The sequence below is a fragment of the Mycobacterium sp. pUA109 genome (assembly GCF_041287095.1).
In the GTDB taxonomy this organism is placed as follows: domain Bacteria; phylum Actinomycetota; class Actinomycetes; order Mycobacteriales; family Mycobacteriaceae; genus Mycobacterium.
In genome coordinates this window covers 1-115,343 of record NZ_JBGGKS010000004.1, presented here as the reverse complement: position 1 = coordinate 115,343, position 115,343 = coordinate 1, and the positions used below count along the sequence as shown (strand labels likewise).

Annotated in this window: 103 protein-coding genes, 1 tRNA gene and 1 riboswitch (1 of these 105 running past the window's edge); of the genes, 64 read left to right on the top strand and 40 right to left on the bottom strand. The window is 69.8% G+C overall.

Going from position 1 to position 115,343, the window contains the following annotated elements; translation table 11 throughout:
* The 7 genes from metH to ACAG26_RS06135 form a co-directional block, all read left to right on the top strand.
* Positions 1-2,554 carry the 3' portion of a methionine synthase gene (gene metH, locus ACAG26_RS06165; protein ID WP_370480488.1) on the top strand. 1,205 nt of this gene lie to the left of the window's left edge, so 2,554 of the gene's 3,759 nt are visible here — the last part of the coding sequence; its start codon lies off the left edge, out of view; it ends in the stop codon at positions 2,552-2,554.
* A gap of 6 nt (positions 2,555-2,560) precedes the next feature.
* Positions 2,561-3,250: an HAD family hydrolase gene (locus ACAG26_RS06160; RefSeq protein ID WP_370480487.1), complete on the top strand. Its 690-nt coding sequence runs from the start codon at positions 2,561-2,563 to the stop codon at positions 3,248-3,250.
* Entirely contained in the window at positions 3,247-4,641 is a 1,395-nt protein-coding gene (locus tag ACAG26_RS06155; RefSeq protein WP_370480486.1) for a sugar porter family MFS transporter, read from the top strand. Before ACAG26_RS06160 ends, ACAG26_RS06155 begins: the two co-directional genes overlap by 4 nt.
* 33 nt (positions 4,642-4,674) lie before the next feature.
* Positions 4,675-4,956 (top strand): phosphoribosyl-ATP diphosphatase, encoded by a 282-nt coding sequence (locus tag ACAG26_RS06150; protein ID WP_370480485.1) that lies wholly within the window; start codon positions 4,675-4,677, stop codon positions 4,954-4,956.
* A 5-nt stretch (positions 4,957-4,961) separates the two neighbouring features.
* Positions 4,962-5,822: an ATP phosphoribosyltransferase gene (gene hisG, locus ACAG26_RS06145; RefSeq protein WP_370480723.1), complete on the top strand. Its 861-nt coding sequence runs from the start codon at positions 4,962-4,964 to the stop codon at positions 5,820-5,822.
* 64 nt (positions 5,823-5,886) lie between these two features.
* Complete coding sequence (locus ACAG26_RS06140; RefSeq protein ID WP_370480484.1) at positions 5,887-6,369, top strand: DUF4126 family protein; 483 nt, start codon at positions 5,887-5,889, stop codon at positions 6,367-6,369.
* Positions 6,366-7,733 (top strand): FAD-containing oxidoreductase, encoded by a 1,368-nt coding sequence (locus ACAG26_RS06135; protein ID WP_370480483.1) that lies wholly within the window; start codon positions 6,366-6,368, stop codon positions 7,731-7,733. Before ACAG26_RS06140 ends, ACAG26_RS06135 begins: the two co-directional genes overlap by 4 nt.
* Before the next feature lie 10 nt (positions 7,734-7,743).
* Here ACAG26_RS06135 and ACAG26_RS06130 read toward each other — a convergent pair whose 3' ends face one another.
* On the bottom strand, positions 7,744-8,532 hold the full coding sequence (locus tag ACAG26_RS06130) for a thioesterase family protein (protein ID WP_370480482.1): 789 nt from the start codon (positions 8,530-8,532) through the stop codon (positions 7,744-7,746).
* Positions 8,529-9,365: a RecB family exonuclease gene (locus ACAG26_RS06125; protein ID WP_370480481.1), complete on the bottom strand. Its 837-nt coding sequence runs from the start codon at positions 9,363-9,365 to the stop codon at positions 8,529-8,531. The genes ACAG26_RS06130 and ACAG26_RS06125 overlap by 4 nt, the downstream gene beginning before the upstream one ends.
* A gap of 75 nt (positions 9,366-9,440) precedes the next feature.
* On the opposite strand from ACAG26_RS06125, the gene trmI reads away from it, so the two are divergent.
* On the top strand, positions 9,441-10,271 hold the full coding sequence (gene trmI, locus ACAG26_RS06120) for a tRNA (adenine(58)-N(1))-methyltransferase TrmI (RefSeq protein WP_370480480.1): 831 nt from the start codon (positions 9,441-9,443) through the stop codon (positions 10,269-10,271).
* Between the two features lie 84 nt (positions 10,272-10,355).
* Here the strand turns inward: trmI and ACAG26_RS06115 are convergent, their stop codons facing one another.
* Genes ACAG26_RS06115 through ACAG26_RS06105 form a run of 3 tightly spaced genes read right to left on the bottom strand, consistent with a single transcriptional unit; the run spans position 10,356 to position 11,703 of the window.
* Positions 10,356-10,649, bottom strand: a complete 294-nt coding sequence (locus ACAG26_RS06115; RefSeq protein WP_370480479.1) for a DUF503 domain-containing protein — start codon at positions 10,647-10,649, stop codon at positions 10,356-10,358.
* Positions 10,650-10,662: 13 nt separating this feature from the next.
* Positions 10,663-11,193, bottom strand: coding sequence for a hypothetical protein (locus tag ACAG26_RS06110; protein WP_370480478.1), 531 nt, complete (start codon positions 11,191-11,193; stop codon positions 10,663-10,665).
* A 12-nt stretch (positions 11,194-11,205) separates the two neighbouring features.
* A complete protein-coding gene (locus ACAG26_RS06105; protein ID WP_370480477.1) occupies positions 11,206-11,703 on the bottom strand; it encodes a hypothetical protein in 498 nt (165 codons plus the stop codon).
* 147 nt (positions 11,704-11,850) lie between these two features.
* Here ACAG26_RS06105 and arc point away from each other — a divergent pair, with 147 nt between their 5' ends.
* The 6 genes from arc (at position 11,851) to ACAG26_RS06075 (ending at position 19,048) form a co-directional block, all read left to right on the top strand.
* Positions 11,851-13,680: a proteasome ATPase gene (gene arc, locus ACAG26_RS06100; RefSeq protein WP_370480476.1), complete on the top strand. Its 1,830-nt coding sequence runs from the start codon at positions 11,851-11,853 to the stop codon at positions 13,678-13,680.
* 89 nt (positions 13,681-13,769) lie between these two features.
* Positions 13,770-15,278, top strand: a complete 1,509-nt coding sequence (gene dop / locus ACAG26_RS06095) for a pup deamidase/depupylase (protein ID WP_071025736.1) — start codon at positions 13,770-13,772, stop codon at positions 15,276-15,278.
* A gap of 88 nt (positions 15,279-15,366) precedes the next feature.
* Positions 15,367-15,561, top strand: a complete 195-nt coding sequence (locus tag ACAG26_RS06090; RefSeq protein ID WP_370480475.1) for a ubiquitin-like protein Pup — start codon at positions 15,367-15,369, stop codon at positions 15,559-15,561.
* Positions 15,558-16,445: a proteasome subunit beta gene (gene prcB / locus ACAG26_RS06085; RefSeq protein ID WP_370480474.1), complete on the top strand. Its 888-nt coding sequence runs from the start codon at positions 15,558-15,560 to the stop codon at positions 16,443-16,445. The genes ACAG26_RS06090 and prcB overlap by 4 nt, the downstream gene beginning before the upstream one ends.
* Positions 16,442-17,197: a proteasome subunit alpha gene (gene prcA, locus ACAG26_RS06080; protein WP_370480473.1), complete on the top strand. Its 756-nt coding sequence runs from the start codon at positions 16,442-16,444 to the stop codon at positions 17,195-17,197. Before prcB ends, prcA begins: the two co-directional genes overlap by 4 nt.
* Before the next feature lie 100 nt (positions 17,198-17,297).
* A riboswitch (M-box (ykoK) riboswitch) is annotated at positions 17,298-17,471 on the top strand.
* An 86-nt stretch (positions 17,472-17,557) separates the two neighbouring features.
* On the top strand, positions 17,558-19,048 hold the full coding sequence (locus tag ACAG26_RS06075; RefSeq protein ID WP_370480721.1) for a stealth family protein: 1,491 nt from the start codon (positions 17,558-17,560) through the stop codon (positions 19,046-19,048).
* Positions 19,049-19,065: 17 nt separating this feature from the next.
* On the opposite strand, the gene ACAG26_RS06070 is transcribed toward ACAG26_RS06075, so the two are convergent.
* Together ACAG26_RS06070 and ACAG26_RS06065 are read right to left on the bottom strand one after the other, a co-directional pair.
* A complete protein-coding gene (locus ACAG26_RS06070) occupies positions 19,066-19,986 on the bottom strand; it encodes a phosphodiesterase (protein WP_370480472.1) in 921 nt (306 codons plus the stop codon).
* 33 nt (positions 19,987-20,019) lie between these two features.
* A complete protein-coding gene (locus tag ACAG26_RS06065; RefSeq protein ID WP_370480471.1) occupies positions 20,020-20,484 on the bottom strand; it encodes a peroxiredoxin in 465 nt (154 codons plus the stop codon).
* A 125-nt stretch (positions 20,485-20,609) separates the two neighbouring features.
* Here ACAG26_RS06065 and ACAG26_RS06060 point away from each other — a divergent pair, with 125 nt between their 5' ends.
* The 10 genes from ACAG26_RS06060 (at position 20,610) to ACAG26_RS06015 (ending at position 32,443) form a co-directional block, all read left to right on the top strand.
* Entirely contained in the window at positions 20,610-22,145 is a 1,536-nt protein-coding gene (locus ACAG26_RS06060) for an anthranilate synthase component I (RefSeq protein WP_370480470.1), read from the top strand.
* Positions 22,138-22,815 carry a TIGR02234 family membrane protein gene (locus ACAG26_RS06055; protein ID WP_370480469.1) on the top strand — a complete coding sequence of 226 codons (678 nt, stop codon included), beginning with the start codon at positions 22,138-22,140 and terminating at the stop codon, positions 22,813-22,815. Before ACAG26_RS06060 ends, ACAG26_RS06055 begins: the two co-directional genes overlap by 8 nt.
* A gap of 80 nt (positions 22,816-22,895) precedes the next feature.
* Positions 22,896-23,714: an indole-3-glycerol phosphate synthase TrpC gene (trpC, locus tag ACAG26_RS06050; RefSeq protein ID WP_370480468.1), complete on the top strand. Its 819-nt coding sequence runs from the start codon at positions 22,896-22,898 to the stop codon at positions 23,712-23,714.
* A gap of 14 nt (positions 23,715-23,728) precedes the next feature.
* Entirely contained in the window at positions 23,729-25,000 is a 1,272-nt protein-coding gene (trpB, locus tag ACAG26_RS06045; protein WP_370480467.1) for a tryptophan synthase subunit beta, read from the top strand.
* Positions 24,997-25,806 (top strand): tryptophan synthase subunit alpha, encoded by an 810-nt coding sequence (trpA, locus tag ACAG26_RS06040; protein WP_370480466.1) that lies wholly within the window; start codon positions 24,997-24,999, stop codon positions 25,804-25,806. The genes trpB and trpA overlap by 4 nt, the downstream gene beginning before the upstream one ends.
* The gene (gene lgt / locus ACAG26_RS06035) at positions 25,806-27,935 is read left to right on the top strand and encodes a prolipoprotein diacylglyceryl transferase (protein WP_370480465.1); all 2,130 of its coding nucleotides are present in this window, start codon (positions 25,806-25,808) and stop codon (positions 27,933-27,935) included. The genes trpA and lgt overlap by 1 nt, the downstream gene beginning before the upstream one ends.
* 25 nt (positions 27,936-27,960) lie before the next feature.
* Positions 27,961-28,374, top strand: coding sequence for a DUF2752 domain-containing protein (locus ACAG26_RS06030; RefSeq protein WP_370480464.1), 414 nt, complete (start codon positions 27,961-27,963; stop codon positions 28,372-28,374).
* Between the two features lie 225 nt (positions 28,375-28,599).
* A complete protein-coding gene (pyk, locus tag ACAG26_RS06025; RefSeq protein WP_370480463.1) occupies positions 28,600-30,018 on the top strand; it encodes a pyruvate kinase in 1,419 nt (472 codons plus the stop codon).
* 59 nt (positions 30,019-30,077) lie between these two features.
* Positions 30,078-30,920, top strand: a complete 843-nt coding sequence (locus ACAG26_RS06020) for an acyl-CoA thioesterase II (protein WP_370480720.1) — start codon at positions 30,078-30,080, stop codon at positions 30,918-30,920.
* A 104-nt stretch (positions 30,921-31,024) separates the two neighbouring features.
* Entirely contained in the window at positions 31,025-32,443 is a 1,419-nt protein-coding gene (locus ACAG26_RS06015) for a bifunctional lysylphosphatidylglycerol flippase/synthetase MprF (RefSeq protein WP_370480718.1), read from the top strand.
* Between the two features lie 2 nt (positions 32,444-32,445).
* Here ACAG26_RS06015 and ACAG26_RS06010 read toward each other — a convergent pair whose 3' ends face one another.
* From ACAG26_RS06010 to ACAG26_RS05980, 7 genes are all read right to left on the bottom strand, one after another.
* On the bottom strand, positions 32,446-33,009 hold the full coding sequence (locus ACAG26_RS06010) for a DUF4190 domain-containing protein (protein WP_370480462.1): 564 nt from the start codon (positions 33,007-33,009) through the stop codon (positions 32,446-32,448).
* Complete coding sequence (gene cydC, locus ACAG26_RS06005) at positions 33,006-34,703, bottom strand: thiol reductant ABC exporter subunit CydC (protein WP_370480461.1); 1,698 nt, start codon at positions 34,701-34,703, stop codon at positions 33,006-33,008. The genes ACAG26_RS06010 and cydC overlap by 4 nt, the downstream gene beginning before the upstream one ends.
* Positions 34,690-36,294, bottom strand: a complete 1,605-nt coding sequence (gene cydD, locus ACAG26_RS06000; protein WP_370480460.1) for a thiol reductant ABC exporter subunit CydD — start codon at positions 36,292-36,294, stop codon at positions 34,690-34,692. The genes cydC and cydD overlap by 14 nt, the downstream gene beginning before the upstream one ends.
* Before the next feature lie 53 nt (positions 36,295-36,347).
* Positions 36,348-37,388, bottom strand: coding sequence for a cytochrome d ubiquinol oxidase subunit II (gene cydB / locus ACAG26_RS05995; RefSeq protein ID WP_370480459.1), 1,041 nt, complete (start codon positions 37,386-37,388; stop codon positions 36,348-36,350).
* A gap of 42 nt (positions 37,389-37,430) precedes the next feature.
* Positions 37,431-38,918: a cytochrome ubiquinol oxidase subunit I gene (locus ACAG26_RS05990; RefSeq protein ID WP_370480458.1), complete on the bottom strand. Its 1,488-nt coding sequence runs from the start codon at positions 38,916-38,918 to the stop codon at positions 37,431-37,433.
* 99 nt (positions 38,919-39,017) lie between these two features.
* Positions 39,018-39,617, bottom strand: a complete 600-nt coding sequence (locus tag ACAG26_RS05985) for an HdeD family acid-resistance protein (RefSeq protein WP_370480717.1) — start codon at positions 39,615-39,617, stop codon at positions 39,018-39,020.
* Positions 39,618-39,694: 77 nt separating this feature from the next.
* Positions 39,695-40,948 carry an alpha/beta hydrolase fold domain-containing protein gene (locus tag ACAG26_RS05980; RefSeq protein WP_370480457.1) on the bottom strand — a complete coding sequence of 418 codons (1,254 nt, stop codon included), beginning with the start codon at positions 40,946-40,948 and terminating at the stop codon, positions 39,695-39,697.
* A 56-nt stretch (positions 40,949-41,004) separates the two neighbouring features.
* On the opposite strand from ACAG26_RS05980, the gene macS reads away from it, so the two are divergent.
* A complete protein-coding gene (gene macS, locus ACAG26_RS05975; protein WP_370480456.1) occupies positions 41,005-42,153 on the top strand; it encodes a MacS family sensor histidine kinase in 1,149 nt (382 codons plus the stop codon).
* 19 nt (positions 42,154-42,172) lie between these two features.
* A complete protein-coding gene (locus ACAG26_RS05970; RefSeq protein ID WP_370480715.1) occupies positions 42,173-42,802 on the top strand; it encodes a response regulator in 630 nt (209 codons plus the stop codon).
* A gap of 105 nt (positions 42,803-42,907) precedes the next feature.
* Here the strand turns inward: ACAG26_RS05970 and ACAG26_RS05965 are convergent, their stop codons facing one another.
* Positions 42,908-43,501 (bottom strand): TetR/AcrR family transcriptional regulator, encoded by a 594-nt coding sequence (locus ACAG26_RS05965; protein ID WP_370480455.1) that lies wholly within the window; start codon positions 43,499-43,501, stop codon positions 42,908-42,910.
* Between the two features lie 98 nt (positions 43,502-43,599).
* On the opposite strand from ACAG26_RS05965, the gene ACAG26_RS05960 reads away from it, so the two are divergent.
* Positions 43,600-44,598 (top strand): oxygenase MpaB family protein, encoded by a 999-nt coding sequence (locus tag ACAG26_RS05960; protein ID WP_370480713.1) that lies wholly within the window; start codon positions 43,600-43,602, stop codon positions 44,596-44,598.
* Positions 44,599-44,627: 29 nt separating this feature from the next.
* On the opposite strand, the gene ACAG26_RS05955 is transcribed toward ACAG26_RS05960, so the two are convergent.
* The gene (locus ACAG26_RS05955) at positions 44,628-45,938 is read right to left on the bottom strand and encodes an adenylate/guanylate cyclase domain-containing protein (RefSeq protein WP_370480454.1); all 1,311 of its coding nucleotides are present in this window, start codon (positions 45,936-45,938) and stop codon (positions 44,628-44,630) included.
* A 51-nt stretch (positions 45,939-45,989) separates the two neighbouring features.
* Positions 45,990-46,063, bottom strand: a tRNA-Leu gene (locus ACAG26_RS05950).
* Between the two features lie 99 nt (positions 46,064-46,162).
* Between ACAG26_RS05950 and ACAG26_RS05945 the strand changes: the two genes are divergently transcribed.
* Positions 46,163-46,789, top strand: coding sequence for an ANTAR domain-containing response regulator (locus tag ACAG26_RS05945; protein WP_370480453.1), 627 nt, complete (start codon positions 46,163-46,165; stop codon positions 46,787-46,789).
* A gap of 97 nt (positions 46,790-46,886) precedes the next feature.
* On the opposite strand, the gene ACAG26_RS05940 is transcribed toward ACAG26_RS05945, so the two are convergent.
* On the bottom strand, positions 46,887-48,086 hold the full coding sequence (locus ACAG26_RS05940) for a lipid-transfer protein (protein ID WP_370480452.1): 1,200 nt from the start codon (positions 48,084-48,086) through the stop codon (positions 46,887-46,889).
* Complete coding sequence (locus tag ACAG26_RS05935) at positions 48,083-48,511, bottom strand: Zn-ribbon domain-containing OB-fold protein (protein WP_370480712.1); 429 nt, start codon at positions 48,509-48,511, stop codon at positions 48,083-48,085. The genes ACAG26_RS05940 and ACAG26_RS05935 overlap by 4 nt, the downstream gene beginning before the upstream one ends.
* Positions 48,512-48,745: 234 nt before the next feature.
* Between ACAG26_RS05935 and polA the strand changes: the two genes are divergently transcribed.
* A complete protein-coding gene (gene polA / locus ACAG26_RS05930) occupies positions 48,746-51,409 on the top strand; it encodes a DNA polymerase I (RefSeq protein WP_370480710.1) in 2,664 nt (887 codons plus the stop codon).
* Here the strand turns inward: polA and ACAG26_RS05925 are convergent.
* Positions 51,406-52,566, bottom strand: coding sequence for a PrsW family intramembrane metalloprotease (locus ACAG26_RS05925; protein ID WP_370480451.1), 1,161 nt, complete (start codon positions 52,564-52,566; stop codon positions 51,406-51,408). The two genes, polA and ACAG26_RS05925, sit on opposite strands and share 4 nt — an antisense overlap.
* A gap of 40 nt (positions 52,567-52,606) precedes the next feature.
* Between ACAG26_RS05925 and ACAG26_RS05920 the strand changes: the two genes are divergently transcribed.
* The 7 genes from ACAG26_RS05920 (at position 52,607) to ACAG26_RS05890 (ending at position 62,390) form a co-directional block, all read left to right on the top strand.
* Positions 52,607-53,239: a TetR family transcriptional regulator gene (locus ACAG26_RS05920; RefSeq protein ID WP_370480450.1), complete on the top strand. Its 633-nt coding sequence runs from the start codon at positions 52,607-52,609 to the stop codon at positions 53,237-53,239.
* 17 nt (positions 53,240-53,256) lie between these two features.
* Complete coding sequence (locus ACAG26_RS05915) at positions 53,257-54,810, top strand: carotenoid oxygenase family protein (protein WP_370480449.1); 1,554 nt, start codon at positions 53,257-53,259, stop codon at positions 54,808-54,810.
* Positions 54,811-54,819: 9 nt separating this feature from the next.
* Positions 54,820-55,800: a lysophospholipid acyltransferase family protein gene (locus ACAG26_RS05910; protein ID WP_370480448.1), complete on the top strand. Its 981-nt coding sequence runs from the start codon at positions 54,820-54,822 to the stop codon at positions 55,798-55,800.
* Positions 55,801-55,928: 128 nt separating this feature from the next.
* Positions 55,929-57,365: a 30S ribosomal protein S1 gene (gene rpsA / locus ACAG26_RS05905; protein WP_370480447.1), complete on the top strand. Its 1,437-nt coding sequence runs from the start codon at positions 55,929-55,931 to the stop codon at positions 57,363-57,365.
* A 9-nt stretch (positions 57,366-57,374) separates the two neighbouring features.
* Positions 57,375-58,586, top strand: coding sequence for a dephospho-CoA kinase (gene coaE / locus ACAG26_RS05900; RefSeq protein ID WP_370480446.1), 1,212 nt, complete (start codon positions 57,375-57,377; stop codon positions 58,584-58,586).
* Between the two features lie 508 nt (positions 58,587-59,094).
* Positions 59,095-59,517, top strand: a complete 423-nt coding sequence (locus ACAG26_RS05895; RefSeq protein WP_370480708.1) for an MmpS family transport accessory protein — start codon at positions 59,095-59,097, stop codon at positions 59,515-59,517.
* Entirely contained in the window at positions 59,514-62,390 is a 2,877-nt protein-coding gene (locus ACAG26_RS05890; RefSeq protein ID WP_370480445.1) for an RND family transporter, read from the top strand. The genes ACAG26_RS05895 and ACAG26_RS05890 overlap by 4 nt, the downstream gene beginning before the upstream one ends.
* On the opposite strand, the gene ACAG26_RS05885 is transcribed toward ACAG26_RS05890, so the two are convergent.
* Positions 62,383-62,895 carry a DUF402 domain-containing protein gene (locus ACAG26_RS05885; RefSeq protein WP_370480707.1) on the bottom strand — a complete coding sequence of 171 codons (513 nt, stop codon included), beginning with the start codon at positions 62,893-62,895 and terminating at the stop codon, positions 62,383-62,385. The two genes, ACAG26_RS05890 and ACAG26_RS05885, sit on opposite strands and share 8 nt — an antisense overlap.
* 49 nt (positions 62,896-62,944) lie before the next feature.
* Here ACAG26_RS05885 and uvrB point away from each other — a divergent pair, with 49 nt between their 5' ends.
* Both uvrB and ACAG26_RS05875 read left to right on the top strand, forming a co-directional pair.
* Complete coding sequence (gene uvrB / locus ACAG26_RS05880) at positions 62,945-65,116, top strand: excinuclease ABC subunit UvrB (protein ID WP_370480444.1); 2,172 nt, start codon at positions 62,945-62,947, stop codon at positions 65,114-65,116.
* A gap of 60 nt (positions 65,117-65,176) precedes the next feature.
* A complete protein-coding gene (locus tag ACAG26_RS05875) occupies positions 65,177-66,634 on the top strand; it encodes an MFS transporter (RefSeq protein ID WP_370480443.1) in 1,458 nt (485 codons plus the stop codon).
* Positions 66,635-66,766: 132 nt separating this feature from the next.
* On the opposite strand, the gene ACAG26_RS05870 is transcribed toward ACAG26_RS05875, so the two are convergent.
* Positions 66,767-68,320: a hypothetical protein gene (locus ACAG26_RS05870; RefSeq protein WP_370480442.1), complete on the bottom strand. Its 1,554-nt coding sequence runs from the start codon at positions 68,318-68,320 to the stop codon at positions 66,767-66,769.
* A 301-nt stretch (positions 68,321-68,621) separates the two neighbouring features.
* Here ACAG26_RS05870 and ACAG26_RS05865 point away from each other — a divergent pair, with 301 nt between their 5' ends.
* Positions 68,622-69,068: a universal stress protein gene (locus tag ACAG26_RS05865; protein ID WP_370480441.1), complete on the top strand. Its 447-nt coding sequence runs from the start codon at positions 68,622-68,624 to the stop codon at positions 69,066-69,068.
* A gap of 1 nt (position 69,069) precedes the next feature.
* Here ACAG26_RS05865 and ACAG26_RS05860 read toward each other — a convergent pair whose 3' ends face one another.
* Positions 69,070-69,738, bottom strand: coding sequence for an MBL fold metallo-hydrolase (locus ACAG26_RS05860; protein WP_370480440.1), 669 nt, complete (start codon positions 69,736-69,738; stop codon positions 69,070-69,072).
* 84 nt (positions 69,739-69,822) lie between these two features.
* On the opposite strand from ACAG26_RS05860, the gene uvrA reads away from it, so the two are divergent.
* The gene (uvrA, locus tag ACAG26_RS05855; protein ID WP_370480439.1) at positions 69,823-72,738 is read left to right on the top strand and encodes an excinuclease ABC subunit UvrA; all 2,916 of its coding nucleotides are present in this window, start codon (positions 69,823-69,825) and stop codon (positions 72,736-72,738) included.
* A 12-nt stretch (positions 72,739-72,750) separates the two neighbouring features.
* Here uvrA and ACAG26_RS05850 read toward each other — a convergent pair whose 3' ends face one another.
* From ACAG26_RS05850 to ACAG26_RS05835, 4 genes are read right to left on the bottom strand one after another with little or no spacing between them, the layout of a single operon-like run.
* A complete protein-coding gene (locus ACAG26_RS05850) occupies positions 72,751-73,185 on the bottom strand; it encodes a type II toxin-antitoxin system VapC family toxin (protein ID WP_370480438.1) in 435 nt (144 codons plus the stop codon).
* The gene (locus tag ACAG26_RS05845) at positions 73,182-73,466 is read right to left on the bottom strand and encodes a ribbon-helix-helix domain-containing protein (RefSeq protein WP_370480437.1); all 285 of its coding nucleotides are present in this window, start codon (positions 73,464-73,466) and stop codon (positions 73,182-73,184) included. The genes ACAG26_RS05850 and ACAG26_RS05845 overlap by 4 nt, the downstream gene beginning before the upstream one ends.
* A gap of 38 nt (positions 73,467-73,504) precedes the next feature.
* Positions 73,505-74,680 (bottom strand): winged helix DNA-binding domain-containing protein, encoded by a 1,176-nt coding sequence (locus tag ACAG26_RS05840; RefSeq protein ID WP_370480436.1) that lies wholly within the window; start codon positions 74,678-74,680, stop codon positions 73,505-73,507.
* Positions 74,681-74,683: 3 nt separating this feature from the next.
* Positions 74,684-74,914 (bottom strand): hypothetical protein, encoded by a 231-nt coding sequence (locus ACAG26_RS05835; protein WP_370480435.1) that lies wholly within the window; start codon positions 74,912-74,914, stop codon positions 74,684-74,686.
* 69 nt (positions 74,915-74,983) lie between these two features.
* Here ACAG26_RS05835 and ACAG26_RS05830 point away from each other — a divergent pair, with 69 nt between their 5' ends.
* A complete protein-coding gene (locus ACAG26_RS05830; RefSeq protein WP_370480434.1) occupies positions 74,984-75,343 on the top strand; it encodes a nuclear transport factor 2 family protein in 360 nt (119 codons plus the stop codon).
* A 35-nt stretch (positions 75,344-75,378) separates the two neighbouring features.
* On the opposite strand, the gene ACAG26_RS05825 is transcribed toward ACAG26_RS05830, so the two are convergent.
* The 4 genes from ACAG26_RS05825 to ACAG26_RS05810 form a co-directional block, all read right to left on the bottom strand.
* Positions 75,379-76,095: an MgtC/SapB family protein gene (locus ACAG26_RS05825; protein ID WP_370480433.1), complete on the bottom strand. Its 717-nt coding sequence runs from the start codon at positions 76,093-76,095 to the stop codon at positions 75,379-75,381.
* 98 nt (positions 76,096-76,193) lie between these two features.
* Positions 76,194-77,606, bottom strand: a complete 1,413-nt coding sequence (locus tag ACAG26_RS05820; RefSeq protein ID WP_370480432.1) for an alpha/beta hydrolase — start codon at positions 77,604-77,606, stop codon at positions 76,194-76,196.
* Positions 77,607-77,651: 45 nt separating this feature from the next.
* Complete coding sequence (gene lysX, locus ACAG26_RS05815) at positions 77,652-80,906, bottom strand: bifunctional lysylphosphatidylglycerol synthetase/lysine--tRNA ligase LysX (protein ID WP_370480706.1); 3,255 nt, start codon at positions 80,904-80,906, stop codon at positions 77,652-77,654.
* Positions 80,907-81,019: 113 nt separating this feature from the next.
* Positions 81,020-81,385: a DUF1844 domain-containing protein gene (locus tag ACAG26_RS05810; protein ID WP_370480431.1), complete on the bottom strand. Its 366-nt coding sequence runs from the start codon at positions 81,383-81,385 to the stop codon at positions 81,020-81,022.
* 283 nt (positions 81,386-81,668) lie between these two features.
* Between ACAG26_RS05810 and infC the strand changes: the two genes are divergently transcribed.
* Genes infC through ACAG26_RS05790 form a run of 4 tightly spaced genes read left to right on the top strand, consistent with a single transcriptional unit; the run spans position 81,669 to position 83,735 of the window.
* Positions 81,669-82,265, top strand: a complete 597-nt coding sequence (infC, locus tag ACAG26_RS05805; protein ID WP_083341664.1) for a translation initiation factor IF-3 — start codon at positions 81,669-81,671, stop codon at positions 82,263-82,265.
* An 18-nt stretch (positions 82,266-82,283) separates the two neighbouring features.
* A complete protein-coding gene (rpmI, locus tag ACAG26_RS05800) occupies positions 82,284-82,478 on the top strand; it encodes a 50S ribosomal protein L35 (protein WP_370480430.1) in 195 nt (64 codons plus the stop codon).
* 56 nt (positions 82,479-82,534) lie between these two features.
* A complete protein-coding gene (gene rplT / locus ACAG26_RS05795; RefSeq protein WP_370480429.1) occupies positions 82,535-82,924 on the top strand; it encodes a 50S ribosomal protein L20 in 390 nt (129 codons plus the stop codon).
* A gap of 13 nt (positions 82,925-82,937) precedes the next feature.
* On the top strand, positions 82,938-83,735 hold the full coding sequence (locus tag ACAG26_RS05790; protein ID WP_370480428.1) for a TrmH family RNA methyltransferase: 798 nt from the start codon (positions 82,938-82,940) through the stop codon (positions 83,733-83,735).
* 76 nt (positions 83,736-83,811) lie between these two features.
* On the opposite strand, the gene ACAG26_RS05785 is transcribed toward ACAG26_RS05790, so the two are convergent.
* Positions 83,812-84,864, bottom strand: coding sequence for an oxygenase MpaB family protein (locus ACAG26_RS05785; protein ID WP_370480427.1), 1,053 nt, complete (start codon positions 84,862-84,864; stop codon positions 83,812-83,814).
* 261 nt (positions 84,865-85,125) lie between these two features.
* Here ACAG26_RS05785 and ACAG26_RS05780 point away from each other — a divergent pair, with 261 nt between their 5' ends.
* From ACAG26_RS05780 to pheT, 4 genes are all read left to right on the top strand, one after another.
* A complete protein-coding gene (locus ACAG26_RS05780; RefSeq protein ID WP_370480426.1) occupies positions 85,126-86,001 on the top strand; it encodes an adenylate/guanylate cyclase domain-containing protein in 876 nt (291 codons plus the stop codon).
* A gap of 9 nt (positions 86,002-86,010) precedes the next feature.
* Positions 86,011-86,817 carry a rhomboid-like protein gene (locus tag ACAG26_RS05775; protein WP_370480425.1) on the top strand — a complete coding sequence of 269 codons (807 nt, stop codon included), beginning with the start codon at positions 86,011-86,013 and terminating at the stop codon, positions 86,815-86,817.
* Between the two features lie 106 nt (positions 86,818-86,923).
* The gene (gene pheS / locus ACAG26_RS05770) at positions 86,924-87,967 is read left to right on the top strand and encodes a phenylalanine--tRNA ligase subunit alpha (RefSeq protein WP_370480424.1); all 1,044 of its coding nucleotides are present in this window, start codon (positions 86,924-86,926) and stop codon (positions 87,965-87,967) included.
* A complete protein-coding gene (gene pheT, locus ACAG26_RS05765) occupies positions 87,967-90,474 on the top strand; it encodes a phenylalanine--tRNA ligase subunit beta (RefSeq protein WP_370480423.1) in 2,508 nt (835 codons plus the stop codon). The genes pheS and pheT overlap by 1 nt, the downstream gene beginning before the upstream one ends.
* Positions 90,475-90,487: 13 nt before the next feature.
* Here pheT and ACAG26_RS05760 read toward each other — a convergent pair whose 3' ends face one another.
* Complete coding sequence (locus ACAG26_RS05760; protein ID WP_370480422.1) at positions 90,488-91,120, bottom strand: maleylpyruvate isomerase family mycothiol-dependent enzyme; 633 nt, start codon at positions 91,118-91,120, stop codon at positions 90,488-90,490.
* A gap of 62 nt (positions 91,121-91,182) precedes the next feature.
* On the opposite strand from ACAG26_RS05760, the gene ACAG26_RS05755 reads away from it, so the two are divergent.
* The 11 genes from ACAG26_RS05755 to ACAG26_RS05705 all read left to right on the top strand — a co-directional run bounded on the left by ACAG26_RS05755 (position 91,183) and on the right by ACAG26_RS05705 (position 102,874).
* The gene (locus tag ACAG26_RS05755) at positions 91,183-92,097 is read left to right on the top strand and encodes a MerR family transcriptional regulator (protein WP_370480421.1); all 915 of its coding nucleotides are present in this window, start codon (positions 91,183-91,185) and stop codon (positions 92,095-92,097) included.
* A 25-nt stretch (positions 92,098-92,122) separates the two neighbouring features.
* On the top strand, positions 92,123-93,181 hold the full coding sequence (gene argC / locus ACAG26_RS05750) for an N-acetyl-gamma-glutamyl-phosphate reductase (protein WP_370480420.1): 1,059 nt from the start codon (positions 92,123-92,125) through the stop codon (positions 93,179-93,181).
* The gene (argJ, locus tag ACAG26_RS05745; RefSeq protein WP_370480419.1) at positions 93,178-94,380 is read left to right on the top strand and encodes a bifunctional glutamate N-acetyltransferase/amino-acid acetyltransferase ArgJ; all 1,203 of its coding nucleotides are present in this window, start codon (positions 93,178-93,180) and stop codon (positions 94,378-94,380) included. The genes argC and argJ overlap by 4 nt, the downstream gene beginning before the upstream one ends.
* A complete protein-coding gene (gene argB, locus ACAG26_RS05740; protein ID WP_370480418.1) occupies positions 94,377-95,258 on the top strand; it encodes an acetylglutamate kinase in 882 nt (293 codons plus the stop codon). The genes argJ and argB overlap by 4 nt, the downstream gene beginning before the upstream one ends.
* The gene (locus tag ACAG26_RS05735) at positions 95,255-96,430 is read left to right on the top strand and encodes an acetylornithine transaminase (RefSeq protein ID WP_370480417.1); all 1,176 of its coding nucleotides are present in this window, start codon (positions 95,255-95,257) and stop codon (positions 96,428-96,430) included. The genes argB and ACAG26_RS05735 overlap by 4 nt, the downstream gene beginning before the upstream one ends.
* Positions 96,427-97,353 (top strand): ornithine carbamoyltransferase, encoded by a 927-nt coding sequence (gene argF, locus ACAG26_RS05730; RefSeq protein ID WP_370480416.1) that lies wholly within the window; start codon positions 96,427-96,429, stop codon positions 97,351-97,353. Before ACAG26_RS05735 ends, argF begins: the two co-directional genes overlap by 4 nt.
* On the top strand, positions 97,350-97,862 hold the full coding sequence (locus ACAG26_RS05725) for an arginine repressor (RefSeq protein WP_370480415.1): 513 nt from the start codon (positions 97,350-97,352) through the stop codon (positions 97,860-97,862). The genes argF and ACAG26_RS05725 overlap by 4 nt, the downstream gene beginning before the upstream one ends.
* A 13-nt stretch (positions 97,863-97,875) precedes the next feature.
* Complete coding sequence (locus ACAG26_RS05720) at positions 97,876-99,075, top strand: argininosuccinate synthase (RefSeq protein WP_370480414.1); 1,200 nt, start codon at positions 97,876-97,878, stop codon at positions 99,073-99,075.
* A 91-nt stretch (positions 99,076-99,166) separates the two neighbouring features.
* Positions 99,167-100,579 carry an argininosuccinate lyase gene (gene argH, locus ACAG26_RS05715; protein WP_370480413.1) on the top strand — a complete coding sequence of 471 codons (1,413 nt, stop codon included), beginning with the start codon at positions 99,167-99,169 and terminating at the stop codon, positions 100,577-100,579.
* Between the two features lie 82 nt (positions 100,580-100,661).
* Entirely contained in the window at positions 100,662-102,383 is a 1,722-nt protein-coding gene (locus ACAG26_RS05710) for a serine/threonine-protein kinase PknH/PknJ (protein ID WP_370480412.1), read from the top strand.
* A complete protein-coding gene (locus tag ACAG26_RS05705; RefSeq protein WP_370480411.1) occupies positions 102,380-102,874 on the top strand; it encodes a nuclear transport factor 2 family protein in 495 nt (164 codons plus the stop codon). Before ACAG26_RS05710 ends, ACAG26_RS05705 begins: the two co-directional genes overlap by 4 nt.
* Here the strand turns inward: ACAG26_RS05705 and ACAG26_RS05700 are convergent, their stop codons facing one another.
* From ACAG26_RS05700 to ACAG26_RS05685, 4 genes are read right to left on the bottom strand one after another with little or no spacing between them, the layout of a single operon-like run.
* Entirely contained in the window at positions 102,875-103,810 is a 936-nt protein-coding gene (locus tag ACAG26_RS05700; protein WP_370480410.1) for a Gfo/Idh/MocA family protein, read from the bottom strand.
* Positions 103,807-104,874, bottom strand: coding sequence for a Gfo/Idh/MocA family protein (locus ACAG26_RS05695; protein WP_370480409.1), 1,068 nt, complete (start codon positions 104,872-104,874; stop codon positions 103,807-103,809). The genes ACAG26_RS05700 and ACAG26_RS05695 overlap by 4 nt, the downstream gene beginning before the upstream one ends.
* A gap of 56 nt (positions 104,875-104,930) precedes the next feature.
* Positions 104,931-106,712, bottom strand: a complete 1,782-nt coding sequence (locus ACAG26_RS05690; RefSeq protein ID WP_370480408.1) for an ABC-F family ATP-binding cassette domain-containing protein — start codon at positions 106,710-106,712, stop codon at positions 104,931-104,933.
* Between the two features lie 30 nt (positions 106,713-106,742).
* Entirely contained in the window at positions 106,743-107,570 is an 828-nt protein-coding gene (locus tag ACAG26_RS05685) for an acyl-CoA thioesterase (protein WP_370480407.1), read from the bottom strand.
* Between the two features lie 169 nt (positions 107,571-107,739).
* On the opposite strand from ACAG26_RS05685, the gene ACAG26_RS05680 reads away from it, so the two are divergent.
* Both ACAG26_RS05680 and ACAG26_RS05675 read left to right on the top strand, forming a co-directional pair.
* Positions 107,740-110,709: an acyl-CoA synthetase gene (locus ACAG26_RS05680; RefSeq protein WP_370480406.1), complete on the top strand. Its 2,970-nt coding sequence runs from the start codon at positions 107,740-107,742 to the stop codon at positions 110,707-110,709.
* 28 nt (positions 110,710-110,737) lie between these two features.
* Positions 110,738-110,968 carry a Trm112 family protein gene (locus ACAG26_RS05675; RefSeq protein WP_370480405.1) on the top strand — a complete coding sequence of 77 codons (231 nt, stop codon included), beginning with the start codon at positions 110,738-110,740 and terminating at the stop codon, positions 110,966-110,968.
* On the opposite strand, the gene ACAG26_RS05670 is transcribed toward ACAG26_RS05675, so the two are convergent.
* The 3 genes from ACAG26_RS05670 to ACAG26_RS05660 are packed head-to-tail and all read right to left on the bottom strand — an operon-like array spanning position 110,934 to position 113,076.
* Complete coding sequence (locus ACAG26_RS05670) at positions 110,934-111,548, bottom strand: TetR family transcriptional regulator (protein WP_370480404.1); 615 nt, start codon at positions 111,546-111,548, stop codon at positions 110,934-110,936. The two genes, ACAG26_RS05675 and ACAG26_RS05670, sit on opposite strands and share 35 nt — an antisense overlap.
* A 2-nt stretch (positions 111,549-111,550) precedes the next feature.
* Positions 111,551-112,300 carry an ABC transporter permease gene (locus ACAG26_RS05665; protein ID WP_370480703.1) on the bottom strand — a complete coding sequence of 250 codons (750 nt, stop codon included), beginning with the start codon at positions 112,298-112,300 and terminating at the stop codon, positions 111,551-111,553.
* A gap of 8 nt (positions 112,301-112,308) precedes the next feature.
* The gene (locus tag ACAG26_RS05660; protein WP_370480403.1) at positions 112,309-113,076 is read right to left on the bottom strand and encodes an ABC transporter ATP-binding protein; all 768 of its coding nucleotides are present in this window, start codon (positions 113,074-113,076) and stop codon (positions 112,309-112,311) included.
* Between the two features lie 65 nt (positions 113,077-113,141).
* On the opposite strand from ACAG26_RS05660, the gene ACAG26_RS05655 reads away from it, so the two are divergent.
* Positions 113,142-113,762, top strand: coding sequence for a DNA-3-methyladenine glycosylase (locus ACAG26_RS05655; protein WP_370480402.1), 621 nt, complete (start codon positions 113,142-113,144; stop codon positions 113,760-113,762).
* Between the two features lie 31 nt (positions 113,763-113,793).
* Positions 113,794-115,062: a tyrosine--tRNA ligase gene (gene tyrS, locus ACAG26_RS05650; protein WP_370480401.1), complete on the top strand. Its 1,269-nt coding sequence runs from the start codon at positions 113,794-113,796 to the stop codon at positions 115,060-115,062.
* Positions 115,063-115,343: the final 281 nt, after the last annotated feature.

Sequence of the window (115,343 nt, the reverse complement as noted above, 5' to 3'; positions counted from 1 at the left end):
CGAGGTCGGTGCGCAGGTCATCGACATCAACATGGACGAGGGCATGATCGACGGCGTCGCCGCGATGGACCGGTTCACCAAACTGATCGCGGCCGAACCGGACATCAGCCGCATCCCGGTGATGATCGACTCCTCCAAATGGGAGGTGATCGAGGCCGGCCTGAAGAACGTGCAGGGCAAGCCGATCGTCAACTCGATCTCCATGAAGGAGGGCGAGGAGAAGTTCGTCCGCGAGGCCCGGCTGTGCCGCAAATACGGCGCCGCGGTCGTCGTGATGGCCTTCGACGAGCAGGGTCAGGCCGACAACCTGGAGCGCCGCAAGGAGATCTGTGGGCGCGCCTACCGGATCCTGACCGAGCAGGTCGGCTTCCCGCCCGAGGACATCATCTTCGACCCGAACTGCTTCGCGCTGGCGACCGGGATCGAGGAGCACGCCACCTACGGGATCGACTTCATCGAGGCCTGCGCCTGGATCAAGGCGAATCTGCCCGGGGTGCACATCTCCGGCGGGATCTCGAACGTGTCGTTCTCGTTCCGGGGCAACAACCCGGTCCGCGAGGCGATTCACGCGGTGTTCCTGTACCACGCCATCAAGGCCGGCCTGGACATGGGCATCGTCAACGCCGGTGCGCTGGTGCCCTACGACTCCATCGACCCCGAGCTGCGGGACCGCATCGAGGACGTGGTGCTGAACCGTCGCGCCGATGCCGCCGAGCGGCTGCTGGAGATCGCCGAACGGTTCAACACCTCGGAGAAGTCCGAGGATCAGGCGGAGGCCGAGTGGCGCAGCCTGCCGGTCCGCGAGCGGATCACGCACGCGTTGGTCAAGGGCATCGACGCCCACGTCGACGCCGACACCGAGGAACTGCGGGCCGACATCGCCGCCGCGGGCGGCCGCCCGATCGAGGTGATCGAGGGCCCGCTGATGGACGGCATGAACGTCGTCGGTGACCTGTTCGGCGCCGGCAAGATGTTTTTGCCCCAGGTGGTGAAGTCGGCCCGGGTGATGAAGAAGGCCGTCGCCTACCTGCTGCCGTTCATCGAGGCGGAGAAGGAGGAGTCGGGCGCAGCCGCCGGCAAGGACACCAACGGCACGATCGTGATGGCGACCGTGAAGGGCGACGTCCACGACATCGGCAAGAACATCGTCGGGGTCGTCCTGCAGTGCAACAACTTCGAAGTGATCGACCTCGGGGTGATGGTGCCCGCCGAGAAGATCTTGGCCGCGGCGGCCGAGCACGACGCCGACATCATCGGGCTGTCCGGCCTGATCACCCCGTCGCTGGATGAGATGGTCAACTTCGCCGTCGCGATGGAACGCGAAGGCCTGAAGATCCCGCTGCTGATCGGTGGTGCGACCACCTCACGCGCCCACACGGCGGTGAAGATCTCGCCGCGTCGCAGCGGTCCGGTGGTCTGGGTCAAAGATGCCTCGCGTTCCGTTCCGGTCGCCGCCGCGCTGCTCGACGACAAGCAGCGGGGTCCGCTGCTGGAGGCCACCGAGAAGGACTACGCGTCGCTGCGCGAACGGCACGCCCAGAAGAACGAGCGGCCGATGCTGACGCTGGCGAAGGCCCGCGCCAACCGGACGCCGATCGAATGGGACGGCTACACCCCGCCGGCACCCGCCGCGGGCCTCGGCGTACGCGAGTTCCTCGACTATGACCTCGCCGAGCTGCGCGAATTCATCGACTGGCAGCCGTTTTTCAACGCCTGGGAGATGAAGGGCCGCTTCCCCGACATCCTCAACAACCCGGCCACCGGCGAGGCCGCCCGCAAGCTGTACGACGACGCCCAACAGATGCTCGACACCCTGATCGAAGAGAAGTGGCTGACGGCCAACGCGGTGATCGGGTTCTTCCCGGCCAACGCGGTCGGCTCGGGCATCGAAGACATCGAGGTCTACACCGACGACACCCGCACCGAGGTGCGGACCACGTTGCATCACCTGCGCCAGCAGGGCGAGCACCGGGCCGGCATCCCGAACCGGTCGCTGAGCGACTACATCGCCCCCAAAGAAACGGGTCTGGCGGACTACATCGGCGCCTTCGCCGTCACCGCGGGGCTCGGCAGCGGAGAAAAGATCACCGAGTTCAAGGCGGCCCTCGACGACTACAGCGCGATCCTGCTGGAGTCGCTCGCCGACCGGCTGGCGGAGGCGTTCGCCGAACGGATGCACCAGCGGGTTCGCAAGGAGTTCTGGGGATTCCAGCCCGACGAGCAGTTGGACAACGAGGCCCTCATCGCCGAGAAGTACCGGGGAATACGCCCTGCCCCAGGCTACCCGGCCTGCCCGGAGCACACCGAGAAGGCGACACTGTGGGAGTTGATGGACGTCCATGAGCGGACCGGCATCGAGCTGACCGACTCGATGGCGATGTGGCCCGGCGCCGCGGTCAGCGGCTGGTATTTCTCGCACCCGCAGTCGCAGTATTTCGTGGTCGGCCGGCTGGCCCAGGACCAGGTCGCCGACTACGCGCAGCGCAAGGGCTGGACGCTGGCCGAAGGTGAGCGCTGGCTGTCCTCCAACCTCGCCTACAACCCGGAGGACTGAGCTCTGTTGGGTGAGTGCGCGGCGGTGCTGTGGGATATGGACGGCACCCTGGTCGACTCTGAAACGCTGTGGGACGTCTCGATGGAGGCGCTGTACGCCCGGCTGGGTGGGGTGCTCACCCCCGAGGTGCGGGCCGCGACGGTGGGCGGCTGCGCGGAGAACACCATGCGCATCGTCTACACCGACTTGGATCTCGAGCCCGACCCGGCCGCGATGGCGGCCTCCGCGGACTGGCTACACCGCTACACCGGGGAGTTGTTCGCCGCCGGGCTGCCCTGGTGCGACGGGGCCCGCGAGCTGCTCGACGCGCTTACCGCGCAGGCGGTTCCGATGGCGTTGGTCACCAACACGCCGCGGGCGCTGGCCGAGCGGGCCCTCGACAGCATCGGCCGGCACTACTTCGCGGCGTCGGTGTGCGGCGACGAGGTGCCCCGGGGCAAGCCGGCACCGGACCCGTACCGGCGCGCCGCGGCGCTGCTGTCCGTCGAACCGCGGTGCTGCCTGGCCATCGAGGACTCGGTGACCGGCGCGGCGGCCGCCGACGCCGCCGGCTGCCCGGTCCTGGTGGTGCCCAACCAGGTTGCGGTGCCCGACGGCCCGCGCCGGCACCGGGTGGCCTCGCTGGCCGGCCTCGACGTCGCCGACCTGCGGAATATTCACGCCCAGTTGACCGGGATCGGCGACCGCACCGCGTGACCAGCGGCCCGCCGTCGGCCCGCACCGCGGTGCGGGTGGCGGCGGTGGCCGCGCTGGGCGGGCTGATCTTCGGCTACGACGTGTCGCTGATCAACAGCGCGGTCGGGGCGGTGCAAGACGCGTTCCGGGTCGGCAACGCGCTGCTGGGCTTCGCGGCGGCGGCGTCACTGCTGGGCGGAATGGTCGGGGCGCTGACCACCGGGTGGATCGCCGACCGCGCCGGCCGGCGGGCGGCGATGATGCTGGCCGCGGCGTTGTTTCTGGTCGGCGCCCTGGGCGCCGGCCTGGCGACCGGGATCGGGCCGCTGATCGGGTGTCGCCTGGTCGCGGGGCTCGGCATCGGGGTGGCGTCGGTGGTCACCCCCGCCTACATCGCCGAGATCTCACCGCCGCACATCCGCGGCCGACTCGGCACCTTGCAGCAGCTGGCCATCGTGTCCGGCATCCTGGCGGCCCTGGTGGTGGACTGGCTGCTGGCCGAGCTGGCCGGCGGCTCCGGCGGGGTGCTGTGGCTGGGGCTGCCGGCCTGGCGGTGGATGTTTTTGGGGGAGGTGGCGCCGGCGCTGCTGTACGGCGTGCTGGTCGGCACCATCCCCGAATCACCGCGGCATCTGATTGCGGTGCACCGGATTCCGGAGGCGCGCCGGGTGATCGCCGGGCTGTTCGGGGCGGCCAACGTGGACGCCACCGTCGAGCGGATTGCCCAGACGCTGCGCCACGAAGCCCCGCCGTCGTGGCGTGACCTGCGGCGACCCGCCGGCGGCCTGTACCCGATCGTGTGGGTGGGCCTGGGACTGGCCATCTTTCAGCAGTTCGTCGGCATCAACGTGATCTTCTTCTACTCCAAGGTGCTCTGGCAGGCGGTCGGTTTCGACGAGGGCGCGTCGTTCGCGATCGCGGTCAGCACCGCGGCGGTCAATGTGCTGATCACCGTGGTCGCCATCGGCCTGATCGACCGGGTGGGCCGGCGGCCGCTGCTGCTGGCCGGGTCGGCGGGCATGGCGGCGATGTTGGCGACGCTGACACTGACCTTCGCCACCGCCCCGGTGCTCGACGGCAAACCGCACCTGGTCGGGGTGTCCGGGCCGATCGCGCTGGTCGCCGCGAACGTCTTCGTGATCGCATTCGCGGTGTCGTGGGGGCCGATCCTGTGGGTGCTGCTGGGCGAGATGTTCCCCAACCGCATCCGGGCGGCCGCGCTGGGTCTGGCGGTGGCCGCCCAATGGGTGGCCAACTGGGTGATCGCGGCCAGCTTCCCGGCGCTGCGCGACGCGCTGCCGTTCGCGTACGGCTTCTACACGGCCAACGCGATGGGATCGTGGCTGTTCGTGTGGCGCTGGGTCCGCGAAACCAAGGGCGTGGCGTTGGAGGACATGCCCGAACACGGGTAGCGGCCAAACCGCCGTGACTTTGCTGCCCGACGCATGAAACAATCGCTGCCCGTGAAGACCTTCGAGGAGCTGTTCGCCGAACTCGGTGAGCGTGCCCGCACCCGGCCGGCCGGCAGCGCGACGGTGGCGGCGCTGGACGCCGGCGTGCATGCGGTGGGCAAGAAGATCCTCGAAGAGGCCGGCGAGGTGTGGCTGGCCGCCGAGCACGAGCCGGACGCGGCGCTGGCCGAAGAGATCAGCCAACTGCTGTACTGGACCCAAGTGTTGATGCTGGCGCGGGGGCTGACCCTGCACGACGTGTACCGGAAGCTGTGATGTCGATGTTGCGGGTCGCGGTGCCCAACAAGGGGGCGTTGAGCGAATCGGCCGCCGAGATGCTCGCGGAGGCCGGCTATCGGCGGCGCACCGACGCCAAGGATCTCACCGTCATCGACCCCGGCAACAAGGTCGAATTCTTCTTCTTGCGGCCCAAGGACATCGCCATCTACGTCGGCTCCGGGGAACTGGATTTCGGCATCACCGGGCGCGACCTGGCCCGCGAATCCGAAGCCCCGGTGGCCGAACGGTTGGCGTTGGGGTTCGGGTCGTCGAGCTTCCGCTACGCCGCCCCGGCCGGGCGGGACTGGACCACCGCGGACCTGGCCGGCAAGCGGATCGCCACCGCCTACCCGAACCTGGTGCGACGGGACTTGGCCGCCAAGGGGATTGAGGCCACGGTGATCCGGCTAGACGGCGCGGTGGAGATCTCGGTGCAGCTCGGGGTCGCCGACGCCATCGCCGACGTCGTCGGGTCCGGCCGCACCCTGCGACTGCACGACCTGGTGGCCTTCGGTGAGTCACTGTGTGATTCGGAGGCGGTGCTGATCGAAGGCGCCGAACGCAACGGCCGCGACGCGCACACCACGGCCATCGGTGACCAGTTGGCCGCCCGGGTGCAGGGCGTGGTGTTCGGCCAGCAGTATCTGATGCTGGACTACGACTGCCCGCGCTCGGCGCTGGACCAGGCCGCCGCGATCACCCCGGGGCTGGAGTCGCCGACCATCGCGCCGCTGGCCGACCCGGACTGGGTGGCGGTGCGGGCGCTGGTGCCGCGCCGCGACGTCAACGCGATCATGGACGAGTTGGCCGCCGTCGGCGCCAAAGCCATCCTGGCCTCCGACATTCGGTTCTGCCGGTTTTGATCTCCGGCGGTAGCTGACCGCGCCGTGTTAGCGTCCGGTGGTCGGGCGGTCCGAGGAGGTCAATGTGACGCACGCCATCGTGCTGCTGCTCGCCCTGTTGATCGGCGTGGTTGCCGGGCTGCGGACGTTCACCGCGCCGGCGGCGGTGGCCTGGGCCAGCCTGCTGCAGTGGATCAACATGGACGGGACGTGGGCGTCGTGGCTGGGCCATCCGGTGACGGTCACCTTGCTCACCCTGCTGGCGGTCGTCGAACTGGTCGGCGACAAGCTGCCCAGCATCCCGAGCCGCACCACCGCGGCGGCGTTTATCGCCCGCGTCATCGCGGGCGGCTTCGCGGGCGCGGTGATCGGCACCGCCTGGGGCTACACCTGGACCGCGTTGGGTGCGGGCGTGGTGGGGGCGGCGCTGGGCACGCTGGGCGGATACGAGGCCCGGACTCGCCTGGTGGCCGCCAACGACGATCACGACCTGTCGATCGCGTTGCTTGAAGACGCCGTTGCGGTTCTGGGCGGCTTCGGCATCGCCGCGTTGACGGCCATCGTGTGACCCAGCGCTTCGACGCCATCGTGGTGGGCGCCGGCCAGGCCGGCCCGCCGCTGGCGGGCCGGCTGACCGCGGCCGGGCACACCGTCGCGGTGGTGGAGCGCAAACTGATCGGCGGGACCTGCGTCAACACCGGCTGCATCCCGACCAAGACGCTGGTGGCCAGCGCGCACGCCGCCCAACTGGCCCGCCGCGGCGCGGAATACGGGGTGGGCACCGGCCCGATCCGGGTGGACATGGCCAAGGTCAAGGCCCGCAAAGACGACATCATGACCGCCGACCGCCGCGGCGTCGAGCAGTGGCTGGACGGCATGGCCGGCTGCACCGTGGTGCGCGGACACGCCCGGTTCCAGGATCCGCACACGCTGCGGGTCGACGATCGGGTGCTGGCCGCCGACCGGATCTTCCTCAACGTCGGCGGCCGGGCGGTGGTGCCCGACATTCCCGGGTTGGCCGACGTCGACTTCCTCACCAATGTGTCGATCCTGGAACTCGACACGGTGCCCGACCATCTCGTCATCATCGGCGGCAGCTACATCGCGCTGGAGTTCGCGCAGATGTACCGCCGGTTCGGCGCCCGAGTGACCGTCGTCGAGAAGGGGCGGCGGCTGGCCGGGCGCGAAGACGAGGACGTCTCGGCCACCATCACCGACATCCTGCAGGCCGAAGGCATCGAGATCGTCGTCGACGCCGACGAGATCTCGGTCGCCCACGGCGCCAACGGCATCCAGGTGACCCCGCGGGCGGGCGCCGCGCCGATTGCGGGCAGTCACCTGCTGCTGGCGGTGGGACGACGGCCCAACACCGACGACCTGGGCCTGGAAAATGCTGGCGTGCAGACCGATTCGCGCGGCTACATCACCGTCGACGACCAGTGCCGCACCAACATCGCGCACATCTGGGCGATGGGGGACTGCAACGGTCGGGGCGCGTTCACCCACACCTCCTACAACGACTTCGAGATCGTCGCGGCCAACCTGCTCGACGACGACCCGCGCCGCGTCAGCGACCGGATCACCACCTACGCGCTCTACATCGACCCGCCGCTGGGCCGCGCCGGGATGACGGTGGACCAGGTGCGCGCCACCCGGCGTCGCGCACTGGTCGGCACGCGGCCGATGAGCCGGGTCGGCCGGGCGGTGGAAAAGGGTGAGTCACAAGGATTTATGAAGATCGTGGTGGACGCCGACACCGACGAGATCCTGGGCGCGGCGATCCTGGGTGTCGGCGGCGACGAGGCCATCCACGCCATCTTGGACGTGATGTCGGCCAAGGCGCCCTACACCACCTTGGCGCGCACCATGCACATCCATCCCACCGTCAGCGAGTTGATTCCCACCGTGCTGCAAGAGATGTCGCCGCTGTAGCGGGCCGCGGTCAGCCGCGCCGCTGGATCAGCAGCGTCTGCGCGCTGGTGCCGATGAACCCGGTGCGGTCGAACAGTTCGGCGGTGGTCACCCCGATGCCGTCGGGACCGATGGAGCCGCGGGCCCGCACCCCGAAGTCGGCGCCGACCGGAAGCCGATGCAGGTGCACCACGGTGTCGGTGTTCATGAACGTGAATGCGTCCATATCCAACACCGCACCGACCCCGTTGGCCGAGTCCACCACGGTGGCAAGTTTGAGCAGCGGTGTGTCCGCCTCGGCACCGACGACGTCGACCACCGGGCTGCCCCACCACACCCCGGCGGACCCCGGCTCCGTCTGCTGCGGGCGCCAACGGATCGCGTCGAAGTAACCGGATTTGCCGTAAAACATCGCCGGCAGCGGCGCGGCGGGGCCCTCAACCAGCCGGGGGTAGCGGTCCGCGGCGACGTCGCCGGTGTCACTGGTGGCCAACGCCCACGCCGTGAGCCGCGCGACCGGGCGGTCGGTATCGAGGCCGCGCATTTGCGCGGCCAGCAACGCGATGCGCTTGCCGGGTCGCAGCACCTCGGCGCGGACGGCGACCGGCGCCACCGGGATGGCGCCCAAAATGTCCAGGCTCAGCCGACCGATCCGCAGCCCCGCGGCGTCGGCCAGCTCGTGGACCGCCTTGGTCAGCAGCGCCAGCGGCGGCGAGCCGTGCTGAATGGCCGGATCCCAATTGCTGCGGGTGAAATCGGTGGAGTCGAACACCTGATCGTCACCGTCGGCGGCCCGCCGACGGTAAAAGCACCGGCTCACGCGGCCGGCTCGGCGGGCCAACCCGGATACGGCGGCGGGGTACCCCCGAACGCCGGGCACAGCGCCTGATGGGCGCACCAGTCGCACAGCCGCGACGGGCTGGGCCGGAAATCGCCGGAGGCGCCGGCCGATCGGATCGCCCGCCAGATCGCGGTGAGGGTTTTCTCGAACCGCAGCAGCTCGTCGTGCTCGGGGGAGTAGTCCAGCAGTTGGCCGTCGGCCAAATAGATCAGCCGCAACCGGGTGGGCAGCACCCCGCGGGACCGCAGCAGCGCCACCGCGTAGAACTTCATCTGGAACAGCGCCTTGGCCTCGGCCAGCGCCCGGGCGGCCGGCGGCGCCTTGCCGGTCTTGTAGTCCACCACCCGCAGCTCCCCGGTGGGGGCGACGTCGATGCGGTCCACGAACCCGCGCAGCAGGGTGCCGTCGGCCAGCTCCACCTCGACACGCTGCTCGCAGCTTTGCGGGTCGAACCGGCGCGGGTCCTCCAGCCGGTAGTAGCCCGACAGCAGCGCCCGGGCCTCCGCCAGCAGCTGGGTCTGCTGCTCGGGGTCCAGCAGCCCGGCCAGGTCGGGGTCGGCGTCGAGCACCTGCTGCCAGGCCGGTGTCACCAGCGCCGTGGCGGTGTCCGGGTCGCGCTGGGCGGCGGGCAGGCCGTAGAGCTGCTCCAGCGCGGCGTGCACCACCGAACCACGCAGCTGGGCCGTCGACGGCGGCTCGGGCAACCGATCGATGGCCCGGAACCGGTACAGCAGCGGGCACTGCTTGAAGTCCGCCGCCCGCGACGGCGACAACGCCGGCCGGGTGGGTTTGGCTGCCTCCTCCGCGCTCATACCCGGCAGCCTACGAGCCCGGTCCGACAACCCCGCGCACGTATCCCGGCGGGTCTGCTGGCACGCTAGACGGCTGTGTCAGCAACCGGCCCGTTCCGCGAGGGAGACCGCGTCCAGCTCACCGACGCCAAGGGCCGCCGCTACACGATGCTGCTGGCCCCCGGCGCGGAATTTCACACCCATCGCGGGGCGATCGCCCACGACGCGGTGATCGGGCAGCCGGAAGGCAGCGTCGTCACCGCCGCCAACGGTGATCCGTTTCTGGTGCTGCGCCCGCTGCTGGTCGACTACGTGATGTCGATGCCGCGCGGCGCCCAGGTGATCTACCCCAAGGACGCCGCCCAGATCGTGCACGAGGGCGACATCTTCCCGGGTGCCCGGGTGCTGGAGGCCGGGGCCGGCTCCGGGGCGCTGACCTGCTCGCTGCTGCGGGCGGTCGGCCCGGGCGGGCAGGTCATCTCCTACGACGTGCGCGACGACCACGCCGAGCACGCCCGGCGCAATGTGGAGACCTTTTTCGGCGCGGTCCCCGACAACTGGCGGCTGCTGATCGGCGACGTCGCCGACACCGAGCTGGCGGACGGGTCGATCGACCGGGTGGTGCTGGACATGTTGGCGCCGTGGGAGGTGCTCGACGCGGTGGCGCGGGTGCTGGTCGCCGGCGGCGTGCTGGTGGTCTACGTCGCCACCGTCACCCAGCTGTCGAAGGTGGTCGAGGCGCTGCGCGAGCAGCGGTGCTGGACCGAGCCGCGGTCCTGGGAGACGTTGCAGCGCGGCTGGGACGTCGTCGGGTTGGCGGTGCGCCCGCAGCACAGCATGCGCGGCCACACGGCGTTTTTGGTGTCGGTGCGTCGGCTGGCGCCCGGGGTCGTCGCACCGACGCCGCGGCGGCGCAAACAGCGGTAGCACCGGCGCGCCGACTGTGCGTTCTCATCCGCGTCCTCTCGGGCGATGCGTATCCATCCGCACATTCGGGAGCTAGGGCCCCGCCTAGTCGTCGCTGCGGTGCAGGCCGCGGCGCGTGGACAGCAGCTCGATTTCGGGGCGGGCGGCCACCAGCCGTTCGGCGGCGTCGAGCACCTGCACGGCGTGGGCGCGGTCGGCGGACACCGTCGCCACCCCGATGCTGGCCCGCCGGTGCAGGTCCTGGGATCCGGTCTCGGCGGCCGACACGGCGAACTTGCGCTGCAGCTCGGCCACCACCGGGCGCACCACCGACCGTTTCTGCTTGAGCGAATGCACGTCACCGAGCAGCAGGTCGAACTCCAGCCAACCGATCCACATCCCGGTAGGCGGGTCAGCCGGGCGGGCCCGGCGAGGTCGGGGTCGGGGTTTTGCCGAGGTTCAGCAGCATGTCATAGGTGTCCTGGGACAGCTGCCAGCCGCCCTGATGCGGCTTAAATTCCATCGGAATTGAAAACCCGCCGTCGGGTTCGGGTTTGTTGACGGTGACGGTGGCCACCACATCGGCCGGGTTCGCGTCCGACCACGCCAGATCGGTCGCGTCGAAGCTGGGCGGGGTGTACCCGTTGTCCAGTAACGCCTTGGCGAACTTGTCCAGGGTGGCGGCGTCGGCGGGAGTGGCGCCCGCGACGAGGTTCAGTTTGTCGGTGCCCGGTATCCCCGGGTCGGCCAGCCGGTACAGCACCTCGGTGAGGGCCTCCGGCGCCGGCAAGTCCGCGGCGGGTGTCGCCGCCGGTTGCTGCACGGTGCTCGTCGACGGCTCCGGCGCACTCGACTCGGCGGCCGGCGGGTGCGACGAACACCCCGACAGCCCAAGCGCCGCCACAACCGTGGCGGCGCTCAACAGGGCGGTTCGACGTCGCATCCCGCGGGCGGGTCAGCCGGCCGAGGCGGCCTGCAGCAGCGACATGGCCGAGGACCGCGACAGCTTCCAGCCGTCCTGGTTGACGAAGCTGACGGCCAGGGTGCGCGGCGCCATCTGCGGTCCGGACGCGGTGACGTTGGCGGTGGCCGTTCCCGGGCCGCTCGGCGCGATGTTGGCGACGCTGAACTGCAACGGCAGCTGCCCCTTCTGGGCGGCCTTCTGCAGCCGTTTGTCGGCGGCGTGCGCCTCGATCGGGCCGATGCCGCCCTCCACCAGCCCGGATTTGCTGGCAAACGGCACACCGGGGTCGGCGAGGTTGTTGAGCAGGCCGATCAGCTCGTCGGGCGCGGGGACGTCGGGGGCCGGATCCAGCGGAACCGGGATGCCGAAGACCACCGGCTGCACCTCGGACGCCGCTGGGCTCACCGATGCAATAGATGTCACACCGGCGGCGGCCGCTCCGATCGCGGCGACGGCTGCCACGCCCGTGGCTAGGGATTTCAGGGTCACGGCTGTCCTCTCGATCCGACCGATGTAGCAGCAAGGCTAACAGTGTCACCCGTGTGTCGGATTCCTAGTCTGCACATGGATCCGCAATCGCCGGTAGCGTTGAAGTATCCGCCGCGCCAACTTCCGGCATGGGAAAGGAGCGCAACTATGGGTGAGTCAGAGCGTTCTGAATCGTTCGGTGGCCCCCGGCAAACGGGCATGTCCGAGGACGACGCTGCCGAGCTGGAAGAGCTGCGTCGCGAAGCGGCACTGCTGCGCGAGCAACTGGAGCATGCGAGCGGACCGCAGGACGCCGTGCGCAGCAGCCGCGATGTGCATCAGCTCGAGGCGCGCATCGACTCGTTAGCGGCCCGCAACTCCAAGCTGATGGAAACCCTCAAGGAAGCCCGTCAGCAACTGCTGGCGCTGCGCGAGGAGGTCGACCGGCTCGGGCAGCCGCCCAGCGGTTACGGAGTGCTGCTGTGCACCCATGACGACGACACCGTCGACGTGTTCACCTCCGGCCGCAAAATGCGGCTGACCTGCTCACCCAACATCGAGGTCGGCTCGCTGAAGAAGGGCCAGACCGTCCGGCTCAACGAGGCGTTGACCGTGGTGGAGGCCGGCACCTTCGAATCGGTGGGGGAGATCTCCACCCTGCGCGAGATCCTGGCCGACGGGCACCGCGCGCTGGTGGTCGGCCACGCCGACGAGGAGCGCATCGTGTGGCTGGCCGAGCCGCTGGTGGCCGCCGACCTGCCCGAGGGCACCTTCGACGCCCTCGACGACGACCTGCGGCCCCGCAAGCTGCGCCCCGGCGACTCGCTGCTGGTCGACACCAAGGCCGGCTACGCGTTCGAACGCATCCCCAAGGCCGAGGTCGAGGACCTGGTGCTCGAAGAGGTGCCCGACGTCAGCTACAACGACATCGGCGGGTTGGGCCGCCAGATCGAGCAGATCCGCGACGCGGTGGAGCTGCCGTTCCTGCACGGCGAGCTGTACCGCGAGTACATGCTGCGCCCGCCCAAGGGGGTGCTGCTCTACGGCCCGCCCGGCTGCGGGAAGACGCTGATCGCCAAGGCGGTGGCCAACTCGCTGGCCAAAAAGATGGCCGAGGTCCGCGGCGACGACGCCAAGGAAGCCAAGTCCTACTTCCTCAACATCAAGGGCCCCGAGCTGTTGAACAAGTTCGTCGGGGAGACCGAGCGGCACATCCGACTGATCTTCCAGCGGGCCCGGGAGAAGGCCTCCGAAGGCACCCCGGTGATCGTGTTCTTCGACGAGATGGATTCGATCTTCCGCACCCGCGGCACCGGGGTGTCCTCCGATGTGGAGACCACCGTGGTGCCCCAGCTGCTGTCCGAGATCGACGGCGTGGAGGGGCTGGAGAACGTCATCGTCATCGGCGCCTCCAACCGCGAGGACATGATCGACCCGGCGATCCTGCGGCCCGGCCGGCTGGACGTCAAAATCAAGATCGAGCGGCCGGACGCCGAGGCGGCCCAGGACATCTTCTCCAAGTACCTCACCGACGACCTGCCGGTGCACGCCGACGACCTGGCCGAGTTCGGCCACGATCGCACGCTGTGCATCAAGGCGATGATCGAAAAGGTCGTCGACCGGATGTACGCCGAGATCGACGACAACCGGTTCCTGGAGGTCACCTACGCCAACGGTGACAAGGAAGTCATGTACTTCAAGGACTTCAACTCCGGGGCGATGATCCAAAACGTCGTCGACCGGGCGAAGAAGAACGCGATCAAGTCGGTGCTGGAGACCGGCCAGCCCGGTCTGCGCATCCAGCACCTGCTGGATTCGATCGTCGACGAGTTCGCCGAGAACGAGGACCTGCCCAACACCACCAACCCCGATGACTGGGCTCGGATCTCGGGCAAGAAGGGGGAGCGGATCGTCTACATCCGCACCCTGGTCACCGGCAAGAGCTCCAGCGCGAGCCGGGCCATCGACACCGAATCCAACCTGGGCCAGTACCTGTAGACCGCCACTCGTCGAGATCGACGTTAGCGCGCGAAAGTTCGAGTGGACCGCGCGCTAACGTCAATTTCGGCACACCTAGGGTGGACGTCATGCAGCGGATCATCGGGACCGAAGTGGAATACGGCATTTCGTCGCCGTCGGATCCGACCGCCAACCCGATCCTCACCTCGACGCAGGCCGTGCTGGCCTACGCCGCGGCGGCCGGCATCCAACGCGCCAAACGCACCCGCTGGGACTACGAGGTGGAATCTCCGCTGCGTGACGCCCGCGGGTTCGACCTGAGCCGCTCGGCCGGGCCGCCGCCGGTCGTCGACGCCGACGAGGTCGGCGCGGCGAACATGATTTTGACCAACGGGGCGCGGCTGTACGTCGACCACGCCCACCCGGAGTACTCCGCGCCCGAGGTCACCGACCCGCTGGACGCGGTGATCTGGGATAAGGCCGGCGAACGGGTGATGGAGGCCGCCGCCCGGCACGTCGCCAGCGTGCCCGGCGCCGCCAAGCTGCAGTTGTACAAAAACAACGTCGACGGTAAGGGCGCCTCCTACGGGTCACACGAGAACTACCTGATGAGCCGGCAGACGCCGTTTTCGGCCATCATCGCCGGGCTGACCCCGTTCTTCGTGTCCCGTCAGGTGATCACCGGCTCGGGCCGGGTGGGCATCGGTCCGTCCGGGGACGAGCCGGGCTTTCAGCTGTCGCAGCGCGCCGACTACATCGAGGTCGAGGTCGGGCTGGAAACCACCCTGAAGCGCGGCATCATCAACACCCGCGACGAGCCGCACGCCGACGCCGACAAATACCGGCGGCTGCACGTGATCATCGGCGATGCCAACCTCGCCGAGACCTCCACCTACCTCAAGCTGGGCGCCACCTCGCTGGTGCTCGATCTCATCGAGGAGGGGCCCGCGCACGGCATCGACTTGAGCGACCTGGCGCTGGCCCGGCCGGTGCACGCGGTGCATGTGATCAGCCGCGACCCGTCGCTGCGGGCCACCGTGGCGCTGGCCGACGGCCGGGAGCTGACCGGTCTTGCGCTGCAACGCATCTACCTGGACCGGGTGGCCAAGCTGGTCGAGGCCCGTGACCCGGACCCGCGGGCCAACGACATCGTGACGACCTGGGCCAACGTGCTCGACCTGCTGGAACGCGACCCGATGGAGTGCGCGGACCTGCTGGACTGGCCCGCCAAGCTGCGAATCCTGGAGGGGTTCCGGCAACGGGAGAACCTCAGCTGGTCGGCGCCCCGGCTGCACCTGGTTGACCTGCAGTATTCCGATGTCCGGCTGGACAAGGGGCTGTACAACCGGTTGGTCGCGCGGGGTTCCATGCGACGGCTGGTCACCGAACAGCAGGTGCTCAACGCGGTCGATAACCCGCCCACCGACACCCGCGCCTACTTCCGCGGCGAATGCCTGCGCCGGTTCGGCGCCGACATTGCGGCGGCCAGCTGGGACTCGGTGATTTTCGACCTGGGCGGCGACTCGCTGGTGCGGATCCCCACGTTGGAGCCGCTGCGCGGCAGCAAAGCCCACGTGGGGGCGCTGCTGGACTCGGTGGACAGCGCCGTGGAACTGGTGCAACAACTCACTACCTAGAGCCGCAGCAACATCGCCATTGACCGGTAGGGTGGAGAGACCGGCCCCCGCGCGTGATGCGGGGCCGATGACCTAGCAGGAGGCAGCGATGGCTCAGGAGCAGACCAAGCGTGGCGGTGGCGACGGCGACGACGAGGACCTCACCGGCAGCACTGCGGCGGGCCAGGAGCGTCGCGAGAAGCTAGCCGAAGACACCGATGACCTGCTCGACGAGATCGATGACGTGCTCGAGGAGAACGCCGAGGACTTCGTGCGGGCATACGTCCAAAAGGGCGGACAGTGACCTGGCCGTTCCGCGATCATCTGCCCCTCAACTCAGCATTAGCCAATCCGTCGGTCGACCTGTCGTCATTCTCTGAATTCCTGCGGCGTCAGGCGCCGGAACTGCTGCCGACCGGCCTGAGCGCCGGCGGCGCAGGTGAGGGCGCCGCCGGCCAGCTGCCGCACGGCACCACGATCGTCGCGTTGAAATACCCGGGCGGGGTGGTCATCGCCGGGGACCGCCGCTCGACGCAGGGCAATATGATCGCCGGCCGCGACGTGCAGAAGGTGTACGTCACCGACGAGTACACCGCGACCGGTATCGCCGGCACCGCGGCGATCGCCGTCGAGTTCGCCCGGCTCTACGCGGTGGAACTCGAGCATTACGAGAAGCTGGAAGGGGTGCCGCTGACGTTCGCCGGTAAGGTCAACCGGCTGGCGATCATGGTGCGCGGCAACCTCGGTGCGGCGATGCAGGGCCTGGTGGCGTTGCCGCTGCTGGCCGGCTACGACATCGACGCGGACGACCCGCAGACCGCCGGGCGCATCGTGTCGTTCGACGCCGCCGGCGGCTGGAACGTCGAGGAAGAGGGCTACCAGGCGGTGGGCTCGGGCTCGATCTTCGCCAAGTCGTCGATCAAAAAGCTGTACTCGCGGGTGACCGACGCCGATTCGGCGCTCAAGGTCGCCGTGGAGGCGCTGTACGACGCCGCCGACGACGACTCGGCCACCGGCGGACCGGATCTGGTCCGCGGCATCTACCCGACCGCGGTCACCATCGACACCGACGGCGCCGTGGACGTGTCCGAGCAACGGATCGCCGCACTGGCCCGCGAGGTGATCGAAAGCCGAACCCGCGCGGACACCGCCGGTCCCGACAAGCCCAAACGGCGGGGTGCGAAGTGAGTTTTCCGTACTTCATTTCGCCCGAGCAGGCGATGCGCGAGCGCAGCGAGCTCGCGCGCAAGGGCATCGCCCGGGGGCGCAGCGTGGTGGCGCTGGCCTACGCCGACGGGGTGCTGTTCGTCGCGGAGAACCCGTCGCGGTCCCTGCAGAAGATCAGCGAACTCTACGACCGGGTCGGGTTCGCCGCGGCGGGCCGGATCAACGAGTTCGAAAACCTGCGCCGCGGCGGCATCCAGTTCGCCGACACCCGCGGCTACGCCTATGACCGCCGTGATGTCACCGCCCGCCAGCTGGCCAATGTCTACGCCCAAACGCTGGGCACCATCTTCACCGAGCAGGCCAAACCGTATGAGGTGGAGTTGTGCGTGGCCGGGGTCGCCTACCAAGGCCAGTCCAAACCGTCTGAGCTGTACCGGATCACCTATGACGGGTCGATCACCGACGAGCCGCATTTCGTGGTGATGGGCGGCACGACGGAGCCGATCATCGCCGCGCTCAAGGAGTCCTACGCGGAGAACGCCGAACTGGCCGACGCGCTGCGGATCGCCGTCGACGCGCTGAAGAAGACCGACGGCGGCAACGGTTCGGAGCCGCGGCCGCTGGGGCCCGGCACCCTCGAGGTGGCCATCCTGGACGCCAACCGGCCCAAGCGGGCGTTTCGGCGGATCACCCGTTCCGCACTGGAATCCCTGCTGCCGCAGCCGGAAGCGGCGAAGACCGACTCCTCGGAGCCGGACCAACCCGCCGACTGACCCGCGGTAATGGACGGCGAGGGGGGTTCCGGCGGCCGTCCACGGTCTCCAGCCCGACGAAACTCGAGTTGCCGCGTCCGCAAAACGGTGTACCCTCGCGGATGCACCTCGTTAGGCGAGGCTTCTGGCGTGAACACAGGCCACTGATCTGACGACGTCGAGAGACGCCCAAGATCAGGACAGATCTCCCCGGCTTAAGGGGTGATCCCAAGTGGCTTCCCGGCTGTACGGGGATACGTCGCCCAGTGCCAAAGCTCAACGTGTGAGGGCACCGTCGCCGCTCGACCGCTCCGCGGAACCCCTCATTGTGCGCGTGTGAACCGGCATTGAGCGTGGAAGGCAGGTGGACCCGTGACCAGCATGATCGAAGCTCCCGTTGTTGGCTCAACCCATGGGCTGCGCCTGACCCCCTATGAGGGGATGGCGCAGGACCTGGTGTTCCTGCGCGCCGAACTCGACGCGGCAGGTATCCCGTTTCTGCTCATCCGCGGTGCCGACGGGCGTCCCGCCCTGGTCGTGGACATCGCCCGGCGCGCCCGGGTGGCCGAGGTGTTGATGGCCGCCTGCCTGGAAATGCCGTTGCGGGCCAAGGTTTACGACGGGATTGGGCGCCGCTCGGTGTCGCTGGCCGACGGGCTGCTGTCGGTGGCGCCGGACCCGCGGCTGCTGCGGGTGTTCCGTCGCCGCGAATGCCCGCGGTCCGGGCTGCGTTACGGGGCCTCGGCCGGGGTGGAGTTGCAGTTTTGGGTGTTCGACGGCCAGCAGGCCATCTGCCCGATCGAGAACTCCCTGACCCGGAAGGTGCTGCCGCTCAGCGACATCGTCCACACCACGGTGGACCTGCACGGCCACACCTGGCCGACGATCGCCGGGATGTTCACGCCGCACGCCGGTGATATCACGTTCGACATCGACATGGTGTTCTCCTGGGTCGACGGCAACGACCCGGAGTTCCGGGCGCGGCGGTCCGCCGCGATGGCGAATCACGTTGTCGGCGAAGGCGACGACGCCGACGCCCGGATCCGCCAGATCGACGAGCTGCGCTACGCGCTGCGGTCGGTGCACGCCTTCGCGCCGTGGGTGCGCCGCATCTTCATCGCGACCGATTCACCGGTGCCGTCGTGGCTGGCCCCGCACCCCAAGGTCACCATCGTGCGGGCCGAGGAGCATTTCACCGACCTGACCGCGCTGCCGGTGTACAACAGCCACGCGGTGGAGACCCAGCTGCACCACATTCCGGGCCTGGCCGAGCATTTCCTGTACTCCAACGACGACATGTTCTTCGGCCGGCCGCTGTCGCCAGCGATGTTCTTCTCGCCCGGCGGGGTGACGAAGTTCATCGAGGCCGGCACCCGGATCGGGCTGGGCGCCAACCATCCCGACCGCAGCGGCTTCGAGAACGCGGCGCGGGTCAACCGGCAGCTGCTGTGGGAGAAGTTCGGCAAGATCATCACCCGCCACCTGGAGCACACCGCCGCACCGCTGCGTAAGAGCGTGCTGCACGAGCTCGAGGCCGAGTTCCCCGCGGACTTCGCCCGCACCCAGGCGAGCCGGTTCCGGGCCAGCACCGACATCTCGGTCACCAACTCGCTGTACCACTACTACGCCTTGATGAGCGGGCGCGCGGTGCAGCAGGAGGCCGCCAAGATGCTGTACGTGGACACCACGCTGCGCTCGGGGCTGGCGAAACTGCCGGGGCTGCTGAAGAAGCGCAAGGTCGACTTCTTCTGCCTCAACGACGGCAGCTTCCCCGAGGTCGATGCCGCCGAACGGGCCCGGGTGGTCGGCGCGTTTCTGGACAGCTACTTCCCGGTGCCGGCGCCGTGGGAGCGGGTCGCCGCCGACGAGTGAGCGGCAAGCGGCTCGCGCTACGCCCGGGTGGGCTGCTGGGCCACGCGTGGGATACGCGCGGCGGGCAGGATGCTCACCCCGGCGTCGGCCAGCTCCCGGTCCACTGCCGCCGGCGGCACGAACCGCCCCACCGTGGGCCCGGCGGCCAGCGGAACCACGGTGTGTACCACCGTGTCCGGGTAGCAGTGCACCAGGTTGAATGCCTGCGCGCCGTCGCGGCCCCGGGTCCCGGCGCTGAGCAGGTCCTGGGTGTAGCAGGTCGCCGAGGCCACCGAGACGGGGATGCCGGCGAAGGTGGCCGCGGTGGAGTAGTGCAGGTGCCCGGCCAGGATGGCGCGCACATCGGTGCCGTCCAGCACCTCGGCCAGTGCCGCTTGATCGCGGAGTTCCACCAGCGCGGCGAGGTCCTGCACGCTGGGGACCGGCGGGTGGTGCATGGCCAGAATGGTGCCGAACGGGGCGGGCTCGGCCAGTTGCGTGGCTAGCCACTCCAACTGCTGCGCGCTGAGCTCCCCGTGGTGGTGGCCGGGCACCGAGGTGTCCAGCACCACGATCCGCAAACCCGCGATGTCATGCACCCGGTCCATCGGGGCCATGCTCGGCGCCTCACGCAACAGGTGCTGGCGCAGCGCGGCCCGGTCGTCGTGGTTACCCATCACCCAGATGAGCTCGGCGCCAAGGCGAGCGGCCAGCGGTTCGACCAATTCGCGCAGCGCGCGGTAGGCGTCGGGCTGGCCGGTGTCGGCGAGATCCCCGGTGAATATCAACGCGTCTGGGCGCGCCCGGGAGCCCTCAAGCCGCTCCAGCAGCTCGGATAACCGGGCTTGGGCGTCGACGTCGCCGTACAGGTCGCCGTCGCCGGCGATCAGATGGGTGTCGCTGAGATGCGCGATGACATGGTCCGGCCGCGGATGTTCCGCGGCCCTGGGACTGCCCACCTTTGCGACTGTACCGGAACGGCGGGTCAACACTTAGGACGCCGAGCGGGCCCGCAGCGTCTCCAGCGCCTTGTCGGCGTGGGTGTCCATGGAGAATTCGCTGGCGATGACGTCGAGCACCGTGCGGTCGGTGTCGATGACGAACGTGGTCCGCTTGACCGGCATCAGCTTGCCGAGCAGGCCCCGCTTGACGCCGAACTGCGCGGCGACGGTGCCGTCGCTGTCCGACAGCAGCGGGTAGTCGAAGCCCTGCTGGTCGGCGAACTTGGCCTGCTTGGCCACCGCATCGGCGCTGATCCCGACCCGGCTGGCGCCCAGCGCGGCGAACTCGGACGCCAAATCCCGGAAGTGGCAGGCCTCCTTGGTGCATCCGGGGGTCATCGCCGCCGGGTAGAAAAACAGCACCACCGGCCCGTCGGCGAGGAGGGCGCTGAGCCGACGCGGGGCGCCGGTTTGGTCGGGAAGCTCGAAGTCGGCCACGGTGTCACCAGTTTTCATGGCCGTCACGCTACGCCGGTGCCCGGCTGCGCCGCGCTGGCGATCGGCACGGGGTCCGATGGTGGCGACCCGCTGCGCCCGGCTGCGCCGCGCTGGCGATCGGCACGGTCTGGGAAGATGTACGCGTGCACGACGCCACCCTCGCCGCAACGACCTCCCGGGCGGACTTCCGGGCGCTGGCCGCCGAGCACCGCGTGGTTCCGGTGACCCGCAAGGTGTTGGCCGACGCCGAGACGCCGTTGTCGGCCTACCGCAAGCTCGCCGGCAACCGGCCGGGCACCTTCCTGCTGGAGTCGGCGGAAAACGGCCGGTCCTGGTCGCGGTGGTCGTTCATCGGGGCGGGGGCGCCGTCGGCGTTGACGGTGCGCGACGGTGCAGCGGTCTGGTTGGGCACCACCCCGCGCGACGCCCCGGCCGGCGGGGACCCGCTGGCGGCGCTGCGCGCCACCCTGGCGCTGTTGGCGACCGGCGCACCGCATGGGCTGCCGCCGCTGTCCGGCGGCATGGTCGGGTTCTTCAGCTACGACCTGGTGCGCCGCCTGGAGCGGCTGCCGGAGCTGACCGTCGACGATCTGGGCCTGCCGGACATGCTGCTGTTGTTGGCTACCGACGTCGCGGCCGTCGACCACCACGAGGGCACCATCACCCTGATCGCCAACGCGGTGAACTGGAACGGCACCGACGAGCGGGTCGACGAGGCCTACGACGACGCGGTGGCCCGGCTGGACGTGATGACCGCGGCGCTGGGCCAGCCGCTGCCGTCGACGGTGGCCACCTTCAGCCGCCCCGAGCCGCGGCACCGGTCGCAACGCACCGTGGAGGAGTATGGGGCGATCGTGCAGCGCCTGGTGGCCGAGATCGAGGCCGGTGAGGCGTTCCAGGTGGTGCCGTCGCAGCGGTTCGAGATGGACACCGCCGTCGACCCCATTGACGTGTACCGGATGCTGCGGGTGTCCAACCCCAGCCCGTACATGTACCTGCTGCAGATCCCCGCCGAGGACGGGTCGCGGGCGTTTTCCATCGTCGGATCCAGCCCGGAGGCGCTGGTCACCGTGCAGGACGGCTGGGCGACCACCCACCCGATCGCCGGCACCCGGTGGCGCGGGCAGACCGAGGAGGAAGACCAGCTGCTGGAAAAGGAGCTGCTCGCCGACGACAAGGAGCGCGCCGAGCACCTGATGCTGGTCGACCTGGGCCGCAACGACCTGGGCCGGGTGTGCGTGCCGGGCACGGTGCGCGTCGAGGACTACAGCCACATCGAGCGCTACAGCCACGTCATGCACCTGGTGTCCACGGTGACCGGCATGCTCGCCGAGGACCGCACCGCGTTGGACGCGGTGACCGCCTGTTTCCCGGCCGGCACCCTGTCCGGGGCGCCCAAGGTGCGGGCCATGGAGCTCATCGAGGAAGTCGAGCAGACCCGGCGCGGGCTGTACGGCGGCGTGGTCGGCTACCTGGACTTCGCCGGCAACGCCGATTTCGCGATCGCGATCCGCACCGCGTTGATGCGCGACGGCACCGCCTACGTGCAGGCCGGCGGCGGGGTGGTGGCCGACTCCAACGGCCCCTACGAGTACACCGAGGCCACCAACAAGGCCCGCGCGGTGCTGGGTGCGATCGCCGCCGCCGAGACGCTCACCGTGCCCAGCGCCGATGGCTGACTCGGCCCCCGGTCGGCGCCCCCAGCTGGCGATCTACCTCGCCCAGCTGCTGCTGGTCCTCGCCGCCGGGGCGCTGTGGGCGGCGTCGCGGCTGCCCTGGGTGGTGCTGGTGACCCAGCCGTTCAACGGGCTGGGCCAGCCCAAGACCACCACGTTGACCGGGGCGGCCTGGTCCACCGCGCTGGTGCCGCTGGCGGTGGTCGCGCTGGCGGCGGCCGTGGCCGCCGTCGCGGTGCGCGGCTGGCCGCTGCGGGTGCTCGCGGTGCTGGTCGCCGCCGCCAGCCTGGCCACCGGCTACCTCGCCATCAGCCTGTGGACGGTGCGGGACGTGGCCGAGCGGGCCGCCGACCTCGCGCACCTGGAGGTGGTCACGCTGGTGGGCAGCGAGCGCCGGTCGGTGGGCGCGGCGCTCACCCTGGTGGCGGCGGTGTGCACGCTGCTCGCCGCGGCGTTGCTGATGCGGGCGGCGGCACGGGCGGTGACCACCAAATACGTCGCCCCCGCGGCCCGGCGTTCGCTGGCCCACAGCGACGACGCCGAGGCGGGGATGACCGAGCGGATGCTCTGGGATGCCCTGGATGAGGGTGGTGACCCGACCGAACGGACCGCGGAGCCGACGGACACGCCCGATGGCCAGCACGGCTCCGGCTCCGACACCGAGGGGCGGTGACGGCCGGTGGCCCGGCGACAGTTACCCTTCGATGGACGTCTTCGCGACGCGTTTCCGACCCCAGGAAGGGACCGACAGGCATGAGTTCGGCGACCGTGCTCGACTCCATCATCGAGGGAGTTCGCGCCGATGTCGCCGCCCGCGAATCGGTCGTCAGCCTGTCCGAGATTAAGGCGGCCGCCAAGGCGGCGCCACCGCCGCTGGACGTGCTGGCGGTGCTGCGCGAACCCGGAATCGGTGTCATCGCCGAGGTCAAGCGCGCCAGCCCGTCGGCCGGCCAGCTCGCGTCCATCGACGACCCGGCCCAGCTGGCCCGCGCCTACCAGGAGGGCGGCGCGCGGATCATCAGCGTGCTGACCGAGCAGCGGCGGTTCAACGGCTCGCTCGACGACCTCGACGCGGTGCGCGCGGCGGTATCGATCCCGGTGCTGCGTAAAGACTTTGTGATGTCGCCGTATCAGATTCACGAGGCCCGCGCCCACGGCGCGGACATGCTGCTGCTGATCGTGGCGGCGCTGGACCAGCCCGCGCTGGTGGCGATGCTGGAGCGCACCGAATCGCTGGGGATGACCGCGCTGGTCGAGGTCCACACCGAGGAGGAGGCCGACCGCGCGTTGCAGGCCGAGGCCAAGGTGATCGGGGTGAACGCCCGCGACCTGAGAACCCTGCAGGTGGACCGGGATTGCTTCGCGCGGATCGCTCCGGGGCTGCCCACCGACGTGATCCGCATCGCCGAGTCCGGGGTGCGCGGCACCGCCGACCTGCTGGCCTACGCCGGCGCCGGCGCCGACGCGGTGTTGGTCGGGGAGGGCCTGGTGACCAGCGGCGATCCCCGCGCGGCCGTCGCGGATCTGGTGACCGCCGGTAGGCACCCGTCCTGCCCGAAGCCGGCCCGCTAGCTCGAGCCGCAGCGATGGCAGATCTGCTCGGCCCGGACCTTCCCCGATCCAGCGCGGCCGTTACCGAACCCACCCACCACGACCCCGATGCGCGTGGTCATTTCGGCAGCTACGGCGGCCGGTATGTGCCCGAGGCGCTGATGGGGGTGATCGAGGAAGTCACCGCCGCCTACGACAAGGTGCGCACCGACCAGGAGTTCCTCGACACCCTCGACAAGTTGCAGCGGCACTACAGCGGCCGGCCCTCACCGCTGTATGAGGCCGTCCGGCTGTCCGAGCACGCCGGCGGCGCCCGCCTCTTCCTCAAACGAGAAGACTTGAACCACACCGGTTCTCACAAGATCAACAACGTGCTCGGGCAGGCGCTGCTGGCGAAGCACATGGGCAAGACCCGGGTGATCGCCGAGACCGGCGCGGGCCAACACGGGGTGGCCACCGCCACCGCCTGCGCGTTGCTCGGCTTGGACTGCGTGGTGTACATGGGCGCCGTCGACACCGAACGCCAGGCGCTCAACGTCGCCCGGATGCGGCTGTTGGGGGCCGAGGTGGTCTCGGTGCAGGCCGGGTCAAAAACCTTGAAGGACGCCATCAACGAGGCGTTCCGGGACTGGGTCACCAACGCCGAGAACACCTACTACTGCTTCGGCACCGCCGCCGGCCCGCACCCGTTCCCGACCATGGTCCGGGACTTTCAGCGCATCATCGGCCTGGAGACCCGGGTGCAGATCCAAGACCAGGCCGGGCGGTTGCCCGACGCGGTGACCGCGTGCGTGGGCGGGGGATCCAACGCCATCGGCATCTTCCACGCGTTCCTCGACGATCCGCAGGTCCGGCTGGTCGGGTTCGAGGCCGCGGGCGACGGTGTGGCCACCGGGCGGCATGCCGCCACCTTCACCGGCGGGTCGCCGGGGGCGTTTCAGGGATCGTTTTCCTACCTGCTGCAAGACGAGGACGGCCAGACCGTCGAATCCCACTCCATCTCCGCGGGCCTGGACTACCCCGGGGTGGGGCCCGAGCACGCCTGGCTGCGGGACAACGGACGCACCGAGTACCGGCCCATCACCGACGCCGAGGCGATGGACGCCTTCCGGCTGCTGTGCCGCACCGAGGGCATCATCCCGGCCATCGAATCCGCGCACGCGGTGGCCGGTGCGCTGCAGTTGGGCGCCGAATTGGGCCCCGGTGCGCTCATCGTGGTGAATCTGTCCGGCCGCGGCGACAAGGACGTCGAGACGGCGGCCACCTGGTTTGGCCTGCTCGACCAGAACGGCGGTGGCCCGCGGTGACCCTGCAGCAACGCCAAACCAGCAAGCTGGCACCACTTTTCGAGGGTTGCCGCCGCGATGACCGGGCGGCGCTGATCGGCTACCTGCCCACCGGGTATCCCGATGTGCCGACGTCGGTGACCGCGATGACCGCGCTGGTGGAATCGGGGTGCGACCTCATCGAAGTCGGAGTCCCGTATTCGGATCCCGGCATGGACGGGCCGACGATCGCCGCCGCCACCGAGGCCGCGCTGCACGGCGGTGTGCGGGTGCGCGACACCCTGGCCGCGGTCGAGGCGATCAGCGCGGCCGGCGGACGCGCGGTGGTGATGACCTACTGGAACCCGGTGCTGCGCTACGGCGTTGACGCGTTCGCCCGCGATCTGGCCGCGGCCGGGGGACAGGGCATGATCACGCCCGACCTGATTCCCGACGAGGCCGAGGCGTGGCTGGCGGCGTCCGAGCAGCACGGCCTGGACCGGATCTTCCTGGTGGCGCCGTCGTCAACACCGCAGCGGCTGGCCGCCACCGTGGAGGCGTCGCGGGGCTTCGTCTACGCGGCGTCGACGATGGGGGTCACCGGTGCCCGCGACGCGGTGTCCCACGCCGCGCCCGAATTGGTGCGCCGGGTCAGGGAGGTGTCCGACATTCCGGTGGGGGTGGGTTTGGGTGTGCGGTCCGGTCAGCAGGCCACCGAAATCGGCAGTTACGCCGACGGCGTCATCGTCGGCTCGGCGTTGGTGTCGGCACTGACCGACGGGCTGCCGGCGCTGCGTGCCCTCACCCAGGAACTCGCCGCCGGTGTGCGCCAAAGGATCTCCGCGTGATGACGACGACGTTGTTGGCGTCCTTCCCCAGCCCGAGCCGGGGTGTGTGGCATCTGGGTCCGGTGCCGATCCGGGCCTACGCGCTGTGCATCATCGTCGGCATCATCGCCGCCCTGGTGATCGGCGATCGGCGTTGGGCCGCCCGCGGCGGCGAGCGCGGGGTGATCTACGACATCGCGCTGTGGGCCGTCCCGTTCGGCTTGCTCGGGGGTCGGCTCTACCACCTGATCACCGATTGGCGCACCTATTTCGGCCCCACCGGCGCCGGTGCCGACGCGGCGCTGCGCATCTGGGACGGCGGCCTGGGGATCTGGGGCGCGGTCGCCCTCGGCGGGGTGGGGGCCTGGATCGGTTGTCGTCGCCGTTCGATTCCGTTGCCGGCCTTCGGCGACGCGATCGCCCCGGGAATCGTGTTGGCGCAGGCCATCGGCCGGCTGGGTAACTACTTCAACCAGGAACTCTACGGCCGGGAAACGACGGTGCCGTGGGGGATGGAGATCTTCTACCGGCGCGACCCCTCCGGCATCGTGGACGTGCACTCCCTGGACGGGGTGTCGACCGGGCAGGTCGCCGAGGTTGTCCAACCGACGTTCCTGTACGAATTGCTCTGGAATGTCCTGATCTTCGTGGTGCTGATCTACGTCGACCGCCGGTTCAAGATCGGCCACGGTCGGCTGTTCGCGCTGTACGTCGCCGGCTACTGCGTCGGGCGGTTCGGCATCGAGTTGCTGCGCAACGACCCTGCGACCCTGATCGACGGCATCCGGGTCAACTCCTTCACGTCAATGTTCGTGTTCATCGGGGCGGTGGTCTACATCGTGTTGGCGCCTCGGGGCCGTGAGGACCCGGATGCGCTGCGCGCCACCTGGATGACCGACGAGGAGCCCGAATCGGACACCGAGCGGGTCACTGTCCCGGCGGCGGTCGCCGCGGGCCTCGGTGCCGACGATTTCGGGCCCGACATCGAGCCCAGCGAGGCCGAAGCCGCGGACCAGGTCGAGGAGTTTCCGACCGGACCCGATGAGGTCGTCGAAGAGGCGGCGGCAGCCGAGGAGGGTGAGGCCGAAACCGAGGAGCCGGCCGAGCCCGAAGCGGCCGAGGAATCGGCAGCAGAAGAGGGCGAAGCCGACGCCATCGAGGTGGTGGAGGCCGGGGAGGCGGCTGCCGAGGAATCCCTGGCCGACGCCGACGAGGAGTCCGCGGAACAGCCGGAGTCTGAGGCGGCCGAGGAACCGGTGTCCGATGACGCCGAGGCGGAGGCCGAGGACGTCGAGACGTTAGACGCCGAAGAGGCGGTCGCCGAGCAGACCGCGGGGGAGTCGCCGGCTCAGGAGTCCGACGAGCAGGCTACCGGCGAGCTGGTGTCCGATGAAGCCGAGGCCGAGGCTGAGGACGCCGGGGCTGAGGACGCCGAGGCCCTCGAGATTCAAGAGCCGACTGCCGACCAGGCGGCCGACGAGGCGCCCGTAGAGCCCGTTGGTGATGAAGCCGCGGCTGACTCCGATGAACTGGCCGATGAAGGCGATGGTGCGGCCGAAGGCGACGAGGCGGTAGAGGCCGAAGCCGCGGCTCGCGAAGAGTTCGCTGAGGAGTCGCAGCCCGAGTCCGACGCGGTCGAGGAGACGTCTGAGGACGTCGAGGCGTTGGACGCCGAAGAAGGAGTCGCCGACGAGGCCCCCGCGGAGTCGCCGGCTGCGGAGTCACTGGCTGACGCCGATGAAGCCGACGTCGAGGCCGAGCCGGCCGCTGAGGAAGCCGACGCTGGGGTTGCTCCTGAGGAGCCGGTAGAGGCCGACGAGTCGCCCGCAGACGAGACCGCGGACGAGTCCCCGGTCGATGCCGAACAGGCTGAGCTTGAGGTGGCCGAGGAGGACGATGACACGGCCGAGGACGGCGAGGCGGTAGAGCCTGCCGAGGCAGCTGACGGCGAGACCACCGAGCAGTCCGAGGAACAACCCGAGCCTGACGTGGTCCAGGAGCCGGCGTCCGATGACGGTGACGCCGAGACCGAGGACGGCGAGGCGGAAGAGCCCGAAGAGACCCCCTCGGACGCAGCGACCCCGACGTACACCCCTGCTCCGCAGCCACGGGGCCGCTGGTTGAGCAGGCTCAGAAGGCGCCGAGGATAAGCCGCCGTTCTGGCATGCTGGCACCATGACCGGCTCGTCCCAGCGTGTCGCCAGCCGCCGCCGGCTGTATCCGGGCTTGGGCACCGGCGTGCTGCTGGCGGGCGCCCTCGGCTACGTCGGGCTCGTCGACCCGCACCAACCCGATTCGCTGTTCCCGCTGTGCCCGTTTCGGCTACTGACCGGCTGGAATTGCCCCGCCTGCGGCGGGCTGCGCATGACCCACGATCTGCTGCACGGACACCTGGCGGCGGCCGTCATGGACAACGTTTTCCTGCTCGTGGGCCTGCCCGCACTGGCGGCATGGATGCTGCTGCGCCGGCACCGCGGGGCGCCGGTGCTACCGATCCCGGCCGCCGTGACCGTCGCCGTCCTAGCGATTGCCTGGACCGTGCTGCGCAATCTGCCCGGCTTCCCGCTCGTCCCCACACTGGCGGGTTAGCGGCCGCTGTCCGGGCGCCGAGTGTGCATCCATGGCGGGAATTCGGCCGAAACGCCGCCATGCACGCACGTTCGGCGCGGCGGACCCCTTCCCGGTGGGCGCCACCCCGCCACTTCGCTGAGCGTGCGGCGGTGGCGGCGTTTCGGCCGATTCTTCGCCGTGTGTTCACACTCGGTGAGACTGCGCGGCGCGGGAACGCTGCGCGGCCGCGACTATGCTGACGGAGTGACTAGACGCGGCAAGATCGTCTGTACCCTCGGCCCGGCCACCAGCAGCGATGAGATGGTGAAATCGCTGGTCGAGGCCGGGATGGACGTCGCCCGAATGAACTTCAGCCACGGCGATTACGCCGACCACAAGGCCGCCTACGAGCGGGTCCGCGCCGCCTCGGATGCCACCGGCCGGGCCGTCGGCGTCCTCGCCGACCTGCAGGGCCCCAAGATCCGGCTGGGGCGTTTTGCCGAAGGCGCGACGCACTGGGCCAACGGCGAAACGGTGCGGATCACCACCAACGACTGCGTGGGCACCCACGATCGGGTGTCGACCACCTACAAGCAGTTGGCCACAGACGCGGCCGCCGGCGACCGGGTGCTGGTTGACGACGGCAACGTCGCGCTGGTGGTCGACCGCATCGAAGGTGACGACGTGATCTGCACGGTCACCGAGGGCGGCCGGGTCAGCAACAACAAGGGCATGTCGCTGCCGGGGATGAACGTGTCGGCCCCGGCCCTGTCGGAGAAGGACGTCGAGGACCTGGAGTTCGCCTTGAACCTCGGGGTCGACCTGGTGGCGCTGTCGTTCGTGCGGTCGCCGTCGGATGTCGAACTGGTGCATGCGGTGATGGACCGGGTCGGGCGGCGGGTCCCGGTGATCGCCAAGCTGGAGAAACCGGAGGCCATCGACAACCTGGAAGCCGTGGTGCTGGCCTTCGACGCGGTGATGGTGGCGCGCGGCGACCTGGGGGTGGAGCTGCCGCTGGAAGAGGTTCCGCTGGTGCAGAAGCGGGCGATCCAGATGGCCCGCGAGAACGCCAAACCGGTGATCGTGGCGACCCAGATGCTCGAGTCGATGATCGAGAATTCGCGGCCCACCCGGGCCGAGGCCTCCGATGTCGCCAACGCCGTGCTCGACGGCACCGACGCGGTGATGCTGTCCGGGGAGACCGCGGTCGGTAAGCACCCGCTGGAGGCGGTGCGCACGATGAGCCGGATCGTGTGCGCGGTCGAGCAGAATTCCACCGCGGCCCCGCCACTGACGCATGTGCCGCGCACCAAGCGCGGCGTGATCTCCTACGCGGCAAGGGATATCGGGGAGCGGCTGGACGCCAAGGCGTTGGTCGCGTTCACCCAGTCCGGTGACACGGTGCGCCGGCTGGCTCGGCTGCACACCCCGTTGCCGTTGCTGGCGTTCACCGCGCTGCCCGAGATCCGCAGCCAGCTGGCGATGACCTGGGGCACCGAGACGTTCATCGTGCCGGCCATGCAGTCCACCGACGGCATGATCCGCCAGGTGGACAAGTCGCTGCTGGAGCTGGGCCGCTACCAGCGTGGCGACCAGGTGGTCATCGTCGCCGGGGCACCCCCGGGCACGGTGGGCTCCACCAACCTGATCCACGTGCACCGGATCGGCGAGGACGACGTCTAGTGCCGGCCAGTAGCGAGCCGACCGCGCATCCCGAATCGAATCCCGATTTCGAGGAACTGATGGCGGTGCTGGACCTCAACCGCATCGGCGACGACGTGTTCATCGGGTCGCACCCCAGCAAAACCCCGCTGCGGACGTTCGGCGGGCAGCTGATGGCCCAATCGTTTGTGGCCAGCAGCCGCACGTTGCTGCGCGAGTTGCCGCCCAACGCGCTGTCGATCCACTTCATCAACGGCGGTGACCCCGCCAAGGACATCGAGTTCCGGGTGGTGCGGTTGCGTGACGAGCGCCGTTTCGCCAACCGGCGAGTCGACGCGATCCAGGACGGCACCCTGCTGGCGACCGCGATGATCTCCTACCTTTCCGGCGGTGCCGGGTTGGAGCACAGCATCGAACCGCCCCAGGTCGCCGAACCGGACACGCTGCCCAAGATCAGAGATCTGCTGCGCGGCTACGAAGACACCGTCCCGGGTTTCGTGAACGCGTTGCACCCGATCGAGTGGCGCTACACCAACGACCCGGCGTGGGTGATGCGGGATAAGGGCGAGCGGCTGGACCACAACCGGGTGTGGATCAAAGCCGACGGGCCGCTGCCCGAGGACCCGACGCTGCACACCGCGGTGCTGGTGTATTCCTCGGACACCACGGTGCTGGATTCCATCATCACCACCCACGGCCTGTCCTGGGGTTTCGACCGGATCTTCGCGGCCAGCGCCAACCACACGGTGTGGTTTCACCGCCAGGTCCGCTTCGATGACTGGGTGCTGTATTCCACGTCGTCGCCGGTGGCGACCGACTCCCGCGGGCTGGGCAGCGGCTACTTCTTCGACCGGTCCGGGCAGCTGGTGGCCACGGTCGTGCAGGAGGGCATCCTGAAATACTTCCCCGGCTCGCGCCGATAAGCCCGGTAGCGGCGGTCGGCAACGATTCGATTGCGACGCAATTGGCGCGGTCGTCACCCCCGGAACCCGGCGTAACGTTCCAACCAGGGGGTATTCGATAGCCACTGGAGCCGAGAAACGGGAGGTGGGGCGTGTACGAATCGTCGGTCGACGTCGCACCCCGGGTGCGGGCCCGAGAACGCGTCGTCGTTCATGTCGATTCCCCCGCCGCCCGCTGGATCGGGGCGTTATCCCTGCTCAGCGCCGCGGGCTGGATGATCGTGGTGATCACCCGTGACCACCAGAACTGGCAGGCGGCCGGTCGGCTGGGCTGGTCGCTGACCATCCTGGCCGCGGTGGCGCTGATCGCCCGCGGCATCTTCCTGGGCCGGCCGGTGACCGCCGCGCACGCCACGGCGGCGGTGCTGATGCTGGTCGCCGGGCTCACCGCGCACGTGGTGTATTTCGACCTGCTCGGCGACGTGCTGATCGCCGGGTCGGGCCTGGCCCTGATGTGGCCCACCGGCGCGCACCCTCGACCCGACGACCTGCCGCGGGTGTGGGGCCTGATCGAGGCCACCCGTGCCGATCCGCTGGCGCCGTTCGCCATGCAGGCGCTCAAGTGTTTCCATTTCAGCGCCGACGGCACCGCCGCGCTGGCCTACCGGACCCGGATCGGGTACGCGGTGGTCAGCGGCGATCCGATCGGTGACGAGGCGCGGTTCCCCGAACTGGTCGCCGATTTCGCCGCGCTGTGCCATAGCCGGGGTTGGCGGCTGGTGGTGTTGGGCTGCAGCGAGCGGCGGCTGGGTTTGTGGAGCGACCCGGTGCTGCTGGGCCAGTCGCTGCGGGCCGTGCCGATCGGCCGGGACGTCGTCATCGACGTAGCCAACTTCGCGATGGTGGGCCGCAAGTTCCGCAATCTGCGGCAAGCCGTGCAGCGCACCCGAAACTGCGGTGTCACCACCGAGGTGGTGGCCGAGCAGGATCTCGACGAGACGCTGCTGGCCGAGCTGACCGAGGTGCTGCTGGCCTCGCCCAGCGGGGCGCGCACCGAACGCGGTTTCTGCATGGCCTTAGACGGGGCGTTGGAGGGGCGCTATCCGGGGATTCAGTTGATCATCGCCCGCGACGCCGCCGGACACATCCAGGGTTTCCACCGGTATGCCGTCGCCGGCGGCGGCAGCGATGTCAGCCTCGACGTGCCGTGGCGCCGCCGCGGGGCGCCCAATGGGATCGACGAACGGCTCAGCGTCGATATGATCAACGCTGCCAAAGAGGCTGGCGCGCAACGGTTGTCGCTGGCGTTTGCGGCGTTTCCGGAACTGTTCGACGCGAAGCAGCGCAGCCGGCTGCAGGGCTTCTTTTATCTCGCCGTCCATCTCCTCGACCCGTTGATCGCGCTGGAGTCGCTGTATCGCTACCTGCGCAAGTTTCATTCGTCGGGGGACCGGCGGTATGCGCTGGTGTCGTTGACCCAGCTGGTTCCGTTGCTGTATGTCCTGTTGTCGCTGGAGTTCCTGCCGCGACGCCGACGGCTGTAACGCTACGGGGTGGGGGCCGGGACGGCCGGTGTCCTGCTGAACCGGTCCTCGAGGCGCCGGTTGAACTCGTCGGCGCACTGTTGTTGGCTGACCCGGTCCGACCCGGCCCGTTGCAGACAGTCGAGGTAGTCCCCGCCGCCGACGCTGTGGAAGATGTTGGCCCAGAACGCGACCCACACCGCGATGAACAGCAGCCCGGCGATCACCGCCACAAAGCCCAGCACCACGCCGGTGAGCGCCGCCCCGCCGTTGGTGGCTTCGCCGCGGCGGACCCGGCCCCGCCCGACGAACCCGCAGACCACGGCGGCCACCCCCAACACCACACCGCCGATCACGGTGAACGAGGTGACCAGTCCGGCGATGGCCAGCACTAGGGCCGCGACACCCAGACCGTTCTTGGGGGCGCTGAACCCCGGCACGCCGGGGTAGGGCGCCGGGGGATACGGGTACGGCGGGACCGGATAGCCCCCGGCGGCCGATGGCGGCGCCTGCGGTGTCGGGGCGGGGTGTGCGGCCGCCGGCTGGTCGGATGCCGTGTTCTCGGGCGGGTCGGCGGACTCGGTCATGGCTCACGCTCCAGATCAGGCGGATATGGATGGTCGGCAGCGGCCGGGCCGCCCGCGACAACGGTGCTCAGGTGCTGACACCGAACATCGCTGGGCAGGTGGTGGGTCGCGACCACCACGGTGCGATCGGCGGCGAACAGACCGCCGCCCGGGGCCAGCAGCGCCCGCAACAGCACGTCGGCGTCGGAGGCGTCGAGGTGTTCGGTGGGTTCATCGAGCAGCACAATCCGCGCCGGCGCGATCAGGGCCCGCGCCAGCAGCAGCCGGCGGCGCTGACCCGCCGACAGCGCGTGCGCGCCGCCGGACAACACGGTGGCCAGCCCGTCGGGAAGGCCGGTCAGCCACGGGCCGAGCCCGACTCGGTCCAGGGCGGTGATCAGCTCGTCGTCGGTGCAGTCCCCGCGGGCCACCAGCAGGTTGTCCCGAACGGTGGTGGCAAAGACATGTGCGTCCTCGGCAAAAAAGCCGACGGCGGCGCGCAATTCGTCCTCGGCCAGCTGGCGCAGCGCGATCCCGTCCAATTCCACCCCGCCGTGCAGCGGCGGCAGCAAGCCGGCGAGGCTCATCAGCAATGTCGTCTTGCCGGTGCCGCTGGGGCCGGTGACCGCGAGCCTGGCGCCGGGCGCCAGCTCGACGGCCACCTCAACCGCGTGCTGCGCACGGTAACCGGTCCGCACCGCCGCCGTGAGCCGGCGGGTCGGTGCGGGTGTTGCCGGCGGAGCCGCCGGGCCGTCGGCCGCCGGTGGTGTCAGGTCGAGCAGCCGGCGCGCCGCGATGCGCGACCGGGTCAGCTGGATCGCGGCGGCCGGCAACGCGGTGGTCGCCTCAAAGGCCGACAGCGGCAACAACATCAGCACCGCCAGTGTGGTGGGTGCGACCGTGGGGGCGATCGCGATCCCGGTCAGCAGGGCGCCCAGCACGCTGACCCCGATCGCGGCGGTGGGCACGGCCGCCGCGATGGCCGCGGGTTTCGCCGCGGCGTCGACGGCCTCGGCCCAGGCGTGCTGCCGGCGCTGGGATTCGGTGATCACCGCGGGCAGCACGCCGCCGATCCGCAGCTCGGGGGCGTGCTCCAGGGCCAGCATCGCCGACGTGTCGCGGTCGGAGAGATGCTGTCGGGCAACACCTTCCTGCGCTTCGGCGGCCCGGGCGGACAGTGCCGGCGCCAGCACCCCGGCCACCAGCAGGCAAACCGCCAGCACGGCGGCGGCGGCCGGGGAGATCAGCGCGATCGTCGTCACCGCTGCCACGGCGAGCACCGCCGCGACCCCGACCGGCAGCAGGGCACGCACCACAACGTCGGCCAACTGGTCGACGTCGGCGCCCACGCGCGCCACCAACTCCCCGCTGTGCAGCCGCGCGGTGACCTCCGCCGGCCCGCGGGCCAGCCGGTGGTAAATCTGCGCGCGGGCGGTGCCGGCGGCGCGCAGCGCGGTGTCGTGGGTGGCCAGCCGCTCGCAGTAGTGCAAGACGCCGCGAGAAATCGCGAAGATCCGCACCGCGACCACCGCGACCGACAGGTCCAGCACCGCGGGCATCTGCCAGGCGCGGGTGATCAGCCAGGCCGACACCCCGGCCAGCGCCAACGCGCTGGACAGCGACAACACCCCCAAACCGAGTGCGAGCAGCAGCCCGGGCAGCCGCGGCCGCAGCAGCGTCGCGACGGCGGCCCAAAGCGGATCAGACCGGCGCATGCTGATGTGCTCCAACCGTGACCACCTGGTCGCCGACGGCCAGGACCGGCCCGCGATGCCCGACCAGCACCACCGTCGCTCCCGCCCGGGCCCGCGCGATCAGCGCCCGCAACACCCGCGTCTCGGTGGCCGGGTCCAGGTGCGCGGTCGGCTCGTCGAGCAGCAGCACCGGCGCCGCCGATCCGAGCGCGCGGGCCAAACCCAGGCGTTGTCGTTGACCCAGCGACAGGCCCACCCCGCCGCGCCCCAGCACGGTGTGCGGGCCGTCCGGCAGCTGCGCGATCACCTCATCGAAACCCGCTGCCGCACAGGCGGCGTCGACATCGGCCAGGTCACCGAACAGCGCCAGGTTGGCGGCGACGGTGCCCGGGATCAACGCCGGGCGCTGCGGCAGCCACGACAGCTGCGCCCACCACGCCGCCGGCTCGAGGTCGCCGACGTCGACACCGGCCACCGTGATGCGACCCGAGGTCGGGGCGGTGAGCCCGGCGATGGCCGCGAGCGTGGTGGATTTTCCCGCGCCGTTCGGCCCGGTCAGCACGGTCAGCTGACCGGGCTCGATCAGCGCACTGAGCTGATCGGGGGCGTCGCCGTCGCGGCCGGCGACGCGCAGCCGCTCGATGCGGATCGCCGCACCGCGCGCCGCTACTGTGTGTCGTGCGCGCGGCCCACGGGTCGGCTCGTCGATCAGTGCGAACGCCCTATCGGCTGCGGCGCGGCCGTCCTGGGCGGCGTGGAACTCGACGCCGATCCGGCGCAGCGGCCAGTACACGTCCGGCGCCAGCAGCAGCACCGTCAGGCCGGCGGGCAGGCTCATCGCCCCGAACACCAACCGCAGACCGATGCTGACCGCGACCAGCGCCACCCCCAGCGTGGCCAGCAGTTCCAGCACCAGCGCCGACAAGAACGCGATCCGCAGCGTGCCCATCGCCGAGCGCCGGTGGGCGGCGGACAGCTCGGCGACGCGCCGCTCCGGGCCGACGGCGCGGCCGAGGGCCCGCAGGGTCGGGATGCCGGCGATCAGATCCAACAGCCGGGCCTGCAACGCCGTCATCGTGTCCAGCGCGGCCGCCGAGCGGTCCGCGGTGGCCATACCGATCAGCACCATGAAGATCGGGATCAGGGGCAGCGTGATGACCACGATCGCCGCCGATTTCAGGTCGTAGAGCGCGATCACGGCTACAGTGGCCGGGGTCAGGATCGCGGCCAATAGCAAGGCGGGCAGATACGCGGTGAAATACGGACGCAGACCGTCCAGCCCGCGGGTCACCACTGTCGCGGCGGCATCCCGCTGGGCCGCCAGTTCGCTGGGTGCCCGGGCGGTCACCGCAGCCAGCACCCGACCGCTCAGCTCGGCGATCACCGCGCTGGCGCCGCGCTGACCGACCCGGGCCTGCCACCAGTGCGCGGCGGTACGCCCGCTCCACAGCACCACCAGCAGCGCCAACAGCGGTGCCCAGTCGCCGAGGCTGCGGGCCGACGGATCGGTGATCACGTGAGCGACGATGTGCGCCAACACGATCGCCGCGGCAATCGCACAGCCCGAGATCAGCACACCGCAGCCCACCGTGCCGACAAGGCAACGGCGCACCGCCGTCGAGGCGCGCCACAGTCGCGGGTCCAGCGGCGCACGACCGCCCGAACTCAGGACGGGCGCCTTGCTAGCCCGTCCGGCTGCGGTATCCGTTCAGCCGAGATCCGCTGCCGGAAAACCCAATACGTCCAGCCTTGGTACGCGACCGCCAACGGGGTACCGAGTAGCGCGGCCCACGTCATGATTTTCAGGGTGTAAGGGGTGGACGACGCGTTGTGGATGGTCACGCTCCAGTCCGGGTTGAGCGTGGACGGCACCAGGTTCGGGTACAGCGCGCCGAACAACAGGGTCACCACCGCCGCGACGACGAGGGCAGCGCAGAGGAAGGCCCAGCCGTCAAAGGCGCGGCGCAACACCAATGCCACCGTCGCCAGCTGGGCGACCACGGCGACGGCCAGCACCACCCAGGTCCAGCCCTTGCCGTATGCCAGTTGGGTCCACAATCCATAGCCGGCGACGAGCACCGTCACCGGCACCGACAGCCATGCCGCGAACCGCAACGCGTCGTCGCGGATCGCACCGGAGGTTTTCAGGGTCACGAACACCGCGCCGTACAGCAGGAACAGCCCGGCGGTGGCCAGGCCGCCGAGCAGTGTGTAGGCGTTGAGCACATCGGTGACCGACAGGTGGACATGGTGGCTGGCGTCCACCGGGAGCCCGCGGACCAAGATAGCGAACGCGACTCCCCACAGCACCGCCGGCAGCCAGGACCCGACAGCGATGCCGAAATCGGCCCAGGCTCGCCATTTCGGGTCATCGATCTTGCCGCGCCAGTCGATCGCGACGGCACGCAAGATCATGCCAACCACAATCGCCAGCAGCGGGAGGTACAGCGTCGAGAACAAGGTGGCGTACCAACCGGGAAACGCGGCGAACATCGACGCGCCGGCCACGATCAGCCAGACCTCGTTGCCGTCCCAGACCGGGCCGATGGTGTTCAGCGCCGCACGACGGTGCGCCTCCGGATCGCCTTTGCTGACCCGGCCGAACGGCTCCATCAGCATGCCCACCCCGAAGTCGAAGCCCTCGAGAATGAAAAACCCCACGAACAACGCCGCCAGGACACCGAACCACAATTCTTGGAGTCCCACCTCGATACCTCCTCGCCGAAACTTTCTGGGGCTGTGTGGAGCTCAGTAGGCGAACGACAGTGGTGCCACCTCGTCATCGCCAGGAGGGCTGGGGGGCGCCGGTTCCGCGTCGTGCTCTCGCGGCCCCTCGACGGTGTAGCGCCACATCAAGCCGAACCAGAGGACAGCCAGCACCGCGTAGACCAGGGTGAGCACCACCAGCGAGGTGACCACCAGGCCGGCGCCCCCAGGCGTCACGCCTTCGCCGATGGTTTGGTGGACCATCTGGTCGCCGTCCGGGTTGGGCACCACGACCCACGGCTGGCGGCCCATCTCGGTGAATATCCAGCCCGAGATGTTGGCCAAAAACGGGGTGGGAATGGTCAGCAGTGCAAACCAGGAGAACCACCGCTGGTTTGGGATGCGCCCACCGCGGGTCAGCCATAGCGCGGTGAGCGCGAACAACACCGGAACCAGCAACAAGCCGATCATTGCCCGGAACGACCAGTAGGTGACGAACAGGTTGGGTCGGTAGTCGCCTCCGCCGAACCGATCCACGTAGTTGCGCTGCATGTCGCGCACACCCTGCAACTTCACGTCGTTAAATCGGCCTTCGGCCAGGAACGGCAGCACGTAGGGGACTTCGATGACGCGGGTGAGGTGGTCGCAGTTGTTCTGTCTGCCGACGGTCAGCACGGAAAAGTTGGGGTCGGTGGCGGTGTCGCACAACGATTCCGCCGACGCCATCTTCATCGGTTGTTGGTGGAACATCAGCTTACCCTGCACGTCACCGGTGAAGAACAACCCGGCCGCGGCGGCCAGCGCGACCCAACACCCCAGGATGGTCGCCGGTCGATACATGGTGCGGGCGTCGCTGGAGGCCGTCTCCGGTTCGGCGTCCGCGCCGGCGCCGCCACCCTGGTGGGAACGGACCATCCACCAGGCGGAGACGGCGGCGACGAATGTTCCCGCCGTCAAGAGCGCACCCAGCACGGTGTGGGAAAACGCCGCTTGGGCGGTGTTGTTGGTAAGCAGCGCCCAGATGCTGTCCAACTCGGCGCGCTTGGTCGCGGGGTTGTAGTGTGCGCCGACCGGGTGCTGCATAAAGGAGTTCGCCGTGATGATGAAGAACGCCGACACGTTGACCGCGACCGCGACGATCCAGATGCACGCCAGGTGGACCGGCCGGGGCAGCCGACCCCACCCGAAGATCCACAACCCGATGAAGGTCGATTCGAAGAAGAAGGCGGCCAGGCCCTCCATCGCCAGGGGCGCGCCGAAGACGTCGCCGACGAACCGGGAATACTCGCTCCAGTTCATGCCGAACTGAAATTCCTGCCAGATGCCGGTGGCCACCCCAATGGCGAAGTTGATCAGGAACAGCTTGCCGAAGAATTTGGTGAGGCGATACCAGGCGGTGTTGTCGGTGACGGCCCACACCGTCTGCATGACGGCGACCAGCGGAGCCAGCCCGATGGTGAGCGGGACGAAGATGAAGTGGTACACGGTGGTGATCCCGAATTGCCACCGTGACACGTCGACGACGTTCATCTGGCACCTCCCGATTATCTACGACGCAGTGTAGTAGCTGGGTTGGCTCGGCACTAGACAACTGTTATGCCGGTAACGGGGCGGCCCCGGTGTGGGCTGCTAAGTATCCGCGAGCACCTCCTCGACTTTCTTCGAGGCGCTGCGGATGCCGAACGACGAGACGATCTCGAAGACGCCGATGACGACCAGCCAGATACCGACGACCAATGTCAGGATGGCGATGGATTCGAACGGCGACGCGAGCATGACGATGCCCGCCAGCAGGCTGATCACCCCGACGAAGATCTGCCAGCCGCGGCCGGGCAGGCCGGGGTCGCTGATCGCGGAGACCGTCGTCGCGACGCCGCGGAAAATGAATCCGACACCGATCCAGATGGCCAGCAGCAGGATCGCGTAGCCCTCACCGAAGTGCCGGAAGCACAACACCGCCAGCACCAACGATGCTGCACCGCTGATGAACAGCAGCACCCGCCCGCCGGCGGTGATGTGCAGGCTGAACGCGAAGACGACCTGTGCTGCCCCGGTGACGAGCAGGTACAGACCGAACAGGATCGCGGCGGCGATGAGGCTATGGCCCGGCCAGACCAACACCAGCACGCCGAGGATCAGCGCCAGGACGCCGGATACCAGCGTGGATTTCCACAGATGCGGCAGCAAATTTGGTACAGCGGGGGTTTCCATGCTCGAAGTGTGACATATTCCGCGCGCGAGCAGACGCAAAAGTGCCTGAAACCCCCCCGAAATGGGGGCTTTTGCGTCTGCTCGCGGGGATCGGCTCAGGCCGAGCGGCGTGCCGCGCTTTGCGGCGCGTAGATCTCGGCGAGGAACTGCTCGACCGCCACCGCGGCGTGCGCCGCGCGCGGCGAACTGAAAATGTCGAACGCGTGCTGTGCGTAAGGCAATTCGGCGTAGACGACCGGCGCCGTGCTGCGCTCGCGCAGCCGCGCGGTGAAGCTACGGGCCTGCTCCACCGGGATCAGCGAATCGTTGGTGCCGTGCAGCACGAAAAACGGTGGCGCGTCGGGCGAGACGTAACTGATCGGCGACGCCGCCTGATACAGGTCGGGAAACTTGCGCCGGCTCTGCTTGAACACGTACCGCTGCACAGTCGGCACCAACTGCGGATGCATCGAATCGTCGTCGCGGGTGAAGTCGTAGACGCCGTAGAACGGGACCGCGGCCTGCACCCGGGTGTCGGCGTCTTCGAAACCCGGCTGGAACTGCGGGTCGTTGGGTGTTAGGGCGGCCAGCGACGACAGGTGACCGCCGGCCGAGCCGCCGGTGATGGCGATCCAGTCCGGGTCGCCGCCGTACTCGGCGATGTGCTCCTTGGCCCAGGCGATCGCGCGTTTGACGTCGACAATGTGGTCCGGCCACGTCGAACGCGGGCTGAGCCGGTAGTTGATCGACACACACACCCAGCCCAGCTCGGCCAGATGGCTCATCAACGGATGCGCCTGCCCGCGTTTGCTGCCCAGCATCCACGCGCCGCCGGGCACCTGCAGCAGCACCGGCGCGCGGCCGCCGCGGTCCAGGTCGGGACGGCGCCAGATGTCGAGATGGTTTCGGCTGCCGTAGGCGCCGTAGGCGACATCGGAGTCATGGGCGTAGTCGCGGTAGATCCGCAGCATGCGCACCACCCCGGGTTTTTTGGCGGTCGCCCCGCCCGGTGCCGGCCGCTTCCAGATATCGGCGGACTCGGTGCGCCGATCGGTGCCCAGGTCGGCATCCAGCGCGGCCGTCAGCGGCACGTTGGACGTGCGCCCGGTGCGGTGCAGCCCCAGCAGCCCCAGCCAGGACAGCAGGCTCACCAGCCAGGTGAAGCGCCGGACCCGCGGCGACAGCCGCCGCGACACCAGGGACAGCGCCGTCGACTGGCCGGCGATGAGCTGCAGCGGCAGCTCGCTGGCGAACAACCCCAAGGCGAAGGCGTAGATCGACGGGTAGCCCCGTTTGGTCACCGGCCGGTACCCGTTGGCGGTGAGGACGGCTCCGGTGAGTGCGCCGAGCACGGCGGCAAACTGCTTCATGGGAACCACTAAATCATCTGCGCAAACGGCCCGGCCCGGCCCCTTATGCTTTGCCCATGCTGCCGGATCGCGGACCGGACCCGACGGCACCGCTGTGGCGGGCCGCGCAGGTGTTCCGGCTGCTGAGCTGCGTGTACGCGCTGGGGTTTCAGATCGCGGTCAACGCGGATCTGCAGCGGCCGCTACTGGCCTGGCTGCTGTTCGCGGTGCTGATCGGCTGGAGCGCGGCCTGCGCGGTCGCCTACCTGCACGGGTTCGGCCGCCGGCCGGCGTGGGTGCTCGCCGAGCTCGTGGTGGTGGTGGCGCTGGTGTTGTCCACCGACGTGGTGGCGTCGCGGCCGTGGGCGTTGAGCAACCAATCCTGGCCGACGACGTTGTGGGCCACCAACGCCACGGTGTCGGCGGCGATCCAATTCGGTTCGGTCGGGGGGATGCTGACCGGCCTGGCGGTGATGGCCGCCAGCGTCACGCTCAAAGGCCACGTCAACTACAACCTGGGCCGCGACGCGACAATCGTGATCGAGTTGGCCGTCGCCCTGGGGGTCGGCATGGCCGCCCAGACCGCCCGGCGCGCCCACGCCGAGCTTGAGCGGGCGGCCCGGATGTCGGCGGCATTTCAGGAGCGGGAACGGGTGTCGCGGCGCGTGCATGACGGCGTGATCCAGGTGCTGGCGCTGGTCGCCAAGCGCGGTCGCGAAATCGGCGGTGCCACCGCGGAATTGGCGGAGTTGGCCGGGGAGCAGGAACGCGCGCTGCGGCGCTGGGTCACCTCGGTCGACATCGACCACGACGGCGAGGCGACGGTGGTGGACCTGCGGACGCTGTTGAGCCGCCGGGAGGCCAACGGCGTCTCGATGAGTTTGCCGGGCACCGCGGTGCCGCTGGAACGCGGGGTGGCCGTCGAGTTGGACGCCGCGGTGGGCAACGCCCTCGACAACGTCGCCTCCCACGCCGGTCCCGGCGCCCGCGCGTTCGTCTTGCTGGAAGATCTGGGGGATGCCGTGACGGTCAGCGTGCGCGACGATGGCGTGGGGATCGCCGCCGGCCGGTTGGCGGAGGCCTCCCGGCAGGGCCGGGTCGGGGTGTCGAAGTCGATTGTGGGACGGCTGGTGTCGCTGGGCGGCACCGCCGAGTTGACCACCGACGTCGGCGAGGGAACCGAATGGGAGCTCAGCGTGCCGCGTGGCGGTGGGCGCCGTGCCTGACGAAGCGACGCTGTCGGTGATGGTGGTCGACGACCACCCGATCTGGCGGGACGCGGTGGCCCGCGACCTGGCCGAGGACGGTTTTTCGGTGGTCGCCACCGCCGACGGGGTGGCCGCGGCCCGGCGACGAGCCGCGGTGGTCAAACCCGATGTGGTGGTCATGGATATGCACTTGGCCGACGGCAACGGTGCGCGGGCCACCACGGAGGTGCTGGCGGTGTCGCCGGCCAGCCGGGTGCTGGTGCTGTCGGCCTCCGACGAACGCGACGACGTGCTGGACGCCGTCAAGGCCGGGGCGACCGGATATCTGGTGAAAAGCGCCTCGAAAACCGAACTGGCCGAGGCGGTGCGGGCCACCGCCGCCGGGCGCGCGGTGTTCACCCCGGGGCTGGCCGGTTTGGTGTTGGGGGAGTACCGGCGCATCGCGGCCGAACCCGACGCCGGGCCGGGCACGCCGCGGCTGTCCGCGCGGGAAACCGAGGTGCTGCGCTACGTGGCCAAGGGGCTGTCGGCCCGGCAGATCGCCACGAAGCTGTCGCTGAGCCACCGCACCGTGGAAAACCACGTCCAGGCGACGTTCCGGAAACTTCAGGTCGCCAACCGGGTGGAGTTGACCCGGTACGCCATCGAGCACGGGCTGGATAAGTGACCCCGGCGCGCAGGGGTGACATCGAAATTGCGGCGAGGGTTGTGGTTTTCGGAAATGCACGACCACCAGCGCAATGTCAACACCGCCTCGATAACTGGCCGTAGCTCAGCGCGGCGGCGCCACCAGTCGGACGGCGTGTTCGGTCACCGCGTCCAGGTCGTCGCCGAGGGTGCCGGCCAGCCACTGCTGGGCGAGCTCGGCCATCGCGCCGGTATACATCGCCGCACCGACCTGCGCGGCCACCGGGTCGGCGTGCGGATCGACCTCGGTGAGCACCAGCTCGCGCAGCCCCTCCTGCGCGATCGCCCGCCGTCCCACCAGCACCGGGTTGGCCCGCGCCTCGGTGAACAGCACCCGGCCGCGGCGCGGATCGGCCGAGCTGAACCCGAGCACCGCGCGGACCCCGGCCCGCATCCGCGCCCGATCGTCGCCGCCGGCCGCGGTCACCGCCGCCTCGACCTGCGCGATCAACTCGGCGGCCACCTTGTCGTACACCGCGCCGAGCAACTCGTCGGTGTCGGTGAAACTCTCGTAGAAGTAGCGGGTGTGCAGGGCGCATTCGCGGCACACCGACCGCACCGACACCGCGGCCTCGCCGCCGGCCCCGAACAGGCGGAACGCGGCGTCGATCAGTAGTCCACGCCGCTCGGTCCGGCGGTCGGCCAACGACACGCCGGCCCAGCGGGTCGGGCTCGACATTGACCCAGCCTATCTTTCCCGAGGTCTGGCCACAGGTGTATCCAAACGAGTATCGTGACAACAGGCGTATTCAAAACCGGGAAGGGCCCGTCATGCAGATCGTGTTGCCGCATCAGCTGCTCCAGCATCAGCTCCATGAGATCTTCGACAAGCAGGTGCGCAGCCGCTATTTCCGCGGCCTGGAGTTCGCCGGCCCGGCCGGTGATCCGGGCTGGTTCGGGCCGGGCAGCGCGGTGTGGCATGTGCACTCCCACTTCCCGGCGCTGCTGTTCGGGCTGCAGTGCGCGGCCTACATCGAGCGGTTCGATCCCAGCATCTTCTGGATGGGCGTCGACCACTCCCGCATCGTCGAGCGCGATGAAACCGGGGAGATGACCGGCCGGATCGATCCCGAAGGTGCCAAAGTGCGGCTGGGACACTCGTTGTCGTTCTTCATCGCCACCGCCTACGGCTCCACCGAGACCGCCGAGCGGGCCGCCCGCACCGTCCGGTCGATGCACCACACCGTCAAGGGGGTGCGCCCCGACGGGCTGCCCTACGACGCCGACGACCCGGATTGGCTGCGCTGGAACTACGCGACGGTGGTCTGGGGGATCGCCACCGCGCACGAGCTGTATCACCCGCAACCGCTGCGGGGCGCCAAGCTGGACCGCTACTACGGCGAGTTCGTCCGGGTCGGACAAGCCTTGGGTGGCACCGATTTGCCGGCGACCAAGGCGGAAACGCTGGACTGCCTGGAGGCGTATCTGCCGCGGTTGGCGATCACCCACGGCACCGCGATGGCGACCGGCCCCAACATGCGGGAGACCGGCCCGTTCTTCGGACCGGCCGTCGACTGGGCGATCCGCGACACCCTGCCGAAGTGGGCGGCCGCGATGGTGATGCACCAGTCACCCAACCCGATCGAGCGGGTCGCGCGGCGCACCGTGGTGTGGTCACTGATCAACGGGCTGCACACCGCGATGGGGCCGCTGCCGGAGTTCCGGGCCGCGCAGGCCCGGGTGGCCGACGGCACCAGCTGCGCGCACACGATGCCCAGCTATGTCCCCGGCACCGACCCGGAGCAAAGCCGCGACATGGTCGAACAGTTGGTGTAAGTGATCAACCCGACATCGTCGGCCGCGCCTCACCGCGCGTCGGCGCGGTGGGGCACCTCGGGGCGGTGGCCGTCGGTGTCGACGGCGGGCCGGCGGCCGGTCAGATACCAGGTGTGCATGATGCCCTTGCCCTTGACCGCGACGTCGCCGCGCTCCTCGAAAACAAAGGCCTGCCGCAGCCGTTCGTAGACCTCCTGGGGCACCTGGATGCGGCCCGCGGTGTCGGTCGATTCCATCCGGGAGGCGACGTTGACGGCGTCGCCCCACACGTCGTAGAAGAATCGGCGCGCGCCCACCACCCCGGCCACCACCGGCCCGGCCGCCAGGCCGATGCGGATCCGGAGCGGGCGCCCGTGCGGATCTTTCATCACGGCGACGGCCTCGGCCATGTCCAGGGCCAGATTCGCCAGCGCGTCAAGGTGATCCGGTCGGGGGATGGGCACCCCGCTGACCACCATGTACGAGTCGCCGCTGGTTTTGACCTTCTCCAGCCGGTGTTTCTCGGCGATCAGGTCGAAGTCGGTGTAGAGCAGGTCCAAAAAGCGGACCAGCTCGGCCGGGGTGGTGTCGCTGGCGTTTTCGGTGAAGTCGGCGATGTCGGCGAACAGGATCGACGCGTCGTCGTATTTGTCGGCGATGACGGCGCGGGCCGGGTCCTTCAACCGTTCGGCGATGCTGGCGGGCAGCATATTGGCCAGCAGCGCCTCGGACCGTTCGTATTCGGCCTCCATCGCCGCCTCCGCGCGGGCGGTCTCGCGCAGCGTGTACCACACCGTGGCCACCACCATCACGCCCGACGAGATGATCGTGAACACGAAGCTCATCGTCTGCGCCCAGGCCGGCGCGGCCCCGGTATCGGTCGGCGCCAGGAACTGCAACGCGATCGTCAACGCCGCGCCCAGCGCGGCCAGGCTGGCCGCCAGCACGATGTGCTCCACCCCGAAGATCAGCACCGCGATGGTGGCCGCGACCAAGAAGTAGAACTGCCCACCCGACCCGGTGCCCACGGTCCAGCAGATCAGGAAAACCGATGCGTAGGCGACGGCCATGAACGTCAGCGGCCCGACGAACTCGCCGTACTTGTACAGCTTGGGGGTGAGCACGAAGATCGCCGCGGTCGCCAGGTTGAGCAGGCCGAGCCACCACAGGGCCTGGCCGGTGAACAGCTGGAGCACCCCGAAGATCCCGCTCACCGTCGCCGCGATCCAGGCCGTGATTTTCAGGACCCGCATCCGCCGCGTCGATCCCTCGGCCCAGTGTCGGGTGCGGGCCGGGACGCAGTGTGACCGTCGGTAGGGGCTCTCGGCCACCACCGACGCAGCGCAGCCGCGCCTGATCACGGCCCCAGCCTAGCCTGGTGAGCTGGATGTTTGTCCGGATCGCGGTGGGAGTGCCCTCGGTGAGATTCGAACTCACACTGTACGGGTTTTGAATCCGTTTCCTCTGCCAGTTGGGATACGAGGGCGTCCGGCTGTGCGGTCCTCCACCATAGTCGATGGCGGGTGGGTGAACTCGCGGTGACCCCGGCGTCGCTGATCAGCGCCACTCGCGACAGAATGACGTCATGACCGGCCCCACGACCGACACCGACGCCCCCACCACGCATCGGGTTCTGATCGCCGAAGACGAGACGCTCATCCGGATGGATTTGGCCGAGATGCTGCGCGAAGAGGGCTATGACGTGGTCGGCGAGGCCGGCGATGGCCAGGAGGCCGTCGATTTGGCCGAGCAGCTTAAGCCCGACCTGGTGATCATGGACGTGAAGATGCCCCGCCGGGACGGCATCGACGCGGCGTCGGAGATCGCCAGCAAACGCATCGCCCCGATCGTGGTGCTGACGGCGTTCAGCCAGCGTGACCTGGTGGAGCGGGCCCGGGAGGCCGGGGCGATGGCGTACCTGGTGAAGCCGTTCTCGATCAGCGACCTCATCCCAGCGATCGAACTGGCGGTGGGCCGGTTCAGCGAGATCGCCGCGCTGGAACGCGAAGTCGCCAGCTTGTCGGAGCGATTGGAGACCCGCAAGCTCGTCGAGCGGGCCAAGGGGCTGCTGCAGGCCAAACAGGGCCTGACCGAGCCGGAGGCGTTCAAGTGGATCCAGCGCGCCGCGATGGACCAGCGCACCACGATGAAGCGGGTGGCCGAGGTCGTGGTGGAAACCCTGGGCGCCGCGGAACCCGGCGCCGAGTCCTGAGCCGCGCTACCGCCCGGCCCGCCGCGAGCGTGCGCAGAATGCCAGGTTTTGGCGCCTGCGGGCGTGCAACTGCGCACGTTCGCGCCGCGACGAAACCTCAGCGCGCGACGATGACCGAGGAGCCGTGCCCGAACAGACCCTGGTTGGCGGTGACGCCGACGGTGGCGCCCTCGACCTGACGCCCGGTGGCCGTCCCGCGCAGCTGCCAGGTCAGCTCACACACCTGGGCGATCGCCTGCGCGGGGATGGCCTCCCCGAAGCAGGCCAGCCCACCGGACGGGTTGACCGGCACCCGACCGCCGAGGGTGGTCGCGCCGCTGCGCAGCAGCGCCTCCCCCTCGCCCTTGGGGCACAACCCCAAGTGCTCGTACCAGTCGATCTCCAGCGCGGTGGACAGGTCGTAGACCTCGGCCAGGCTGACGTCTTCGGGCCCGATCCCGGCCTCGGCGTAGGCGGCATCCAGGATCTGATCCTTGAACACCCGCTCCGGTGCCGGCACGACGGCGGTGGAATCGGTTGCGATGTCCGGCAATTCGGGCAAGTGCTGCGGGTAGCGCGGGGTGACCGTGGACACCGCGCGCACCGACGGCACCCCGTCCAGCGAGCCGAGATGCTTGCGGGCGAACTGCTCGCTGGCCACGATCACCGCGGCCGCGCCGTCGGAGGTGGCGCAGATGTCGAGCTGGCGCAGCGGGTCGGCGACCACCGGGCTGGCCAGCACGTCGGCGACCGAGGATTCCTTGCGGTAGCGGGCATTCGGGTTCTGCAGACCGTGCCGGGAGTTCTTCACCTTCACCTGGGCGAAGTCCTCGACGGTGGCGCCGTACAGGTCCATCCGGCGCCGGGCCAGCAACGCGAAGTACACCGGGTTCATCGCCCCGATGAGGTGGAACCGCTGCCAGTCCGGGTCGTTCTTGCGTTCGCCGCCGACCGGGGCGAAAGCCCCCTTGGGGGTGGTGTCGGCGCCGATCACCAGTGCCACATCGCAGAAGCCGGCCAGGATCTGGGCGCGGGCGCTCTGCAGCGCCTGCGAACCGGACGCGCAGGCGGCATACGACGACGACACCGGCACCCCGTTCCAACCCAGCTTCTGGGCGAACGTCGAACCGGCGATGAAACCCGGGTAGCCGTTGCGGATGGTGTCGGCGCCGGCCACCAACTGGATCTGCCGCCAGTCCAAACCGGCCTCGGCCAGCGCGGCGCGGGCGGCGACAACCCCGTATTCGGTGAAGTCGCGGCCCCATTTGCCCCACGGGTGCATGCCCGCACCCAGGATGTACACCGGCTGGGGGGTCATGCGCCCACCTTCTTCCACGCGTAGACGAGGCGCTGCACCCCGTCGTCGTCGGTGTACAGCGGCATGGTGGTCAGCTCCATCTCCATGCCGACCTTGAGGTCGGCGGCCAGCGTGCCGTCGACCACCTTGCCCAGCACGATCAGGCCCTCGTCGGCCAACTCGACGGCGGCGATCGCGAACGGCTCGAACGGGTCCGGCGCCGGATAGGGGGCCGGCGGCGGATAGCGGTTTTCGGTGTAGCTCCACACCGTGCCGCGCCGGGACAGCGGCACGGGCTCTAGCGTGTCGCCGTCACAGGCCGGGTTAGGGCAGTTGTTGGCGCGCGGCGGGAACACGTAGGTGCTGCACTGCGGGCACTTCGCGCCGGTGAGATGGGTCTGGCCGGATTCGTCGGTGGCGAACCACCCGTCGATCGCCGGTTGCATGGCTACGTCTGACACCCGGTCAGCGTACCGAGAACGAACACAAAACTGAAACGTGTTCCAGTTTTCCTGGCCTCGCGGCGCCGAGATTGACGCCAGAGCGCGGAAGTGCGAGTGCGCGCGTCGGTACCGTCGATCTCGATGCCCACCACGCATAAGGTTAGGGCCGTGAGCCCAGCCAAGACCGCCAGCGCCAAGGCGACCGCCGACACCGTCGCACCCACCAAACCCACACTCATGCTGCTGGACGGCAATTCGCTGGCGTTCCGGGCGTTCTACGCGCTGCCCGCGGAGAACTTCAAGACCGCCGGCGGCCTGACCACCAACGCGGTCTACGGCTTCACCGCCATGTTGATCAACCTGCTGCGCGACGAAACCCCCACCCACATCGCCGCCGCGTTCGACGTGTCGCGGCAGACCTTCCGCGCCGAGCGCTACCCGGAGTACAAGGCTAACCGCTCCACCACCCCCGACGAGTTCCGCGGCCAGATCGACATCACCAAGGAGGTGCTGGGCGCTTTGGGCATCACCGTGCTCGCCGAGCAGGGTTTCGAGGCCGACGACCTGATCGCCACGCTGGCCACCCAGGCCGAGAAGGAGGGCTACCGGGTGCTGGTGGTCACCGGGGACCGGGATTCGCTGCAGCTGGTCAGCGACGACGTCACGGTGCTGTATCCGCGCAAGGGGGTCAGCGAACTGACCCGCTTCACCCCGGAGGCGGTGGTCGAAAAATACGGGCTGACCCCGGCGCAGTACCCGGATTTCGCCGCGCTGCGCGGCGACCCCAGCGACAACCTGCCCGGCATCCCCGGGGTGGGGGAGAAGACCGCCACCAAATGGATCGCCGAATACGGCTCGCTGCAGGGCCTGGTCGACAACGTCGACACGGTCAAGGGCAAGGTCGGTGACGCGCTGCGGGCCAACCTGGCGTCGGTGGTGCTCAACCGTGAACTCACCGACCTGGTGAAAGACGTGCCGTTGGCGCAGACCCCGGACACCCTGCAGATGCAGCCCTGGGACCGCGACCACATCCACCGGCTCTTCGACGACCTGGAATTCCGGGTGCTGCGCGACCGGCTGTTCGACACGCTGGCGGCCGTCGAACCCGAGGTCGACGAGGGCTTCGACGTGCGCGGCGGCGCGCTGGCGCCGGGCACGGTGGCGGCGTGGCTGGCCGAGCACGCCGGCGACGGCCGGCGGGCCGGGCTGGCGGTGGTGGGCACCCACCTGCCCTACGACGGCGACGCCACCGCGTTGGCGATCGCGGCCGCCGACGGCGAGGGCGGCTACCTGGACACCGCGGCCCTGACCCCCGACGACGACGCCGCGCTGGGCGCCTGGCTGGCGGATCCGGCGCAACCCAAGGCGCTGCACGAGGCCAAGCTGGCCATCCACGACCTGGCCGGGCGGGGCTGGACGCTGGCCGGGGTCACTTCCGACACCGCGCTGGCCGCCTACCTGGTGCGGCCCGGGCAGCGCAGCTTCACCCTCGACGACCTGTCGCTGCGCTATCTGCGCCGCGAGCTGCGCGCCGAAACCTCCGAGGAGCAACAGCTTTCGCTGCTCGACGAGGGCGACGGCGGCGACGACCAGGCCGTGCAGACCACCATTCTGCGCGCGCAGGCGGTGCTGGATCTGGCCGACGCGCTGGATGCCGAGCTGGCCCGGATCGACTCGGCCGCGCTGCTGACCGAGATGGAGCTGCCGGTGCAGGCGGTGCTGGCCGGGATGGAGGGCGTCGGCATCGCGGTCGACCTCGATCGGCTGGGCGCACTGCAAAGCCAATTCGGTGACCAGATCCGCGACGCCGCCGAAGCCGCCTACGCGGTCATCGGCGAACAGATCAACCTCGGCTCGCCCAAACAGCTGCAGACGGTGCTGTTCGACAAGCTGGAGATGCCCAAGACCAAACGCACCAAAACCGGCTACACCACCGACGCCGACGCCCTGCAGTCGCTGTTCGACAAGACCGGCCACCCGTTCTTAGAGCACCTGCTGCGCCACCGCGACGTCACCCGGCTCAAGGTCACCGTGGACGGGCTGCTGAAGTCGGTGGCCGCCGACGGCCGTATCCACACCACCTTCAACCAGACCATCGCCGCGACCGGCCGGCTGTCGTCCACCGAACCGAACCTGCAGAACATCCCGATCCGCACCGAGGCCGGGCGGCTGATCCGGGACGCGTTTGTGGTCGGCGACGGCTATGCCGAGCTGATGACCGCCGACTACAGCCAGATCGAGATGCGCATCATGGCGCATTTGTCGAAGGATGACGGCCTGATTGAGGCCTTCAATACCGGCGAAGACCTGCACTCGTTCGTGGCGTCCCGCGCGTTCGGGGTGCCGATCGAGGAGGTGACCGCCGAGCTGCGGCGCCGGGTCAAGGCGATGTCCTACGGGTTGGCCTACGGGCTGAGCGCCTACGGCCTGTCGCAGCAGCTGAAGATCTCCACCGAAGAGGCCAAGGAGCAGATGGACGCCTACTTCGCCCGGTTCGGCGGGGTGCGCGACTACCTGCACGCGGTGGTGGATCAGGCCCGCAAGGACGGCTACACCTCGACGGTGCTGGGCCGACGCCGCTACCTGCCGGAGCTGGACAGCAGCAACCGCCAGGTCCGGGAGGCCGCCGAGCGGGCCGCGCTCAACGCCCCGATCCAGGGCAGCGCGGCCGACATCATCAAGGTGGCGATGATCGAAGTGGACAAGGCGCTCAACGCATCTGGGCTACGGTCGCGGATGCTGCTGCAGGTGCACGACGAGCTGTTGTTCGAGGTCGCCGACGGGGAGCGCACTCAGCTGGAGGCGCTGGTGCGCGACAAGATGGGCGGCGCCTACCCGCTGGATGTGCCGCTGGAGGTGTCGGTGGGCTACGGGCGTAGCTGGGATTCCGCCGCGCACTAGCAGCTGGGTACCTGCGGCACCCGGTAGGCGGCCAGCCACTGCAGGATCGGCGCGGCCCACCGCGCCGCCACCACCGCCTGCACCTGCTCGTGTTGCAGCGCAAACACCCGCGCGTCCCCGAAGCCGCCGTCGATACGGTCCCGCACGAAGGCCAACTCGACGACCTGGGCGGCGAAATTTCGTACCGCCTTGCCGGCGGGCGGCCCGCCCATCCGCGTCGCGGTGGCGATCGCCGCCTTCCGGTCCCGCATCGACCCCAGCCAGGTGGCCTCGTTGGGGGTGATCAGGCCGGCCGCCACCATGCCGGGCAACTTGCCGGCCACGACGCGTTGCTCCCGGCGGCGGCTGGTGACGCCCAGCGTGATCGCCAGCCCGAACAGCGGCATCATCCAGAACACGTAGGTCAAGAAATACGCCCCCGCCCCCAGCAGGGCGGAGCCGTTCCAGGACGCGTGCAGCAGCACCGCGACGGCGTAGCCGGCCAGCACGCAGCCGACCTTTCCGGCGGCATGGCGTTGGCGCAGCGCGAAATACACGCCGATCCCGGTCATCGTGGTGAACAGCGGATGTGCGAACGGCGCCATCACCAGCCGCATCGCGGCGGTGAGCAGCGAGTGGGCCAGCGTGTCGGCCTCGGCGATGTACAAGATGTCTTCCAGCCAGGCAAAGCCCGCCGCGGTGATCCCGGCGTAGACCAGGCAGTCGGTCAGCGAGTTCATCTGGTTGCGGCGCCGGCCGGTCATCATCACCACCAGGAACAGCCCCTTGGCGGCCTCCTCGATCAACGGGGCACCGACCGCGATGGACGCGCTGCTGGGCGTTTTCGCGCCCGGCGCAATCCACGATTCGAGGGACAACTCCAGCAGCACCGACACCACCACCGCCAGCGACGCGCCCCACCCGAACGCCAGCAGCAGCAGCCGCGGCGGCTCCGGCTCCCACCGGTCCAGCCACAGGTAGGCCAGCAGCACCACCGCGATGCCCAGGCTGGACAGCACGAACCCGATCGCGGCGCCGACCGGGTTGACCGCGGTCAGCAGGATCACGATCAACCCGGCCACCATGCCGAACGCGATGAGCACGCCCAGCGGCGCGCCGACTTTGCGGATGCGCTGCGTCGGCAGCGGCGGTCCGTACGGGAACGGGCGGTAGCTCACCCCAGCAGAGTAGCGACGACGGGCTCGTACGCTAAGCAGCGTGCAGCCCAAAAAGCGTGGTCGCGGCCGGCCGGTCGGTTCCCGCGTCGACCCGGCCCAGCGGCGCGCGGCGCTGCTGGACGCGGCCGAGCGGGCGATCCGCGACCACGGGCCCGACGTCGGGATCGTGGAGATCGCCGGCGCGGCCGGGTTCGTGCGGTCCGCGGTCTACGCCATGTTCCCCAATCGGGATGCCCTGCTGGCGGCGCTGAGCCAACGCACCGCGCACCGGTTGCTGGCCGAAATCAGTACGCGCGCCGAGGGTTCCCTCGACCTGCGGCAGCGGATGGCGCTGTTCTTCGATGTGCTGTGCGGCTGGATGGCGGCCGAGCCGCATCTGTATCGGGCGTTGAACGCCGCGGCGCCGACGAGTGTCTTCGAGGAACTCGCCGGCGCGGTGGAGTTCATGCTGATCAGCTCGTTCGACGGCGCCGACCCCCGGGTGGCGGCGGCGGCGCCGTGGGCGCGGGCCATCGTCGGCTCGGCGGTGGCGGCCGGTGAATGGTGGTGTCGCACCGCGGCGATGTCGCAAGCCGACCTGGTCGAACACCTCACCGCGCTGTGCTGGGAGGGCGGTGCGGCGCTGCCATTCAAAGCCGAGGACATCAAAAGTATTGACAGCAGACGGCGGTAATAGACACACTGTCTTTTATGGTTGTCCACGAGCCCACCGCCCACCCGTCGCCGGCTGCCGCACCGTCGCGGTACTGGGAAAACATCGACGGCGAACACGATCTCGACCTCACCGAGATCACCGGAAACCTGCCCGAGGACCTGACCGGCACGCTGTACCGCAACGGGTCGGGCCGCTGGAGCGTCGGCGACACCCAGGTCGAGAGCGTCTTCGACGCCGACGGCATGGTCAGCGCCTTCGTGCTCGACGGGTCCGGGGTGCGGTTCCGCAACCGGTTCGTCCGCACCCGGCACTATCGGCGCGTCACCGCGGCCGGGCGGCTGGTGGATCGCGGGTTCGCCTATCAACGGCCCGGCGGCGTCGTGGGCAATGCCCTGCGGTTACCGGCCAACACCGCCAACACCAGCGTCATGGTCGCCCCCGACCAGCTGCTGGCGTTGTGGGAGGGTGGGCGCCCGCACGCGCTGGACCTCGACACCCTGGACACCCGCGGCCTGTGCAGCCTGGGCGGGGTGCTGCGTGGCCCGGTCGGCGCGTACTCGGCGCATTACACCTACGATCCGGTCGCCGGCACGAAGGTGAATTTCGGCTTCGACCCGTACTTCCCGCGGCTGGACCCGGCCCGGGCGCTGCGCGGCACCCGCGGCGAGGCGCGCCGGCGTCGGCTGCGGGAGCTGGCGGCCGAGTTCGTTCCGCGGGTCCGGTTGCGGCTCTACGAAACCGACGCGAACGGTGTGACCCGGTATCTGCGGGCGGTGCCGCTGCCGGGGATGGGTGTCGTACACGATATGGCCCTGACGCCGCGGTACGCGATCTTCGTGGTATCGCCGCTGCGGATCAATCCGATGGCGCTGACCGGCTACCAGTCCTATTGGGAATCAATGAAATTCAAACACGGGGAGCCGTCGTACGTTGTCCTTGCCCCGCGTGACGGCGGACCGGTGCGGGTGGTGGAAACCGACCCGTTTTACCACTGGCACTTCACCAACGCCTACGACGACGGCGCCGACGTGGTGGTCGAGTTGCCGCGGTTCGCGCCGCAGACCGTCGCCGCGATGAAGAACTACACCGCCCACATCCGCTCGGACATCGCCCAGGTCGACGGCTACGGCAGCATCCCCGACGCCGTGGTGTTGACCCGGTTCCGGATCACGCCGTCCGGCCGGGTCACCAGCGAACCGCTGGCCGACTTTGGTTGCGAGTTCCCGCAGATCGACCAGCGCCGCTCGACGCTGCGCCACGACATCTCCTACGTGGCGGTCCAGGATCCCGGCCGGTTCCGCGGGCAGGGCATCGCCCGGATCGACCACCGCAGCGGCGCCGTTCAGGCATTCTGCCCGGTCGGGCAGGTGCTGGTGGAGCCCACGTTCGTGCCCCGGCCCGGTGGCACCGCCGAGGAGGACGGCTGGGTGCTGACGGTGGGCTACGACGAGGCCCGGCACCGCAGCCGGTTGATGGTGTTCGACGCCGCGCACCTCGACACCGGGCCGACGGCCGAGGCGTGGCTGCCGTTCCATGTCCCGATGAGCTACCACGGCGCGTTCACCAGCCGGGTGGCGCGCCGGCCGTAAACTCACCGGGTGCCCGAACCCGCCCGACCCGCGCGGGTCTCGCCGCTGGTCCGATACCTCGCGCTGCTCGCCTCCACCGCCTCGCGGCTGCTGCCCGCCCGGCTCATCGACGCAATGTCGGCGGTGCTGGCCCGGCTGGTGTATTGGAAGGGCCACGCCCTGCATTCGCGGGTGCTGCAGGACTTCCGCGACAACGTCGACCCGACGGCCCAGCTGTCGGGCCGCAAATGGCATCCGGTCCGGGCGATGTACCGCGCGCTGGTGCGCAACCTCAACGACGGCATCTGGTTCCTCACCGCGTCACGCGCGGCCGCGCAGCGCCGGTTCGCGATCGCGGACCCCGCCCCGATCGCCGCCGCCCTGGAGGCCGGCCGGTCGGCGGGTCTGGGCGCGCTGGTGGTGTTCCCGCACCTGGGCTCCTACGCGTCGCTGCCGGTGGTGCTCGCCCTCAACAACGTGCCCACCACCGTCGTCGCCAACCGGCAGTCGGGCCTGATGCAGTGGGTGATCACCCGCGGGGCGCGCAAGGCCGGACTGGAATTGGTGGTGGTGGACCGCGCCCGGGGTGCCTCCATCACCGCGGCGATGGAGGACGCCGTCCGGCGCGGTCGCGTTGTGGTGATCGCCGGCGACTACTTCGGGGCCCGGGAGGGCGGCGGCGCCGGGATCCAGGTCGACCTGGCCGGCACCCGCCGCACCATCGGCCCCGGACCCGCGCTGCTGGCCCTGCGCACCGGCGCACCGATCGTTCCCGGTGCGGTGTTTCAGGCCCGGCACCGGCGCGAACCCGTCCTGGGGCCGCCGATTTTCGCTGGGGGCCCGGTCGGCCGCGACGACCCGAACCTAAACGCCCTGGTCCAGGCCACCTCGCAGCGCATCGCCGACGCGATGGCGCGGTTCGTCGAGCGGGAACCGGAGCAGTGGGTGATGCCCGGCGGACTGGTGTCGGACTCGCTGGGCGCCCGGGTCCGACCCGCTCGAGCCGGGTGAGTTTGGTCAGCGTAGAGCAAGTCGAGTAGCCTCGACAGGTAGCTCGCGACTTGATCGCGGGCCGCAGCATGCACAGAAAAAATAACGTCCCGTCCCTACGACCTCACCTGTCCGGAGCAACCTCCCATATGCCAAGTCCCGCCGTCACCTCGCCGCAAGTAGCCGTCAACGACATCGGCTCCGCCGAGGACTTTCTCGCCGCCATCGACAAAACGATCAAATACTTCAACGATGGCGACATCGTCGAAGGGACCATCGTCAAGGTTGACCGGGATGAGGTCCTGCTCGACATCGGCTACAAGACCGAAGGTGTCATTCCGTCCCGCGAGCTGTCCATCAAGCACGACGTCGACCCCCACGAGGTGGTGTCCGTCGGTGACGAGGTCGAGGCCCTGGTTCTCACCAAGGAGGACAAGGAAGGCCGGCTGATCCTGTCCAAGAAGCGCGCGCAGTACGAGCGCGCCTGGGGCACGATCGAGGCGCTCAAGGAGAAGGACGAGGCCGTCAAGGGCACCGTCATCGAGGTCGTCAAGGGCGGCCTGATCCTGGACATCGGGCTGCGCGGCTTCCTGCCGGCGTCGCTGGTGGAGATGCGCCGGGTCCGTGACCTGCAGCCCTACATCGGCAAAGAGATCGAAGCCAAGATCATCGAGCTGGACAAGAACCGCAACAACGTGGTGCTGTCCCGGCGGGCCTGGCTGGAGCAGACCCAGTCCGAGGTGCGCAGCGAGTTCCTCAACCAGCTGCAGAAGGGCGCCATCCGCAAGGGTGTGGTGTCCTCGATCGTCAACTTCGGCGCGTTCGTCGACCTGGGCGGGGTGGACGGCCTGGTGCACGTCTCCGAGCTGAGTTGGAAGCACATCGACCACCCGTCCGAGGTGGTGCAGGTGGGCGACGAGGTCACCGTCGAGGTGCTCGACGTCGACATGGACCGCGAGCGGGTGTCGTTGTCGCTCAAGGCCACCCAGGAAGACCCGTGGCGGCACTTCGCCCGCACCCACGCCATCGGCCAGATCGTGCCCGGCAAGGTCACCAAGCTGGTGCCGTTCGGCGCGTTCGTCCGGGTCGAGGAGGGCATCGAGGGTCTGGTGCACATCTCCGAGCTGGCCGAGCACCACGTCGAGGTGCCCGACCAGGTGGTCGCCGTCGGCGACGACGCCATGGTCAAGGTCATCGACATCGACCTGGAGCGCCGGCGCATCTCGCTGAGCCTCAAGCAGGCCAACGAGGACTACACCGAGGAGTTCGACCCGTCGAAGTACGGTATGGCCGACTCCTACGACGAGCAGGGCAATTACATCTTCCCGGAGGGCTTCGACGCGGAGACCAACGAGTGGCTCGAGGGCTTCGAGAAGCAGCGCGCCGAATGGGAGGCCCGCTACGCCGAGGCCGAGCGTCGCCACAAGATGCACACCGCGCAGATGGAGAAGTTCGCCGCCGCCGACCACGGCGAGTCCGAGCACTCCTCGGGCAACAGCACGCAGCGTGAGGAGTCGGCCGGCGGATCGCTGGCCAGCGACGAGCAGCTGGCTGCGCTGCGGGAGAAGCTCGCCGGCAACGCCTAACCGCCGCGGATGCTGCGGATCGGGCTGACCGGCGGTATCGGCGCCGGCAAGTCGACGGTGTCGGCCGCGTTCAGCGAATGCGGCGGCATCATCGTCGACGGCGATGTCATCGCCCGCGAGGTCGTCGAACCCGGCACCGAGGGGTTGGCCGCGCTGGTCGACGCGTTCGGGTCGGAGATCCTGCTGCCCGACGGGGCGCTGAACCGGCCGGCGCTGGCCGCGGTCGCGTTCAGCGACGACCAGAAGCGGGCCACGCTGAACGGCATCGTGCACCCGTTGGTGGGGCGGCGGCGGGCGGAGTTGATTGCGGCGGCCGCCGAGGATGCGGTCATCGTCGAGGACATCCCGCTGCTGGTCGAATCGCAGATGGCGCCGCTGTTCCCGCTGGTGGTGGTCGTGCACGCCGACGTCGAGACCCGGATGCAGCGGTTGACCGGGCAGCGGGGGATGAGCGAGGCCGACGCGCGGGCCCGGATCGCCGCCCAGGCCACCGAGGAGCAGCGGCGCGCGGTCGCCGATGTCTGGCTGGACAACTCGGGCAGCCAGGCCGACCTTCGCGCGGCCGCCCGCGACCTGTGGCAGCAGCGCATCGCGCCGTTCGCCCACAACCTGGGCGCCGGGCAGGTGGTGCGGCGGCCGGTGCGGGTGGTGCCCGCCGATCCGGGCTGGGCCGCCGCGGGTCAGCGCATCTGTCAGCGCCTGAAGGTCGCCTGCGGTGCGCAGGCGACCCGGGTGGACCACATCGGCTCCACCTCGGTGCCCGGGCTGGACGCCAAGGATGTCATCGACATTCAGGTCACCGTCGAATCCCTCACCGCCGCCGACGAACTCGCCGCGGCGCTGCGCGCCGCCGGATATCCCCGCATCGACCAGATCACCGGCGACGACGTCAAACCCGACGCCCGCAGCACCGTGCCCGGGCTCGACCACAGCAACGACCCCGCGTTGTGGGGCAAGCGGATCCACGGATCGGCCGATCCGGGCCGGCCGACGTTTGTGCACCTGCGGGTGGACGGCTGGCCCAATCAGCAGTTCGCGCTGCTGTTCGGAGCCTGGCTGGCCGCCAACCCCGCGGTGCGTTCGGAGTATGTGGACGTCAAACGGCAAGTCGCGGCGGCACATTCGGACGGCGGCGACTACGCCGACGGGAAAGAACCGTGGTTCCGCGACGCCTACCGGCGGGCCTGGGAGTGGGCCGACGCCGTCGACTGGCGTCCGTAGCGCCGCGGCCGGGTGTTTGCTGGCGGATCGCTGATCGAAGCGGCCCCGACGCGGCGTGGACCGGCCTCACATCGGTGAGTGCGGGATATGTGTCGGGGGTCACGCGTGCCTCGGCGCAGTGATTGCTGCCACCGATGCCTCGGTGCCTGAGCGCCCAGCCCGGCCCGCAAACGGTCGAAGCGGTTCCGCACGCATCGCGTCGCATAGCAGAGAGCAAATCCAATTACTAGCGAAAACGACTGTCGCAGCGTGAATATATGCAGAAATAGCTAAATCTGTTAATGAACGTTCGCGGATCTTACCGGCGCAAGTGTGACGGATTTAACAGATACACTTCGGCAAAAAAGTTATGTAGCATGCCTTACGAATTACTGAGGGCTTGCCGAGAACGCGGCCGACGGCGACGGAATTAAACCCGACGCCTCGGTGCTTACGACATGCATGGGCAACCGCTCCACGCGCGCCGGTGCGCGGATCGATGACGTTTGCGGGTTGAAGGGGACGAGAGATTTTTACGGTCGTGAAGCGGGTGTGGATACCGCTAGTCATCGCGGTAGTCGTCGCCACCGCCGGGTTCGCCGTGTTTCGGCTACACGGCATGGTTGACGCCAAGAAGTCGTCGAGTGACATCATCGACGAATCCAAACCGGTCATCCCCAAAGACGTGATCTATGAGGTGTTCGGGCCGCCGGGCACGACCGGCCAGGCCAACTTCCTCGACGAGCATTCCCAACCCCAGCACGCCGACTTCACCACGCTGCCGTGGTCGTACACGATCTCGACCAAGCTCACCTCGATCTTCGCCAACGTCGTCGCCCAGGGCGACAGCAACTCCATTGGCTGCCGGATCATCGTCAACGGTGAGGTGCGCGACGAGCAGTCGGTGACGACGCATAACGCGCAGGTGTTCTGCTTGGTGAAGTCCGCATGAGCGCGCACATGGCCGAGGCCAAAGCGTCGCGGGTCGCGGTGGCCATCCGGCGGCTGTCTGTGCCGATCATTCTGGGGTGGCTGGTGTTCACCGTCCTGGTGAATGTCGTTGTGCCGCAGCTCGAAGAGGTCGGAAAAGAGAACTCGGTCTCGCTGGCGTCCCGGGACGCGCCGTCCTACAAGGCGATCAAAAAGCAGGGGGCGGAGTTCAAGCAGTTCGACTCCGACAGCATGATCATGGTGCTGCTGGAAAGCGACCAGCCGCTCGGCGATGCGGCGCGCGACTACTACCACCGCCTGGTCAGCCAGCTCAAAGACGACAAAGCGCACGTCGAATACGTGCAGGACTTCTGGGGTGACCGGATCACCGCCGGCGGCGCCCAGAGCATGGACGGCAAGTCCGCCTACGTGCAGCTGAACCTGGTCGGTGACCAAGGCACCACGGCGGGCAAGGAATCCGTGCAGTCGGTGCGCGACATCGTCGAGGCCAACACCCCACCGCCGGGGTTGAAGGTCTATGTCACCGGTCAGGCGGCGCTGACCATGGACATGAACGACGCCGGCGACAAGAGCATGCTCAAGATGACGCTGATCACGTTCGTGGTCATCATGGTCATGCTGCTGACCGTCTACCGCTCCATCGCGACGATGCTGCTCATCTTGTTCACGGTGTTCGTCGAACTCGGGGCGGCGCGCGGACTGATTGCGGTGCTGGCCCACCACCACATCATCGGCTTGTCCACCTTCGCGGTGAACATGCTGACGTCGCTGGCGATCGCGGCCGGCACCGACTACGCGATCTTCCTGATCGGCCGCTACCAGGAAGCCCGCGCGGCCGGCCAGGATCGCATCGCGGCCTATTACACGACGTACCACAGCGTGTCGCACGTCATCCTGGGTTCGGGGTTGACCATCGCCGGCGCCATGTTCTGCCTGAAGTTCACCCGGTTGCCGTACTTCGAATCGCTGGGGGTGCCGTGTTCGCTGGGCATGCTGGTGGTGGTGGCCGGGGCGCTCACGATGGGGCCGGCGGTGCTGCTGATCGGCACCCGCTTCGGTCTGCTCGAATCCAAGCGCAAGGTCACCACCCAGGGGTGGCGGCGCATCGGGACCGCCATCGTGCGGTGGCCCGGACCGATTTTGGCGGTGACGATCATCGTCGCGTTGATCGGCCTCGGGGTGCTGCCGACCTACTCGGTGAACTACAACGACCGGTACTTCATCCCGGCCAGCCTGCCGTCCATTGAGGGCTACCACGCCTCGGACCGGCACTTCTCCAAGGCGCGGATGAACCCCGACGTCCTGCTCATCGTGGCCCAACAGGATCTACGTACCCCGGCCAACATGCTGGTGCTGGACCGCATCGCCAAAAACGTGCTGCGGGTGGAGGGCATCAACAAGGTGCAGAGCATCACCCGACCGTTGGGGGCGCCGATCGACCACAGTTCGATCCCGTTCCAGGTGAGCATGCAGTCGGTGTCGATGACCGAGAACTTGAATTACCTCAAGGACCGGATGGCCGACATGCTGCACATGACCGACCAGCTCGGCGAGATGATCGCCATCATGGAGCGCATGCACGGCCTGATGCAGCAGATGGCCGACACCACGCACCAGATGGTCGGCGATACCCAAGCGATGAAACAGACCACCGACGAAATGCGCGACCACATGGCCGATTTCGACGACTTCTGGCGGCCGATGCGCAACTATCTGTACTGGGAACCGCACTGCTACGACATCCCGATGTGCTGGTCGCTGCGCAGCCTGTTCGACGGGCTCGACGGCATCGACAAGATGACCGAAAGCATCGAGGCGATGCTGGCCGACGTGGAACGCATGGATCAGATCACCCCGCAGCTGGTGGATCAGATTCCGCCGATGATCGCGATCTCCAAGGACATCCGCGACACGACGCTGACGATGTACAGCAGCTTCAACGGGATGATCAACCAGATCGCCCGGATGACCGACACGGCGACCGTGATGGGTCAGGCCTTCGACGCGGCCAAGAACGACGACTTCTTCTACCTGCCGCCGGAGGCGTTCGATAACGCCGACTTCCAGAAGGGCCTCAAGCTGCTGGTCTCCCCGGACGGCAGGTCCGCGCAGATCATCGTCACGCACGAGGGTGACCCGGCGTCCAATGAGGCGTTGGCCAAGACCGAGGCCGAGCTCAAGGCGGCCAAGGAAGCCATCAAGAGCACCCCGCTGGAGGGATCCAAGCTTTACCTGGGTGGCACCGCCCCGACGTATCACGACATCGGGGAGTTCGTGAAGTACGACCTGATGATCGCGGTGATCGCGTCGCTGAGCCTGATCCTGATCATCATGCTGGTGATCACCCGCAGCATCGTGGCGGCCGGGGTGATCGTCGGAACGATCGCGATCTCGCTGGGCTCGTCGTTCGGGCTCTCGGTACTGCTGTGGCAACACATCCTGGGCCTGGAGCTGCACTGGTTCGTGCTGCCGATCACCGTCATCATCCTGTTGGCGGTGGGCTCGGACTACAACCTGCTGCTGGTTTCCCGATTCAAGGAAGAACTCGGCGCCGGTATGAAAACGGCGATCATCCGCGGTGTCGGGGGTTCGGGCAGCGTGGCCACCCAGGCTGGTCTGGTGTTCGCGTTCACCATGGGGTCGATGATCACCAGCGACCTGGTGTCCATCGGTCAGGCTGGGTCGGCGATCTGCCTGGGGCTGCTGTTCGACACCTTCATCATCCGCGCGTTCATGACGCCGGCGATCGCGGCGCTGCTGGGACGCTGGTTCTGGTGGCCGATCAAGGTGCTGCCCACCTCGACGCTGACCGCCCGCCACCGGGCCAGCTCCGAGGATGCGGTCACCACCGAGATCCCGGTGCCGGTCAAGTAGGCCCGTCCCGCCAGGTCAGCACGATGCCGGCGCTGGCCAGCCAGCGGTCCAGGTCGTGGCCGTGCGCGGCCAGCCCGGCCACCGCCGTGGTGGCGCGCTGGACCGCCAGTTCGGCGGTGGCCGTGGCCACCAGCCCCAGCCGGTGGGCTTCGAGCAGCTCGTCCACGTCGGTGAGGGCGGTGTCGCGTCCGGTTCGCACCACCAGATCCAGGTAGTGGTCCATCGACCGCCACCGGTCCGGGCCGGGCGTGTAGTCGCCGACGTCGAGGTAGAAGTCCTGGTCACGCTCGTGGCCGGGGCTGAAATGGAACACGCTCACCCGCAGCCCCAGCGCCGGGAGCAGCCACGACTCCAGGTAGTGGAATTGGGCGCGGCCGGGCGTCGGGCGGGCCATATACAGACCCCACGGCCGCACCGTGTACACGTCCACGGCGCGAACGATCCCCTTGGGGTCGGTGTTGGTGCGCGCGACCAGGTCGAACGTCTCATGCTTGGGCGGGTGGATGGACCGAGCGTAGCTGGTGCTGTCGGTGGTGCGGCCTACCCTAGTGACCATGGCTTTCGCAACAGAACACCCCATCGTTGCGCACTCGGAGTACCGCCCGGCCGCAGAGGACGTAGCGGGGCTGGTGCGCACCGGCGGCCGGTTCGAGGTGGTCAGCCCGTACGCGCCGGCCGGGGACCAGCCCACCGCGATCGACGAGCTGGAACGCCGGATCAGCGCGGGGGAGCGGGACGTGGTGCTGCTGGGCGCCACCGGCACCGGCAAGTCCGCCACCGCCGCCTGGCTCATCGAGCGGGTGCAGCGGCCCACCCTGGTGATGGCGCCGAACAAGACGCTGGCCGCCCAGCTCGCCAACGAGCTGCGAGAGATGTTGCCGCACAACGCCGTCGAGTACTTCGTCTCGTACTACGACTACTACCAGCCGGAGGCGTACATCGCCCAGACCGACACCTACATCGAGAAGGACAGCTCGATCAACGACGACGTCGAGCGGCTGCGGCACTCGGCGACCTCCAGCCTGCTGTCGCGCCGCGACGTGGTGGTGGTGGCGTCGGTGTCCTGTATCTACGGTCTGGGCACCCCGCAGTCCTACCTGGACCGCTCGGTCGAACTGCGGGTCGGCACCGAGGTGCCCCGCGACGCGCTGCTGCGGCTGCTGGTCGACGTGCAATACACCCGCAACGACTTGTCGTTCACCCGCGGCTCGTTCCGGGTCCGCGGCGACACCGTCGAGATCATCCCCTCCTATGAGGAGTTGGCGGTCCGCATCGAATACTTCGGCGACGAGATCGAGGAGCTGTACTACCTGCATCCGCTGACCGGCGACGTGGTCCGCAAGGTGGATTCGCTGCGGATCTTCCCGGCCACCCACTACGTGGCCGGTCCGGAGCGGATGGCGCTCGCCATCTCCACCATCGAAGAGGAGCTGGCCGACCGCCTCGCCGAACTCGAACGGCAAGGCAAACTGCTCGAGGCGCAGCGGCTGCGGATGCGCACCAACTACGACATCGAGATGATGCGCCAGGTCGGGTTCTGCTCGGGCATCGAAAACTATTCACGGCACATCGATGCGCGCGGGCCGGGCAGCCCGCCGGCGACGCTGCTGGACTACTTCCCCGAGGACTTCCTGCTGGTCATCGACGAGTCACACGTCACGGTGCCGCAGATCGGCGGCATGTACGAGGGCGACATGTCCCGCAAACGCAACCTGGTCGAGTACGGTTTCCGGCTGCCGTCGGCGTGCGACAACCGGCCGCTGACCTGGGAGGAGTTCGCCGACCGGATCGGGCAGACGGTGTACATGTCGGCCACCCCGGGACCCTATGAACTCAGCCAGACCGGCGGCGAGTTCGTCGAGCAGGTGATCCGCCCGACCGGGCTGGTCGACCCGAAGGTGGTGGTCAAACCCACCAAGGGGCAGATCGACGACCTGATCGGGGAGATCCGCGCCCGCGCCGAGGCCGACCAGCGGGTGCTGGTCACCACGCTGACCAAGAAGATGGCCGAGGACCTCACCGACTACCTGCTGGAGCTGGGCATCCGGGTGCGTTACCTGCATTCCGAGGTCGACACGCTGCGCCGGGTGGAGCTGCTGCGCCAGCTGCGGCTCGGCGACTACGACGTGCTGGTCGGCATCAACCTGCTGCGCGAGGGCCTGGACCTGCCGGAGGTGTCGCTGGTGGCGATCCTGGACGCCGACAAGGAGGGCTTCCTGCGGTCCACCCGCAGCCTGATCCAGACCATCGGCCGGGCCGCCCGCAACGTGTCCGGTGAGGTGCACATGTACGCCGACAGCATCACCGACTCGATGCGGGAGGCCATCGACGAAACCGAGCGGCGCCGCGCCAAGCAGATCGCCTACAACGAGGCCAACGGCATCGACCCGCAGCCGCTGCGGAAAAAGATCGCCGACATCCTCGACCAGGTGTACCGCGAGGCCGACGACACCGAGACCGTCGAAATCGGCGGGTCCGGCCGCAACGCCTCACGCGGCCGCCGCGCCCAGGGCGAGCCGGGCCGCGCGGTCAGCGCCGGGGTGTTCGAGGGCCGCGACACCGCCAACATGCCGCGCGCCGAGCTGGCGGACCTGATCAAGGATCTGACCGAACAGATGATGACCGCGGCCCGGGATCTGCAGTTTGAGCTGGCCGCCCGGATCCGCGACGAGATCGCCGACCTGAAGAAGGAACTGCGCGGCATGGACGCGGCCGGGCTGAAGTGACGCGCCCGGGCTGGGGAGCGACGTTCGCGTCTCGCCGCCAACCGTGGTTGACTGCACACGGTGGTGCACCTAACAGATGCGGCAGCGACTGACCCGACTGGCACCACCGGCAGCTGGCGCGAACTCCTGGGCCCCCGATATGTGGGGACCGCCGCCGTGCTCGCCGGTGGGGTGGTGCTGTACGCCACCAACGAATTCCTCACGATCAGCCTGCTGCCCAGCACAATCGCCGATATCGGCGGGGAACGGCTGTACGCCTGGGTGACCACGCTGTATTTGGTCGGGTCGGTGGTCGCCGCCGCCGCGGTCAACTCCGTGCTGGTGCGCATCGGTGCGCGGTCGTCCTACCTGCTGGGACTCACCGTGTTCGGCGCGGGCAGCCTGGTGTGTGCGCTGGCACCCAAGATGGAGATCCTGCTGACCGGCCGCCTGCTGCAGGGGGTGGGCGGCGGCCTGCTGGCCGGGCTGGGCTATGCGCTGATCAACGCGGTGCTGCCCAGCGCGCTGTGGACCCGAGCGTCGGCGCTGGTGTCGGCGATGTGGGGGGTCGGCACCCTGGTGGGGCCGGCCGTGGGGGGCTTCTTCGCGCAGTGGGGTCTGTGGCGGTGGACGTTTTCCGCGCTGGCGGTGCTGACCGTGGCGATGGCCGTCGCGGTCGGCGTGGTGCTGCCGGCCGGCCGCGACGACCACCCCGGCGAGCCGATCCGGATGCCGGTGCGGTCGCTGCTGATCCTGGGCGCCGCCGCACTGGTGGTCAGCGCCGCCGAACTCCCGCACAGCTTTATCGCGGCCGCCGGGCTGCTCGCCTTCGGTGGCCTTCTGGTCTGGGCGTTTGTGGTCGTCGACCGGCGCGCCCCGGTAGCGGTGTTGCCGCCCAGCATCTTCCACCCCGGCCGGGAGAAGTGGATCTACCTCACGCTGGGCCTGTTGATGGCCGCCACCAAGGCCAACCTGTATGTGCCGCTGCTGGGGCAGCGGCTGGCGCATCTGCTGCCGCTGGCGGCCGGGTTCCTGGGCGCGGCACTGTCGATCGGCTGGACGGTCAGCGAATTCGTCAGCGCCTCGCTGAGCGCCCGGCGGGTGATCGCGAACCTGGTGGCGGCCGCGCCGCTGATGGTGGCCGGGGGACTGGCGGTCGCCGCGGTCACCCATTTGGGGCACCACAGCCCGGTGGCCGTCGCGGCGATCTGGGCGCTGGCGTTGTTCACCGTCGGCGCCGGGGTCGGGGCGGCCTGGCCGCACCTGTCGGCGTGGGCGATGGGCTGCGTCGACGACCCGGCCGAAGGCGGCACCGCCGCCGCCGCGATCAGCACCGTGCAACTGATCTCCGGGGCGTTCGGCGCCGGGGTGGCCGGGGTGGTGGTCAATATGGCCGACGGCGCCGACGCCTCCGCGGCCCGTTGGCTGTTCGCGGTGTTCGCGGTGCTCGCCACCGTCGGGGTGCTGGCCTCCCGCCGGGCCAGCCGCGGGCAGGCCACCGCGGCGCCGGTGGCGGCGCTCGGCGTGCCCCACGCCTGAACTTCCGGCGCACCCCGCGCCCAACATGCGGCGGACCCCGCGCCGAACGTGCGTCTATGGCGAGGTTTTTCGTGTTTTTCCGCCCTGAGCGCACGTTCGGCGATCAGCGTGCTCGGCGAACCGGGGGGGCGGTCAGCGGGTGGACTTGATCACCTGGGTGCGGTTGAACTGCCACCGTTGCACGACGCGGAACCCGAGCGTATGCAGCACCCGAAAATCCGGGGTGCGGCCAAACACTCGTCCCGGCGGCAGCGTCGCCCCGGACTGCCGGGTGGGCAGCGTCGTGTCGTGGTTGGTGATCGTCCATACGACGCGGCACTTGCGCAGTTCGCCGGTCACCAGCCACACCGCGATGTGCCCGTCCCACAGCCGGCCGATCGCCGGTCCGCGGGGACCGCGCCCCGGATCGACCAACCCGGCAAACGCCGCGGGACGCCCCGCCAGCAACGCCCGGATCGGCCCGGGCGCCCAGGCGCTGGTGTTGTCCACCAGCAGGCAGTCACCCGGGGCGGCCTGAGCCTGGACCACATCGGCCACCTGGCTGTAATCCCAGCCCTCCTTGGCGTGCCGGCCGCGCTGGCTGATCAGATAATTCGGTGCCGCCGCCAGTGCGAACAGCACCAGCAGCACCACCAGTGACCGCGTGCGGGGCGCGAGCGCGGCGAGGCAGACCGCCAGCAGCAGCGCCATCGCCGGGGCGGTGAACACCAGGTAGCGCGGGTAGTAGATCGGCTTGCTCACCGCGGAGTAGATCAGCAGCACACCGGTCGGGAGCACCATCCACGCCACGCAGACCGTCAGCAGTTGCCGGGTCTCGTCGCTGGGCTGCCACCGGCCGGTCAGCCGCATCACCGCGGCCGCACTCAGGACGACGCCGGCCAGCACCGCGAACGGCACGCTGTTGTCGAAGTACTGGTGTTGCGCCACGTCGAGCACGTTGTGCCAGTTGAGCCGGGAGATCCAGCCCACCTGGTAGATCTGGGTCTGGGTGAACAGCACAAACGGGATCACCGCGGCCACCGCGGTGGCCGCGGTGCCCGCCCACCATCCGACCGTCGACCGCGGGCACCGCAGCACCCGGGCCAGCACGCCGTGCACCGCGACAATGAGCACCACAAACACGTTCAGCAGCGTCGCGGCCGCCACCGCCACCCCGTAGGCCAGCCACAGCGCAGCCCGGTTGCGCCGCAATGCGGCGACGCACAGCACGGTGAGCCACACCGCGGCCATCGCGGCGAACGCGTAGGAGCGGGCCTCGACCCCCGCCCAGGTCATCCGCGGCAGCATCGCGAACACGATGCCGGCGCACACCGCGACCCGGCGGGCGCTGAATTGCTGCGCCAGCACCACCACGCCGGCGGCGCCGCCGCCCACCGCCAGGCAGCTGGGCACCCGCGACCAGAACTCGGTGACCGGGAACACCGCATACCAGCCGTGCATCACCAGGTAGTACAGGCCGTGCACCGCGTCGATATGCCCCAACAGCCGCCACAATTCGGGCACCGACCGATCCGCCGCCGCCGAGACGGTGGCGGCCTCGTCGAACCACATCGACGGGTGGCTGGCGCCGGCCGCGCTGAGGATGCCGGCGAACACCGCGACCAGCACCGCATCCCACCGACCGACGCGCCGCCGCGTCGGCTGGGTTGCGCTGGTGACCCGCTCCGGGGTTAGGACAGTATTCAAGGTGTTCGCTACTCGTGTTCGCTCGCCAATCAGACGGTCACGTTACCGGGGTGGTGGCCGCCCTGGTTGCGGTGTCGTCCCGGGGAGCTGGGTCACCATCGCCGCCGCGACGGAATTAGCCAACGCCTACGACCCGGCAGCGGCGCCGGTCACTGTCGGCAAGCTCACGTCGCGGGCCGGTCGGGCATTTGCGCCGGTCGGGCCGGGATCCGACACGGCTGTGTCGTCAATCGCACCCCCTGTGGCCCGGCGACAGGTTACTGTCTCGATGGCCGTTTAACTGAGCAGTGGGAGGGTATTGATGAGCGCGTATCAGACCGTGGTGGTCGGCACGGACGGCTCGGATTCGTCGCTGCGCGCCGTCGACCGCGCGGGCGCGCTCGCGTCGGCGCCCGGCGCGAAACTGATTGTGGCGACCGCGTATCTCCCCGGTGGCGACGACCCGCGGGCGTCGGACATGCTCAAGGACGAGGGGTACAAAACGTCCGGGAACGCCCCCATCTACGCGATCCTGCGGGAAGCCAGCGAGCGGGCCCACGCCGCCGGGGCCGCCAGTGTCGAAGAGCGCTCCGTCGTCGGGGCGCCGGTGGATGCGTTGGTGGACTTGGCCGAAGAGGTCAAGGCGGACCTGCTGGTGGTCGGCAACGTCGGCCTGAGCACGATCGCCGGCCGGCTGCTCGGGTCGGTGCCGGCCAACGTCGCGCGCCGGTCGAAGACCGACGTGCTGATCGTGCACACCACCGGCTGAGCTACCAGCCCCGGTCCCGCCACTCGGCCAGGTGCGGGCGCTCGGCGCCCAGCGTGGTGTCGTCGCCGTGGCCGGGGTAGACCACCGTGGAGTCCGGGTACACGTCGAACACCCGGCGGGTCACATCGCCGAGCAGCCGTTCGAAGTCTCCGGGCTGCCAGGTCTTGCCGACCCCGCCCGGAAACAGGCAGTCCCCGGTGAACAACTGCGTCACCCCGCCGGCGTTCAGGGCCAACGCGACCGAGCCGGGGGTGTGGCCGCGCAGGTGAATGACGTCGAACACCAGCTCGCCGACCGTGATGGTGTCGCCGTCGGCCAGGATGCGGTCCGGTGTCACCGGCAGCGGGTCGGCGTCGAGTTGGTGTGCGGCGGTGGGGGCCCCGGTGGCCTCGGCCACCGCGGTCAGCGCCTGCCAATGGTCGAAGTGCTGGTGGCTGGTGACGATCAGCGCCACCTTGGGCGCATACTCGCGCACCAGATCCAGCAGCAGGTCGGCGTCGTTGGCGGCGTCGATCAGCAGCGTCTCGCCGGTCTTCGCGCACGTCACCAGGTAGGTGTTGTTGTCCATCGGGCCGACCGACACCTTGACGATCGTCGCCCCGGGCAGGGTGCGGCGGGCCGCGGTGCGGGGTTCGACATGGCCGGTGTAGTTGTCGTCGAGGGCTGTCATGATGGCCACGTTACTGCTGGACAATCGCTTGTCGGTACCGGCACCTAGCATGGGATTCATAGTGTGTCCGCTGAAGGGAAAAGTGTGTCGGACCTCCTGATCATCAAGGGTGCGCGTGAGCACAACCTGCGCAGTGTCGACCTCGAGCTGCCGCGGGATGCGTTGATCGTCTTCACCGGGCTGTCCGGCTCGGGCAAGTCGTCGCTGGCGTTCGACACCATCTTCGCCGAGGGCCAGCGCCGCTACGTCGAGTCGCTGTCGGCGTATGCCCGGCAGTTCCTGGGGCAGATGGACAAACCCGACGTCGACTTCATCGAAGGCCTGTCCCCGGCGGTGTCCATCGACCAGAAATCCACCAACCGCAACCCGCGGTCCACGGTCGGCACCATCACCGAGGTCTACGACTACCTGCGGCTGCTGTACGCCCGCGCCGGCACCCCGCACTGCCCGGTGTGCGGGGAGCGCATCGCCCGCCAGACCCCGCAGCAGATCGTCGACCAGGTGCTGGTGATGCCCGAGGGCGCCCGGTTCCAGGTGCTGGCCCCGGTGGTGCGCACCCGCAAAGGCGAATTCGCCGACCTGTTCGAGAAGCTGAACTCGCAGGGCTACAGCCGGGTCCGGGTCGACGGGGTGGTGCATTCGCTGACCGATCCGCCCAAGCTGAAGAAGCAGGAAAAACACGACATTGAGGTGGTCGTCGACCGGCTCACCGTCAAACCGTCCGCCAAGCAGCGGCTCACCGAGTCGGTGGAGACCGCGCTGGGCCTGGCCGACGGCATCGTGGTGCTGGAGTTCCTGGATGACCGGGTCCACGAGGCCGGCCATCACCGCGAGCAGCGGTTCTCCGAGAAGTTGGCCTGCCCCAACGGGCATCCGCTGGCGGTCGACGACCTGGAGCCGCGGTCGTTCTCGTTCAACTCGCCCTACGGCGCCTGCCCGGAGTGCAGCGGGCTGGGCATCCGCAAGGAAGTCGACCCCGACCTGGTGGTGCCCGACCCGGATCGCACCCTGGCCGAGGGCGCGGTGGCGCCGTGGTCGATGGGCCACACCGCGGAGTACTTCACCCGGATGATGGCCAGCCTCGGGGAGGCGATGGGTTTCGACGTCGACACGCCGTGGCGCAAGCTGCCGGCCAAGGCGCGCAAGGCGATCCTGGAGGGCTCCGACGAGCAGGTGCACGTCCGGTACCGCAACCGGTACGGGCGCACCCGGTCCTACTACGCCGACTTCGAAGGCGTGCTGGCGTTCCTGCAGCGCAAGATGGAGCAGACCGAGTCCGAGCTGATGAAGGAACGCTACGAAGGGTTCATGCGCGACGTGCCGTGCCCGGAGTGCGCCGGCACCCGGCTCAAGCCGGAGATCCTGGCCGTGACCCTGGCCGCCGGCGAACAGGCCAAATCGATCGCCGAGGTGTGCGAGCTGTCCATCGGGGACTGCTCGGAGTTCCTGCACGCGCTCACCCTGGGCCCGCGGGAGCAGGCCATCGCCGGGCAGGTGCTCAAGGAGGTGCAGTCCCGGCTGGGGTTCCTGCTCGACGTCGGACTGGAATACCTGACCCTGTCCCGGGCGGCGGCCACCCTGTCCGGCGGTGAGGCGCAACGCATCCGGCTGGCCACCCAGATCGGCTCCGGGCTGGTCGGGGTGCTCTATGTGCTCGACGAGCCGTCCATCGGGCTGCATCAGCGCGACAATCGGCGGCTGATCGAAACCCTCACCCGGCTCCGGGATCTGGGCAACACCCTGATCGTGGTCGAACACGACCTGGACACCATCGCGCACGCCGACTGGATCGTCGACATCGGCCCGGCGGCCGGGGAGCACGGCGGTGAGATCGTGCACAGCGGGCCCTACGACGAGTTGCTGCGGAACAAGGCCTCGATCACCGGCGCCTACCTGTCCGGCCGGGAAAGCATTGCGGTGCCGGCGATCCGGCGCCCCGCCGACCGGCGCCGTCAGCTCACCGTGGTCGGGGCGCGCGAACACAACCTGCGCGGCATCGACGTGGCGTTCCCGCTGGGCGTGCTCACCTCGGTGACCGGGGTGTCCGGTTCCGGGAAGTCGACGCTGGTCAACGACATCCTGGCGGCGGTGCTGGCCAACAAGCTCAACGGCGCCCGGCAGGTGCCCGGCCGGCACACCCGGGTCACCGGCCTGGACCACGTCGACAAACTGGTGCGGGTGGATCAGTCCCCGATCGGGCGCACCCCGCGGTCCAACCCGGCCACCTACACCGGGGTGTTCGACAAGATCCGCGGCCTGTTCGCGGCCACCACCGAGGCCAAAGTCCGCGGCTACCAACCCGGCCGGTTCTCGTTCAACGTCAAAGGCGGGCGCTGCGAGGCGTGCACCGGCGACGGCACCATCAAGATCGAGATGAACTTCCTGCCCGACGTGTACGTGCCGTGCGAGGTCTGCCACGGCGCCCGGTACAACCGGGAAACCCTCGAGGTGCACTACAAGGGCAAAACCATCTCCGAGGTGCTGGACATGTCGATCGAGGAGGCGGCGGAGTTCTTCGAGCCGATCACCGGCATTCACCGCTACCTGCGCACCCTGGTCGACGTCGGCTTGGGTTATGTGCGGCTGGGGCAGCCGGCGCCGACGCTGTCCGGGGGTGAGGCGCAGCGGGTGAAGCTGGCGTCCGAGTTGCAGAAGCGCTCCACCGGCCGCACCGTCTACATCCTCGACGAGCCCACCACCGGCCTGCATTTCGACGACGTCCGCAAGCTGCTCAACGTGCTGGCCGGGCTGGTCGACAAGGGCAACACGGTGATCGTCATCGAACACAACCTGGACGTGATCAAGACGTCGGACTGGATCGTGGACATGGGGCCCGAGGGCGGTGCCGGCGGCGGAACGGTTGTCGCGCAGGGCACCCCGGAAGAGGTGGCGGCGGTGCCGGAAAGCTACACCGGCAAGTTCCTCGCCGAGGTGCTGGAGGCACCCGCGGAACCCGTTGCGCCCCCGGCGCGTCGGCGACGGCGCAAGGTCAGCGCGTAGCGATCGGTCGCGTTAGCTGTCGTCGGGTAGCAGCCGGAATGCCGGAGCGCCAGTCAGGGGAGTGAGAGCGCGGAAATCTCGACGGTCCAAAGTGAGCACCGCGTCGGTTTCGTACTGTTCGGCAACTACCACGGAGACGGCGTCGGTGAGGTCGAGTCGCAAAGCTTCGTAACGGTTTTGGATAGCTCGGGCGATCCGCAGGGTGGCTGCGGGAACGGCCGGGATGGCAATGCGACCGGTGCGTTCCTGCGACAGCAGCCAGTCGTTGATCGCGAGCGCCTGTCGCCGACCGACGTTTCGGGTGGTGATGTGTTCGATCTCGAGGAACACCAACGGGGAGATGACCGTGAGCGCCGCCTCGACCAGGACCTTCCGAGCCGCCCGATGCTCCGGGTCGCGGGAGTTGAAGGCGGCGACAAGCCCGGACGTGTCTCCCACCACGATCATCCCGGGCTGTCTCCGGCAACTTCAGCGACCACCTGATGGATCTCGTCAGCGGTCACCGGATGTCCGAAATCCAACGTAGGAATATCCCATTCCCCGGGCCAGCGACGTGCCCGCAGTGCGGCGAGGTGGAACGCTTCGCGAAAGTACTCGGACTCGGGCCGCCCCTCGCGCGCGGCCGCCTCCTTGATCACCGCAAGATCGTTTTCGTCGACCATCACCGTCGTTTTTTTGAGCGCCATATGGTTATGGTACCCGTGCCATAACACCTTGTTTTCGCTCATCCGGGGGCCTTGCAAGTGGCGCCCATGCCGATTACGCGTTAGCGCATAGCCGTCTTCGCCAGCCGCGACGGAAAGCGCGGACTGATCCGCACCCCGCCCAGCCACTCGCTGAGGTCATCGGCCCGCCGCGCTAGCGCCCGCCGGGCGTCCCGGCCCGGATCGTCCAGCAGCTGCAATTGCACGCGGGCATCGGCGTCCTGGTACCAGCCACCCACCACCCGGCCGTTCCACCACACCGTGGGCCCGGCGTTGCCGTTGTTGTCGAACACCTGGCCGCGGCGCTCGCCCAGGTACCAGTCGCGGTGATACCAGCCCATCACGGTGACGTCGAGGCCGGGCAGCAGCGCGCCCCACGGACCGCTCTCGGGCTCGGGCTCCAGGTCGTCGGGCAGCGCATAGCCGGCTGCGCCGTGCAGGTCGACCTGCACCGCGTCGATGTCGCCCAACGCCTTTCGGGTCGCGGTGAGGGTGCTGCCGAACCACCATTTGAGGTCCTCGGCGGTGGCTGGGCCGAACGCCGCAAGCCAGCGGCGGGTCAGGTCGGCGCGGGCCGCATCCGCGACCATCGGATCACCTCCGGTACCGAGCCAGCTTGCGGTGGTGGCCCAGCGTGGCCGCGACGCCGTCCACGACGCGCCGTTGGGGCCGCGCACGATCTCACCGCGGGCCGACAGCACGGTCAGCACCCGCGGCGCCACCGAAGTCGCGCCGCCGTACCGTTTCCCCGGCGCCGGATCGTAGGTTCCGGCCAGCTCGGGCAGCGCGGCGCGCAACTCGGCGCTGGTCGCGGGTCCGTGCTGCTCGAGGTGTCGCAGCACCGCGGCGCCGGCCCGGCCCAGCCAACGTGCGCCGTCGGCGGCGACCCCGGCCTTTTGGACATCGGCGATCAGGCGGCGCCGCTCGGTGTCGGCGACGCGGTCGCTGGCCGCCGCCTGCACGGCCGGCAGCGCGGCGGCGTCGATCAGCCACAGCGTGCGGCGCATCGCCAGATGCTTGACCATCGACCGCGCCTGGTACAGCTCCCGGTCCAGATTCGCGGTGACAAACCCCGTCGATCGCGCCCACAACGACAGGTACGGGGTCGCCGGGTCGGTGGCGTGCAGTCCGATCAGCGCGGCGGTGATGCCGGTGATCGGTTCGGTGGCACCCTCGCTAGACAGGAAATGTCTGCGCGCCAAGCGGTTTCGCCGCTCGGCGACGGTAAATGTCCGCACCGGTCAGGGCTTGTTCTCGCGCATCGATGCCCGGATCTGCTCCAGTCGCTGCGCGGCGGCGCGTTGCCGGGCCTCGAACTGCTCGTCGACCGTCGCGCCCTCGGCGGTCTCGGCGTCCAACTCCGCGGCGCCCTGGGCGGTGCCGTACCGGGTTTCGATCTTCTCCCGTACGGCGTCGAAGGTGGGAACCCCGTCGGCGGTGTACTCGGGGTGCTCGCTGGTCTCGTCGGGCATAGCGCCACCGTACTCCCGCCCACGAAAATCGTTGGGGTCGCGAGCCGCCCCGATGCTACGGTGCGCGCCATGGACCTCGATGCGGTTGCCTTCAGCCAGCGGTGGTGCGAAAACTGGAACTCCCACGATGTGGACGCGGTGCTGCGCGATTTCCACGACGAGGTGGTGTTCACCTCACCGGTGGCCGCCAAGCTGCTGCCCGCGACGCGCGGCGTGGTGCGCGGCAAGCCCGCGCTGCGCCGGTACTGGGCCACCGCCGTGCAACGCTTTCCCGAGCTCCGGTTCGTCGTCGAAGGCGTTTATCGGGGCATCGACACCGTCGTCATCGCCTACCGCAACCAGCACGACCACCTGGTCAACGAGGTGCTGACGTTCCACGACGGCCTGGTCATCGAGGGCCACGGAACGTATCTCGTTGCCGGTCCCTGATTTAGCCGGGCGTCGGTCGGACGGCGGCGGCGGTGTCAGTCCGGCTCCCGTTCGGAGCGGATGACGGCGGCGACGCCGTCGACGTCGGCGAGCACCCGGGTCGCGGTGGCGACCTTGGGCCCGGACAGGATCATCCGCACCCCGACCTGACCGTCGTTGATGCGGCGAACGTCGGCCTCCAGTTCGATCAGCTGCCAGTTGCGTTGCCCGCAGATCTGCAGCAGCTGCCGCAGCACACCTCGGCTGTCTTCGTAGATGACGTGCAGTCGGGCGGAGCCGCCCAGCCGCGCTTTGAGCTGCCGCTCCACGACCAGGAACGCCAACGCGCTGACGAAGTGCAGGGCCACCACGGTGACCGCGAGCAACAGCATGCCGACGCCCGCTGCCATCCCGATGGCGGCCGATTCCCAGACCGCGGCGGCCGTGGTCAGCCCGTGCACCGCACCGCGTCGAGTGATAATCAGCCCCGCGCCCAAAAAGCCGATACCCGACACGATTTGGGCCGCGACACGGGAGGGGTCCAGGATCACCGTGGCCGACAGCGCGTCGCTAAAGCCCCACTTACTGACCAGCACGATCAACGCCGCCGACGTGCCGACGATGGTCTGGGTTCGCAGTCCCGCGCTTTTACCCTGGACGGTGCGTTCCAGCCCGATGAACGCGGTCAGGCCAAACGCGGCTAACACCTCGATGATCTGTCGACCACCCTGTCCAGCGCTGATGAAGAAACCGTCGGCGAGCCAGACCTGCATGCCGACAAGCTAGGCCAGATGGGGCATCCTCACGATGGCGTCGGCCGCCCGCAGGTGCGCTACCCGGCCGCCCGAGTTTTGATCAGGGTGTCGACTAATCACCGAACGTGCGGGGACGACGGCACGGGCAGCTGCACCCGGGGGACCCCGGGGGTGCCGATCACCCCGGCCAACCAGGGCAGTGCGGTGGCGAACGCCTGCGCGGCGAACGGCCAATCATGTTTGCCCGGTTGGGTTACCACCGCACAGTCGATGCCCAGGGTGCGGCCGAGTGTGCACAATGACTCGGCGGCGGCCAGCTGGGCGCCCGGCGAGGAGGGGGCGTCGTGGCCGGTGGCGGCGGTGTTGGCCACCGTCTCGGTCCGCCGTTGCGCCGGCCGGGCGGCGTTGACGTCGAACCATCCGGAGACACCCGAGTAGTGGCCATGTCGGGTCATCACGGTGGTCGGGTCGAAAGCCGCCCAGGCGTCCGCGTTGCCGCCGAACAGCCGGGCGATGGACTGCGCCTTGGTGCCGGCGTTGGGGCCCAGGTCCCCGGCGATGTCGACGAACCCGCTGAACATGTCGGGATGCATCACGGCCAGATCCACCGCGCAGGTGCCGCCCATCGACCACCCGACGATGCCCCAGTTCCGCTGGCGCGGGCTGACCCCAAAATCCGAGATCATGTAGGGCACCACGTCTTTGGTGAGATGGTCGGCCACGTTGCCGCGCGGGCCGTTGACGCATTCGGTGTCGTTGTTGAACGAGCCGCCGGAGTCGACGAACACCACCACCGGGGCGTTGCCGCCGTGCGCCGCGGCGAAGTCGTCGAGGGTTTGCACGGCGTTGCCGGTGCGCAACCAGTCGGCGGGCGTGTTGAACTCGCCGCCGATCATCATCACCGTCGGCAGCGTCGGCGGCGGGCTGTGGGTGAACCACACCGGCGGCAGATACACCAGTTCGCCGCGGTGCTTGAAGTGGGACGCGTCGGCCGGGATCGTCACCGATAACACCCGGCCCCGCGCCGGCAGCGTGCCCGCGGCGGCCAACGCGGACACCGCGGCCCGGTCGCTCTGGTCGGGCAGCGGGCCCGCGGTCAGCTGATTCCAGGCGGTCTGCACGGTGGGGAAGTAGCCGACCCACAGATTGAGGGCCAGTGCCGCGCTGAGCAGGCAGGCCGGCACCGCCAGCAACGAGATGCCGCGGCGCCACCACCGGGCGCTTCGCCAGCCCAGCACCGCGACCGCGGCCGCCAGACCGGTCAACGCAATCCAGGCCCACAACGTGGCCGGTGCCGGGTCGTCGGCAAGGCCGCCGGCCGTCACGTACCAGTGCACCGCCGCGGTCGCCGCGACCCCGGCCGCCGCGGCCACCGGCAGCCACACCCGCCGCCACCGGCGCGACCGCCACCCGATCGCCGACAGCAGCACCACCGCCGTCACCGCCTGCACGGTGATCGGCAGCCAACCGTGCATCAACGAGGTGTGCTCAGCGGCCAGCGATGCCGCGGCAGCCGCCAAAGCTGTCACCCTTCCATCCTGAGCTGCGTTTCTGTGAGTCGGCTGTGCGGCCGGTCAGCGCAGCTTCGCCAGCGGGAAGGGCAGGGTCTCCCGGATGCTGCGCCCGGTGATCAGCATGACCACCCGGTCGATGCCCATCCCCAGCCCCCCGGTCGGCGGCATCGCGTACTCCATCGCCTGCAGGAAGTCCTCGTCGAGCTCCATGGCCTCCGGGTCCCCGCCGGCGGCCAGCAGCGACTGCTGCTGCAGCCGCCGCCGCTGCTCCACCGGGTCGGTGAGTTCGCTGTAGGCGGTGCCCAACTCCACCCCCCAGGCCACCAGATCCCAACGCTCGGCCACCCCGGGTCGGCACCGATGCGGCCGGGTCAACGGGGACACCGACGTCGGGAAGTCGGTGTAGAAGGTGGGCGCCTCGGTGCGGTCTTCGACCAGATGCTCGTAGAGCTCCAGCACCACCGCCCCGGCATCCCACTGCTTGAGGTAGCGCACGCCGGCCGCGTCGCACAGCTTGCGCAGGGTGGCCAGCTCGGTGTCGGCGTCGATGTGTTCCCCGAGCGCCTCCGAGACCGCGTCGTGGACGGTCTTCACCGGCCAGCCACCGGAGATGTCCACCGGCTGCAGGCCGCCGCCGTCGGTGGGCCGCATCACCACCTGGGCGCCGTGGGCGGCCTGCGCGGCGTTTTGGATCAGCTCCCGAGCGCCATCGATCCACACCCGATAGTCGGCGTGCGCCTGATAGGCCTCCAGCAGGGTGAACTCCGGGTTGTGGCTGAAGTCGACGCCCTCATTGCGGAACGCGCGGCCCAGCTCGAACACCCGCTCCACCCCGCCGACGCATAACCGCTTCAGGTACAGCTCCGGCGCGATCCGCAGATACAGGTCCAGGTCGTAGGCGTTGATGTGGGTGACGAACGGGCGCGCGTTGGCGCCGCCGTGGATCGGCTGCAGGATCGGAGTTTCCACCTCGAGAAAGCCCTTGGCGTACAAGGTTTGCCGGACGGCCTGCAGGACGCTGCTGCGGGCGCTGATCAACTCCCGGGAGTCGGTGTTGACGGCCAGGTCGACGTAGCGGCTGCGGACCCGGGCCTCCGGGTCGGTCAGGCCCTTCCACTTGTCCGGCAACGGGCGCAGGCATTTCCCGATCAGCCGCCAGCTGTGCACGATCAGCGACCGGGTGCCGGTCTTGCTGGAACCCAGCTGCCCGGTCACCTCCACCAGGTCACCGAGATCGATCGCGTCGCTGAAATCGGCGGCCCGGCCGTCGGCCAGCACCGAATTGTCCAGCAGCAACTGCACTTCCCCCGACCAATCGCGGAGCTGGGCGAACAGCACCCCGCCGAAGTCGCGGATCCGCAGCACCCGGCCGGACACCGAGACCACCGCGGCGTCGCTGGCCAGCGCCTGGGCCACCGTGTGGCTGGGCGGCTGCCCCACCGGGTAGGCGTCAATGCCGCGGTCCCGCAGGGTTTTCAGCTTGGCCAGCCGTACCCGCACCTGTTCGGGTAAACGGGAGCCCCGCGTGCCAACGTCAGTGACGTCGGCCGGCAACCCGGACAGGTCCGGGGCGGAGCCATCGTGGTGCAACAGCCCGGTCGACATCAGGGTGTCCGGCACCGAGGTGTGGTGACCGGTGTGCTGTTCACCGCGCCGGGAAAACGGCAGCACCAGGAAACCCTCGGCGATCACCGAGGCGATGCCGACCCGGGGGATCAGCCGGGCGTCCTCGTAGCAGGCGTAGCGCGGCACCCATTCCGGCTGGTATTTCATGTTCGAGCGGTACAGCGTCTCCAACTGCCACCACCGCGAAAAGAACTGCAGCAGCCGCCGCCACAGCCGCGCGACCGGGCCGGCGCCCAGTTGCGACCCCTGCTCGAACGCCGACCGGAACATGGCGAAGTTTAACGAAATGCGGGTGATGCCAATGCCGTTCGCCTGCAAGGCGAGCTCGCTGACCATCAACTCGATGGTGCCGTTGGGGGACTGCGGTGAGCGGCGCATCAGATCCAGCGAAACACCGCTTTGCCCCCACGGCACCAGCGACAGCATCGCCACCACGGCGCCGTCGCGCCCCACCGCCTCGACCAGCAGGCAGTCGGCGTCCGCCGGGTCGCCGAGCCGGCCCAGCGCCATGGAGAAACCGCGCTCGGAATCGGTGTCCCGCCAGGCGTCGGCGCGCTGCATGACCTGGGCCATTTCCTGGGCGGGGATGTCGTGGTGGCGACGGAACCGCACGGTCAGGCCGGCCCGGCGCGCGCGGGTCACCGCCTGACGCACCGCGCGCATATCCGGGCCGGACAGCCGGAAGCTCGACGGATGCAAGATGGCCTCGTCGCCGAGTTCTAGCGCGTTCAGTCCGGCCTCGCGGAACGCTTGCGCACCTTGCGAACTGGCGCCCATCACGCCGGGCGTCCAGCCGTAGGTCTGGCAGCGCTGCAGCCACGCGGCGATGGCCTGCGGCCAGGCCCGCGGATCGCCCACCGGGTCACCGCTGGCCAGGCACACCCCGACCTCGACCCGGAAGGTGATCGCGGCGCGGCCGCTGGGCGCGAACACCACCGACTTGTCCCGGCGGGTGGCGAAGTAGCCCAGCGAATCGTTTTTCCCATACAACTCCAGCAGGCCGCGGATCGCGGACTCGTCCTCGCCGGTCAACGCGTTTTCGGCGCGCTGGGACAAAAACAGCACGATCGCCGCGGCGATCAGCGCCAACGCCCCGAACATCCCGAACACCGTGCGCAGCACCACATCGGGTTTGCCGGCGAAGAAATCCGATTCGACCAGGGCGAAACCCACCACCCGGTTGACCACGTAGGGCAACCGGAACGGGCGCTGCAGGGTTCCGGGAAACAGCTCGACCAGCCCCCAGGACACCGCGATGCCGACCGCCCAGCCGGCGACCAACGTCACCGCCGAGCGCAGCAGCGCCCCGCGCCGGACCTTGGCCCAGAACTCGCGGTAGGCCAGCAGCAGCAGCGTGATCGCGACCGCGTGCAGGGCCAGACCGACGATCGCACCGACCCGGCCCACCGTGGTGGGCGTCCCGGTGGCGAGGGTGACGACGTTCCATCCGGCGGCGATGGCCAGGTTGCCGAGCAGCAGCCACCACGCGATGCGTTTACGGGCGCTGGACGCGGCAGCCAGCAGGGCCAGCACGAACGCCCAGGCCACGCTGGTGTCGGGAAAGTTGAACAGGTAGTGGTCGACGAACTCGCGCGGAACCTTGATGATCCACCGGATCAGCGGCGACACACTTCCCAGCAGTGACAGGGTGGCGGTCAGGCCGACGATCCAGCCGGCAGCCGACGGCACCCAGTGAAACCGGGTGGCCGCCGCGCGCTGCGCGCGTGACACGGTAAGGGTCATAAGCCGCGAGGATATTCACTCAAACCGAGAATTGGGTGAACGGGAACCGGGCACGCCGACTACCGGACCGGGCCGGTGTACTTTTCGCCGGGGCCCTGCCCGGGTTCGTCGGGCGATGCGCTGGCTTCCCGGAACGCCAGCTGCAGGCTTTTCAGGCCGTCGCGCAGCGGACCGGCGTGCGGTCCCAGATATTGCGCCGCCGCGGTCACCAGCCCGGCCAGGGCGGTGATCAGCCGCCGGGCCTCGTCGAGGTCCCGGTGCGGGCTGGCGTCGGGGTCCTCCGCGGACAAGCCGAGTTTCTCGGCGGCGGCGCTCATCAACATGACCGCCGACCGGGTGATCACTTCCACGGCGGGGATCTCGGCGAGCTCCCGCACCGGCGGGGTGCCGGAGCTGGTCGGTTGGATGTCAGGGTTGGGCTTCATGGCTGCTAGACTGGCATGCGCGACCGTCCCGGCGAACGCCAGGACAGCAAGTGGAGTCCCACTCCCACCGTTGGCCGAATCGGCGCAACGGTCCGGTCACAGGCATCGGATGATGCCCGTTCTGCGCGGCGCGCAGGTGGCTTTCCTTGACCGGAGGCCACGATCGGTCGGCATCGGGCCCTGCTTCATGCAGGGCTTTTTCGCTGATGGGGCGACTTTCACCAGCTGATTCGGGGATCGATCAGGCGGCGGTCGTGAGCGAAAGACTACCCAGGGAGGTCCCATCAGCACTGAGATCCGCGTCAACGAGCGCATCCGCGTACCTGAAGTCCGATTGATCGGGCCGGGTGGGGAGCAGGTAGGCATCGTGCGCATCGAAGATGCCCTTCGCGTCGCCGCGGATGCCGATCTCGACCTTGTCGAAGTCGCCCCGAACGCCAGACCGCCGGTCTGCAAAATCATGGACTACGGCAAGTACAAGTACGAGACGGCACAGAAGGCGCGCGAGTCTCGCAAGAACCAGCAGCAGACCGTCGTCAAGGAACAGAAGCTGCGACCCAAGATCGACGACCACGACTACGAGACCAAAAAGGGTCACGTGGTCCGCTTCCTGGAGGCGGGGTCGAAGGTCAAGGTCACCATCATGTTCCGCGGACGCGAGCAGTCCCGCCCCGAGCTGGGGTATCGGCTGCTGCAGCGTCTGGGCGCCGACGTCGCCGACTACGGATTCGTGGAGACCTCCGCCAAACAGGACGGCCGCAACATGACGATGGTGCTGGCGCCGCATCGCGGTGCGAAGACCCGCGCCAAGGCCGCCGAGCAAGCCGGCGCGGCCGGGGTCCAACCCGCCCCCGGCGAGACCAAGCCGTCGTCGAACTGACCACAGAACTGAGGACACATGCCCAAGGCCAAGACCCACAGTGGTGCCGCCAAGCGGTTCCGGCGCACCGGAACCGGCAAGATCGTGCGCCAGAAGGCGAACCGCCGCCACCTGCTCGAGCACAAGCCCACCAAACGCACCCGGCGCTTGGCCGGTCGCACCGAGGTGGCGGCTAACGACACCAAGCGTGTCAACAAGATGCTCAACGGCTGACGAGCGGTTACCCACCGCGCTAAACACCGACGTCCGAACAAGAATAGGAACACCCCATGGCACGCGTGAAGCGGGCAGTCAACGCCCAGAAGAAGCGGCGCACCGTCCTGAAGGCCTCCAAGGGCTACCGTGGCCAGCGGTCCCGGCTCTACCGTAAAGCCAAAGAGCAGCAGCTGCATTCGCTGACCTACGCCTACCGCGACCGTCGCGCCCGCAAGGGTGAATTCCGCAAGCTGTGGATCTCCCGGATCAACGCGGCGGCCCGCGCCAACGGCATCACCTACAACCGGCTGATCCAGGGGCTCAAGGCCGCTGGCGTCGAGGTGGACCGCAAGAACCTCGCCGAGATCGCGATCGACGACCCGCAGGCGTTCACCGCGCTGGTCGACGTCGCCCGCACGGCGCTGCCCGAGGACGTCAACGCCCCGTCCGGCGAGGCCGCCTGAGCGCCTAGCGCCGATGCTCACCGAACGCTCGGCCCGGGTGGTCGCGGCGGTCAAACTGCATCGGCATGTCGGTCGGCGCCGCGCCCAGCGGTTCCTGGTCGAAGGCCCCAACCTGGTGGAAGCCGCGGCGCGGCGCGGCCTGGTGCGCGACATCTTCGCCACCGAGGTCGCCGCGCAGCGGCACGCCGCCCTGCTAGCCGGCCTGCCGGTGCACCTGGTGACCGAACGCGCCGCAAAGGCGTTGTCGGACACCGTGACTCCGTCCGGGCTGGTGGCGGTGTGCGAACCGCCGGGCACCGACCTGGCCGACGTGCTGGCGGCGGGCCCCCGGTTGATCGCGGTGGCGGTCGGGGTCGGCGAACCCGGTAACGCCGGCACCCTGATCCGGGTCGCCGACGCCATGGGGGCCGCCGCGGTGCTGCTGACCGCCAACAGCGTCGACCCGTACAACGGCAAGTGCCTGCGCGCCTCGGCGGGCAGCATGTTTTCCGTCCCCGTCGTCGAGGTGCCCGATCCGCCCGCCGCCGTCGCCGCGTTGCAGGACGCCGGGCTGCAGGTGCTGGCCACCGCGCTGGATGGCCCGCTGTCCCTGGACGACGCCGAACCCCACCTCGCCCGGCCGACCGCCTGGCTGTTTGGGCCCGAGGCCCACGGCCTGTCCGCCGACGTCGCCGGGCTGGCCGACCACCGGGTGCGGATCCCGATGTCCGGCGGTGCCGAGAGCCTCAACGTCGCCGCCGCCGCGGCGATCTGCCTCTACCAAAGCGCCCGCGCCCAGCGGTTAGGCGCGCCCGCACCCGAGCGTTCCTGACGGTGCGGTTTTCTACGCTTTGAGCGCCCAAACCGTATGCGACCGCACAGTCGGCGCGGCCGCGGTCGGCGCAATCTCAGGCGGCCTTGCTGCGGCCCCGGGTCGCCCGCCCGCCGGCCAGCGACAAGGTGGTGTGCACCAGCGACCCGGCCCGCTCGACCAGGGACTTGCGCCGCGGAAAGTAGTGCATCGGCAGCCCGCGCCGGTCCCGCGGCGGCGCCATGAACGCCGGCGCCTCGACCAGCGGCGCGTTCGCCGGGATGCGGCCCTCGGCGCGGCGGTAGCCGGCCAGCGCCCGCGGATGCAGCCGGATCTCGTCCGGCACGAACAGGAACGCCACCTCGACGGCCTTGCCGAACAGCCGCAGCAGCACCTCGTCGCCGGGTGTCCAGCGCATCCCCGCCTTCTCCCGCACCGCCGGGTCGAACAGCCCGGCCGCGATCCAGCGCTGGCCGGCCAGGTACGGCTTAAACAACTGATCCCACACCGGGGTCGGCATCAGCACGAACTTCGGTTTGGGGATGCGCATGTGGAAGATGTCCAGGGTGGCCTGATTGATCTCCAGCTCCTCCCGGCATTTGCGGTCCCAGTACTCGCAGAACTCCTGCCAGGACCCCGGCACCGGCCGCATGCTCATCCCGTACATCCGGTACCACTGCACGTGCTCGTCGAACAGCTGCCGCTTCTCGGCCTCGGTCAGCCCGCCGCAGAAGTATTCGGCGACCTTGATCACCAGCATGAAGAAGGTGGCATGCGCCCAGTAGAAGGTGTCCGGATTCAGCGCGTGGTAGCGCCGTCCGGCGCCGTCGACGCCCTTGATGGTGTGGTGGAAGTTCTTGATCTGCTCGCCGGTCTGCGCCGAGCGCTCGCCGTCGTAGACCACCCCCATGATCGGGTAGACCGAGCGCGCCACCCGCTGCAGCGGTTCACGCAGCAGGATCGAATGGTCTTCGACGCCGGCGCCCAGCTCCGGATACATGTTCTGGATCGCCCCGATCCACACGCCCATCAGCCCGGTGCGCAGGTCCCCGAAGTACTTCCAGGTCAGCGAATCGGGGCCCAGCGGCGCCGGATCGGCCTGGCCGCGACGCGGCGGAGCGGTGGTGGACGTCGGCGACGGGGTGTTCATCACGGCCTCCTGGTGGGCAGGTACCCCCCACGATAATGTTGACAACACATGTTGTCGATGATTTCCGCGACGCGTCGCGGGGTGTCGTTGCCGGCTGGCTACACTGCCGTAGTAACGCCGTGACCAGGGTGTTTGCCGGATGCGCGTGGTGGACACCACTGCGCGCGGCGTTGCCGGTGACGGCGCGCGCCACATACCCTGGCGCAAGTGGACCGCGAGCCCTCTGATCAGGGGTCCGGCACTCTCGAGAAGGTGGGGACCATGCCGGATCCGATCCCGTCGCCGCGGCATTCCCCGCTGTCGGTCAGCGGCGTGGCGGCGTGGCTGCGCAACACCAACAACAGTCCCGCATTGATCGAGGCGATCCGCCGGGCCCGACGGGTGCTGCCCGGTGACCCCGAATTCGGTGACCCGCTGTCCACCGCCGGCGACGGCGGCCCCCGCGCCGCCGCCCGGGCCGCCGACCGGCTGATGGGGGATCGCGGCGCGGCCTCCCGCGAGGTCAGCCTGGGCGCGCTGCAGGTCTGGCAGGCGTTGACCGAGCGGGTGTCGCGCCGGCCGGCCAACCCCGAGGTGACGCTGGTGTTCACCGACCTGGTCGGCTTCTCGACGTGGTCGCTGCGGGCCGGCGACGACGCGACCCTGACCCTGCTGCGGCGGGTGGCCCAGGCGGTGGAACCGCCGCTGCTCGACGCCGGCGGCCACATCGTCAAACGGATGGGCGACGGGATCATGGCGGTGTTCCGGGACCCGCTGGTCGCCGTCGGTGCGGTGCTCGCCGCGCGGGACGCCATCAAAACCGTCGAGGTGGACGGGCACACCCCCCGCATGCGGGTCGGGATCCACACCGGCCGACCGCAGCGGCTGGCCGACGACTGGCTCGGCGTCGACGTCAACATCGCCGCCCGGGTGATGGAGCGCGCCACCCGGGGCGGCATCATGGTGTCCAGCACCGCCCTGGACCAGATCTCGCAGACCGATCTGGACGCGCTGGGGGTGGTCGCCAAGCGGGCGCGCCGGCAGGTGTTCGGCGCCAAACCCACCGGGGTGCCGCCGGAACTGGCGATGTATCGGCTCGAAACTCGTAGGGAGTTTCCAGGTACCCCCCAGCCCGACGAGCCGGACGTCGAGGCATAGTAGTACCCGATGGTTATCGAATTGTTATCCCGGCTGGCGCGGGTCCGGGTGACGGTCGGCTACGCCACGGCGTTGCTGACGGTGGCCACGACGCTGCTGGTGCTGGGGCCGCAGACGCAGGATCAGGTCATCCGCAACGCCAGCACCAACCTGCACAACCTGAGCCACGGGCACCTGGCCACGCTGCTGGGCAGCGCGTTCGTCCCGGATGCCGCGGGCGGGCCGGTGCTGTTGTGGCTGCCGGGCCTGGTGTGCCTGCTGGCGCTGGCCGAGCTGCTGTGGCGCAGCGGCCGGTTGGCGCTGGTGTTTGTGGTCGGGCATATCGGGGCCACACTGCTGGTGGCGATCGGTCTGACCGGCGCGCTGAAACTGGGCTGGCTGCCGGTGTCGGTCAGCTTCGCCCGCGATGTCGGGATGAGCTACGGGGCGGCCGCGGTGCTGGGGGCGTTGACCGCGGCGATCCCGGCGCGGTGGCGGCCGGCGTGGATCGGCTGGTGGGTGTCGGTCGCGTTGGGCACGGCCGCATTGTGCGCCGACTTCACCGACGTCGGGCACGCCACCGCGCTGTTGCTGGGCATGTTGGTGGCCACCCGGTTGGGCCGGCCGGCCCGCTGGACCCGGGTGCGCTACGTGCTGCTGGGGGTGTCGGCGGTGTTCGGTTTCGTGGTGCTGGCCCACACCGGTGTCTCGGTGCTGGCCGGGGTGGGCCTGGGCACGCTGGGCGCGGTGGCGGCCGACCGGATCGCCCGCCGCCGTTGGGCGCGCAGGTCACCGCTGGTCGCGTTGGTGCCCGCCCAGCCGGCGTTGTCGCGCTGACGGCTGGACCGCGCGCCGGAACCGGCCGCGTCACGCACTTATATGATCAGCACTTGCGTCACATCCGTGCCGCAGTCCCTGGCATCCGTGAGGAGAACGCCGCCGCGTGGCTGAGCATCCCGTCGACCTGTCCGAGGAGGCCTTGACCAAAGCGGTCAGTGCGGCCCGGCACGCCTTCGACCTGGCCGCCGATCTGGACGCGCTGGCCCGCGCCAAGACCGAGCACCTCGGGGACCGGTCGCCGCTGGCCCAGGCCCGCCAGGCGCTGGCGACGCTGCCCAAGGCCGACCGCGCCGACGCCGGCCGGCGGGTCAACACCGCGCGCGGCGAGGCGCAGCGCGGCTACGACGCGCGGCTGGCGGCGCTGCGGGCCGAACGCGACGCCGCGGTGCTGGTCGCCGAGAGCATCGACGTCACCCTGCCGTCGACCCGGCCGCCGATCGGGGCCCGGCACCCCATCACGATCCTGGCCGAGCGGGTCGCCGACACCTTCGTGGCGATGGGCTGGGAGCTGGCCGAGGGCCCCGAGGTCGAGGCCGAGCACTTCAACTTCGACGCGCTGAACTTCCCGGTGGATCATCCCGCCCGCAGCGAGCAGGACACCTTCTACATCGCGCCGGAGGATTCGCGCCAGGTGCTGCGCACCCACACCTCCCCGGTGCAGGTGCGCGCCCTGCTGGGCCGGGAGCTGCCGGTCTACATCGTCTCGATCGGCCGCACCTTCCGCACCGACGAACTCGACGCCACCCACACCCCGGTGTTCCACCAGGTCGAGGGCCTGGCGGTGGACCGCGGCCTGACCATGGCGCACCTGCGCGGCACCCTGGACGCGTTCGCGCGCGCCGAGTTCGGGCCGTCGGCGCGCACCCGGTTCCGGCCGCATTTTTTCCCGTTCACCGAGCCGTCCGCCGAATTCGACATCTGGTTCGCCAACAAGAAGGGCGGCCCCGGCTGGGTGGAATGGGGCGGCTGCGGGATGGTGCACCCCAACGTGTTGCGGTCGGTGGGTATCGACCCCGACGTGTACTCCGGTTTCGCGTTCGGCATGGGGCTGGAGCGCACCGTGCAATTCCGCAACGGCATCCCGGACATGCGCGACATGGTCGAGGGCGACGTCCGGTTCTCGTTGCCGTTCGGGGTCGGTGTCTGATGCGGGTTCCCTACAGCTGGCTGCGTGAGGTGGTGGCGGTCGGGGCGCCGGGCTGGGAGGCGCCCGCCGACGAGCTGGAGCAGACCCTGATCCGGATCGGCCACGAGGTCGAAGAGGTGATCGCGCTCGGCCCGGTCCGCGGTCCGCTGACGATCGGGCGGGTGCTGCAGATCGAGGAGCTCACCGAGTTCAAAAAGCCGATCCGGGCCTGCCGGGTCGACGTCGGCGAGGACGCGCCCCGCGACATCATCTGCGGCGCAACGAACTTCGCGGTGGGGGATCTGGTGGTGGCGGCGCTGCCGGGCACCGTGCTGCCCGGGGACTTCACCATCGCCGCCCGCAAAACCTACGGTCGCATCTCCGACGGGATGATCTGCTCGGCCACCGAACTCGGGTTGGGCGCCGACCAGTCCGGCATCCTGGTGCTGCCGCCGGGCACCGCCGACCCCGGCGCCGACGGGATCGCCACCCTCGGCCTCGACGATGTGGTGTTCCACCTGGCGATCACCCCGGACCGCGGCTATGCCATGTCGGTGCGCGGGCTGGCCCGCGAGATCGCCGGCGCCTACGGCCTGGACTTCGTGGATCCCGCCTCCCCGCAGGTGGTGCCGGCGCTGCCCGCCGACGGCGAGGCCTGGCCGCTGACCGTGGATGCGGCGACCGGGGTGCGCCGGTTCGCGCTGCGCGGCGTCACCGGGATCGATCCGGCGGCGGTGTCGCCGTGGTGGCTGCAGCGGCGACTGCTGTTGTGCGGGATCCGGGCCATCTCCCCGGCGGTGGACGCCACCAACTACGTGATGCTCGAACTCGGGCACCCGATGCACGCCCACGACCGGGGCCGCATCACCGGGGATTTCGCGGTGCGGTTCGCGGCGCCCGGCGAGACCGTGGTCACCCTCGACGACATCGAGCGCCGGCTGGATCCCGCCGACGTGCTGATCGTCGACGACGTCGCCACCGCGGCGATCGGCGGGGTGATGGGGTCGGGCACCACCGAGATGCGCGACGACTCCACCGACGTGCTGCTGGAGGCCGCGGTGTGGGATCCGGCGGCGGTGTCGCGCACCGCGCGTCGGCTGCACCTGCCCAGCGAGGCGGCCCGCCGCTACGAGCGGGTCGTGGACCCGGGCATCTCGGTGGCCGCGCTGGACCGCTGCGCCGCGCTGCTCGCCGACATCGCCGGCGGGGTGGCCGAACCGGGGTTGACCGATTGGCGCGGCGACCCGCCGCGCGGCGACTCGATCGCCGATTGGACCGAGCCGCCGATCACGATCGCCGCCGACCTGCCCGACCGGGTCGCCGGGGTGGACTACCCTCCGGGCACCACCGCGCGGCGGCTGGCCCAGATCGGCGCCGTGGTGGACCGCGTCGGCGACACGTTGACCGTCACCCCGCCGAGTTGGCGTCCGGACCTGCGGCAACCCGCCGACCTGGTCGAGGAGGTGCTGCGGCTGGAGGGGCTGGAAACCATCCCGTCGGTGCTGCCGTCGGCGCCGCCCGGGCGGGGCCTGACCGCGGTCCAGCGGCGGCGCCGCGCGGTCAGCAAATCGCTGGCGCTGGACGGCTACGTCGAGGTGCTGCCCACCCCGTTTCTGCCGGCCGGTGTCTTCGACGCCTGGGGGTTGCCGGCCGACGACCCGCGCCGGGTCACCACCGCGGTGCTCAACCCGCTCGAAGCCGACCGCCCCCAGCTGGCCAGCACGCTGCTGCCGGGACTGCTGGAAGCGTTGGGACGCAACGTGTCCCGCGGCATCGTTGACGTCTCGGTGTACGCCCTCGCCCAGGTGGTGCAGCCCACCGAGCGCAGCGGCGGGCTGGACCGCATCCCGGTGGACCGCCGGCCCACCGAGGCCGAGATCGCGGCGGTCGACGCGTCGCTGCCGCGGCAACCGCAGCACGTCGCGGTCGCGCTGACCGGGCTGCGGGAGCGGCGCGGGCCGTGGGGTCCGGGCCGGCCCGCGGAGGCCGCCGACGCGTTCGACGCGGTGCGGACCATCGCCCGGGCCTGCGGGGTGCAGGTGGTGCTGCGCGCCGCCCAGTACCTGCCGTGGCATCCCGGGCGCTGCGCGGCGGTGCTGGTCGCGGACACCGTGATCGGGCACGCCGGGCAGCTGCACCCCGCGGTGATCGAACGGACCGGCCTGCCCAAGGGCACCTGCGCGGTGGAGCTGAACCTGGACGCGGTCCCGATCACCGAGGCGACGCCGGCGCCGCGGGTGTCGCCGTTCCCGGCGGTGTTCCAGGACATCGCGCTGGTGGTGGACGCCGGGGTGGCGGCCCAGGCGGTGCTCGACGCGGTGCGCGACGGGGCCGGTGAGCTGTTGGAGGACGCCCAGCTGTTCGACGTGTACACCGGCCCGCAGGTCGGCGAGGCGCACAAGTCGCTGGCGTTCGCGTTGCGGTTCCGGGCGCCGGATCGCACCCTGACCGAAGACGAGGCCAGCGCCGCCCGCGACGCCGCGGTGGCCGCCGCCGCCGACCGCGTCGGCGCCGTCCTGCGGGGTTAGCCGCCGACAGGAGTCAACCGTTCCGCAGCAACTCCGCGCCCTCACCACCGAGCTGGGGCAGGGCAGCCGATTCGCGCCCGGTTGCCAGCAGGAGCAGCGCCGAAACCGGCCCCTCGATGATCGGGCCGGCGCCCGCCGCCCACTCGGTGTCCACTGCGCGCAACCGGTAGGGCGCCAACCGCGCGGCAGCGCGGAACGGGAATCGTGGGTTCCAGATCCGTTCGATCGCCAGCCGCGCGGCGGCAATGGGCATCTCGCGAGCACGTCCGAGCGGAATCGCGATGTCCTGGCCGTGCACGAGCAGGTCCATCAGGCGATCCGTCGGGGTGGTGCCGATGGCGGTGAAGCGGGACCCGATCGTGCCGCGCATCTGGCCGAGCAGCGCACGGTCACCGAGCTGCGCGGCGTGGCGAATCGCGGTATCGCCCACCATGCGGTCGACACTGCCGCGAGCCCGCAGCAGATTGATCAGGATTTGACCGACTCCGGCGCGGGTCGCGAGCACCAGATGGGCGACGACATCCCGGATCTGCCACCGCTCGCACAGGCTCGCGTGGCCCCACTCCGCTGCGGTGAGGGGTTCCAGTAGGTGCAGCAGGCTGCGCCGCTCGGCGTCGACGGCTCGCCAGATGTCCTCGGTGTTCACCGGTGTTCCCTTCGTCTGATGCCTACGCTAGGAACTCCAGTGGGGTGGAGGTTCAAGGGACTGTGACGGACAGCACAACCATCGGCGAGTTGTCGCGGCTCACCGGGGTACCGGTGCGGACGATCCGCTACTACTGCGATGAAGGCTTGCTTGAGGCGCGTCGCAGCTCCGGCGGGCACCGGCTTTTCGACGCCGGCGCCGTCGAGTCGCTTTTTCTGGTCCGGCGGCTCCGGGCACTCGGCCTCGGCCTCGACACCATCAGCGACGTCTTGACCGCTCGGATGTCGATCGGGGCGGCGGTGACCGCGGAACGGGCCGCAGTGGACACCGAACTGGCGATGCTGGCGTGGCGGCGGGCTTCGCTGGCTGCGGTCGAGCACGCGGCGCCGCACGATCGGGCCCTGCGGCTGCAGCTGCTGTCCGCCGTGCAGGACGGACGGCGTGGGCACAGCGTGCTCGTCGAGTTCTGGCGGCGGCTGTTCGCGGGAGCGACGTCGCCCGACACATTCGACGGGTTCGTGGAGATGACGGTGCCGCAACCGCCGGGGGAGCCGAGTCCGGCCCGAGTCGTCGCGTATGCCGAACTTGTCGCGCTCGCCCGACAGCCGGCGTTCGGCTCGGCGATGGCCCAACAGCTGTGGCGATTCGACCCGACGTCTATCAGCGACCGTCGTGAACTCGTCACCGGTGTCGCCGAAGCGTGTGACATGGCCATGCCGCTTGTGCTCGCCGGTCAGACGCCGTCACCCGGCCCCGCCGTGGACAGATTCGTTGCTGCCCACGCGCGGGCCCGCCGCGCCAAGGACACACCTGGGTTCCGACGTGCCCTCATCGGGACCGCGGGCGTCGACAACGATCCGCGGATCGGTCGGTATTGGGATCTCGTCACCGAGATCGCGGGCGGGGCGGCTACCGTTGGCGCTGCACAGCGCTGGCTGTTCGAGGCGCTCCGCCGTCCGCTGGCGCCGACGATTTAATGAATTTGCATCTACGTGCATAATCATGCAGAATCGCGCAGTGACCAAAGCGATCAAGGTAGCGGTGGCCGGTGCCAGCGGCTACGCCGGCGGTGAGATCCTGCGGTTGCTGCTCGGGCATCCGGCCTACACCGACGGCCGGCTGACCATCGGCGCGTTGACCGCCGCCGGCAACGTCGGCAGCACCATCGGTGAGCAGCATCCACACCTGCTGCCGCTGGCCGGGCGGGTCCTGGAACCGACCGAGCTCGACGTGCTGGCCGGCCACGACGTGGTGTTTCTCGCGCTGCCGCATGGCCATTCGGCGGTGCTGGCCGACCAACTCGGCCCGGACACGCTGGTCGTCGACTGCGGCGCCGATTTCCGGCTCAACGACGCCACCGACTGGGAACGGTTCTACGGCTCCCCGCACGCCGGCACCTGGCCCTACGGGCTTCCGGAGGTGCCCGGTGCGCGGGACCGGCTGCGCGGCGCCCGCCGCATCGCGGTGCCGGGCTGCTATCCGACCGCGGCGCTGCTGGCGCTGCTGCCGGCGCTCGCCGACGACCTCATCGAGCCGAACGTCACCGTCGTCGCCGTCAGCGGCACCTCCGGCGCGGGCCGCTCCGCCAAAACCGACCTGCTCGGCTCGGAGGTGATCGGCTCGGCGCGGGCCTACAACATCGCCGGCGCCCACCGGCACACCCCCGAAATCGGGCAGGGACTGCGGGCGGTCACCGCCAAGGACGTCACCGTGTCGTTCGTGCCGGTGCTGATCCCGGCTGCCCGGGGCATCCTGGCGACCTGCACGGCGCGCACCCACACCCCGGTGTCGCAGCTGCGCGCCGCCTACGAAAAGGCCTACCACGCCGAACCGTTCGTGCACCTGCTGCCGGAGGGGCAGCTGCCGAGGACCGGTTCGGTGATCGGCAGCAACGCCGCGCACCTGACCGTCGCGGTCGACGAGGACGCCGCGACGTTCATCGCGATCGCCGCGATCGACAACCTGGTCAAGGGCACCGGCGGTGCCGCGGTGCAGTCGATGAACCTGGCGCTGGGCTGGCCGGAGACCGACGGGCTTTCCACGGTAGGAGTGGCGCCGTGAGCAACACCCGAATCGTGCGCGAGCAGGGCGTCACCGCGCCGGAAGGATTCCGGGCCGCCGGGATCGCCGCGGGCATCAAGGCTTCCGGGGCGCCGGATCTGGCGCTGGTGTTCAATGAGGGCCCGGACTACGCGGCCGCCGGGGTGTTCACCCGCAACCAGGTCAAGGCGGCGCCGGTGCTGTGGAGTCAGCAGGTGCTGAGCACCGGGCGGCTGCGCGCGGTGATCCTCAATTCCGGTGGCGCCAACGCCTGCACCGGTCCGGGTGGCTTCCAGGACACCCACGCCACCGCCGAGGCGGTCGCCGCGGCGCTGTCGGATTGGGGCACCGACACCGGCGCTATCGAGGTCGCGGTCTGCTCCACCGGGCTGATCGGGGACCGGCTACCGATGGACACGGTGCTGGCCGGGGTCTCGGAGATCGTGCACGAGATGGCGGGCGGCCTGGCCGGCGGCGACACCGCCGCCCGGGCCATCATGACCACCGACACGGTGCCCAAACAGGTGGCGCTGCACCATCGCGACAACTGGACGATCGGCGCCATGGCCAAGGGCGCCGGGATGCTGGCGCCGTCGCTGGCCACCATGCTGGTGGTGCTCACCACCGACGCCGCCGCGGACCCGCAGGCGCTGGACCGGGCGCTGCGCCGCGCCGCCGCAGCCACCTTCGACCGGCTCGACATCGACGGCAGCTGCTCCACCAACGACACCGTGCTGCTGCTGGCCTCCGGGGCCAGCGAGATCACCCCCAGCCAGGACGATCTCGACGCCGCGGTACTGGCCGTCTGCGACGACCTGTGCGCCCAGCTGCAGGCCGACGCCGAAGGCGTCACCAAACGGATCACCATCACCGTCGCCGGTGCTCCCGGCGAGGACGACGCGCTGCTGGCCGCCCGGCTGATCGCCCGGGACAGCCTGGTCAAGACCGCGCTGTTCGGCTCGGACCCCAACTGGGGCCGGGTGCTCGCCGCCGTCGGGATGGCCCCGTTCCCCCTCGACCCGGACCGGGTCACGGTGGCGTTCAACGGTTCACCGGTGTTCGCCGGCGGCGTTCCGGCCCCGGGTGCGCGCGACGTGGACCTGTCCGGCCCCGACGTCCACGTCACCGTCGACCTCGACCTCGGCGACGGGCGGGCCGCCATCCGCACCACCGACCTGTCGCACGCCTACGTCGAAGAGAACTCGGCGTATAGCTCATGAGCACGGACGGGTTACCCACCGAGATCAAGGCGCAGGTGCTCGCTGAAGCCCTGCCGTGGCTCAAGCAGCTGCACGGCAAGATCGTCGTCGTCAAATACGGCGGCAACGCGATGACCGACGACACCCTCAAACACGCCTTCGCCGCCGATATGGCGTTCCTGCGGAACTGCGGCATCCACCCGGTGGTGGTGCACGGCGGCGGCCCGCAGATCACCGCGATGCTGCAACGCCTCGGCATCGCCGGCGATTTCAAGGGCGGTTTCCGGGTCACCACACCCGAGGTGCTCGACGTCGCGCGGATGGTGCTGTTCGGGCAGGTGGGTCGGGAGCTGGTGAACCTGATCAACGCGCACGGACCGTACGCCGTCGGGATCACCGGCGAGGACGCGGCGCTGTTCACCGCGGTGCGGCGCAGCGTCACCGTCGACGGGGTGGCCACCGACATCGGCCTGGTCGGCGACGTCGACCGGGTCAACGCCGACGCGGTGCGCGATCTCATTGCGGCGCGCCGCATCCCGGTGGTGTCCACGCTGGCCCCGGACACCGACGGCGTGGTGCACAACATCAACGCCGACACCGCCGCGGCCGCGCTGGCCGAAGCGCTGGGCGCCGAAAAGCTGCTGATGCTCACCGACGTGGACGGCCTCTACACCCGCTGGCCGGACCGGGACTCGCTGGTCAGCGAAATCGACACCGCGGCGCTGGCGCAGCTGCTGCCCGCCCTGCAGAGCGGGATGGTGCCCAAGGTCGAAGCCTGCCTGCGCGCGGTGTCCGGCGGGGTGCCCAGCGCCCACATCATCGACGGGCGAGTCCAACACTGTGTCCTGGTGGAGCTGTTCACCGACGCGGGCACCGGAACCAAGGTGGTAAACGGATGACGCTGCAAGACCGCTGGTCGGCGGTGATGATGAACAACTACGGCACGCCGCCGCTGGCGCTGGTCAGCGGCGACGGTGCGGTGGTGACCGACGAGGCCGGCAACAGCTACGTCGATCTGCTCGGCGGCATCGCGGTCAACGTGCTCGGGCACCGGCACCCGGCGGTGATCGAGGCCGTCACCACCCAGCTGAACACGTTGGGGCACACCTCGAATCTGTATGCCACCGAGCCGGGCATCGCGTTGGCCGAGGCGCTGGTCGACCATCTCGGCGCGCCGGCGCGGGTCTTCTTCTGCAACTCGGGCACCGAGGCCAACGAGGCGGCCTTCAAGATGTCCCGGCTCACCGGCAAGACGAAGATCGTTGCCGCCCAAGGGGGCTTTCACGGCCGGACGATGGGATCGCTGGCGCTCACCGGCCAACCCGACAAACGCGCGCCGTTCGAGCCGCTGCCGGGCGACGTCACCCACGTGCCCTACGGGGACACCAAAGCCCTTGCCGCCGCCGTCGATTCGAGCACCGCGGCGGTGTTCCTGGAGCCGATCATGGGCGAGGGCGGCGTCGTCGTCCCCCCCGCCGGATACCTGGCCGAGGCCAGGGGCATCACCGCCGCGCACGACGCACTGCTGGTGTTCGACGAGGTGCAGACCGGCGTCGGGCGCACCGGCGCGTTCTACGCCCACCAGCACGACGGCATCACCCCGGACATCGTCACCCTGGCCAAGGGGCTCGGCGGTGGCCTGCCGATCGGCGCCTGCGTGGCGGTCGGCGCGGCCGGGGACCTGTTGACTCCGGGCAGCCACGGCAGCACCTTCGGCGGCAACCCGGTTTGCACCGCGGCCGCCCTGGCGGTCCTGCAGGCGCTGGCCGACGGCGACCTGATCGCGCGGGCCGGGATGCTCGGCAAGTCGCTGAGCCACGGCATCGACGAACTGCACCATCCGCTGGTCGACCAGGTGCGCGGCAAGGGCCTGCTGCAGGGTGTGGTGCTGACCGCGCCGCGGGCCAAAGCCGTTGAGGCCGCGGCCCGCGACGCCGGATTCCTGGTGAACGCCGCCGCGCCGGGCGTGGTCCGGCTGGCTCCGCCGCTGATCATCACCGAAGCGCAGATCGACGGTTTTCTCGCCGCGCTGCCCGGGGTGTTGGACACCGCTCAGGAGGCCGCCCAGTGACCCACCACTTCCTGCGCGACGATGACATCAGCACCGACGAGCAGGCCGAAATCCTCGCCCTGGCAGCAGAACTGAAGGCGGCGCCGTTTTCGCGGCGTCCGCTGGACGGCCCGCGCGGGGTGGCGGTGATCTTCGACAAGAACTCCACCCGCACCCGCTTCTCGTTCGAGATCGGCATCGCCCAACTCGGTGGCCACGCCGTCGTCGTCGACGGCCGCTCCACCCAGCTGGGCCGGGAGGAAACCCTGGAAGACACCGGCCGGGTGTTGTCCCGCTACGTCGACGCCATCGTGTGGCGCACCTACGCCCAGGACCGGTTGACCGCGATGGCCAGCACCGCGACGGTGCCGATCGTCAACGCGCTCTCCGACGAGTTCCATCCCTGCCAGGTGCTGGCCGATCTGCAGACCGTCGCCGAGCGCAAGGGCGCGCTGGCGGGCCTGCGGCTGTCCTACTTCGGCGACGGCGCCAACAACATGGCGCACTCGCTGCTGCTGGGCGGGGTCACCGCCGGCGTGCACGTCACGATCGCCGCACCCGCGGGATTCGAGCCGGACCCCGCGGTGGTCGCGGCGGCCGAGCGCCGCGCCGCGGACACCGGCGCTGCGGTGACGGTGACCGCCGACCCGCACGCCGCGGCCGACGGCGCCGACGTGCTGGTGACCGACACCTGGACGTCGATGGGGCAGGAGAACGACGGGCTGGACCGGGTCAAACCGTTCCGGCCGTACCAGATCAACACCGAACTGCTGGCCCGCGCCGATTCGGACGCGGTGGTGCTGCATTGCCTGCCGGCGCACCGCGGCGACGAAATCACCGACGCGGTGATCGACGGGCCGCGCAGCGCGGTGTGGGACGAGGCCGAAAATCGGCTGCACGCCCAAAAGGCGCTGTTGGTGTGGCTGCTGGAGCGCCACCAGTGAGTCGCGCCGAGGAGAAAACCCCGGCCGAGGCCAGCATCACCCGGGTCGGGCGCCAGGCCCGCATCGTGGCGATCCTGTCCGCGGCAGCGGTGCGCAGCCAAGGTGAGCTGGCGGCGCTGCTGGCCGCCGAGGGCATCGAGGTCACGCAGGCTACGCTGTCGCGGGACCTGGAAGAACTCGGCGCGGTGAAACTCCGCGGCGTCGACGGTGGTGTCGGGGTGTACGTGGTGCCGGAAGACGGCAGCCCGGTGCGCGGCGTCACCGGCGGTACCGAACGGGTGTCGCGGCTGCTGGGGGAGCTGCTGGTGTCGGCGGACGCCAGCGGAAACCTGGCGGTGCTGCGCACCCCGCCCGGCGCCGCGGACTACCTGGCCAGCGCGATCGACCGCGCGGCGTTACCGGACGTGGTCGGCACCATCGCCGGCGACGACACCATCTTTGTGGTGGCTCGGGAGCCGATGACCGGCGCCGAACTCGCGACCGCCATCGAACAGTTGAAGAAAAGCTAAAGGAGACACAGTCATGTCCGAGCGCGTCATTCTGGCGTATTCCGGCGGTTTGGACACCTCGGTGGCGATCAGCTGGATCGGCAAAGAGACCGGCCGCGAGGTCGTCGCCGTCGCCATCGACCTCGGCCAGGGCGGTGAGGACATGGAGGTGGTGCGGCAACGCGCCTTGGACTGCGGCGCGGTCGAGGCGGTGGTGGTCGACGCCCGCAACGAATTCGCCGACGAATACTGCCTGCCCACCATCCAATCCAACGCGCTGTACATGGACCGCTACCCGTTGGTGTCGGCGATCAGCCGGCCGCTGATCGTCAAGCACCTGGTGGCCGCGGCCCGCGAGCACGGCGGCGGCATCGTCGCGCACGGCTGCACCGGCAAGGGCAACGACCAGGTCCGCTTCGAGGTCGGATTCGCCTCGCTGGCACCGGATCTGGAGGTGCTGGCCCCGGTCCGCGACTACGCCTGGACCCGGGAGAAGGCCATCGCGTTCGCCGAGGAGAACGCGATCCCGATCAACGTCACCAAACGCTCCCCGTTCTCCATCGACCAGAACGTGTGGGGCCGCGCGGTGGAAACCGGGTTCCTGGAGCACCTGTGGAACGCGCCGACCAAGGATGTCTACGACTACACCGAGGACCCCACCGTCAACTGGAACACCCCCGACGAGGTGATCGTCGGGTTCGAGCGGGGCGTTCCGGTGTCCATCGACGGCCGCGCCGTCACCGTCCTGCAGGCCATCGAGGAACTCAACCGGCGCGCCGGCGCCCAGGGGGTGGGGCGCCTGGACGTCGTCGAGGACCGGCTGGTGGGCATCAAGAGCCGCGAGATCTACGAGGCGCCCGGGGCGATGGTGCTGATCACCGCGCACACCGAACTCGAGCACGTCACCCTGGAGCGGGAATTGGGCCGGTTCAAACGCCACACCGACCAGAAATGGGGCGAACTGGTGTACGACGGGCTGTGGTATTCGCCGCTGAAGACCGCGCTGGAGGCGTTCGTCGCCCACACCCAGCAGCACGTGTCCGGGGAGATCCGGCTGGTGCTGCACGGCGGGCACATCGCGGTGAACGGGCGGCGCAGCAGCGAATCCCTATACGACTTCAACCTGGCCACCTACGACGAGGGCGACACCTTCGACCAGTCCGCGGCGAAGGGGTTCGTGCACGTGCACGGCCTGAGCTCCAAGATCTCCGCCCGCCGGGACCTGGGCTCGTGACGTCCCCTCTTGCGCGAGCGTGCGTGTCCCCGGTCGACACGCCGGGGGAAAACCCGGGTTTGCGCACGCTCGCGCCGGGAGCGACGCCCCGATGAGCACCAACGAGGGGTCGCTGTGGGGCGGGCGGTTCGCCGAAGGCCCCGCCGACGCGCTGGCCGCGTTGAGCAAATCCACCCACTTCGACTGGGTGCTGGCGCCCTACGACATCGCCGCGTCCAAAGCCCACGCCAAAGTCCTGCACACCGCCGGGCTGCTCACCGCCGAGCAGCGTGACGGGTTGCTGGCCGGACTGGATGCCCTGGGCGCCGACGTCGCCGACGGCAGCTTCGGTCCGCTGGTCACCGACGAGGACGTGCACGGGGCGCTGGAGCGGGGCCTGATCGACCGGGTCGGACCCGACTTGGGTGGCCGGTTGCGGGCCGGCCGGTCCCGCAACGACCAGGTGGCCACCCTGTTTCGGATGTGGCTGCGGGACGCGGTGCGCCGGGTGGCCGCCGGTGTGCTCGACGTCGTCGACGCGCTGGCCACCCAGGCCGCCGCCCACCCCGCCGCCATCATGCCCGGCAAGACCCACCTGCAGTCCGCGCAGCCGGTGCTGCTGGCCCATCATCTGCTGGCCCACGCCCACCCGTTGCTGCGCGACGTCGACCGGATCGCCGACTTCGACGCCCGGGCCGCGGTGTCCCCGTACGGATCCGGGGCGCTGGCCGGCTCCTCGCTGGGACTGGACCCCGACGCCATCGCCGCCGAACTCGGATTCGCCGCGGCCGCCGACAACTCGATCGACGCCACCGCGGCCCGCGACTTCGCCGCCGAGGCGGGGTTCGTGTTCGCGATGATCGCCGTCGACCTGTCCCGGCTGGCCGAGGACATCATCCTGTGGAGCTCCACCGAATTCGGCTACGTCACCCTGCACGACTCGTGGTCGACCGGCAGCTCGATCATGCCGCAGAAGAAGAACCCCGACATCGCCGAACTGGCCCGCGGCAAATCCGGTCGGCTGATCGGCAACCTGACCGGGCTGCTGGCGACGCTGAAGGCGCAGCCGCTGGCCTACAACCGGGACCTGCAGGAAGACAAAGAACCGGTCTTCGATTCGGTGGCGCAGCTGGAGCTGCTGCTGCCGGCGCTGGCCGGCCTGGTGGGCACCCTGACCTTCGACGTCGACCGGATGGCCGCGCTGGCGCCCGCCGGCTACACGCTGGCCACCGACATCGCCGAATGGCTGGTGCGCCAAGGTGTTCCGTTCCGCGTCGCCCACGAGACCGCCGGTGCGGCGGTGCGGGCCGCCGAACGCCGCGGTGTCGGCCTAGACGAACTCACCGACGACGAGCTGGCCGCGCTCAGCCCCGACCTCACCGCGCAGGTGCGCGAGGTGCTGACCGTCGAGGGCTCGGTGTCCTCCCGCGACGCCCGGGGCGGCACCGCGCCGACCCAGGTGGCCGCCCAGCTCGACACCGTGCACGAGGCCGCCGAACGGCTGCGGCGGCGACTGCGGCGCTGAGCGTCGCCATACCGGCTGGATCCACCGATCACCAAATCCGGTATGCGATACTGCTGACCGTGGCAAACGCTGGGCCGGGCGCGTGCTGACGGCCGGGACCGTGGTCGCCGGGTACCGCATCGAACGCGTTCTCGGTTCGGGCAGCGTGGGCACCGTGTACGCGGCGGCCCATCCCACGACGCCGCGCTGGGACGCGGTGAAGGTGATCTCCGCCGAACTGTCCCAAGACGCCGATTTCCGCGCCCGGTTCCTACGCGACGCCAACGCGGCCGCCGCGCTGGCCCATCCGCGGATCGTGCCGGTGTACGGCCTGGGGCAGACCGACGACGGCCGGCTGTGGATCGCGGCGCAGTTCATCGACGGCACCGACGCCGAGGCGGCGCTGCGCGCCGGCGCGATGACGCCGCAGCGCGCGGTGCACATCATCGGGCAGGTGGCCCAGGCGCTCGATTTCGCCCACGCCCACCAGATTGTGCACCGCAACCTCAAACCGGCCAACGTTCTGCTGTCCGCCGGCGGCGGACCGCAGGAGTCGGTGCTGTTGGGGGACTTCGGTACCGGGCTTGCCCTGCACGATGTGGGGATGATGGACGCCGAGCCGGTGATGGCCACGGTCGCCTACGCCGCCCCGGAGACGCTGTCGGGACAGGCTTTTGATGCGCGCGCCGACGTGTATTCGTTGGGTTGCACGCTGTTTCGGCTGCTGACCGGCAAGACCCCGTTCCCGGCCGGGAAAGGCCCGGCCGCGGTGCTGATGGCGCACCTGCAATCCCCGCCGCCGCGGATCACCGAGGTGGTCGCTGCGTTACCCGCCGCGCTGGACGAGGTGATCGCGACCGCGCTGGCCAAAGATCCCGCGGCGCGGTTCGGGTCGGCGAGCGCGCTGGCCGACGCGGCGGCCGCGGCGCTGCAGCAGGGGGCGCCGCCGGTCCCGGTGCCCAGCCAGCAGGTCAGCCCCTACCTGCGGCCGACCGCGCCGCAGCAGGGCGGTCCGGAAGTGGTGGTCACCTACGGCACCCCGGAGCTCGCCGGGGGAGCGCCGGCCCGCGCAGCGGGACGGCGGCGGGGCGCGCTGATCGGCGCCGTGGTGGGCGCCGCGGCGCTGGTCGCCGCGACGATTATCGCGGTGGTGGCCTGGCCCCGCGGCGGGCCGCCACCGGGCAGCCCGGCATCGTCGACGGCAGCGCAGCAGCCGTCGGCGGTGCAGGGGCCACCGGCCACCGCTGTGCCCGCCGCGGCGTTGCGGTCAATCCTGTTGACCGCCAGTGAGATCCCGGGCAACACCGGCGACACCGCGATGGTGCTCGAACACGACGGCACCGAGTTCGGCGACGCCGCCGCAACGATCGACAACCCGGCGTGTCTGAGCGCCTGGGCGCCGGCCCAACGGTCCACCTACGCCACCCCCACCCCGGCCGGTGTCGCGGTGCAGGAGCTGCGGGCGCTGTACCAGAAGCCCTGGCAGCACAGCGTGACCCAGGCCGTAGTGGCCTTCGGTTCGGTGGACGACGCGGGCCTGGCGCTGCAGCTGCAGCGCGCGGCGTGGGAACCGTGCGGGGGACAGACGGCCACCATCACGGCCCCCGGCGAACCCGCACAGCAGTGGCGGTTCGGCCCACCGGTCAACAAGGCGGGGTCCTACACCGTGGAGGCCACCCTCACCGGCGGCGACGCGACCTGCCAGCACGGGATCGAGCTGCAGGGCAACGTCGTGATCGACATTCGCCAGTGCGGGACCACCGGCGCGATCGACGTGAGCGCGCTGGTCAACGCGACCGCCAACAAGGTGCCGCGCCAACAATGACCGACCGCCGAACGGGCCCGCCGCCGCGACGCATCGTCGCGGTCACCGCGGCCGCCGTGATCGTCGCCGGGCTGCCCTCGTGCGGTCGGGCCATCCCCGGCCACCCGGTGGCGGTGTCGTCGCCGCCGGCCACATCGGCGCCGTCAGCGCCGGGTGCTCCCGCGCCGCCACCGCCGTCCGACGAAGACCAGGTGCGCCAGACGGTGATGGCGTTCCAGGATGCCTACAACACCCAAAAGTGGGACGACTACCGGGCGTTGATGTGCACGGCGATGCGCGACCGGTTCACCGATGCGGCGATGGACCTGCTCAAGAAGACCCGGGCCGCCCAGGGCCTGACCAACGTGACGGTCACCGGCGTCGACGTCGACGGCGACGCCGCCACCGCGACGCTGGATGCGCAGAACGAGATGCTGGGCCGGAGGACCATTCAGCTCAAACTGGCCCGGGAGGACGGCTGGAAGGTGTGCGTGCTGGAGCCGGTGCGTTGATCAGGCCGGCGCCTGGCACACCGGCTGGGCGCGCCCGGTGCGCAGCGCGGCCAACGCCGCCTCGGCGACGGCGTTGCCGGCGTATCCGTCGTAGGTCGACGGCCCGGTGATCGATCCGGCCACCACCGCGGCCAGCCAGGCCGCGTTTTGGGCGCGGTAGGCGCCGGCGAAGCGGTCGAACCAGCTGTCGGGCACCGGCGTCGGCGCGGCCAGGGTCAGGCCGCCGGCGCCGGTGAGAATGTCGCAGCCGATGTCGTAGCGCAGGCCCGGGCCCCGGCTCACCTCGACCACCCCCAAGACGCCCGACCGCGACGTCAGGGTGAGCAGCACGGTCAGCGCACTGTGGCTGGCCTTGGCCGTGGCCGACACCTGCGTGATCTCGTCGCCGGTGAACCACCGGAACAGGTCGACGTCGTGCGACGCGGTGCTGAGGATGAGCTTTTCGGCATCGAAGTCGTTGACCGACAACGGGTTACGGTGCCGCTGGGTGATCAGTATCGGGTCACCGACCCGGCCGGACCGCAGCATGTCGTGCATCCGGCGGTAATCGTCGTCGTAGCGCCGCATGTAGCCGACCTGGACGAGCCGGCGGCCGTGGGCGTGTTCGGCGTCGACCAACCGCCGCGAATCCTCGGTCGACGCGGTCAGCGGCTTCTCGCACAGCACGTAGATGCCCCGCGCGATGCAGGCGTCCACGATGCCGTGGTGGGTGTCGTCGGTGGTGGCCACCACCGCCGCGTCCACGCCGGCGGTGCGGGCACAGTTCAGTGGGTCGTAAAACACGGTTGCCGACGGCGCTCGGGCTCCGGCGCGGTCGGCGAACGGTGCATGGGCGTCGGCGACGGCGGTGATCTGCACCCGGGGCGCCAGGCCGGCGAACATCGCCAGGTGTGCCATCCCCATGTTGCCCAGCCCGATGAGGGCCAACCGGATCATGCGGGCACACCCGTCCAGGCGCCGCTGCGCACCGAGGTCGCGACCGCGTCGTGAATCATGGCCGCCCGCAACCCGTCACCGAACAGCGGCAGCCCGTCGGGGGCCGCACCGGTGCGGACCGCGTCATACACGTCGGCGACGAACAGGTTGAAACAGTCCTGGTAGCCCTGCGGATGCCCGCTGGGCAGCAACGAATACCGGGCGCTGCCCGCCGTCAAGGACTCGGTGTCGCGGGCCAGCACGCTGGTGGCCCGCAGCCCGCCGATGAGGAGCAGGTCGGGGTGTTCCTGATCGAACTGCACGGCGATCTCGGGGCCGTCAAAGGAGAACGCCAGCTGGTTCTTGCGGCCCGGTGAGGCTTGGCTGACCACGACACCGCCCACCGCGCCCCGGTCGGTGCGGAACATGACGACCGCACCGTCGTCGCGGCGGTCCCGCCCCGGCGCGCTGGCCTCGGCCGCGCACACGGCGGTGATCCGTTGCCCGGTCACGAATTCCATCAGGTCACACCAGTGGGAGCCGATGTCGGCGAACGTCATCGACACCCCGCTTTGCGCCGGATCCGACCGCCAGCCCGCCGGATCATGGTTGGCCATGTAGTCCTGCAGATAGCCGCCGTGGATCAGCCACACCGGCGCATCGGCCAGCCGCGCCCGGGCTTCGCGCACCATCGGGTAGAAGCGGTAGATGAACGGCACCGCGGCCACCGCATCGGTTTGCGTCGCCGCCCGCACCAGCGCCTGCGCGTCGGGCAGCGCGGTGGCCAACGGCTTTTCGCAGATGACGTGCTTGCCCGCGGCCAGCGCGGCCGCGGCCTGCGCATAGTGCAGGGCGTTGGGGGTGCAGACGTGCACCACGTCGACGTCGTCGGCGTCGAGGATGTCCTGGACGGTGGCGGGGCGCTGCGCGCCGAGCCGGTCGGCGGCGGCCGCACTGCGCTGCGGGGTGCTGGCGCAGATCGCGGCCAGCTGCCCGCCGGCGCGGTGCACGGCGTGGGCGTGCACCGACCCGACCATTCCGGTGCCGATGATCGCACTACGCAGACTGCGGGTAGGGGTGACCACGGCTCTCCTCGCGTCCTGGGTGCGACGGTTTGAGGGTAGTGCGTTGCCGCGGGGGGCTACTGCACAATTTCCGAGAGCTCCAACCAGCGGCTCTCCTTGACGGCGACCTCGTCCTCCAGGGCGCGCAACTCCTGCGTCAACCGGGCGAGCCCGACGTGGTCGGTGTGGTCATGCTCGGCGAGTTCGTGATGCTTGGCGGTGATCCGCTCAGCCAGTCGGGCCAGCGCCCGATCGATCGCCGCGATCTCTTTTTCGATCGCGCGCAGCTCAGCGCCGGAAACTGTTGCGGCCGAAGGCGCCACGGACGGTCCGGCAGGTTCCGGGGCCGCCGCCCGCGCCGCCGCGGCCAGCCGCAGATACTCGTCGACGCCGCCGGGCAGGTGCCGCAGCCGGCCGTCGAGGATCGCGTACTGCTGATCGGTGACCCGCTCCAGCAGGTACCGGTCGTGCGAGACCACGATCAAGGTGCCCGGCCAGGAGTCCAGCAGATCCTCGGTGGCGGCCAGCATGTCGGTGTCCACGTCGTTGGTGGGCTCGTCGAGCACCAGCACATTCGGCTCGGTCAGCACGGTGAGCATCAGCTGCAGCCGGCGCCGCTGCCCGCCGGAGAGCTCACCGACCCGCGCCGACAGCTGGCCGCGGGCGAACCCCAACCGCTCCAACAGCTGAGCCGGGGTCAGCTCCCGCCCGTCGACCTGATAGCCGGCGCGCAGCCGACCCAGCACATCGGCGACCCGATCCTGCGCCAGCGAAACCAGCTCGGTGGACTGCTGATCCAGCATCGCCAGCCGAACGGTCTTGCCCCGCTTGACCCGTCCGGTGTCCGGTTGCACGGTCCCGGCGATCAGCCCCAGCAGGGTGGACTTGCCGGCGCCGTTGGCACCCACGATCCCGCTGCGTTCGCCGGGCCCGATCCGCCATTCGACGTCGCGCAGCACCGGGCGGCCATCGAAGGAGACCGACACGTCCAGCAGGTCGATGACCTCCTTGCCCAGCCGCGCGGTCGCCAGCTTCGCCAGCTCGACGGTGTTGCGCAGCGGGGGCACGTCGGCGATCAGCTGGTTGGCGGCCTCGATCCGGAACTTCGGCTTCGACGTGCGGGCCGGTGCGCCGCGGCGCAGCCAGGCCAGCTCCTTGCGCATCAGGTTCTGCCGCTTGGCCTCGGCCGCGGCGGCCACCCGGTCGCGCTCCACCCGGGCCAGCACATAGGCCGCGTACCCGCCCTCGAACGGCTCCACGATCCCGTCGTGCACTTCCCACGTCGTGGTGGCCACCTCGTCGAGAAACCAGCGGTCGTGGGTCACCAGCAGCAGGCCGCCGGTGTTGCGGGCCCAGCGCCCCCGCAGATGCCCGGCCAGCCAGGTGATGCCCTCGATGTCGAGGTGGTTGGTGGGTTCGTCGAGGGCGATCACATCCCAGTCGTGCACCAGCAGCGCGGCCAGTTGCACCCGTCGCCGCTGGCCGCCGGACAGGGTGGCAATGGTTGCCTCCCAGGCGATATCGGACACCAGTCCGGACACCACGTCGCGGACCCGCGGGTTGGCCGCCCATTCGTGGTCGGCCTGATCGCCGACCAGCGTCCACCCGACCGTGCGCGCCGGGTCGAGGGTGTCGGTTTGGTCGAGGGCGCCGACCCGCAAACCGCTGCGCTGGGTCACCCGCCCCGAATCCGGCCGCACCCGACCGGTGAGCAACCCCAGCAGAGTCGATTTGCCGTCGCCGTTGCGGCCCACGATGCCGATCCGCGCGCCGTCGTTGACGCCCAGGCTCACCGACTCGAACACGACCTGGGTCGGGTATTCCAGATGGACCGCCTCGGCCCCCAACAGGTGTGCCACCGGGCAGACCTTAGACCACGACGCGGGGTGTCACAGCCGCCACAGCGCCTCTTGGGTGGTGCTGGCGATCAACGCGCCGGGCGCGTCGTACAGCGACCCGACCGCCAGGCCCCGCGCGTCGGCGTTGTTGACCGAGCCGACTTCGTAGCGGTGCCACGCGTTGGGCCAAAACGGCCGGTGAAACCACACCGCGTGATCCAGGCTGGTGGTGAATCCGGCGCCCGGCACCACCGGGACGCCGGGTGGGCGCGCCGCCGGCACCGGGCCGAAATCGGACATGAACGTCAGCGTGCAGGCGCGCAGCAGCGGGTCGTCCTCGATCGGGTCGCGGACCCGGATCCAAAACGGCGGTACCGCGAACGGGGACACATCGTCGGGACGGGTGCGGATCTCGAACCGGTCGGCGAATTCGATGGCCGGATGTTTGGGTGCCGCATCGTCCAGGGGGACGGTGGGCTCGCGGCGCGGATGCCAATCGGCGCCCGGTTCCGGTCGGTGAAACGAGGCGATCATCTCCAGGATGACCGCGTCGTCCTGGCGGGCCGTGACCCGACGGGTGTCGAACGAGCGTCCGGTGCGGGTGCGTTCCACCTGCAGTTCGACGTCGACGCCGTAGCGGCCGCCGCGCACGAAATACAGGTGCAGCGACTGCGGATGTTTGCCGGCGTCCACGGTGGCGCCGGCGGCGCCGAGCGCCTGGGCGGCGATGAGCCCCCCGAACAGCCGCGACCCGGGACCGCGGTCGGAGTTGGCCGCCACGAACGTGTCGCCGTCGCGGTCGAACCGCAGCAACCGGGCGACCCAACTGCGCTCGTCGGGGTGGCCGTGTCGGGTCCGGGCGTTTTCGGTTGCCGTCATCGATTGCTCAGCCTATCGACCGCTTGGTTGAGGGGTGTGGCGGGCTCGCCGGTCCTCCGCTGGCAGAACGCGCCAACACGGCGTTGAACGGGCCTTATGATGTGCAGGCCATCGGGCCAAATCGGCGGCGGCAACATTAACCCAGGGGAGCGCACGGGTGGAGCTGAATATGTCGGCGGTCAAGCGACCGATCGAGCGTCTGATGGCCACCGCGCAAAACGGCCTGGAGGTGTTGCGGCTGGGTGGCCTGGAAACCGGCACGGTCCCGTCGCCGTTCCAGATCGTCGAAAGCGTGCCGATGTACAAGCTGCGACGTTACTTTCCGCCGGACAACCGGCCCGGTCAGCCGCCCGCGGGCCCGCCGGTGCTGATGGTGCACCCGATGATGATGTCGGCGAACATGTGGGATGTCACCCGGGAGGACGGCGCGGTCGGCATCCTGCACGCCGCCGGCCTCGATCCCTGGGTCATCGACTTCGGCTCACCCGACGAGGTCGAGGGCGGGATGCGGCGCAACCTCGCCGACCACGTCGTCGCGCTCAGCGAAGCGATCGACACGGTCAAGGACACCACCGGCCACAACGTGCACTTGGCGGGGTACTCCCAAGGCGGCATGTTCTGCTACCAGACGGCGGCGTTCCGGCGGTCCAAGGACCTGTCCAGCATCGTGGCGTTCGGCTCCCCGGTGGACACGTTGGCCGCGCTGCCGATGGGGGTGCCCTCCAACATCGCCGCCGGGGCCGCCGACTTCATGGCCGATCACGTCTTCAACCGGCTCGACATTCCGAGCTGGTTGGCGCGCACCGGTTTTCAGCTGATGGACCCGCTCAAGACCGCCAAGGCGCGCATCGACTTCCTGCGTCAGCTGCACGACCGGGAGGCGCTGCTGCCGCGCGAACAGCAGCGCCGGTTCTTGGACTCCGAAGGCTGGATCGCCTGGTCGGGTCCGGCGGTTTCGGAGCTGCTCAAACAGTTCATCGCCCACAACCGGATGATGACCGGTGGCTTCGCGATCCACGGCCAACTGGTCACCCTCACCGACATCACCTGCCCGGTGCTGGCCTTCGTCGGCGAGGTCGACGACATCGGCCAGCCCGCCGCGGTGCGCGGCATCCGGCGCGCCGCGCCGAACGCCGACGTCTACGAATACCTGCTGCGGGCCGGGCATTTCGGTCTGGTGGTGGGTTCCAAGGCGGCGGAGGAGACCTGGCCGACCGTTGCCGAGTGGGTGCTGTGGCTGTCCGCTGGCGGGTCACGGCCGGTGGGTGTGACGCCGATGGCCGACCAACCCGACGAACCGTCCGACAGCGGGGTGGCCATCAGTTCCCGGGTGGCGCACGGGCTCGGCGAGGCCTCCGAGGTGGCGCTGTCGCTGGCCCGCGGCGCGGCCGAAGCCGTGGTGGCGGCGAACAAATCGGTGCGCGCGCTGGCCGTGGAGACGGTCCGCACGTTGCCCCGGCTGGCTCGACTGGGCCAGATCAACGACCACACCCGGATCTCGTTGGGCCGCATCATCGGCGAGCAGGCCAACGATGCCCCCGGCGGCGAATTCCTGCTGTTCGACGGCCGGGTGCACACCTACGAAGCCGTCGACCGCCGGATCAACAACGTGGTGCGCGGCCTGATCCAGGTCGGGGTGCGCCAGGGCGTGCACGTCGGGGTGCTGATGGAGACCCGGCCTTCCGCCCTGGTCGCCATCGCCGCGCTGTCCCGGCTGGGCGCGGTCGCGGTGCTGATGCCGCCCGACGGGGACCTGGCCGAGGCGGCCCGGATCGGGGGAGTGGGCGAGATCCTGACCGACCCCACCAATCTCGACGCCGCGCGCCAATTGCCGTGCCAGGTCCTGGTTCTCGGCGGCGGGGAGTCGCGGGATCTGCACCTGCCCCACGATGCCGACGTGATCGATATGGAGCAGATCGACCCGGACGCCGTCGAGCTGCCCGGCTGGTACCGGCCCAACCCGGGCCTGGCCCGGGACCTGGCGTTCGTCGCGTTCAGCACCGCCGGCGGTGAGCTGGTCGCCAAGCAGATCACCAACTATCGCTGGGCGTTGTCGGCGTTCGGCACCGCGTCGACGGCCGCGCTGGGCCGCAGCGACACGGTGTACTGCCTGACCCCGCTGCACCACGAGTCCGGGCTGCTGGTCAGCCTCGGCGGCGCCGTGGTCGGTGGTGCCCGCATCGCGCTGTCGCGGGGTTTGTGTCCGGACCGGTTTGTCGCCGAGGTGCGCCAATACGGCGTCACCGTGGTGTCCTACACCTGGGCGATGCTGCGCGACGTGATCGACGACCCCGAGTTCGTGTTGCACGGCAACCACCCGGTGCGGTTGTTCATCGGCTCGGGGATGCCGACCGGGCTGTGGCGCCGGGTGGTGGAGGCGTTCGCCCCGGCCCATGTGGTCGAATTCTTCGCCACCACCGATGGGCAGGCGGTGCTGGCCAACGTGTCCGGCGCCAAGGTCGGCAGCAAGGGCCGGCTCCTGCCCGGCGCCGGCCACGTCGAACTGGCCGCCTACGACCCCGATCATGATCTGATCCTGGAAACCGACCGGGGCTTCGTGCAGGTCGCCGAGACCAACGAGGTCGGGGTGCTGCTCGCGCAGCCCCGCGGCCCGATCGATCCGAGCGCGTCGGTCAAACGCGGGGTGTTCGCGCCCGCCGACACCTGGATCTCCACCGAATACCTGTTCCGGCGCGACGCCGACGGCGACTACTGGATGGTGGGCGGGCGCGGTTCGGTGCTGCACACCGCGCGTGGCGTCGTGTACCCGGTGGCGATCACCGACGCCCTGGGCCTGATCACCGGTGTCGACCTGGTGGCGACCTACCCGGTCTCGGCGCACGGTCAACAGGTCGCGGTGTCGGCGGTGACGCTGCGCCCGGGTGCGACGATCACCGCCGCGGATCTCCTCGAGGCGGTGGCCGGCATGCCCGTCGGGCTGGGCCCCGACATCGTGCACGTGGTGCCCGGGCTGCCGCTGAGCGCCGTCTACCGCCCGGCGGTCGGTGCGTTGCGCGCCGCCGGCATCCCCAAAGCGGGACGGCAGACCTGGTATTTCGACGTCCAAGACAATCAGTTCAAGCGGCTGACCGCCGCGGTGCGCACCGAGCTGTTCGACGGCGCCGTGCAGCACGGCTAGCGCCGGCGGCCCCGCGGTAGGCTGCGGCATGCCCTCTGATCGGCACCCGCTGCCGCCGGAACTGTTGAGCATCGTGGTCTGCCCCGCCGACCGTGGTCCGCTGCTGCTGATCGATGACCTGCTGTACAACCCGCGGCTGCGGCGCGCCTACCGCATCGACGACGGCATCCCGGTGCTGCTGGTCGACGAGGCCCGCGACGTGGGCGACGACGAGCACGCCCGGCTCATGGCGCGGGCAGCTCCGGCGGATCCCCGGTGAGATAGCGCTGCAGATTCGGCGCGATCGTCGCCGCGAGCTGCTCGGCCGGCAGCGAGGCGAACGGCTCCAGTTTCAGGATGTAGCGCACCATCACCACCCCCATCAGCTGGGACGCCACGAACTGGATGCGCACCGGACCGGTTCCGGGCGGGTCGTCGACCCGCGGCCCCACCTCGGCGGTGATCACGTCTTGCAGAAACGTGCGGATCAGGCCGACCTCGTCGTCGGCCAGGATCGAGCGCAACCGGGCGATAAAACCCAATCCCGCCTCGGAATCCCACAGCGGCACCAGCAGCGACGGCAGCGTGTAGCCCAGCGCCTCGACCGGGGTCTCCCGCAGCGGGCCGATCACCTGCATCGGATCGATCGGGATCTCGATCGCCGCGGCGAACAGCTGCTGTTTGGTGCCGAAGTAGTGATGCACCAGCGCCGAATCCACCCCGGCGGCGGTGGCCACCGCCCGGATCGAGGTGTTGGCAAACCCGTTGCGGGCGAACAATTCGCGGGCTTCGGCCAGGATCCGCTTCCGGGTGTCGGAGGTGCCCGGCGGACGGCCGGGACGCTTGCGCCGTGCGACCATCGTTACGGGGTCCGTCGGCGCAGCGTCGCCGCCGCCAGGCCCAGGGCGGCGATGGCGAAACCGAGCACGACCACGATGTCGCGCACCGCGATCCCGGTCAGCTCCGGATGCGCGCCCACCTGCTGCAGCGCCTCCAGCGCGTAACTGGCCGGCAGCACATTGCTGATCCACTGCAGCCAGGTCGCCATCAGCGCGCGGGGCACGATGATGCCGGCCAGCAGCAGCTGCGGCACCATGATCAGCGGGATGAACTGCACGGCTTGAAACTCGGTGCGGGCGAAGGCGCTACACAACAAACCCAGCCCCACCCCGAGCACCGCGTTGACGATCGCGATGACAAACACCCACACCGGGCTGCCGGCGGTGTCGAAGCCGAGCAACCAAAACGCCACCCCGCACGCCAACACGGCTTGGGCGGCCGCGGCGATCGAGAACGCGGTCCCGTAGGCGATCAGCAGGTCGAACCGGCGCAGCGGCGTGGTCAGGATGCGCTCCAGGGTGCCCGACGCCCGTTCCCGCTGCATGGTGATCGAGGTGATCACGAACATCAAAAACAGCGGGAACAGGCCCAGCAGGATCAGGCAGGCGTTGTTGAACGGCGACGGGGTGCCGGGCCGGTGCGGCGCGTTTTCGAACATGAAATACATCAGCGTGATGACCAGCACCGGCACCAACAGGATCATCGCCACGCTGCGACGGTCGGCGGCCAGCTGGCGCAGGATCCGCGCCGTGGTGGCCGCATACGCCCGCAGCGGGGCGCCTAGCCGGCCTGCGGCGCGGTGCTGCGGGCGATCATGGACAGGAACGCGTCCTCCAGTGACGGACATCCGGTGTCCTCTCGTAGTTGGGTTCCGGTGGTGTGGGCCACCAGATGACCGTCACGCATCAGCAGCAGGTCATCGCAGTGGTCGGCCTCGTCCAGCACGTGGCTGGACACCAGCAAGGTGATGCCGTCGCGGGCCAGGGTGGCGAACTGCCGCCACAGATCCACCCGCAACACCGGGTCCAGGCCCACCGTGGGCTCGTCGAGCACCAGCAGGTCGGGTTGACACACCAGCGCGCAGGCCAGCGACACCCGGGTGCGTTGCCCCCCGGACAGGTTGGCGCAATAGGCGGTGGCGTGATCGGTCAAGCCCACCCGCTCGATGGCGGTGTCGGCGGCGCCGGTGTCGAACCCGTACAGCGACGCGAAATAGCGGACATTGTCGAGGATGCGCAGATCGTCGTAGATGGTCGGGTCCTGCGGCATGTAACCCACCCGGTGGCGCAGCGGGCCGGTGCCGGCCGGTTTTCCGAGCACGGTCACCGTCCCGGAGGTGACGATCTGGGTGCCGACGATGCACCGCATCAGGGTGGTCTTGCCGCAGCCGGACGGGCCGAGCAGGCCGGTGATGGTGCCGCGGGCCACCTGCACCGAGAAGTCGTGCAGCGCGGGGCGTTTACCGCGGATCACCCGCAGGTGCTCGATGGCGACCGCCGGTTCGGCGGCCCCCCGCCGCAGTAATTCATCACTCGATGAACTCATCATGTGATGAATATGCGCGCGCCGGTGCCGGGTTGTCAAGGGCCGCCGCCCCGGCAGAATCGGGTCCGGTGAGTACAGACGAGTTAGCGCAGCTGGCGGTCGACCCGGTCGCGGCCGCGCGCCGGGTGCTCGGCGCCACGCTGCGCGGGCGCGGCGTGGCCGCCACGATCGTTGAGGTCGAGGCCTACGGCGGCGTGCCCGACGGCCCCTGGCCGGACGCGGCCGCGCACTCCTACCGCGGCCCCAACGGCCGCAACGCGGTGATGTTCGGGCCGCCCGGTCGCCTGTACACCTACCGCAGCCACGGCATCCACGTCTGCGCCAATGTCGCCTGCGGCCCGGACGGGACCGCGGCCGCCGTCCTGCTGCGCGCCGCGGTCATCGAGGACGGCGTCGAGGCCGCCGTGTCCCGTCGCGGCGCGGCGGTGCGGCCGGCCGCCCTGGCGCGGGGACCGGGCAACCTGTGCTCGGCGTTGGGCATCACCATGGCCGACAACGGGGTTGACCTGTTCGATCCCGACAGCCCGGTGCGGCTGGAACTCGGCGACACCGTCACCGCCGTCAGCGGTCCCCGGGTCGGCATCAGCAAGGCCGCGGACCGGCCGTGGCGGCTGTGGCTGGCCGGATTGCCGGAGGTCTCGGCGTATCGGCGCAGCCCCCGGGCGCCGGCGCCGGGCGCCAGTGACTGACCGGCGGCGACGATCCGGGAAGATCTAGACCATGACGATCCTCGACGAGTTGGACTGGCGCGGACTGATCGCGCAGTCCACCGACCTCGACGCGTTGGCCGCCGCGACCGCGCCCGGGCCCCTCACCCTGTACGCCGGCTTCGACCCGACCGCGCCCAGCCTGCACGCCGGCAACATGGTGCCGCTGCTGGCGTTGCGCCGCTTCCAACGCGCCGGGCACCGCCCCATCGTGTTGGCCGGCGGCGCGACCGGCATGATCGGCGACCCCCGCGACGCCGGTGAGCGCACCCTCAACACCGCCGACACCGTCGCCGACTGGACCGAGCGGATCCGCGGACAACTGGAACGCTTCGTCGACTTCGACGACACCCCGACCGGCGCGATTATTGAGAACAATCTCACGTGGACCCGCGAGATGTCCGCGGTGGAGTTCCTCCGCGACGTCGGCAAGCACTTCTCGGTCAACGTGATGCTGGATCGCGACACCATCCGACGGCGCCTGGACGGCGACGGCATCTCGTACACGGAATTCAGTTACATGCTGCTGCAGGCCAACGACTACGTCGAACTGCACCGGCGGCACGGTTGCGCACTACAGATCGGCGGGTCCGACCAGTGGGGCAACATCATTGCCGGGGTGCGCCTGGTGCGCCAGCGGCTGGGCGCGACCGTGCACGCGCTGACCGTGCCGCTGGTGACGGCCGCCGACGGCACCAAGTTCGGCAAGTCCACCGGCGGCGGCAGCCTGTGGCTGGATCCCGAACTGACCAGCCCGTACGCCTGGTACCAGTACTTCGTCAACACCGCCGACGCCGACGTCATCCGCTACCTGCGCTGGTTCACCTTCCTGTCCGCCGACGAACTCGCGGAGTTGGCCGAGGCGACCGCGGACCGGCCCCAGGAGCGCGCCGCCCAGCGGCGGCTGGCCCGCGAGTTCACCACCTTGGTGCATGGCGAGGCGGCCACCGCGGCGGTCGAGCACGCCAGCCAGGCGTTGTTCGGCCGCGGTGAGCTGTCCCGGCTCGACGAGGCCACGTTGAGCGCCGCGCTGCGGGAGACCTCGGTGGCCGAGCTGGCGCCCGGCGGCCCGGACGGCATCGTGGATTTGCTGGTCGCCACCGGGCTGTCGGCGAGCAAGGGCGCCGCCCGGCGCACGATCGGCGAGGGCGGGGTGTCGGTCAACAACGTCCGGATCGACAGCGACGAGTGGGTGCCGCAGCACTCCGACTTCCTGCACGGCCGGTGGCTGGTGCTGCGCCGCGGCAAGCGCAACGTGGCCGGCGTCGAGCGCACCGGTTGATCTTGAACGAGGTCGAATAGTGCCTTCTAGCAGCCAATTTGACTCGGTGTTTCCACTCGCGTAACTTATGCATCGTCGTTGCGACGCGGTTAGCCCGCAGAGCGCGACGGCGTCCCAGAGGAGACACCACTTCGGTGGGGTTCCTCACTGTCCGCACTACCGATGCGCGGCTAATCGCCGCGGGTCGTCTGCGCGGTCGGAACGGGTGTGTTGTTTGAGAACTCAATAGTGTGTTTGGTGGTTTTTGTTTGTTGTTGTTTTTTGCCATGCCTTTGACTGCC

What these genes read in the sequence shown, in the direction of transcription:
- ACAG26_RS06150 (WP_370480485.1), top strand. Translation starts at nt 4,675, where the DNA reads ATGAAACAATCGCTGCCCGTGAAGACCTTCGAGGAGCTGTTCGCCGAA.
- hisG (WP_370480723.1), top strand. Translation starts at nt 4,962, where the DNA reads ATGTTGCGGGTCGCGGTGCCCAACAAGGGGGCGTTGAGCGAATCGGCC.
- ACAG26_RS06125 (WP_370480481.1), bottom strand. Translation starts at nt 9,365, where the DNA reads ATGAGCGCGGAGGAGGCAGCCAAACCCACCCGGCCGGCGTTGTCGCCG.
- ACAG26_RS06115 (WP_370480479.1), bottom strand. Translation starts at nt 10,649, where the DNA reads ATGTGGATCGGTTGGCTGGAGTTCGACCTGCTGCTCGGTGACGTGCAT.
- ACAG26_RS06110 (WP_370480478.1), bottom strand. Translation starts at nt 11,193, where the DNA reads ATGCGACGTCGAACCGCCCTGTTGAGCGCCGCCACGGTTGTGGCGGCG.
- arc (WP_370480476.1), top strand. Translation starts at nt 11,851, where the DNA reads ATGGGTGAGTCAGAGCGTTCTGAATCGTTCGGTGGCCCCCGGCAAACG.
- dop (WP_071025736.1), top strand. Translation starts at nt 13,770, where the DNA reads ATGCAGCGGATCATCGGGACCGAAGTGGAATACGGCATTTCGTCGCCG.
- ACAG26_RS06090 (WP_370480475.1), top strand. Translation starts at nt 15,367, where the DNA reads ATGGCTCAGGAGCAGACCAAGCGTGGCGGTGGCGACGGCGACGACGAG.
- ACAG26_RS06075 (WP_370480721.1), top strand. Translation starts at nt 17,558, where the DNA reads ATGATCGAAGCTCCCGTTGTTGGCTCAACCCATGGGCTGCGCCTGACC.
- ACAG26_RS06065 (WP_370480471.1), bottom strand. Translation starts at nt 20,484, where the DNA reads ATGAAAACTGGTGACACCGTGGCCGACTTCGAGCTTCCCGACCAAACC.
- ACAG26_RS06055 (WP_370480469.1), top strand. Translation starts at nt 22,138, where the DNA reads ATGGCTGACTCGGCCCCCGGTCGGCGCCCCCAGCTGGCGATCTACCTC.
- trpC (WP_370480468.1), top strand. Translation starts at nt 22,896, where the DNA reads ATGAGTTCGGCGACCGTGCTCGACTCCATCATCGAGGGAGTTCGCGCC.
- trpB (WP_370480467.1), top strand. Translation starts at nt 23,729, where the DNA reads ATGGCAGATCTGCTCGGCCCGGACCTTCCCCGATCCAGCGCGGCCGTT.
- lgt (WP_370480465.1), top strand. Translation starts at nt 25,806, where the DNA reads ATGACGACGACGTTGTTGGCGTCCTTCCCCAGCCCGAGCCGGGGTGTG.
- ACAG26_RS06030 (WP_370480464.1), top strand. Translation starts at nt 27,961, where the DNA reads ATGACCGGCTCGTCCCAGCGTGTCGCCAGCCGCCGCCGGCTGTATCCG.
- ACAG26_RS06020 (WP_370480720.1), top strand. Translation starts at nt 30,078, where the DNA reads ATGGCGGTGCTGGACCTCAACCGCATCGGCGACGACGTGTTCATCGGG.
- ACAG26_RS06010 (WP_370480462.1), bottom strand. Translation starts at nt 33,009, where the DNA reads ATGACCGAGTCCGCCGACCCGCCCGAGAACACGGCATCCGACCAGCCG.
- cydC (WP_370480461.1), bottom strand. Translation starts at nt 34,703, where the DNA reads ATGCGCCGGTCTGATCCGCTTTGGGCCGCCGTCGCGACGCTGCTGCGG.
- ACAG26_RS05990 (WP_370480458.1), bottom strand. Translation starts at nt 38,918, where the DNA reads ATGAACGTCGTCGACGTGTCACGGTGGCAATTCGGGATCACCACCGTG.
- ACAG26_RS05980 (WP_370480457.1), bottom strand. Translation starts at nt 40,948, where the DNA reads ATGAAGCAGTTTGCCGCCGTGCTCGGCGCACTCACCGGAGCCGTCCTC.
- macS (WP_370480456.1), top strand. Translation starts at nt 41,005, where the DNA reads ATGCTGCCGGATCGCGGACCGGACCCGACGGCACCGCTGTGGCGGGCC.
- ACAG26_RS05970 (WP_370480715.1), top strand. Translation starts at nt 42,173, where the DNA reads ATGGTGGTCGACGACCACCCGATCTGGCGGGACGCGGTGGCCCGCGAC.
- ACAG26_RS05965 (WP_370480455.1), bottom strand. Translation starts at nt 43,501, where the DNA reads ATGTCGAGCCCGACCCGCTGGGCCGGCGTGTCGTTGGCCGACCGCCGG.
- ACAG26_RS05945 (WP_370480453.1), top strand. Translation starts at nt 46,163, where the DNA reads ATGACCGGCCCCACGACCGACACCGACGCCCCCACCACGCATCGGGTT.
- ACAG26_RS05940 (WP_370480452.1), bottom strand. Translation starts at nt 48,086, where the DNA reads ATGACCCCCCAGCCGGTGTACATCCTGGGTGCGGGCATGCACCCGTGG.
- ACAG26_RS05935 (WP_370480712.1), bottom strand. Translation starts at nt 48,511, where the DNA reads ATGCAACCGGCGATCGACGGGTGGTTCGCCACCGACGAATCCGGCCAG.
- polA (WP_370480710.1), top strand. Translation starts at nt 48,746, where the DNA reads ATGCTGCTGGACGGCAATTCGCTGGCGTTCCGGGCGTTCTACGCGCTG.
- ACAG26_RS05915 (WP_370480449.1), top strand. Translation starts at nt 53,257, where the DNA reads ATGGTTGTCCACGAGCCCACCGCCCACCCGTCGCCGGCTGCCGCACCG.
- rpsA (WP_370480447.1), top strand. Translation starts at nt 55,929, where the DNA reads ATGCCAAGTCCCGCCGTCACCTCGCCGCAAGTAGCCGTCAACGACATC.
- coaE (WP_370480446.1), top strand. Translation starts at nt 57,375, where the DNA reads ATGCTGCGGATCGGGCTGACCGGCGGTATCGGCGCCGGCAAGTCGACG.
- ACAG26_RS05890 (WP_370480445.1), top strand. Translation starts at nt 59,514, where the DNA reads ATGAGCGCGCACATGGCCGAGGCCAAAGCGTCGCGGGTCGCGGTGGCC.
- uvrB (WP_370480444.1), top strand. Translation starts at nt 62,945, where the DNA reads ATGGCTTTCGCAACAGAACACCCCATCGTTGCGCACTCGGAGTACCGC.
- ACAG26_RS05865 (WP_370480441.1), top strand. Translation starts at nt 68,622, where the DNA reads ATGAGCGCGTATCAGACCGTGGTGGTCGGCACGGACGGCTCGGATTCG.
- ACAG26_RS05860 (WP_370480440.1), bottom strand. Translation starts at nt 69,738, where the DNA reads ATGACAGCCCTCGACGACAACTACACCGGCCATGTCGAACCCCGCACC.
- ACAG26_RS05850 (WP_370480438.1), bottom strand. Translation starts at nt 73,185, where the DNA reads ATGATCGTGGTGGGAGACACGTCCGGGCTTGTCGCCGCCTTCAACTCC.
- ACAG26_RS05845 (WP_370480437.1), bottom strand. Translation starts at nt 73,466, where the DNA reads ATGAGCGAAAACAAGGTGTTATGGCACGGGTACCATAACCATATGGCG.
- ACAG26_RS05835 (WP_370480435.1), bottom strand. Translation starts at nt 74,914, where the DNA reads ATGCCCGACGAGACCAGCGAGCACCCCGAGTACACCGCCGACGGGGTT.
- ACAG26_RS05830 (WP_370480434.1), top strand. Translation starts at nt 74,984, where the DNA reads ATGGACCTCGATGCGGTTGCCTTCAGCCAGCGGTGGTGCGAAAACTGG.
- ACAG26_RS05825 (WP_370480433.1), bottom strand. Translation starts at nt 76,095, where the DNA reads ATGCAGGTCTGGCTCGCCGACGGTTTCTTCATCAGCGCTGGACAGGGT.
- ACAG26_RS05810 (WP_370480431.1), bottom strand. Translation starts at nt 81,385, where the DNA reads ATGAAGCCCAACCCTGACATCCAACCGACCAGCTCCGGCACCCCGCCG.
- rpmI (WP_370480430.1), top strand. Translation starts at nt 82,284, where the DNA reads ATGCCCAAGGCCAAGACCCACAGTGGTGCCGCCAAGCGGTTCCGGCGC.
- rplT (WP_370480429.1), top strand. Translation starts at nt 82,535, where the DNA reads ATGGCACGCGTGAAGCGGGCAGTCAACGCCCAGAAGAAGCGGCGCACC.
- ACAG26_RS05790 (WP_370480428.1), top strand. Translation starts at nt 82,938, where the DNA reads ATGCTCACCGAACGCTCGGCCCGGGTGGTCGCGGCGGTCAAACTGCAT.
- ACAG26_RS05785 (WP_370480427.1), bottom strand. Translation starts at nt 84,864, where the DNA reads ATGAACACCCCGTCGCCGACGTCCACCACCGCTCCGCCGCGTCGCGGC.
- ACAG26_RS05780 (WP_370480426.1), top strand. Translation starts at nt 85,126, where the DNA reads ATGCCGGATCCGATCCCGTCGCCGCGGCATTCCCCGCTGTCGGTCAGC.
- ACAG26_RS05775 (WP_370480425.1), top strand. Translation starts at nt 86,011, where the DNA reads ATGGTTATCGAATTGTTATCCCGGCTGGCGCGGGTCCGGGTGACGGTC.
- pheT (WP_370480423.1), top strand. Translation starts at nt 87,967, where the DNA reads ATGCGGGTTCCCTACAGCTGGCTGCGTGAGGTGGTGGCGGTCGGGGCG.
- argC (WP_370480420.1), top strand. Translation starts at nt 92,123, where the DNA reads ATGCAGAATCGCGCAGTGACCAAAGCGATCAAGGTAGCGGTGGCCGGT.
- argB (WP_370480418.1), top strand. Translation starts at nt 94,377, where the DNA reads ATGAGCACGGACGGGTTACCCACCGAGATCAAGGCGCAGGTGCTCGCT.
- ACAG26_RS05735 (WP_370480417.1), top strand. Translation starts at nt 95,255, where the DNA reads ATGACGCTGCAAGACCGCTGGTCGGCGGTGATGATGAACAACTACGGC.
- ACAG26_RS05720 (WP_370480414.1), top strand. Translation starts at nt 97,876, where the DNA reads ATGTCCGAGCGCGTCATTCTGGCGTATTCCGGCGGTTTGGACACCTCG.
- argH (WP_370480413.1), top strand. Translation starts at nt 99,167, where the DNA reads ATGAGCACCAACGAGGGGTCGCTGTGGGGCGGGCGGTTCGCCGAAGGC.
- ACAG26_RS05705 (WP_370480411.1), top strand. Translation starts at nt 102,380, where the DNA reads ATGACCGACCGCCGAACGGGCCCGCCGCCGCGACGCATCGTCGCGGTC.
- ACAG26_RS05700 (WP_370480410.1), bottom strand. Translation starts at nt 103,810, where the DNA reads ATGATCCGGTTGGCCCTCATCGGGCTGGGCAACATGGGGATGGCACAC.
- ACAG26_RS05685 (WP_370480407.1), bottom strand. Translation starts at nt 107,570, where the DNA reads ATGACGGCAACCGAAAACGCCCGGACCCGACACGGCCACCCCGACGAG.
- ACAG26_RS05680 (WP_370480406.1), top strand. Translation starts at nt 107,740, where the DNA reads ATGTCGGCGGTCAAGCGACCGATCGAGCGTCTGATGGCCACCGCGCAA.
- ACAG26_RS05675 (WP_370480405.1), top strand. Translation starts at nt 110,738, where the DNA reads ATGCCCTCTGATCGGCACCCGCTGCCGCCGGAACTGTTGAGCATCGTG.
- ACAG26_RS05670 (WP_370480404.1), bottom strand. Translation starts at nt 111,548, where the DNA reads ATGGTCGCACGGCGCAAGCGTCCCGGCCGTCCGCCGGGCACCTCCGAC.
- ACAG26_RS05660 (WP_370480403.1), bottom strand. Translation starts at nt 113,076, where the DNA reads ATGATGAGTTCATCGAGTGATGAATTACTGCGGCGGGGGGCCGCCGAA.
- tyrS (WP_370480401.1), top strand. Translation starts at nt 113,794, where the DNA reads ATGACGATCCTCGACGAGTTGGACTGGCGCGGACTGATCGCGCAGTCC.